The organism is Microbacterium sp. SWDP-B6, from assembly GCF_059803615.1.
In genome coordinates this window covers 169,782-278,756 of the sequence record NZ_JAPFGV010000002.1, presented here as the reverse complement: position 1 = coordinate 278,756, position 108,975 = coordinate 169,782, and the positions used below count along the sequence as shown (strand labels likewise).

114 protein-coding genes, 3 tRNA genes and 1 riboswitch (2 of these 118 running past the window's edge) are annotated in these 108,975 nt (G+C 68.6%); of the genes, 60 read left to right on the top strand and 57 right to left on the bottom strand.

The window, feature by feature from the left end:
- The 7 genes from pstB to OPU70_RS05905 form a co-directional block, all read right to left on the bottom strand.
- Positions 1-478 carry the 5' portion of a phosphate ABC transporter ATP-binding protein PstB gene (pstB, locus tag OPU70_RS05935; RefSeq protein ID WP_042539732.1) on the bottom strand. Its footprint begins 302 nt before the window's first position, so only the first 478 of its 780 coding nucleotides appear in the window; its start codon is at positions 476-478; its stop codon lies off the left edge, out of view.
- A 34-nt stretch (positions 479-512) separates the two neighbouring features.
- The gene (gene pstA, locus OPU70_RS05930) at positions 513-1,616 is read right to left on the bottom strand and encodes a phosphate ABC transporter permease PstA (RefSeq protein WP_042539734.1); all 1,104 of its coding nucleotides are present in this window, start codon (positions 1,614-1,616) and stop codon (positions 513-515) included.
- Position 1,617: 1 nt separating this feature from the next.
- A complete protein-coding gene (gene pstC / locus OPU70_RS05925) occupies positions 1,618-2,586 on the bottom strand; it encodes a phosphate ABC transporter permease subunit PstC (RefSeq protein WP_042539737.1) in 969 nt (322 codons plus the stop codon).
- A gap of 128 nt (positions 2,587-2,714) precedes the next feature.
- A complete protein-coding gene (gene pstS / locus OPU70_RS05920; protein ID WP_042539739.1) occupies positions 2,715-3,818 on the bottom strand; it encodes a phosphate ABC transporter substrate-binding protein PstS in 1,104 nt (367 codons plus the stop codon).
- A 183-nt stretch (positions 3,819-4,001) separates the two neighbouring features.
- Positions 4,002-4,979: an NUDIX hydrolase gene (locus OPU70_RS05915; RefSeq protein ID WP_079113290.1), complete on the bottom strand. Its 978-nt coding sequence runs from the start codon at positions 4,977-4,979 to the stop codon at positions 4,002-4,004.
- A complete protein-coding gene (locus OPU70_RS05910; RefSeq protein ID WP_042539743.1) occupies positions 4,976-7,141 on the bottom strand; it encodes an RNA degradosome polyphosphate kinase in 2,166 nt (721 codons plus the stop codon). The genes OPU70_RS05915 and OPU70_RS05910 overlap by 4 nt, the downstream gene beginning before the upstream one ends.
- Positions 7,142-7,195: 54 nt before the next feature.
- Complete coding sequence (locus tag OPU70_RS05905) at positions 7,196-7,879, bottom strand: winged helix-turn-helix transcriptional regulator (protein ID WP_042539745.1); 684 nt, start codon at positions 7,877-7,879, stop codon at positions 7,196-7,198.
- A gap of 72 nt (positions 7,880-7,951) precedes the next feature.
- Here OPU70_RS05905 and OPU70_RS05900 point away from each other — a divergent pair, with 72 nt between their 5' ends.
- The 3 genes from OPU70_RS05900 to ygfZ all read left to right on the top strand — a co-directional run bounded on the left by OPU70_RS05900 (position 7,952) and on the right by ygfZ (position 10,129).
- Positions 7,952-8,239 (top strand): hypothetical protein, encoded by a 288-nt coding sequence (locus OPU70_RS05900; protein WP_042539747.1) that lies wholly within the window; start codon positions 7,952-7,954, stop codon positions 8,237-8,239.
- Between the two features lie 164 nt (positions 8,240-8,403).
- Positions 8,404-9,006: a heme-binding beta-barrel domain-containing protein gene (locus tag OPU70_RS05895; RefSeq protein WP_498557324.1), complete on the top strand. Its 603-nt coding sequence runs from the start codon at positions 8,404-8,406 to the stop codon at positions 9,004-9,006.
- A gap of 1 nt (position 9,007) precedes the next feature.
- Positions 9,008-10,129: a CAF17-like 4Fe-4S cluster assembly/insertion protein YgfZ gene (gene ygfZ, locus OPU70_RS05890; RefSeq protein WP_498557323.1), complete on the top strand. Its 1,122-nt coding sequence runs from the start codon at positions 9,008-9,010 to the stop codon at positions 10,127-10,129.
- A 38-nt stretch (positions 10,130-10,167) separates the two neighbouring features.
- Here ygfZ and OPU70_RS05885 read toward each other — a convergent pair whose 3' ends face one another.
- Entirely contained in the window at positions 10,168-10,992 is an 825-nt protein-coding gene (locus tag OPU70_RS05885) for a class I SAM-dependent methyltransferase (protein ID WP_498557322.1), read from the bottom strand.
- Between the two features lie 60 nt (positions 10,993-11,052).
- Here OPU70_RS05885 and OPU70_RS05880 point away from each other — a divergent pair, with 60 nt between their 5' ends.
- Positions 11,053-11,802, top strand: coding sequence for a phosphoglyceromutase (locus OPU70_RS05880; protein WP_042539756.1), 750 nt, complete (start codon positions 11,053-11,055; stop codon positions 11,800-11,802).
- Positions 11,803-11,865: 63 nt separating this feature from the next.
- On the opposite strand, the gene phoU is transcribed toward OPU70_RS05880, so the two are convergent.
- Positions 11,866-12,564: a phosphate signaling complex protein PhoU gene (gene phoU, locus OPU70_RS05875; protein ID WP_042539758.1), complete on the bottom strand. Its 699-nt coding sequence runs from the start codon at positions 12,562-12,564 to the stop codon at positions 11,866-11,868.
- A gap of 221 nt (positions 12,565-12,785) precedes the next feature.
- Between phoU and OPU70_RS05870 the strand changes: the two genes are divergently transcribed.
- On the top strand, positions 12,786-14,003 hold the full coding sequence (locus OPU70_RS05870) for a sensor histidine kinase (protein ID WP_056373621.1): 1,218 nt from the start codon (positions 12,786-12,788) through the stop codon (positions 14,001-14,003).
- Positions 14,000-14,683, top strand: a complete 684-nt coding sequence (locus tag OPU70_RS05865) for a response regulator (RefSeq protein WP_042539762.1) — start codon at positions 14,000-14,002, stop codon at positions 14,681-14,683. The genes OPU70_RS05870 and OPU70_RS05865 overlap by 4 nt, the downstream gene beginning before the upstream one ends.
- Positions 14,684-14,752: 69 nt before the next feature.
- Here the strand turns inward: OPU70_RS05865 and OPU70_RS05860 are convergent, their stop codons facing one another.
- Complete coding sequence (locus OPU70_RS05860) at positions 14,753-15,286, bottom strand: hypothetical protein (protein ID WP_042539764.1); 534 nt, start codon at positions 15,284-15,286, stop codon at positions 14,753-14,755.
- Between the two features lie 135 nt (positions 15,287-15,421).
- Here OPU70_RS05860 and OPU70_RS05855 point away from each other — a divergent pair, with 135 nt between their 5' ends.
- The 6 genes from OPU70_RS05855 to OPU70_RS05830 all read left to right on the top strand — a co-directional run bounded on the left by OPU70_RS05855 (position 15,422) and on the right by OPU70_RS05830 (position 21,002).
- The gene (locus tag OPU70_RS05855; protein ID WP_042539766.1) at positions 15,422-15,904 is read left to right on the top strand and encodes a CarD family transcriptional regulator; all 483 of its coding nucleotides are present in this window, start codon (positions 15,422-15,424) and stop codon (positions 15,902-15,904) included.
- 73 nt (positions 15,905-15,977) lie between these two features.
- The gene (gene ispD, locus OPU70_RS05850) at positions 15,978-17,189 is read left to right on the top strand and encodes a 2-C-methyl-D-erythritol 4-phosphate cytidylyltransferase (protein ID WP_498557336.1); all 1,212 of its coding nucleotides are present in this window, start codon (positions 15,978-15,980) and stop codon (positions 17,187-17,189) included.
- A gap of 89 nt (positions 17,190-17,278) precedes the next feature.
- A complete protein-coding gene (locus OPU70_RS05845; RefSeq protein WP_042539768.1) occupies positions 17,279-17,869 on the top strand; it encodes a short chain dehydrogenase in 591 nt (196 codons plus the stop codon).
- A gap of 73 nt (positions 17,870-17,942) precedes the next feature.
- Entirely contained in the window at positions 17,943-19,349 is a 1,407-nt protein-coding gene (cysS, locus tag OPU70_RS05840; RefSeq protein ID WP_498557321.1) for a cysteine--tRNA ligase, read from the top strand.
- Entirely contained in the window at positions 19,342-20,349 is a 1,008-nt protein-coding gene (gene rlmB / locus OPU70_RS05835; RefSeq protein WP_042539772.1) for a 23S rRNA (guanosine(2251)-2'-O)-methyltransferase RlmB, read from the top strand. The genes cysS and rlmB overlap by 8 nt, the downstream gene beginning before the upstream one ends.
- A gap of 11 nt (positions 20,350-20,360) precedes the next feature.
- On the top strand, positions 20,361-21,002 hold the full coding sequence (locus tag OPU70_RS05830; protein WP_042539774.1) for an NAD(P)-dependent oxidoreductase: 642 nt from the start codon (positions 20,361-20,363) through the stop codon (positions 21,000-21,002).
- A gap of 10 nt (positions 21,003-21,012) precedes the next feature.
- Here OPU70_RS05830 and OPU70_RS05825 read toward each other — a convergent pair whose 3' ends face one another.
- Positions 21,013-22,317, bottom strand: a complete 1,305-nt coding sequence (locus OPU70_RS05825) for a DUF4032 domain-containing protein (protein WP_042539777.1) — start codon at positions 22,315-22,317, stop codon at positions 21,013-21,015.
- Between the two features lie 77 nt (positions 22,318-22,394).
- Positions 22,395-23,498 (bottom strand): ABC transporter ATP-binding protein, encoded by a 1,104-nt coding sequence (locus OPU70_RS05820; RefSeq protein WP_498557320.1) that lies wholly within the window; start codon positions 23,496-23,498, stop codon positions 22,395-22,397.
- A 229-nt stretch (positions 23,499-23,727) separates the two neighbouring features.
- Here OPU70_RS05820 and OPU70_RS05815 point away from each other — a divergent pair, with 229 nt between their 5' ends.
- Positions 23,728-24,702 (top strand): DsbA family protein, encoded by a 975-nt coding sequence (locus OPU70_RS05815; protein ID WP_042539781.1) that lies wholly within the window; start codon positions 23,728-23,730, stop codon positions 24,700-24,702.
- A 42-nt stretch (positions 24,703-24,744) separates the two neighbouring features.
- Positions 24,745-24,820 (top strand) — tRNA-Thr (locus tag OPU70_RS05810).
- Between the two features lie 100 nt (positions 24,821-24,920).
- Here OPU70_RS05810 and OPU70_RS05805 read toward each other — a convergent pair.
- On the bottom strand, positions 24,921-25,385 hold the full coding sequence (locus OPU70_RS05805; protein WP_498557319.1) for a hypothetical protein: 465 nt from the start codon (positions 25,383-25,385) through the stop codon (positions 24,921-24,923).
- A gap of 282 nt (positions 25,386-25,667) precedes the next feature.
- Here OPU70_RS05805 and OPU70_RS05800 point away from each other — a divergent pair, with 282 nt between their 5' ends.
- Positions 25,668-26,621: an aldo/keto reductase gene (locus tag OPU70_RS05800; protein ID WP_079113280.1), complete on the top strand. Its 954-nt coding sequence runs from the start codon at positions 25,668-25,670 to the stop codon at positions 26,619-26,621.
- Between the two features lie 28 nt (positions 26,622-26,649).
- On the opposite strand, the gene OPU70_RS05795 is transcribed toward OPU70_RS05800, so the two are convergent.
- From OPU70_RS05795 to OPU70_RS05770, 6 genes are all read right to left on the bottom strand, one after another.
- On the bottom strand, positions 26,650-27,345 hold the full coding sequence (locus OPU70_RS05795; RefSeq protein WP_311878335.1) for a response regulator: 696 nt from the start codon (positions 27,343-27,345) through the stop codon (positions 26,650-26,652).
- Positions 27,342-28,607 (bottom strand): sensor histidine kinase, encoded by a 1,266-nt coding sequence (locus OPU70_RS05790; protein ID WP_498557318.1) that lies wholly within the window; start codon positions 28,605-28,607, stop codon positions 27,342-27,344. The genes OPU70_RS05795 and OPU70_RS05790 overlap by 4 nt, the downstream gene beginning before the upstream one ends.
- A 42-nt stretch (positions 28,608-28,649) precedes the next feature.
- Entirely contained in the window at positions 28,650-29,459 is an 810-nt protein-coding gene (locus OPU70_RS05785; RefSeq protein WP_042539790.1) for an ABC transporter permease, read from the bottom strand.
- On the bottom strand, positions 29,456-30,367 hold the full coding sequence (locus OPU70_RS05780; RefSeq protein WP_498557317.1) for an ABC transporter ATP-binding protein: 912 nt from the start codon (positions 30,365-30,367) through the stop codon (positions 29,456-29,458). Before OPU70_RS05780 ends, OPU70_RS05785 begins: the two co-directional genes overlap by 4 nt.
- Positions 30,368-30,471: 104 nt before the next feature.
- Positions 30,472-30,855: an MmcQ/YjbR family DNA-binding protein gene (locus tag OPU70_RS05775; protein WP_498557316.1), complete on the bottom strand. Its 384-nt coding sequence runs from the start codon at positions 30,853-30,855 to the stop codon at positions 30,472-30,474.
- Positions 30,856-30,857: 2 nt separating this feature from the next.
- A complete protein-coding gene (locus OPU70_RS05770; protein ID WP_042539796.1) occupies positions 30,858-31,511 on the bottom strand; it encodes an SOS response-associated peptidase family protein in 654 nt (217 codons plus the stop codon).
- Positions 31,512-31,586: 75 nt separating this feature from the next.
- On the opposite strand from OPU70_RS05770, the gene OPU70_RS05765 reads away from it, so the two are divergent.
- Positions 31,587-32,528: a DMT family transporter gene (locus OPU70_RS05765; RefSeq protein WP_498557315.1), complete on the top strand. Its 942-nt coding sequence runs from the start codon at positions 31,587-31,589 to the stop codon at positions 32,526-32,528.
- Between the two features lies 1 nt (position 32,529).
- On the opposite strand, the gene OPU70_RS05760 is transcribed toward OPU70_RS05765, so the two are convergent.
- Positions 32,530-33,129: a nitroreductase family protein gene (locus OPU70_RS05760; RefSeq protein WP_498557314.1), complete on the bottom strand. Its 600-nt coding sequence runs from the start codon at positions 33,127-33,129 to the stop codon at positions 32,530-32,532.
- Positions 33,126-33,530: a peptide-methionine (R)-S-oxide reductase MsrB gene (gene msrB, locus OPU70_RS05755; RefSeq protein WP_042539800.1), complete on the bottom strand. Its 405-nt coding sequence runs from the start codon at positions 33,528-33,530 to the stop codon at positions 33,126-33,128. Before msrB ends, OPU70_RS05760 begins: the two co-directional genes overlap by 4 nt.
- Before the next feature lie 68 nt (positions 33,531-33,598).
- On the opposite strand from msrB, the gene OPU70_RS05750 reads away from it, so the two are divergent.
- The 4 genes from OPU70_RS05750 (at position 33,599) to groL (ending at position 37,250) form a co-directional block, all read left to right on the top strand.
- Complete coding sequence (locus OPU70_RS05750) at positions 33,599-34,594, top strand: DUF2332 family protein (protein WP_498557313.1); 996 nt, start codon at positions 33,599-33,601, stop codon at positions 34,592-34,594.
- A gap of 9 nt (positions 34,595-34,603) precedes the next feature.
- Positions 34,604-34,861 (top strand): DUF3263 domain-containing protein, encoded by a 258-nt coding sequence (locus OPU70_RS05745; protein ID WP_079113273.1) that lies wholly within the window; start codon positions 34,604-34,606, stop codon positions 34,859-34,861.
- A 68-nt stretch (positions 34,862-34,929) separates the two neighbouring features.
- The gene (locus OPU70_RS05740; protein ID WP_367823476.1) at positions 34,930-35,508 is read left to right on the top strand and encodes a LytR C-terminal domain-containing protein; all 579 of its coding nucleotides are present in this window, start codon (positions 34,930-34,932) and stop codon (positions 35,506-35,508) included.
- A 122-nt stretch (positions 35,509-35,630) separates the two neighbouring features.
- Positions 35,631-37,250 (top strand): chaperonin GroEL, encoded by a 1,620-nt coding sequence (gene groL / locus OPU70_RS05735; protein ID WP_042539806.1) that lies wholly within the window; start codon positions 35,631-35,633, stop codon positions 37,248-37,250.
- A 73-nt stretch (positions 37,251-37,323) separates the two neighbouring features.
- Here the strand turns inward: groL and OPU70_RS05730 are convergent, their stop codons facing one another.
- The 6 genes from OPU70_RS05730 to OPU70_RS05705 form a co-directional block, all read right to left on the bottom strand.
- A complete protein-coding gene (locus tag OPU70_RS05730) occupies positions 37,324-37,611 on the bottom strand; it encodes a WXG100 family type VII secretion target (RefSeq protein WP_042539808.1) in 288 nt (95 codons plus the stop codon).
- 171 nt (positions 37,612-37,782) lie between these two features.
- Positions 37,783-39,480: a sensor histidine kinase gene (locus OPU70_RS05725; RefSeq protein ID WP_498557312.1), complete on the bottom strand. Its 1,698-nt coding sequence runs from the start codon at positions 39,478-39,480 to the stop codon at positions 37,783-37,785.
- Between the two features lie 56 nt (positions 39,481-39,536).
- On the bottom strand, positions 39,537-40,223 hold the full coding sequence (locus OPU70_RS05720) for a response regulator transcription factor (protein WP_042539813.1): 687 nt from the start codon (positions 40,221-40,223) through the stop codon (positions 39,537-39,539).
- A 101-nt stretch (positions 40,224-40,324) separates the two neighbouring features.
- Positions 40,325-41,965 carry a DNA repair helicase XPB gene (locus OPU70_RS05715; RefSeq protein WP_498557311.1) on the bottom strand — a complete coding sequence of 547 codons (1,641 nt, stop codon included), beginning with the start codon at positions 41,963-41,965 and terminating at the stop codon, positions 40,325-40,327.
- An 11-nt stretch (positions 41,966-41,976) separates the two neighbouring features.
- Positions 41,977-43,686, bottom strand: coding sequence for a helicase-associated domain-containing protein (locus tag OPU70_RS05710; RefSeq protein WP_498557310.1), 1,710 nt, complete (start codon positions 43,684-43,686; stop codon positions 41,977-41,979).
- Positions 43,687-43,696: 10 nt separating this feature from the next.
- Positions 43,697-43,972, bottom strand: coding sequence for a hypothetical protein (locus tag OPU70_RS05705; RefSeq protein WP_056373582.1), 276 nt, complete (start codon positions 43,970-43,972; stop codon positions 43,697-43,699).
- A 139-nt stretch (positions 43,973-44,111) separates the two neighbouring features.
- Between OPU70_RS05705 and OPU70_RS05700 the strand changes: the two genes are divergently transcribed.
- Positions 44,112-44,492, top strand: coding sequence for a cold-shock protein (locus tag OPU70_RS05700; protein WP_042539821.1), 381 nt, complete (start codon positions 44,112-44,114; stop codon positions 44,490-44,492).
- A complete protein-coding gene (locus OPU70_RS05695) occupies positions 44,476-45,162 on the top strand; it encodes a DUF3027 domain-containing protein (protein WP_498557309.1) in 687 nt (228 codons plus the stop codon). The genes OPU70_RS05700 and OPU70_RS05695 overlap by 17 nt, the downstream gene beginning before the upstream one ends.
- A gap of 71 nt (positions 45,163-45,233) precedes the next feature.
- On the opposite strand, the gene serC is transcribed toward OPU70_RS05695, so the two are convergent.
- Positions 45,234-46,346, bottom strand: a complete 1,113-nt coding sequence (gene serC, locus OPU70_RS05690; RefSeq protein WP_498557308.1) for a phosphoserine transaminase — start codon at positions 46,344-46,346, stop codon at positions 45,234-45,236.
- A 99-nt stretch (positions 46,347-46,445) separates the two neighbouring features.
- Between serC and OPU70_RS05685 the strand changes: the two genes are divergently transcribed.
- From OPU70_RS05685 to OPU70_RS05670, 4 genes are all read left to right on the top strand, one after another.
- The gene (locus OPU70_RS05685) at positions 46,446-47,147 is read left to right on the top strand and encodes an iron-dependent transcriptional repressor DtxR (protein ID WP_042539828.1); all 702 of its coding nucleotides are present in this window, start codon (positions 46,446-46,448) and stop codon (positions 47,145-47,147) included.
- Positions 47,148-47,437: 290 nt separating this feature from the next.
- On the top strand, positions 47,438-48,232 hold the full coding sequence (locus tag OPU70_RS05680) for a M23 family metallopeptidase (RefSeq protein WP_042539830.1): 795 nt from the start codon (positions 47,438-47,440) through the stop codon (positions 48,230-48,232).
- Positions 48,233-48,560: 328 nt separating this feature from the next.
- On the top strand, positions 48,561-49,058 hold the full coding sequence (locus tag OPU70_RS05675; protein ID WP_042539885.1) for an HNH endonuclease: 498 nt from the start codon (positions 48,561-48,563) through the stop codon (positions 49,056-49,058).
- A 41-nt stretch (positions 49,059-49,099) separates the two neighbouring features.
- Positions 49,100-49,173: transfer RNA gene (locus tag OPU70_RS05670), tRNA-Arg, on the top strand.
- Between the two features lie 4 nt (positions 49,174-49,177).
- Here OPU70_RS05670 and OPU70_RS05665 read toward each other — a convergent pair.
- The 8 genes from OPU70_RS05665 to idi are packed head-to-tail and all read right to left on the bottom strand — an operon-like array spanning position 49,178 to position 57,091.
- A complete protein-coding gene (locus tag OPU70_RS05665) occupies positions 49,178-51,364 on the bottom strand; it encodes an MMPL family transporter (protein ID WP_498557307.1) in 2,187 nt (728 codons plus the stop codon).
- 45 nt (positions 51,365-51,409) lie between these two features.
- Positions 51,410-52,297, bottom strand: coding sequence for a prenyltransferase (locus OPU70_RS05660; protein ID WP_311878369.1), 888 nt, complete (start codon positions 52,295-52,297; stop codon positions 51,410-51,412).
- Positions 52,294-52,638, bottom strand: coding sequence for a lycopene cyclase domain-containing protein (locus OPU70_RS05655; protein WP_079113267.1), 345 nt, complete (start codon positions 52,636-52,638; stop codon positions 52,294-52,296). The genes OPU70_RS05660 and OPU70_RS05655 overlap by 4 nt, the downstream gene beginning before the upstream one ends.
- A complete protein-coding gene (locus OPU70_RS05650; RefSeq protein ID WP_042539838.1) occupies positions 52,635-52,976 on the bottom strand; it encodes a lycopene cyclase domain-containing protein in 342 nt (113 codons plus the stop codon). Before OPU70_RS05650 ends, OPU70_RS05655 begins: the two co-directional genes overlap by 4 nt.
- Positions 52,976-54,577 carry a phytoene desaturase family protein gene (crtI, locus tag OPU70_RS05645; protein WP_042539841.1) on the bottom strand — a complete coding sequence of 534 codons (1,602 nt, stop codon included), beginning with the start codon at positions 54,575-54,577 and terminating at the stop codon, positions 52,976-52,978. Before crtI ends, OPU70_RS05650 begins: the two co-directional genes overlap by 1 nt.
- Complete coding sequence (locus tag OPU70_RS05640; RefSeq protein WP_042539842.1) at positions 54,574-55,479, bottom strand: phytoene/squalene synthase family protein; 906 nt, start codon at positions 55,477-55,479, stop codon at positions 54,574-54,576. The genes crtI and OPU70_RS05640 overlap by 4 nt, the downstream gene beginning before the upstream one ends.
- Positions 55,476-56,567, bottom strand: a complete 1,092-nt coding sequence (locus OPU70_RS05635) for a polyprenyl synthetase family protein (RefSeq protein WP_052492919.1) — start codon at positions 56,565-56,567, stop codon at positions 55,476-55,478. Before OPU70_RS05635 ends, OPU70_RS05640 begins: the two co-directional genes overlap by 4 nt.
- A gap of 2 nt (positions 56,568-56,569) precedes the next feature.
- Positions 56,570-57,091 carry an isopentenyl-diphosphate Delta-isomerase gene (idi, locus tag OPU70_RS05630; RefSeq protein WP_079113265.1) on the bottom strand — a complete coding sequence of 174 codons (522 nt, stop codon included), beginning with the start codon at positions 57,089-57,091 and terminating at the stop codon, positions 56,570-56,572.
- A 77-nt stretch (positions 57,092-57,168) separates the two neighbouring features.
- Between idi and OPU70_RS05625 the strand changes: the two genes are divergently transcribed.
- Complete coding sequence (locus OPU70_RS05625) at positions 57,169-57,813, top strand: MarR family winged helix-turn-helix transcriptional regulator (RefSeq protein WP_079113264.1); 645 nt, start codon at positions 57,169-57,171, stop codon at positions 57,811-57,813.
- Between the two features lies 1 nt (position 57,814).
- Here OPU70_RS05625 and OPU70_RS05620 read toward each other — a convergent pair whose 3' ends face one another.
- From OPU70_RS05620 to OPU70_RS05610, 3 genes are all read right to left on the bottom strand, one after another.
- Positions 57,815-58,159: a histone-like nucleoid-structuring protein Lsr2 gene (locus tag OPU70_RS05620; RefSeq protein ID WP_042539847.1), complete on the bottom strand. Its 345-nt coding sequence runs from the start codon at positions 58,157-58,159 to the stop codon at positions 57,815-57,817.
- Positions 58,160-58,197: 38 nt separating this feature from the next.
- Positions 58,198-58,524 carry a DMT family transporter gene (locus OPU70_RS05615; RefSeq protein WP_042539849.1) on the bottom strand — a complete coding sequence of 109 codons (327 nt, stop codon included), beginning with the start codon at positions 58,522-58,524 and terminating at the stop codon, positions 58,198-58,200.
- A 10-nt stretch (positions 58,525-58,534) separates the two neighbouring features.
- Positions 58,535-58,601, bottom strand: a riboswitch (guanidine-III (ykkC-III) riboswitch).
- Positions 58,602-58,665: 64 nt separating this feature from the next.
- Entirely contained in the window at positions 58,666-59,523 is an 858-nt protein-coding gene (locus OPU70_RS05610; protein ID WP_042539851.1) for a LuxR C-terminal-related transcriptional regulator, read from the bottom strand.
- Positions 59,524-59,632: 109 nt separating this feature from the next.
- Between OPU70_RS05610 and OPU70_RS05605 the strand changes: the two genes are divergently transcribed.
- Positions 59,633-59,980, top strand: a complete 348-nt coding sequence (locus tag OPU70_RS05605) for a DUF485 domain-containing protein (protein WP_042539853.1) — start codon at positions 59,633-59,635, stop codon at positions 59,978-59,980.
- Positions 59,977-61,614 carry a monocarboxylic acid transporter gene (locus tag OPU70_RS05600; protein WP_042539855.1) on the top strand — a complete coding sequence of 546 codons (1,638 nt, stop codon included), beginning with the start codon at positions 59,977-59,979 and terminating at the stop codon, positions 61,612-61,614. Before OPU70_RS05605 ends, OPU70_RS05600 begins: the two co-directional genes overlap by 4 nt.
- Before the next feature lie 62 nt (positions 61,615-61,676).
- On the opposite strand, the gene OPU70_RS05595 is transcribed toward OPU70_RS05600, so the two are convergent.
- Entirely contained in the window at positions 61,677-62,192 is a 516-nt protein-coding gene (locus OPU70_RS05595) for a methylated-DNA--[protein]-cysteine S-methyltransferase (RefSeq protein WP_498557306.1), read from the bottom strand.
- Between the two features lie 190 nt (positions 62,193-62,382).
- Between OPU70_RS05595 and OPU70_RS05590 the strand changes: the two genes are divergently transcribed.
- The gene (locus OPU70_RS05590; protein ID WP_042539857.1) at positions 62,383-66,102 is read left to right on the top strand and encodes an ATP-binding protein; all 3,720 of its coding nucleotides are present in this window, start codon (positions 62,383-62,385) and stop codon (positions 66,100-66,102) included.
- Positions 66,095-66,289 carry a hypothetical protein gene (locus OPU70_RS05585; RefSeq protein WP_042539859.1) on the top strand — a complete coding sequence of 65 codons (195 nt, stop codon included), beginning with the start codon at positions 66,095-66,097 and terminating at the stop codon, positions 66,287-66,289. The genes OPU70_RS05590 and OPU70_RS05585 overlap by 8 nt, the downstream gene beginning before the upstream one ends.
- Positions 66,290-66,376: 87 nt before the next feature.
- On the opposite strand, the gene mscL is transcribed toward OPU70_RS05585, so the two are convergent.
- From mscL to OPU70_RS05570, 3 genes are read right to left on the bottom strand one after another with little or no spacing between them, the layout of a single operon-like run.
- Positions 66,377-66,802: a large conductance mechanosensitive channel protein MscL gene (mscL, locus tag OPU70_RS05580; RefSeq protein ID WP_042539861.1), complete on the bottom strand. Its 426-nt coding sequence runs from the start codon at positions 66,800-66,802 to the stop codon at positions 66,377-66,379.
- A gap of 28 nt (positions 66,803-66,830) precedes the next feature.
- A complete protein-coding gene (locus OPU70_RS05575) occupies positions 66,831-67,103 on the bottom strand; it encodes an FmdB family zinc ribbon protein (RefSeq protein WP_042539862.1) in 273 nt (90 codons plus the stop codon).
- Between the two features lie 15 nt (positions 67,104-67,118).
- Positions 67,119-67,715 (bottom strand): 5-formyltetrahydrofolate cyclo-ligase, encoded by a 597-nt coding sequence (locus tag OPU70_RS05570; protein WP_042539864.1) that lies wholly within the window; start codon positions 67,713-67,715, stop codon positions 67,119-67,121.
- Positions 67,716-67,755: 40 nt separating this feature from the next.
- Here OPU70_RS05570 and galU point away from each other — a divergent pair, with 40 nt between their 5' ends.
- The 4 genes from galU to OPU70_RS05550 all read left to right on the top strand — a co-directional run bounded on the left by galU (position 67,756) and on the right by OPU70_RS05550 (position 70,356).
- On the top strand, positions 67,756-68,643 hold the full coding sequence (gene galU / locus OPU70_RS05565) for a UTP--glucose-1-phosphate uridylyltransferase GalU (RefSeq protein WP_042539866.1): 888 nt from the start codon (positions 67,756-67,758) through the stop codon (positions 68,641-68,643).
- Between the two features lie 39 nt (positions 68,644-68,682).
- Positions 68,683-69,294, top strand: coding sequence for a GNAT family N-acetyltransferase (locus tag OPU70_RS05560; RefSeq protein WP_042539893.1), 612 nt, complete (start codon positions 68,683-68,685; stop codon positions 69,292-69,294).
- Between the two features lie 82 nt (positions 69,295-69,376).
- Positions 69,377-70,234, top strand: coding sequence for a hypothetical protein (locus tag OPU70_RS05555; protein ID WP_042539868.1), 858 nt, complete (start codon positions 69,377-69,379; stop codon positions 70,232-70,234).
- A gap of 49 nt (positions 70,235-70,283) precedes the next feature.
- A tRNA-Ala gene (locus tag OPU70_RS05550) sits at positions 70,284-70,356 on the top strand.
- 164 nt (positions 70,357-70,520) lie between these two features.
- On the opposite strand, the gene OPU70_RS05545 is transcribed toward OPU70_RS05550, so the two are convergent.
- Positions 70,521-70,934 carry a ribosomal maturation YjgA family protein gene (locus tag OPU70_RS05545; protein WP_082041076.1) on the bottom strand — a complete coding sequence of 138 codons (414 nt, stop codon included), beginning with the start codon at positions 70,932-70,934 and terminating at the stop codon, positions 70,521-70,523.
- Positions 70,935-70,955: 21 nt separating this feature from the next.
- Positions 70,956-72,635: a glucose-6-phosphate isomerase gene (pgi, locus tag OPU70_RS05540; protein ID WP_498557305.1), complete on the bottom strand. Its 1,680-nt coding sequence runs from the start codon at positions 72,633-72,635 to the stop codon at positions 70,956-70,958.
- 72 nt (positions 72,636-72,707) lie between these two features.
- Between pgi and OPU70_RS05535 the strand changes: the two genes are divergently transcribed.
- Both OPU70_RS05535 and OPU70_RS05530 read left to right on the top strand, forming a co-directional pair.
- Complete coding sequence (locus OPU70_RS05535) at positions 72,708-73,727, top strand: hypothetical protein (protein WP_498557304.1); 1,020 nt, start codon at positions 72,708-72,710, stop codon at positions 73,725-73,727.
- A gap of 50 nt (positions 73,728-73,777) precedes the next feature.
- Complete coding sequence (locus tag OPU70_RS05530; protein ID WP_042537301.1) at positions 73,778-74,110, top strand: DUF7882 family protein; 333 nt, start codon at positions 73,778-73,780, stop codon at positions 74,108-74,110.
- A gap of 1 nt (position 74,111) precedes the next feature.
- On the opposite strand, the gene OPU70_RS05525 is transcribed toward OPU70_RS05530, so the two are convergent.
- Complete coding sequence (locus tag OPU70_RS05525) at positions 74,112-74,723, bottom strand: flavodoxin family protein (protein ID WP_042537302.1); 612 nt, start codon at positions 74,721-74,723, stop codon at positions 74,112-74,114.
- Between the two features lie 105 nt (positions 74,724-74,828).
- Here OPU70_RS05525 and OPU70_RS05520 point away from each other — a divergent pair, with 105 nt between their 5' ends.
- Positions 74,829-75,032, top strand: a complete 204-nt coding sequence (locus OPU70_RS05520) for a hypothetical protein (RefSeq protein WP_042537303.1) — start codon at positions 74,829-74,831, stop codon at positions 75,030-75,032.
- On the opposite strand, the gene OPU70_RS05515 is transcribed toward OPU70_RS05520, so the two are convergent.
- The 3 genes from OPU70_RS05515 to OPU70_RS05505 are packed head-to-tail and all read right to left on the bottom strand — an operon-like array spanning position 75,033 to position 76,510.
- Positions 75,033-75,635 (bottom strand): GNAT family N-acetyltransferase, encoded by a 603-nt coding sequence (locus OPU70_RS05515; RefSeq protein WP_042537304.1) that lies wholly within the window; start codon positions 75,633-75,635, stop codon positions 75,033-75,035.
- An 8-nt stretch (positions 75,636-75,643) separates the two neighbouring features.
- Positions 75,644-76,111 carry an ImmA/IrrE family metallo-endopeptidase gene (locus OPU70_RS05510; protein WP_498557303.1) on the bottom strand — a complete coding sequence of 156 codons (468 nt, stop codon included), beginning with the start codon at positions 76,109-76,111 and terminating at the stop codon, positions 75,644-75,646.
- A gap of 21 nt (positions 76,112-76,132) precedes the next feature.
- Positions 76,133-76,510, bottom strand: a complete 378-nt coding sequence (locus tag OPU70_RS05505) for a helix-turn-helix domain-containing protein (protein ID WP_228385547.1) — start codon at positions 76,508-76,510, stop codon at positions 76,133-76,135.
- Between the two features lie 94 nt (positions 76,511-76,604).
- On the opposite strand from OPU70_RS05505, the gene OPU70_RS05500 reads away from it, so the two are divergent.
- Genes OPU70_RS05500 through OPU70_RS05490 form a run of 3 tightly spaced genes read left to right on the top strand, consistent with a single transcriptional unit; the run spans position 76,605 to position 78,208 of the window.
- Complete coding sequence (locus OPU70_RS05500; protein ID WP_042537305.1) at positions 76,605-76,823, top strand: helix-turn-helix domain-containing protein; 219 nt, start codon at positions 76,605-76,607, stop codon at positions 76,821-76,823.
- A 9-nt stretch (positions 76,824-76,832) separates the two neighbouring features.
- Complete coding sequence (locus OPU70_RS05495) at positions 76,833-77,762, top strand: aldo/keto reductase (protein ID WP_498557302.1); 930 nt, start codon at positions 76,833-76,835, stop codon at positions 77,760-77,762.
- A 38-nt stretch (positions 77,763-77,800) separates the two neighbouring features.
- The gene (locus tag OPU70_RS05490) at positions 77,801-78,208 is read left to right on the top strand and encodes a PLD nuclease N-terminal domain-containing protein (protein WP_042537307.1); all 408 of its coding nucleotides are present in this window, start codon (positions 77,801-77,803) and stop codon (positions 78,206-78,208) included.
- On the opposite strand, the gene OPU70_RS05485 is transcribed toward OPU70_RS05490, so the two are convergent.
- From OPU70_RS05485 to OPU70_RS05475, 3 genes are read right to left on the bottom strand one after another with little or no spacing between them, the layout of a single operon-like run.
- Positions 78,205-79,191: an epimerase gene (locus tag OPU70_RS05485; protein ID WP_498557301.1), complete on the bottom strand. Its 987-nt coding sequence runs from the start codon at positions 79,189-79,191 to the stop codon at positions 78,205-78,207. The genes OPU70_RS05490 and OPU70_RS05485 overlap by 4 nt on opposite strands.
- The gene (locus OPU70_RS05480) at positions 79,188-79,817 is read right to left on the bottom strand and encodes a DUF4166 domain-containing protein (protein ID WP_498557300.1); all 630 of its coding nucleotides are present in this window, start codon (positions 79,815-79,817) and stop codon (positions 79,188-79,190) included. The genes OPU70_RS05485 and OPU70_RS05480 overlap by 4 nt, the downstream gene beginning before the upstream one ends.
- Before the next feature lie 9 nt (positions 79,818-79,826).
- Positions 79,827-80,438: a TetR/AcrR family transcriptional regulator gene (locus tag OPU70_RS05475; RefSeq protein WP_498557299.1), complete on the bottom strand. Its 612-nt coding sequence runs from the start codon at positions 80,436-80,438 to the stop codon at positions 79,827-79,829.
- Between the two features lie 110 nt (positions 80,439-80,548).
- Between OPU70_RS05475 and OPU70_RS05470 the strand changes: the two genes are divergently transcribed.
- Together OPU70_RS05470 and OPU70_RS05465 are read left to right on the top strand one after the other, a co-directional pair.
- Complete coding sequence (locus OPU70_RS05470) at positions 80,549-81,355, top strand: sugar phosphate isomerase/epimerase family protein (protein WP_042537313.1); 807 nt, start codon at positions 80,549-80,551, stop codon at positions 81,353-81,355.
- A complete protein-coding gene (locus OPU70_RS05465; RefSeq protein ID WP_498557298.1) occupies positions 81,355-82,494 on the top strand; it encodes a Gfo/Idh/MocA family protein in 1,140 nt (379 codons plus the stop codon). The genes OPU70_RS05470 and OPU70_RS05465 overlap by 1 nt, the downstream gene beginning before the upstream one ends.
- Before the next feature lie 29 nt (positions 82,495-82,523).
- Here the strand turns inward: OPU70_RS05465 and OPU70_RS05460 are convergent, their stop codons facing one another.
- Complete coding sequence (locus OPU70_RS05460; RefSeq protein ID WP_498557297.1) at positions 82,524-83,720, bottom strand: ROK family protein; 1,197 nt, start codon at positions 83,718-83,720, stop codon at positions 82,524-82,526.
- A 113-nt stretch (positions 83,721-83,833) separates the two neighbouring features.
- Here OPU70_RS05460 and OPU70_RS05455 point away from each other — a divergent pair, with 113 nt between their 5' ends.
- The 8 genes from OPU70_RS05455 to OPU70_RS05420 all read left to right on the top strand — a co-directional run bounded on the left by OPU70_RS05455 (position 83,834) and on the right by OPU70_RS05420 (position 92,070).
- Positions 83,834-84,943: a Gfo/Idh/MocA family protein gene (locus tag OPU70_RS05455; protein ID WP_498557296.1), complete on the top strand. Its 1,110-nt coding sequence runs from the start codon at positions 83,834-83,836 to the stop codon at positions 84,941-84,943.
- On the top strand, positions 84,940-86,448 hold the full coding sequence (locus OPU70_RS05450) for a sugar ABC transporter ATP-binding protein (RefSeq protein ID WP_498557295.1): 1,509 nt from the start codon (positions 84,940-84,942) through the stop codon (positions 86,446-86,448). Before OPU70_RS05455 ends, OPU70_RS05450 begins: the two co-directional genes overlap by 4 nt.
- Positions 86,445-87,527 (top strand): ABC transporter permease, encoded by a 1,083-nt coding sequence (locus tag OPU70_RS05445; RefSeq protein WP_475434735.1) that lies wholly within the window; start codon positions 86,445-86,447, stop codon positions 87,525-87,527. Before OPU70_RS05450 ends, OPU70_RS05445 begins: the two co-directional genes overlap by 4 nt.
- Complete coding sequence (locus tag OPU70_RS05440; protein WP_498557294.1) at positions 87,524-88,582, top strand: ABC transporter permease; 1,059 nt, start codon at positions 87,524-87,526, stop codon at positions 88,580-88,582. Before OPU70_RS05445 ends, OPU70_RS05440 begins: the two co-directional genes overlap by 4 nt.
- 14 nt (positions 88,583-88,596) lie before the next feature.
- Entirely contained in the window at positions 88,597-89,793 is a 1,197-nt protein-coding gene (locus OPU70_RS05435) for a substrate-binding domain-containing protein (RefSeq protein ID WP_376708820.1), read from the top strand.
- A gap of 82 nt (positions 89,794-89,875) precedes the next feature.
- Entirely contained in the window at positions 89,876-90,727 is an 852-nt protein-coding gene (locus OPU70_RS05430; RefSeq protein ID WP_498557293.1) for a sugar phosphate isomerase/epimerase family protein, read from the top strand.
- Between the two features lie 27 nt (positions 90,728-90,754).
- A complete protein-coding gene (locus OPU70_RS05425) occupies positions 90,755-91,780 on the top strand; it encodes a sugar phosphate isomerase/epimerase family protein (protein WP_498557292.1) in 1,026 nt (341 codons plus the stop codon).
- The gene (locus tag OPU70_RS05420; protein ID WP_311878417.1) at positions 91,777-92,070 is read left to right on the top strand and encodes a Dabb family protein; all 294 of its coding nucleotides are present in this window, start codon (positions 91,777-91,779) and stop codon (positions 92,068-92,070) included. The genes OPU70_RS05425 and OPU70_RS05420 overlap by 4 nt, the downstream gene beginning before the upstream one ends.
- A 39-nt stretch (positions 92,071-92,109) precedes the next feature.
- Here OPU70_RS05420 and OPU70_RS05415 read toward each other — a convergent pair whose 3' ends face one another.
- Both OPU70_RS05415 and OPU70_RS05410 read right to left on the bottom strand, forming a co-directional pair.
- Entirely contained in the window at positions 92,110-93,117 is a 1,008-nt protein-coding gene (locus tag OPU70_RS05415) for an NYN domain-containing protein (protein WP_042537331.1), read from the bottom strand.
- Positions 93,110-94,105 carry a Gfo/Idh/MocA family protein gene (locus tag OPU70_RS05410; RefSeq protein WP_079113255.1) on the bottom strand — a complete coding sequence of 332 codons (996 nt, stop codon included), beginning with the start codon at positions 94,103-94,105 and terminating at the stop codon, positions 93,110-93,112. Before OPU70_RS05410 ends, OPU70_RS05415 begins: the two co-directional genes overlap by 8 nt.
- A gap of 126 nt (positions 94,106-94,231) precedes the next feature.
- Between OPU70_RS05410 and OPU70_RS05405 the strand changes: the two genes are divergently transcribed.
- From OPU70_RS05405 to OPU70_RS05370, 8 genes are all read left to right on the top strand, one after another.
- Complete coding sequence (locus OPU70_RS05405; protein ID WP_475123166.1) at positions 94,232-95,644, top strand: NtaA/DmoA family FMN-dependent monooxygenase; 1,413 nt, start codon at positions 94,232-94,234, stop codon at positions 95,642-95,644.
- Positions 95,645-95,809: 165 nt separating this feature from the next.
- On the top strand, positions 95,810-97,444 hold the full coding sequence (locus OPU70_RS05400) for a TIGR04028 family ABC transporter substrate-binding protein (RefSeq protein WP_079113253.1): 1,635 nt from the start codon (positions 95,810-95,812) through the stop codon (positions 97,442-97,444).
- A gap of 22 nt (positions 97,445-97,466) precedes the next feature.
- Complete coding sequence (locus tag OPU70_RS05395) at positions 97,467-98,414, top strand: ABC transporter permease (protein WP_079113252.1); 948 nt, start codon at positions 97,467-97,469, stop codon at positions 98,412-98,414.
- A complete protein-coding gene (locus tag OPU70_RS05390) occupies positions 98,411-99,304 on the top strand; it encodes an ABC transporter permease (RefSeq protein WP_079113251.1) in 894 nt (297 codons plus the stop codon). The genes OPU70_RS05395 and OPU70_RS05390 overlap by 4 nt, the downstream gene beginning before the upstream one ends.
- The gene (locus OPU70_RS05385; protein WP_498557291.1) at positions 99,301-100,929 is read left to right on the top strand and encodes a dipeptide ABC transporter ATP-binding protein; all 1,629 of its coding nucleotides are present in this window, start codon (positions 99,301-99,303) and stop codon (positions 100,927-100,929) included. Before OPU70_RS05390 ends, OPU70_RS05385 begins: the two co-directional genes overlap by 4 nt.
- On the top strand, positions 100,926-101,945 hold the full coding sequence (locus OPU70_RS05380) for a putative FMN-dependent luciferase-like monooxygenase (RefSeq protein WP_079113249.1): 1,020 nt from the start codon (positions 100,926-100,928) through the stop codon (positions 101,943-101,945). The genes OPU70_RS05385 and OPU70_RS05380 overlap by 4 nt, the downstream gene beginning before the upstream one ends.
- The gene (locus OPU70_RS05375; protein WP_498557290.1) at positions 101,942-102,532 is read left to right on the top strand and encodes a CMD domain protein; all 591 of its coding nucleotides are present in this window, start codon (positions 101,942-101,944) and stop codon (positions 102,530-102,532) included. The genes OPU70_RS05380 and OPU70_RS05375 overlap by 4 nt, the downstream gene beginning before the upstream one ends.
- Positions 102,529-103,125 carry an alkylhydroperoxidase domain protein gene (locus tag OPU70_RS05370; RefSeq protein ID WP_498557289.1) on the top strand — a complete coding sequence of 199 codons (597 nt, stop codon included), beginning with the start codon at positions 102,529-102,531 and terminating at the stop codon, positions 103,123-103,125. Before OPU70_RS05375 ends, OPU70_RS05370 begins: the two co-directional genes overlap by 4 nt.
- A gap of 111 nt (positions 103,126-103,236) precedes the next feature.
- Here the strand turns inward: OPU70_RS05370 and OPU70_RS05365 are convergent, their stop codons facing one another.
- Positions 103,237-104,181, bottom strand: coding sequence for a quinone oxidoreductase family protein (locus OPU70_RS05365; protein ID WP_498557288.1), 945 nt, complete (start codon positions 104,179-104,181; stop codon positions 103,237-103,239).
- Positions 104,182-104,190: 9 nt separating this feature from the next.
- On the bottom strand, positions 104,191-108,078 hold the full coding sequence (hrpA, locus tag OPU70_RS05360) for an ATP-dependent RNA helicase HrpA (RefSeq protein WP_498557287.1): 3,888 nt from the start codon (positions 108,076-108,078) through the stop codon (positions 104,191-104,193).
- A gap of 25 nt (positions 108,079-108,103) precedes the next feature.
- Between hrpA and OPU70_RS05355 the strand changes: the two genes are divergently transcribed.
- Positions 108,104-108,975: the 5' portion of a heparan-alpha-glucosaminide N-acetyltransferase domain-containing protein gene (locus tag OPU70_RS05355; protein WP_498557286.1), read on the top strand. It continues 316 nt past the right edge of the window; only the first 872 of its 1,188 coding nucleotides appear in the window; the start codon lies at positions 108,104-108,106; its stop codon lies off the right edge, out of view.

Below are 108,975 nucleotides of genomic sequence, written 5' to 3'. Positions count from 1 at the left end.
TGCACAGACGCTGCTGCTGGCCGCCCGAGAGACCCGAACCGGGGCGGTCGAGGCGGTCCTTGACCTCGTTCCAGAGGTTCGCGCCACGCAGGGACTTCTCGACGAGAGCATCCTGATCGCTCTTCGCCATGCGCGTGTTGTTGAGCTTGACGCCCGCGAGCACGTTCTCCTTGATCGACATGGTGGGGAACGGGTTGGGACGCTGGAAGACCATGCCGACCTGACGGCGCACCAGCACGGGGTCGACGCCGGCGCCGTAGAGGTTCTTGCCGTCGATCAGCACTTCTCCCTCGACACGCGCGCCGGGGATGACCTCGTGCATGCGGTTGAGGGTGCGCAGGAACGTGGACTTGCCGCAGCCGGACGGGCCGATGAACGCCGTGACGGTGTTGGGCTTGATCTCGATGCTGACGCCTTCGACGGCGAGGAAGTCGCTGTAGTAGACGTTGAGGTCGTTGACTTCGATGCTCTTGGACACGTGTGATCCTTCTTCTTCAGTCGGGAAAGACGGCTCAGCGGCCGTTGATCTTGGGGGCGAACACCTTGGCGATGATCCTGGCCAGCAGGTTCAGCACCATCACGATGACGATCAGGGTGAGGGCGGCGGCCCAGGCCCTGTCGAGGTAGGCATCGACGGGGATGCCGGGGTACTTGGCCTGCATGTACGAGAACACGGGCAGCGTCGCCATCTGCCCGCTGAACATGTTCAGGTTCATGCCCTGCACGATGCCGACCGTGAGCAGCAGCGGCGCGGTCTCGCCGATCACGCGTGAGATGGCGAGCATGATGCTGGTCAGGATTCCGGCGATGGCGGTCGGCAGGACGACCTTGATGATCGTCAGCCACTTCGGCACACCGAGCGCGTATGCGGCCTCTCGGAGCTCGTTCGGGACGATCCGCAGGAGTTCCTCGGAACCGCGCACGACCACGGGGATCATCAGCACCGAGAGGGCGAGCGAGCCCATGATGCCCATGCGGGTGCCGGGGCCGACGATCAGCGAGAAGACGGAGTAGATGAACAGACCGGCGACGATCGACGGGATGCCCGTCATGACGTCGACGAGGAACGTGATGCCGCGGGCGAGCTTGCGTCCCTCTCCGTACTCGACGAGGTAGATCGAGGTCATCAGACCGATCGGCACCGAGATGATCGTGGCGCCCAGCGTGATGAGGAGCGTGCCCCAGATGGCGTGCACCGCGCCGCCGCCTTCGCCGACGATGTTGCGCATCGAGAAGCTGAAGAACTCGCCGTCGAACCGCATGAGGCCGTTGACGACCACGGTGTACAGCAGCGAGATGAGCGGGAGGAGCGCGACGACGAAGGCGCCGGACACCAGCGCCGTCATGAGGCGGTCGATCGCGTGGCGACGGCTCTCGACCACGGTGGAGATCACGAAGATCAGAACCATGTAGAAGATGAGGCCGACGACGAGGGTGAGTGCGATGTTGAAGTCGGCGGGGTCGTTGCCCGCGTTGACGAAGGCGAAGATCGTGGCCGACACCACGAAGGCGGCCAGCAGCAGCGCCCAGGGCGCCCACCGGGGAAGATGACCTGCCGACGTGCTGTGCACCGGAGCGGCGACGGATGACGGCGAGGGCGTGAGGGTGGCGGTCATGTCAGTTGGCTCCCGAGAACTCAGCACGGCGCGAGACGATCCAGCGGGCCACGAAGTTGACCGCGAAGGTGACGATGAAGAGGATCAGACCCGCCGCGATGAGCGTGTTGACGCCCTCGTCGTGGGCCTCGGGGAACCGCAGCGCGATGATCGCGGGGATCGTCGTGGGGTTCTCCGGGTTGATCAGGTTGAACGTGACGATGCCGAGAGGCGAGAGCACGAGGGTCACGGCCATGGTCTCGCCGAGCGCGCGTCCGAGGCCGAGCATGGCGCCCGACACCATTCCGCTGCGTGCGAAGGGCAGGACGGCCATGCGGACCATCTCCCAGCGGGTGGCCCCGAGCGCGAGCGCCGCCTCCTCGTGGAGCTTCGGCGTCTGCAGGAACACCTCGCGGCAGATCGCGGTCATGATCGGCAGGATCATGACGGCGAGCACGAGGGATGCGGTGAGGATCGTCTTTCCCGTGCCCGAGGGCGTGCCGCTGAAGATCGGGATCCAGCCGAGGTTCTCGTTGAGCCACTTGTAGAAGGGCACGAGCATCGGGGCGAAGGTGAGGGCTCCCCAGAGGCCGAAGACGACCGACGGGACCGCCGCGAGCAGGTCGATGATGTAGCCGAGGAACCCGGCGAGGCGCCGCGGCGCGTAGTGCGAGATGAACAGAGCGATGCCGATCGCGATGGGAGCGGCGATCACGAGGGCGATGAAGCTCGACCACAGCGTTCCGAAGACGAACGGCCAGACCCAGGACAGGAACGACTGACCCTCGAGGATGTGGTTGCCGCTCGTGTCTCCCGAGAGCGCGGGGATCGACTGCACGATGAGGAACAGGGCCACGGCGGCGAGCGTGACGAGGATGATGATTCCCGCGGCCAGCGCGGTGCCCGAGAAGACGAGGTCTCCCCGTCGACGCAGCTTGGGGGGTGTCCCGGCTGAACGGGTGGTATCGGGACCCGTTGTGGTTGTGGACATCGGAGCGACTCCAGGCTCTGAGGGACTTTCGGGGGTTTTCATGCGGGTGCCCCCGGGTGTCGGTCGAGTCCTCTCGACCGACACCCGGGGGCGTCGGACCGGGGCTCAGCGGTGGGCTGAGCCTTCGGTCACTCCGTGACGATCGCGTCGATCGCGGTGCTGATCTGGTCGCGCAGGCTGTCCGAGATCGGCGCGCTGCCCGCGGCCTCGGCTGCGGCATCCTGACCCTCGGCCGATGCGACGTACTGGAAGTACGCCTTCACGAGGCCGGCGGTCTCGGCGTCGTCGTACTCGACGCAGCCGATGAGGTAGGACACGAGTGCGATCGGGTACGAGCCGGCGGGTGCTGCGGCCGGGTCGACGGCGAACGCGAGGTCGTGGTCCGAGCGGCCCTCCTCGAGCGGCGACGCCTCGACGAGCGCGGCCGCGGCGTCTGCCGAGTAGGGGACGTACTCGCCCTCGACCTCGACGGCGACCTGTCCGAGCTCGGAGGTGCGCGACGCGTCGGCGAAGCCGATGTAGCCGGAGCCGTTGGTGATCGCGTCGACGACGCCCGAGGTGCCGTCGCCGGCCTCGCCGGTCTGCAGGGGCCACTCGTCGCTGGGCTCGTAGGTCCACACGTCGGGGGCGACGGCGCTGAGGTACTTGGTGAACGTCTCCTGCGTGCCCGAGGGGTCGGAGCGGTGCACGGTCACGATGGCCTGGTCGGGCAGTTCGACGCCCTCGTTCTGCGAGGCGATCGCGTCGTCGTTCCACTTCGTGATGGTGCCCGCGAAGATCTTGGCGATGGTCTCGCCGTCGAGGTTCAGCTCGTCGACGCCCTCGAGGTTGAACGCGACGGCGACGGGGGAGATGTAGACGGGGATCTCGACGATCTCGTCGGAGGCGCACGAGCCGAAGCCGCCCGCGGCGAGCTCGTCGGCGTTGAACGCGCGGTCGGAGCCGATGAAGTTCGACGAACCGGCGATGAAGTTCTCGCGGCCGGTGCCCGAACCCGTCGCGGTGTAGTTCACCGTGGTGTCGGGGTTGGCGGTCTGGAATGCGGCGACCCAGGACTGCTGGGCTGCTTCCTGCGAGGAGGCTCCGGTGGCCTCGATGGTGCCGGAGAGAGTGGATTCGCTCGGCGCGTCGGTGGTTCCGCCGGTTCCGCCTTCGTTCGCGGCACAGCCGGCGAGGGCGAGAGCGGCCACGGCGCCGACGGCGCCGATACGTGCGATTCGGGAGATCTTCACTGTGGATCCTTCGATCTTTGATGTGGTGGGGCCCGGTGCAGGGCACACAGTGACGCTATGTGCGGCGGTTAACGAGACTCTCCCGCGCAGGTGAACGGCAGGTGAACGGCGCGCGTCTCTCTGGGGCATGCGAAAGGCCGCATCCGTTGACGGATGCGGCCTTTCGTCGTCTTTCGCAGCGCGCTAGACCTTGGGGATGTGCGTCTCGATCGCGATGATCCCCGACCCCGGGTTGGAGGCCGAGAGGTGCGCGACCGAGAAGGCGGCCGGTTCGAGGTCGGCCGCGCTGCTGACATAGGAGCCGCGGACGGTTCCGGTGGCCAGGGCGATCTCGGTCAGGATTCCCGGGAGCACAGGGCCATGGCTGCACAGCACTGCCGGCTTGCCCGACCGCACGCGGCGACCGACGATCGAACGCAGATCGTCTTCGCCGTCCTCCCACGCGTCCTGACTGATCTTCGGCGTGGTGACGGTCTTCCGATCGAGGGCCTTCGCGAGCGGGGTCACGGTCTGCATGCAGCGCACGGCATCACTCGTGATGATCTTGCGCACGCCGAAGGCCCGCAGCGGGCCGACGATCGACTTCGCCTGATGCAGGCCTCGATCGGTCAGAGGACGTTCGGCATCCGGGCCGTCCCAGTCGCCGCGCGAGAGCGCCTTCGCGTGGCGCAGGGCGATGATCGGGAACGTGCGCAGCACGCCGTCATCGACGAGCTGAGCGAAGAAGTCGAGGATCTCGATGTCGACCGGGTAGCTCAGCCGGTCGCGCGCCTTCTTGACGCTGACCCATTCGAGCGCGGCGATCTCGCGATTCGGCACGAACGTCGAGGCGCGGATCGCGTCGGACGTGGCCTCGGCCGCCCAGTAGTGCACGACCTTCTGCTTGCTGGAGGGCAGATGGTAGCGGCTCACGCCGACGGGGACTCCGAGCGAGACGCGGATGCCGGTCTCTTCGTGCACCTCCCGCACAGCCGTCTCGGCGAGCATCTCACCGGGGTCGACCTTGCCCTTGGGAAGCGTGACGTCGCGGTACTTGGTGCGATGGATCAGAAGGATCCGCAGCTTGCCGTCGATGAGTCGCCAGACGACCGCGCCGGCCGCGTACACGGCCTTGTCCGTCCACTTCGACCGTGCTGCCCTGGTGCTCGAATCGTCGTTCATCGAACCGCCCGTGCGCGACGGCGTCGCTGGACCAACCCCATGGTCTTGTCCTGCAGGTCGATGAGGGGCTTGCCTGCGGCATCCGTGGCGTGCCGGGTCCAGACGCCGTCGGCGCCGAGGTGCCACGAGGTGGTTCCCGGGTCCATGGCGAGGTCGAAGAAGTCGAGCAGGTCCTTCATGTGACCGGGGTCGGTGACGCGCACCAGCGCCTCGACGCGGCGGTCGAGGTTGCGGTGCATCATGTCGGCGCTGCCGATGTACACCTGCGCGTCGCCGTCGTTGTGGAACGCGAAGATGCGCGAGTGCTCGAGGTAACGACCGAGGATGCTGCGGACGGTGATGTTGTCGCTGATCCCCTCGAGGTCGGTGCGCAGACTGCAGATGCCTCGCACCCACACGTCGACCTTCACGCCGGCGGCGCTCGCGCGGTACAGGGCGTCGATGACCTCTTCGTCGACCATCGAGTTCACCTTGATGCGGATGCTCGCCGGCTTGCCGTTCTCGGCATTGCGGCGCTCGTGGTCGATCTGGCGCACGAGGCCCTTGCGCAGGTGGAGCGGCGCGACGAGCAAGCGCTTGAACTTCTTCTCGATCGCGTATCCGCTGAGCTCGTTGAACAGGCGAGTGAGATCCTTGCCGACCTGGGCGTCGGTGGTGAACAGCCCGAAGTCCTCGTAGATGCGGCTGGTCTTCGGGTTGTAGTTGCCCGTGCCGATGTGCGAGTAGTGACGCAGCACCCCGTCTTCCTCACGGATGACGAGCGCGAGCTTGCAGTGGGTCTTGAGTCCGACGAGGCCGTAGACGACGTGCACGCCCGCCTTCTCGAGCTTGCGCGCCCAGACGATGTTGTTCGCCTCGTCGAAGCGGGCCTTGACCTCGACCAGCGCCAGCACCTGCTTTCCCGCTTCGGCGGCGTCGATCAGCGCCTCGACGATCGGGCTGTCGCCCGAGGTGCGGTAGAGAGTCTGCTTGATCGCGAGCACGTGCGGGTCGCGCGCCGCCTGCTCGAGGAACGAGACGACGCTCGTGGTGAACGACTCGTACGGGTGGTGCACGAGCACGTCCGACTTGCGGATCGCCTTGAAGATGTCGGCTCGGGTGTTGCTCCCGGTCGGCTGGAAGGCGACTGCCGTGGTCGGAAGATGCGGCGGGTAGCGGAGATCCGGGCGATCGATGCGCGACAGGTCGAAGAGACCTCGGAGGTCGAGCGGTCCGGGGAGTCGATAGATCTCCTGGTCGGTGATCTCGAGCTCGCGCACGAGGAGGTCCATCGTGACCTCGTCCATGTCGTCGGTGATCTCGAGGCGGATCGGCGGACCGAAGCGGCGGCGGAGCAGCTCGGCCTCGAGCGCCTGGATGAGGTTCTCGCTCTCGTCCTCCTCGATCTCCACATCCTCGTTGCGGGTGAGGCGGAAGGCGTGGTGGTCGAGGACCTCCATGCCCGGGAAGAGATCGCCGAGGTGGTTCGCGATGAGCTCTTCGAGCGTGAGGAAGCGCTTGATCTCGCCGGAGCCCGGAACCTCGACGAATCGGGGAAGCATGGGCGGCACCTTGAGGCGCGCGAACTCCTGACGCCCGGTGCGGGCGTTGCGGATGCGGATGGCGAGGTTCAGCGACAGCCCGGAGATGTACGGGAACGGGTGCGCCGGGTCGACCGCGAGCGGCATCAGCACGGGGAACACCTGGGCGCCGAAGTACTCGGAGAGCTTGGCTCGCTCCTCGTCGGTGAGCTCGGCCCACTCGGTGATCTCGATGCCGGACTCGGCCAGCGCCGGACGCACGAGCGACTTCCAGGCGTCGGCGTGACGCAGCTGCAGCGCGTGCGCCTCACGGGCGATGTCGGCGAGGGCGTCGGCGGGGGAGCGGCCGATGTTGGTGGGCACCGCCAGACCGGTCAGGATGCGGCGCTTGAGTCCGGCGACGCGCACCATGAAGAACTCGTCGAGGTTGCTCGCGAAGATGGCGAGGAAGTTCGCGCGCTCGAGTTCGGGGAGCGACGGATCCTCCGCGAGTTCGAGCACGCGCTGGTTGAAAGCGAGCCAGCTCAGCTCGCGATCGTGGTAGCGGTGGTCGGGGAGGAGCGAGTCGGGGGACTCGACGGCATCGAAGTCGTCATCTTCAGCGTCACCGAGACCTGCGTCGGCGAGTGCGGGATCGATCATGGGGTACATCTAAGCACCGTGAGGTGACGCGCGTGTGAACTGACGGTGCGTGCGTCACCGCGATGCGGCGACCGTCTCCTCGTCGTACACGTTGAATCGGTAGCCGACATTGCGGACCGTGCCGATGATCTGCTCCTGGTCGCCCAGCTTCGCCCGCAGGCGTCGCACGTGCACATCGACGGTTCTGGTGCCGCCGAAGTAGTCGTAGCCCCACACCTCGCTGAGCAGCTGCTCGCGCGTGAACACCCGCGACGGGTGCGTGGCGAGGAAGTGCAGGAGCTGGAACTCCTTGTACGTGAGGTCCAGCGGGCGCCCTCTGAGCTTCGCCGAATACGACTGCTCGTCGATCGTGACGCCGGAGGCCTGCACGCGCGTCGGCTCTGCGACCTCGTCCCGGCGGGCGAGGGCGAGTCGCACGCGGGCATCGGTCTCGGCCGGGCCGGCGGTGGCGAGGAGCACGTCGTCGATGCCCCAGTCTCCGGACAGCGCGCTCATCCCGCCCTCCGTCACGACGAGCAGCAGCGGCGCATCCTGACCGGTGGCTCGCAGCAGGCGGCAGAGCGACTTCGCGCCGACGAGGTCGAGACGCCCGTCGACGATCACGATGTCGTATTCGGGGGCGCTCACGAGTTGGGCGGGCTCGGCCGGGATCTGGCGCACTCGATGGCTGAGGAGCTCGAGTGCGGGCAGGACCTGCTCCGAGACCGGAGCATTGGTCAACACCAGGACCTGGGCCACACGCACTCCTTCCGGACGGCGGGGTACGCCGTGCCGCAATGATACCGGGCGCCGATGGGTCACAATGGAGTCATGACGGATCCAGCGCTCGCACCGCGTAATGCTTTCGTCGGCGTGCTCATCGTCTGGGCGGTCGCCTTCGTCGCCTCGATCGGCGTGGGCATCTTCGTCGCCGAGGAGTGGCGAGTGCCGTGGCTGCTCGTGGTCTTCGGCGCGATCGTGCTCCTCTCCTTCGCCGTGCAGCTGCAGTACGGGCGCACGCAGGGCTTCATCTTCCGCGTGGGCGCCAGCACCATCGGCGCACTGCTGCTGATGGGCGTGATCTCGGTCGGCTTCGGCCTCGCCGCTCTCGTCACCTGATCAGCGGACGAGACACCCGGCCTGCTGGAGGGTAAAGTGGAGGCCATGGACCTCATGGCGCTCGAACTCTTCTTCATCGGCCTTCTGGGCCTGGCGAGCCTCGCGATCGCCTTCGTCTCGGTCGTCGTGCTGCGGAACCTCTTCCGCGGCCAGCGCTGAGCATCGTGCTCGAGCTGCCCACCGATCTCCCGGCCGACCTCGCCCCGCTCTCGTGGCTGATCGGCCTCTGGGAGGGCACCGGGGTCATCGACTATCCGGTCGGCGACGACCGTCTGCAGGGCGAGTTCACCCATCGGGTGAGCTTCAGCCATGACGGCGGCCCCTTCCTGAACTACTCCGCGACGGCGATCCTGGCGGGCGAAGACGGCGCCGTCTCGATCCCGCTCGTCGCCGAAAGCGGCTACTGGCGTCTGTCCCGGCCGGCCTCCGACTCCGACGCCGGCCCCGCACTGCTGCCGCCGCGCGCGGAGCAGGTCGTGCGCAGCGTCGACGACGTGGAGGAACTGCGCGCTCCCTCAGGCGGCTTCCCGATCGAGGTCTCGATCGCCCACGCCGACGGGACGCTCGAGCTCTACCTCGGCGAGATCAACGGTCCGCGTATCGACATCGCCTCCGACGCCATCGTGCGCGGAGCCGGGGCCAAGGAGTACGGCGCAGCCACGCGGATGTACGGCCTGGTCGACAACCACCTTCTCTGGGCCTGGGACATCGCGGCTCTCGGCACGCCGATGCGGTCTCACGCCTCCGCTCGACTCGCGAAGGTCTGACATGACCGGATTCACCGACTTCCCGGGCGCTGTGATCGCCGAGCACGGGATCGCGCACTTCGGCGACGCCTTCCGCGAGCAGCGTCGTCTCGCAGACGGCGCGGCCCTGGTTCCGCTCGACGACCGGACGGTCATCGAAGTCGCCGGTCCCGAACGTCTGGGGTGGCTGGACTCGATCACCTCTCAGTCCGTGGGGCGACTCGCTGCCGGCGAGAGCACGGAACTGCTGGTGCTCGACCCTCAGGGGCGCGTCGAGCACGCGGCAGGGGTCGTCGACGACGGCTCGTCGACCTGGCTGATCGCCGACGCCGACGACGCGGAGGCGCTCGCGACCTGGCTGACGCGCATGAAGTTCCGCACCCAGGCGACCGTGGCTGTGCGCCCCGATCTGGCGTTGCTCGGCTTCGTCGACGGTGGCGCGGCGGCTGAGCGTGCGACTGCTGCCGCATCCGCTCCGTCCGGCGCTCCGCTGATCTGGGCCGACCCCTGGCAGCGCGTGAGCGCGGGTGGTCATCAGTACGCCGAGGTCACCGATCACCCGGGCGCGGAGCTCGCGTGGAGGGTGGCGATCGCGACGACCGACGCCGCCGACGCGCTCGCCGCGACCCTGTCGTCCGAAGAGGTGGCAGGGCTCCTCGCCGCCGAGGCACTGCGCGTCGCCGCCTGGCGTCCGCGGTGGTCGGCCGAGGTCGACGAGCGCTCGCTGCCCCACGAATCCGACTGGATCCGCACCGCGGTACACCTGAACAAGGGGTGCTACCGCGGCCAGGAGACGGTGGCCAAGGTGCACAACCTCGGACACCCGCCTCGCAGGCTCGCGGCGCTGCACCTCGACGGCAGCGAGGCGGTGCTGCCGGCAGTCGGCGATGCGGTCTTCGCCGGCGACGACGAGGTGGGGCACATCACCTCCGTCGCCAGACACCATGAAGACGGCCCGATCGCGCTCGCGATCCTGTCTCGTCGCACGCCGGTGGGCGATCTCGTCGTCCGAGCCGAGGGCGCAGACATCGCCGCGACCCAGCAGGTCATCGTGCCGGCGGATGCGGGTGCCATGGCCGACATCCCGCGCCTCACCCGGCTGTCCCGTCGCCCCAGCGCTCCGGATCCCCGTCAGGCGGGCTGAGAGAGGCGTGCAGGGCCCACCCGTCAGGGGAGCACCAGTCAGGGGAGCGGAGCCACCGCATCCCAGGGGAGCGTGAGCTCGCCCAGTCGCCACCTGGTCTTGCCGCCCAGCACCGGCCACCCCTGATCCCGGAGCGCCGCGACCGCGGCCAGGAACCGCTGCGTCGCGCCGAAAGTCGACAGCGGTGCTGCACGGTCCCATTCGCGGTCGAGGTCGACGAGCAGGGAGTGGATCCGCTCGCCAGGCACGTTGCGGTGGATGAGAGCCTTCGGCAGGCGCTCTGCGACGACGCTCGGATGTTCGAGGTCGGCGAGTCGGAGCGAGATCGTGAATCGCAGCGGCACCCCCGTCGGGCCCACGTCGACCCAGCTCGACACGCGCCCGATCTCATCGCAGGTGCCCTCGACGAGAAGCCCGTCACGAGACAGCCGAGTCGACATGGTGCGCCAGGCGCTCGCGACGTCGCCCTCGTCGTACTGCCGCAGCACGTTCATGGCCCGGATGACCGCGGGTCGGCGTCCGGCCGGCAGCGGCACCTCGAACCCTCCACGGGCGAACGAGACTCGGAGGTCGGGGGAGAAGGGCGTGCGCGCAGCCTGCACCTCGGCGAGCTGGCGGTTCGCAGTGGCCACTCGCTCCGGATCGATCTCGAGGCCACGCACCTCGGCATCCGCGCGGACGCGCTGCAGACGGGTCGCGAGCTCGAACGCCGTCACGCCGCTGGCGCCGTAGCCGAGGTCGATCACCAGCGGATCTTCGGCTCGGCGGAACGCGGGGCTCGCCGCGATCCATCGATCGTTGCGGCGCAGCCGGTTCGTCCCGGTTGTGCCGCGGGTCGGCCGACCGAGAGGAGATGACGCCATGCGTCAATCCTCGCAGGGCACGGGCGTGGACGCGTCGAGCTGCGCCGATAAACTGACGTCATGACTTCGAAGCGCACCCTGATCCTGCTCCGTCACGGCCGGAGCGAGTGGAACGAACTGAACCTGTTCACCGGCTGGGTGGACGTCCGCCTCAACGAGCAGGGCAAGAAGGAGGCTCAGCGCGGCGGCGAGCTGCTGGCCGAGGCCGGTATCCTGCCCGACGTGCTGCACACCTCTCTGCTCAGCCGTGCGATCCAGACCGCGAACATCGCCCTCGACGCAGCCGACCGCCTGTGGATTCCCGTGACGCGCTCGTGGCGCCTCAACGAGCGTCACTACGGCGCCCTGCAGGGCAAGGACAAGGCGCAGACCCTCGAGGAGTTCGGCCCCGAGCAGTTCCAGCTGTGGCGTCGCTCGTTCGACGTGCCGCCGCCCCTGCTCGACGATGAGAGCGAGTTCAGCCAGGTCGGCGATGTGCGATACGCCGACATCGACGGCGAGGTGCCCCGCACCGAGTCGCTGAAGCTCGTGATCGACCGCCTGCTGCCGTACTGGAACGACGCGATCGTCCCCGACCTCGAGGCCGGCAAGACGGTTCTCGTCACCGCCCACGGCAACTCGCTGCGCGGCCTGGTGAAGCACCTCGAGGGCATCAGCGACGACGACATCGCCGAACTCAACATCCCCACCGGCATTCCGCTGGTCTACGAGCTCGACGAGAACAACGTCCCGACCGGCCCCGGTCGTTACCTCGACCCCGAGGCCGCTGCCGCAGGCGCCGCCGCCGTGGCTGCGCAGGGCAAGAAGTAGCACCGGACGACGAAGGGGGCGGATGCTGTCAGCATCCGCCCCCTTCTTCTCTGTCGTGACGCCTCAGGCGTGACCGAACTCGCGCTGCTGCTCGGCCGCGAGGGGGATGTCCTCCTCTTCGACGCGCCAGTCACCGGTCGCGAGGTACACGACCTTCTTGGCGACGGCGACGGCGTGGTCGGCGAAGCGCTCGTGGTAGCGGCTGGCGAGCGTGGCGTCGACCGTCGCGGTCGCCTCGCCCTTCCAGTTGTCGCTGAGCACCTTCTCGAACACGCTGGCGTGCAGCTCGTCGATGTCATCGTCGGTGTTGCGGATGGTGTCGGCCAGGCGCAGGTCCTGGGTGCGCAGCAGCTCCGAAAGAGTGCGCGAGATCTCGACGTCGAGCTCGCCCATCTTGGTGAAGGTGCCCTTGAGACCCTTCGGGATCGCGCGCTCCGGGAAGCGGAGGCGAGCGAGCTGGGCGATGTGCTCTGACATGTCGCCCATGCGCTCGAGCGAGGCGCTGACACGCAGCGCGATCACCACGATGCGCAGGTCGCGGGCGACGGGCTGCTGACGGGCCAGGATCTCGATGGCCTGCTCGTCGAGCTTGACCGCCAGCTCGTCGATCTTCGCGTCGTCGGCGATGACCTCTTCGGCGAGCTCGACGTCGCTGGTGGCGAACGCACGCGTCGCCTTGTCGATCGAGACCGTGACGAGGTCGGCGATCTCCACGAGACGGGACTGCAGGTCCTCGAGGGACTGGTGGAAGACTTCGCGCATGTGGGCGCAACCTTTCATTCGGGTCTCGACTGTGGTGACAGCGCGAGACGGCTGGGTCGTCCGCGCGGGAGGAGAGGTCCGCGCTCCCGCACAGGCCCGAAAGCGATTGTCTGCTTCGAAGGTTAACGAACGGTGCCCAGCACGTGAATAGTACTTCTCGCGTCGTTGCCAGCACAGGAGAACCCGCCGATCCGGCGGTGAACGCACTCTACGCTGTGGTTATGACCTTGCCGCAGATCGCGCTGCTCGCGTTGGCCGTCGGCCTCGTGATCGGCATCGGCCTATCGCTTCTCATCGCCTGGGCGTACCGCGCCAGGGCACGGGTCGCCGACGAGACGTCACTCGCCGTTCCGGCGGGCGTCACCGCGGTGCTGGGCAGCATGGACGACGCAGCCTGCGTGGTCGATTCCTCGGGGCTCGTGCTCGCCGTCTCCAAAGCAGCCACGCGATTCGGCATAGAGGTGGGAGCACCGCTGGAGAATCCCGAGCTGCGTCAGCTCGTGCGCGGTGGCCGCAACGACGGCGGCTCGGCGACCGAATCCCTGCGCATCACACGGGGCGGGCTCAGCCTCGATCCCCGACTCGTCTCGGCACGCGCGAGTGTGATCAGCCCCCGCATGACCCTGCTGATCATCCGCGATGTCACCGAGCAGGAGCGCCTGGATCAGATGCGCCGCGATTTCGTCGCCAACACCAGCCACGAGCTCAAGACCCCGGTCGGTGCGGTGACCCTGCTGGCCGAGGCCATCGAGTCCGCGGCGGACGATCCTGCGCAGGTGCGCCATTTCGCCACCCGGATCTCGGCCGAGGCCGCTCGTCTCGGTCAGCTGACCGGCCGCATCATGAGTCTGTCGAGGCTCCAGACCGACGACGCGCTGTCGGACGTGCGCCCCGTCTCGATCGACGAGGTGCTGGCGACCGCCCTCGAGGCGCATGTCGTGCAGGCCGACTCGGCCGGGGTCGAGCTCGCTCGCGGCGGCGACCGGGGAGTCTGGGTGCGCGGTGACTCGCAGATCCTGATCGAGGCGTTCGGCAACCTCATCGCCAACGCGATCGTCTACTCCCCGAGGGGGTCCCGCGTCGGCATCGGAGTGAAGGCCGACGACGGTGTCGTCGAGATCGCGGTGTCCGACCAGGGCATCGGCATCGCGGAGGCGGATCGAGAGCGGATCTTCGAGCGCTTCTACCGTGCAGACGAGGCGAGGTCGCGCCGCACCGGCGGAACCGGACTCGGACTCTCGATCGTCAAGCACGCCACACAGCGCCACGGTGGCGAGGTGCGCCTCTGGTCGCGCCCCGGACGAGGCTCGACCTTCACCATCAGGCTTCCCACGATCGATGCTCCCCCGAGCATCGACAGGGACAAGAAGAACAAGAAGAAGCGCGAGCGCAAGGCGGCGAAGGCCGCAGCTCGCGTCCGAAACGGAGAGAACGCATGACCCGCATCCTTCTCGTCGAAGACGAGCCCGACCTCGCCGACCCGCTCGCCTACCTGCTGCGCCGAGAGGGGTACGAGGTCGAGATCGCCGAGGACGGTCCGGGGGCGCTGACCGCGTTCCGCGAGCGCGGCGCCGATGTGGTGCTCCTCGACCTGATGCTGCCCGGCATGCCGGGCACCGAGGTGTGCCGGCAGATCCGCTCGACCTCTGCCGTGCCGATCATCATGGTCACGGCCAAGGACTCGGAGGTGGACATCGTCGTCGGGCTCGAGCTCGGCGCCGACGACTACGTCACCAAGCCGTACTCGTCGCGTGAGCTGCTGGCTCGGATGCGTGCTGTGCTGCGCCGCGTGGTCCAGGCCGACAGCGAGCTCGACGAGCGCGTGCTCGACGGCGGCCGCGTCTCACTCGACATCGACCGCCACACGGTGACGGTCGCCGGTCAGCAGATCAACATGCCGCTGAAGGAGTTCGAACTTCTCGAGGTGCTCATGCGCAACTCGGGTCGCGTGCTCACGCGCGGCCAGCTGATCGACCGGGTGTGGGGCAGCGACTACTTCGGTGACACCAAGACCCTCGACGTGCACATCAAGCGCATCCGCTCGCGGATCGAGGAGAACCCGGGCGAGCCGGTCATGCTCGTCACCGTCCGGGGCCTCGGCTACCGCTTCGAGGGCTGAGCCCCAGCGCCGTACAGAAGGGGCCGTCACCCCGGGGGTGACGGCCTCTTCTTCAGCGTGTGCGCCGGATCACTCCGAGGGAGCGGGGGCGGCCGTGTCGGACGGGACCGGCTCAGGCGTGGGGGTCGACTTCGTGGCGCTGGGCACCAGGTCGGCGTAGTACGGCAGCGCGCCGTCGAGAACCGGGACCTCGGTCTTGGTGCCGGCGCCGTCACCCGACTGGAAGTGGATCTCGATCGTCGCACCGGGCATCGTGTCGAGGTCTTCGATGCGCAGCGGCTCCTCGTCGGCGCCGAAACTGACGGTCTTGCCTGCGGGCACCGACACGGTGAACGGGTCGAGCCCCTCGATCGTCATCGTGAGCGTGGCCTTCTCGGTGGTCGGGTTCACGACGGCGGCGACGAAGTTGCCGACGGAGCCGTCTTCGTTCGCGACGATGAACGCGTTGCGCACGTCGATCGGGCCGTCCGAGTCCGAGACGTTGACGCCGTCCGAGGCCGAGTACTGGACCTCCGTCGACTGCGGCGTAATGAACGTGCAGCCGGTCGCGCCGAGAAGAACGAGGGCGCTGATGGCGGCAGACGCAACAAGGCGCGATTTCACGGGTCCTCCTGAGGTCCGACGGGATATCCGCATCCATTCTATGCGCATGCGGGGTGCCCCCTGAGGACGTGGAGGCGCGAACCTTAGCGCATTCCCCCTGTGGTATCCTTGAGGTTGCCGAAAGGACAAGTTTTTATGCTTTTTGAGGTTGGCGAAACTGTCGTCTATCCGCACCATGGCGCTGCGACCATCATCGAGGTCAAGGAGCGCATCATCAAGGGTGAGGCGAAGAAATACCTGAAGCTCAACGTCACCCAGGGGGACCTCATCATCGAGGTGCCCGCTGAGAACGTCGATCTCGTCGGGGTCCGCGATGTCATCGGCCGAGAGGGCCTCGACGCTGTGTTCGAGGTGCTTCGCGCGCCGTTCACCGAAGAGCCGACCAACTGGTCGCGTCGTTACAAGGCGAACCTCGAGAAGCTCGCCTCCGGCGATGTCATCAAGGTGAGCGAGGTCGTGCGCGACCTGTGGCGTCGTGACCAGGACCGCGGGCTGTCTGCGGGTGAGAAGCGGATGCTGGCCAAGGCGCGTCAGATCCTCATCTCCGAGCTCGCGCTCGCTGAGAAGACCGACGAGGACAAGGCGAGCGCACTGCTCGACGAGGTCCTCGCGTCCTGAGTGGACTGAGAGAAGGCGGGTGCTTCGGCATCCGCCTTTTTTCGTGCGCGCCGGTAACGTGAACCTGGTGAGCATGCTTCCCGTTCCTGACACTGCGATCATCGTCGTCGCCGCCGGTTCCGGCACCCGACTGGATGCCGGAGCGCCCAAGGCGTTCGTCGGCATCGACACGCATTCGATCCTCCGCCACGCGCTCGACGGCGTCTTCGCCGCCGGCCCCGCCCAGGTCATCGTCGTCGCGCCTGCCGGGTTCGAGGGCGATGCCGAGACCGAGGTCCGCGCAGCCGCCGGCGACCGCATCGATCTCGGCAGGGTCGTGACGGGCGGGGCTACGCGGCAGGAGTCCGTCTCCGCCGGACTCGGAGCGCTGTGGGGCGATGTCACGCGAGTGCTCGTCCATGACGCGGCGCGCGCTCTGACGCCCCCCGAGATCATCGATGCGGTGGTGGCGGCCGTCGACGGCGAGAGCGGGGTGATCCCGACGCTCCCGGTCGTCGACACGCTGAAGCGGGTCGAGGGGGATGCCGTCATCGCGCCGGTCGATCGCTCCGAGCTCGCCGCGGCACAGACTCCTCAGGGGTTCCCGCGGGCTCTGCTCGAGGCCGCATACGAAGCGGCGGCCGCGTCGGGCATCGAGTACACCGACGATGCGGCGCTGTTCGCGGCGGCCGGGCATCTCGTGCGACAGATCGCCGGGTCGCCTCGCGGATTCAAGATCACCACGCCGGCCGACCTCGAGCGCGCCCGTCATCTGCTGGCGGACGTGCAGACGCCGACGTCCGTGCCGGACTCCGCACCGGACTACACATGGACCGGACCCCGGGTCGGGCTCGGCACGGATGTGCACGCGTTCGGCGGAGACGGCAACCTGTGGCTGGCCGGCATCGAGTGGCCGGGCGAGCGAGCGCTCTCGGGTCACTCCGACGGCGACGCCGTGGCCCACGCGATGGTCGATGCCCTGCTGGGCGCCGCGGGGCTCGGCGACATCGGCGAGCACTTCGGCACCGCGCACCCCGAGTACGCCGGTGCTCACGCACAGGTCTTCCTCGCCCGCACCCGCGAGCTCCTCCTCGAAGCGGGCTATGCGATCGGCAACGTGTCGGTGCAGTTCCAGGGCAATCGACCGCGCTTCAGCGGCCGCCGTGCCGAGGCTGAGCGGGTGCTCTCGGCGGCACTCGGCGGCGCGCCGGTCTCGGTCACGGCCACCACCACCGACGGCTTGGGGTTCCCCGGGCGCGGTGAGGGCATCGCGGTGACCGCGGTCGCCATGGTCCACCCGACCTGACGCTGCGGACCGCATCGGGGAATGCGTCGGCATCCGCCGTCGTTGTCGGACATCGTCGTGCGGCAGTCGCATGCGGTGAAGGAGGCGTCATGAGGATTCTCGTCATCGGAGCCGGCGGTCAGGTCGGACGAACCGCCGTCCACGCCCTGGACGGTCATGAGATCATCGCCGCGTCGCGCAGCAGTGAGCCCTCGGTGGACGTCACGGATCCGGCTTCCGTCGAACGCCTGTTCGCGACAGTCGGCCAGGTCGATGCCGTGATCGTCGCGGTGGGGGAGGTGCCGTTCCGGCCCCTCGACGGGCTGACCCGTGGAGACTACGAATCCGCTTTCCGCGGCAAGGTGCTGTCGCAGCTCGACGTCGTGCGCATCGGCACGTCGTTCGTGCGCGACCGCGGGTCGTTCACCCTGACCTCCGGCATCCTCGCGCGTGAGCCCATCGCGGCGGGCGCCGCCGCGTCGTTCGCGAACGGGGCCGTCGAGTCCTTCGTGCTCGCGGCGGCCACCGAACTGCCCCGCGGCATCCGCATCAACGCCGTGAGCCCGTCGGTGCTCGAGGATGCGCCGTCGTATCACTCGTCGTTCCCCGGCTTCGTGCCCGTGTCGTCGCACCGCGTCGGACAGGCGTACGCGAAGAGCGTGCTCGGAGTGCAGACCGGGCAGGTGTTCCCGGTCGACTGAGGGTCGGCGAGGCGGTTCGAGGGCCCGGGGTCACACCCAGTCAACGGGATCGGCGGCCCGGTAAGCTTGTGCGGTGACTCTCCGCCTCTACGACACCCGCGCACAGCAGCTGCGCGACTTCGTGCCTCTCGATCCCGAGAACGTCACGATGTATGTCTGCGGACCCACTGTGCAGTCGGGCCCCCACATCGGGCACGTCCGCGCAGCTCTGAGCTTCGATCTGCTGCGACGCTGGCTGACGCACCGGTACGGCCGGGTCACGTTCGTGCGCAACGTCACGGACATCGACGACAAGGTGCTCGCGAACGCGACCGACACCGAGCCCTGGTGGGCGCTGGCGTACCGGATGGAGCAGGAGTTCACCGCGGCGTATGCCGGAGTCGGCATCCTTCCGCCGACCTACGAGCCCCGCGCGACGGCCTCCGTGCCCCAGATGCAGGAGATCATCGCGACCCTCATCGAGCGCGGTCACGCGTACCCTGCGCCGGACGGCTCGGGAGATGTCTATTTCGACGTGCGCTCGTGGTCGGACTACGGCTCACTGACGAATCAGTCGATCGACGCCATGGAGGCAGCGGAGGACGCCGACCCCCGAGGCAAGCGCACCCCTCAGGACTTCGCGCTCTGGAAGGGCGCGAAGGTCGATGAGCAGGCGGATGCCACGTGGCAGTCTCCCTGGGGCGCGGGCCGCCCTGGCTGGCACATCGAGTGCTCGGCGATGTCGAAGCGCTACCTCGGCCCCGAGTTCGACATCCACGGCGGCGGACTCGATCTGCGCTTCCCGCACCACGAGAACGAGCTCGCGCAGTCGACCGCTGCCGGAGACCGCTTCGCGAGGTACTGGGTGCACAACGGCCTCGTGACGGTGGGCGGGCAGAAGATGTCGAAGTCCCTCGGCAACTTCACGCTCGCTCGCGATGTGCTCGCCGAACGCGACCCGCAGGTCGTGCGCTACGCGCTCGCCGCCGCGCACTACCGGTCGAGCCTCGACCTCTCGGAGTCGTCGTGGACCGAGGCCGAGGCGGCGCTGGGGCGGATCCGCACGTTCGTCGAACGCGCGGAGCGCATGCTCCCCCAGACGATCGGCTGGGCGGAGCCCACCCCGATGCCCGACGCCTTCGCGATCGCGATGGATGACGACCTCGGCATTCCGCAGGCGCTCGGGGTCCTGCACGACACGGTGCGCGCAGGCAACGCGGCGCTCGACGCGGGCGACATCGACGGTGCGGCCTCGGCGAGGCACGAGGTCATCGCGATGCTCGACGTGCTCGGATTCGATCGTGTCGGTGAGGCGTCGGGAGGCGGCGACGCGCAGGCGTCCGCTCTCGACACGCTCGTGCAGACGATGATCACGCAGCGTGCGCAGGCGCGCGCTGACAAGGACTGGGCGGCGGCCGATCGCATTCGTGACGCGATCGCCGCCGCAGGAATCACGCTGGAGGACTCTCCGGCCGGAACTCATTGGAGTATCGATGGCTAAGCCAGGCAACCCCTCAGCGGGCAAGGGCAAGAAGAAGGGCCCGAGCAAGGGCACAGGCGGACTCGGGCGCAAGGCGCTCGAGGGCCGCGGACCGACCCCCAAGGCCGAGGACCGCGCATGGCACCCTGCCGGCAAGCGCAAGGCCGCGGCCGAGCGCTATGCGGCGTCCGGCGGAAAGGGAAAGCCGGGGCAGCGTCAGACCGCCGGCGGCAACCCCAACCGTTCGGCACGCGCGAAGGACAACACCACCGAGGTCGAGGTCGTCACCGGCCGCAACTCGGTGCTCGAGGCTCTGCGTGCGAAGATCCCCGCGTCGGCGTTCTACATCGCGCAGCGCGTCGAGATGGACGACCGCGTGAAGGAGATGCTGTCGCTCGCCACCAACCGCGGCATCCCGGTGCTCGAGGTCACGCGTCAGGAGCTCGACCGCATGGCCGGGTACGACGGAGTGCACCAGGGCGTCGCCGTCAAGGTTCCGCCCTACGAGTACGCCCACCCGCAGGATCTGCTCGAGGCAGTGATCGACAAGGGCGAGGTTCCGCTGTTCGTCGCCCTCGACGGCATCACCGACCCGCGCAACCTCGGCGCGATCATCCGCTCGACCGGTGCTTTCGGCGGCCACGGCATCATCCTGCCGCAGCGTCGCTCGGCCGGTGTGAACTCCGCGGCCTGGAAGACCAGCGCCGGCGCGGCAGCGCGTGTGCCGGTCGCTCTCGCGACGAACCTCACGACGCAGCTCAAGGAGTTCAAGAAGCAGGGTGTGTTCGTGCTCGGCCTCGACGGCGACGGCGACGTGCTGCTGCCCGAGCTGCAGCTCGCAGACCGTCCTGTCGTGATCGTCACCGGTTCCGAGGGCAAGGGCCTGTCGCGCCTCGTCGCCGAGACCTGCGACCAGATCGTGTCGATCCCGATCTCTGCTGTGACCGAGTCGCTCAACGCCGGTATCGCGACCTCGGTCGCGCTGTACCAGGTGTCGACCATCCGCAACGCGAAGAAGTAGGGGAGAAGCTCATGGCTCGCATCGTCGTGCTCGGGGGAACCGGCTATGCCGGACGCCACATCGTCTCGGAGGCGGTGAGCCGCGGGCACGAGGTCGTCTCGGTCTCTCGCTCCGCACCGTCGAACCCGGTCGAGGGTGCGCAGAACGTCCAGGGGTCCGTGCTCGACCTCGCGAGCCTGGGCGACGTCTTCGACGGTGCTGACGCCGTCGTGTCGGCATTGTCTCCTCGCGGCGACATGGAGAACTCGGTGCTCGATGCGCTCGGCGGCCTCGTCGAGAAGCTGAGCGGCACCGAGACGCGCCTCGGCGTGGTCGGCGGCGCGGGCGGAAGCCTGATCGCCCCCGGAGGGCCCCGACTCTTCGACCAGGGCTTCCCGGAGGAGTACAAGCACGAGGCGCAGGTCGGCATCGACTCGCTCGCGCTGCTGGAGCAGACCGACGACTCGCTCGACTGGTTCTTCATCCACCCCGCCGAGGTCTTCGGACCCTGGGCGGAGGGCGAGCGCACCGGTCACTACCGCGATGGCGGCGACGTCATCGTGCGCGACGCCGACGGCAAGTCGTTCATCTCGGGTGGCGACTTCGCCGTCGCCGTGGTCGACGAGATCGAGCAGGGCAACCACCACCGCGAGCGCTTCACGGTCGGTTACTGAGGCTGCACGGTCAGACCAGGTCGCGCCAGTCGACCTCGTCGTCGTCATCGGCGACCGGATTCGTGCCGGTGACGACGGGCAGGCTCATCGTCTCGGTGGGCGGGCCCATGATGGTCGCCTCGTCGCGGCGGTGCCGCAGCACCTCGTTGATGTAGCTCGTCAGCACCTCGGCGAGCGGAACGGAGCGTCCCTGGGCCTGTGACAGGTACCACCGGTGCTCGAGGACCTGGTGGAACACCTCGGCGGGTTCGAGCTTGGCCCGCAGCTCCCAGGGGATCGCACGGACGACCGGTTCGAAGACGCGGGTCAGCCACTCGTGCGCGTACATCTCCTCGTCGGCCCACTGCTTGGTGGAGCGCGCGCGGAACTCATCGAGGTCGTTGAGCAGGCGTCGAGCCTGGTTCTCTTCGACGTCGAGGCCGGTCAGACGGATCAGGCGACGCTGGTGGTGTCCCGCGTCGACGACCTTGGGTTGGATCTCGACGACGGTGCCGTCGGAGGTCGTCGACATCGACATCTCATCGATGTCGAACCCGAGGGCGTTGAGACGCTCGACACGTTCGGTGATGCGCCAGGTCTCGGCAGAGGCGAAAGACTCCTGCGCGGTCAACTCGGCCCACAGCGAGCGATATGACGAGACGATGCCGTCGGCGATCGCGACCGCATCGACGCCGTGCTCCAGGCGCCCGCCGGCGGCGAGGTCCATGATCTCGCCGGCGATGTTGGTGCGGGCGAGGTCGAGATCGTAGGCGCGCTGGCCGTCGGTCAGTCCCTCCTCGTGCAGCTCGCCGGTCTCGGCATCGACGAGGTAGGCCGCGTACGCACCGGCGTCGCGGCGAAAGAGCGTGTTCGACAGCGACACGTCGCCCCAGTAGAAGCCGACGTTGTGCAGGCGCACGAGCAGCACGGCCAGGGCGTCGACGAGACGCGTGGCGGTGTCGGGGCGCAGCACGCGGGTGAAGAGCGCACGGTAGGGCATGGAGAACCGCAGGTGCGATGTGACGAGGGCGGCAGCGAGCGGTTCGCCGTCGGCATCCGAGCGCCCGGCGATCACTGCGACGCGGTCGACGCAGGGCACGTCGAGCCTGGCGAGGTTGCCGAGCATCTCGTACTCGCGCCTCGCCATCTCATCGGTCGTCTCCTTGACGGCGACGACCTTGCCCGACAGATCGGCGAACCGCACGAGATGGCGCGAGAGCCCCTTCGGGAGCGACACGATCAACTCGGACGGCCACTTGGCGAGCGGTGTCGACCAGGGCAGCGCGAGCAGTCCCGGATCGATCGAGCTCGCGGTGATCCGCAGCGCATCCTGCATGTCTCTCCAGTCGGTGGGGGAAAAGAAGAAGCGGGGGGGGCGACCGAAGTCAGCCCGCGCCGCGTCCGTGGATCCGATCAGGCGGAGACGATCGGCTTGTCGTTCAGGCGCACGCCCGACTCGATGTCGAACGCGTGCACGTGGCCCGCGTTCGCCGCGAGGGTGACGGTCTCGCCGGCGTTGGGGTGGCTGCGGCCGTCGACACGAGCGACCAGGTCGGCGCGCTTGCCGTTGATCTCGGTGTGACCGTAGAGGTAGCCGTCGGCGCCGAGCTCCTCGACGAGGTCGACGACGACCGAGAGGCCCTTGCCGTCGGCCGGGCCGACGGTGATGTCCTCGGGGCGCACACCCACGGTGACCTGCGAGCCGTTGGCGCGGCCGACCGTGTCGCGGGCGAGCGGGACGACCTCGGTGCCGAAGCGCACACCGCCCTCAGCCAGGTCTGCGCTGAACAGGTTCATGGCAGGCGAGCCGATGAAGCCGGCGACGAACACGTTCTCGGGCTTCTCGTACAGGTCGCGCGGCGTTCCGACCTGCTGGAGCAGGCCGTCCTTGAGCACGGCGATGCGGTCGCCCATGGTGAGCGCCTCGGTCTGGTCGTGCGTGACGTAGACCGTGGTGACGCCGAGACGACGCTGCAGCGACGCGATCTGCGTACGGGTCTGGACGCGGAGCTTGGCGTCGAGGTTCGACAGCGGCTCGTCCATGAGGAAGACCTGGGGCTGACGGACGATCGCACGGCCCATGGCGACACGCTGACGCTGACCACCCGAGAGGGCCTTCGGCTTGCGGGTCAGGTACTCCTCGAGGTCGAGCAGCTTCGCGGCCTCCAGAACGCGGGTCGCACGCTCTTCCTTGCCGACGCCGGCGATCTTGAGCGCGAAGCCCATGTTCTCGGCGACGGTCATGTGCGGGTACAGCGCGTAGTTCTGGAACACCATCGCGATGTCGCGGTCCTTCGGCGGCACGTCGGTGACGTCGCGGTCACCGATCAGGATGCGCCCTGCGTTGACCTCTTCGAGGCCGGCGAGCATGCGAAGCGAGGTGGACTTTCCGCAGCCGGACGGGCCGACGAGGACGAGGAACTCGCCGTCGGCGACCTCGAGGTTGAGCTTGTCGACAGCCGGGCGGGTTCCGCCGGGGTAGAGGCGGGTGGCCTCGTCGAAAGTCACAGATGCCATTGTGTTTCTCCTTCACCGGCAGGTACGTGCCGGACGATCCGTAGTGATAGAGCGGCGGAGCGATCCACCGTGACCCCTCATCGGGTCGGAATCAGTATGGCAGAAGCTCGTCCATCTGGGTATTTCTCAGCCTGGCTGGTTAACATCGATCTCGGCCGCCTTTCGCGGCGTTCGCCGCCCGAGTGGCGTCCGGGGCCACCCTGCCCCCCTGAGACTGTCTAGAGGAACGATGTCGAGCGACGAGACGCCGAACGTCCCCAGCCCTCGCAACACGCGTGAGGCCGTGCGGGAGAAGGCCCAGAAGGTGCACGCCCAGCAGTCGAGGGCGCGCGTGATGCGACGGATCATCCTCGGCGCGATCGCCATCGTCGCCGTGGGCGCCATCGGCACCGCCATCACCCTCGCCGTCTCGGCGCAGGTGTCGAAGCCCCAGCTCACGCCGGGCGGCATGGACGACGACGGCATCCTCGTCTCGGACATCAGTGCGTCCGCGATGTCGGATTCGACCGTCGCACCCCCGAGCCCGGGAGAGACGGAAGCGGGTGGCGAGGCCACGCCGACCCCGGAGCCCACCACCTCGAGCACGGTCGACATCCACATCTACGTCGATTACCTGTCGCCGGATGCCGGCGAGTTCGAGCGCGCGAACGCGCGTCAGCTCGTCAACTGGATCTCCGAGGGAGCGGCCACCGTCACCTACCACCCGGTCGCCCTGCTCACCGCGAGCTCGAACGGCACCAAGTACTCGCTGCGTTCCGCGGCAGCCGCGGCCTGCGTCGCCACGCACTCGCCCGCGCAGTTCTACGCGTTCAACCACGACCTGCTCGACGATCAGCCAGAGGTGAACACCGACGGCTTCTCGGATGCGCAGCTGGCCGACATCGCCGGCGCAGTCGGCTCGGACAACGTGAAGAGCGTCCGATCGTGCATCGAGGACCAGGACTACGTCACGTGGGCGAAGGAAGCCACCTCGCGCGCTCTCGAGGGCCCGCTCGTCGGCTCGGACGATCTCGTGCTCACCGCCGCTCCCATGATCGTCGTGAACGGCGAGGCCTATGTGGGCGCGCTCGACGACCCGAGCGAGTTCTCGCAGTTCGTTCTCACCGTCGCCAGCGACGCCTACTACGCCACGGAGACCCCGACGCCGGCCCCGACGCCCACCGAGACCACGGAGCCCGCCCCCTCGGAGACTCCCGCGTCGTAGTTCGTCGGCCCCCGCCGCCCATCGCTAAGCTGGGAGGCGTCCGCCGACTTGGCGCAATTGGTAGCGCACCGTACTTGTAATACGGGGGTTGCAGGTTCGAGTCCTGTAGTCGGCACCAGACGCGAAGGCCCGCGTCCCCTTGACAGCACCGGGGACGCGGGCCTTCTTCGTGTCTGGGCGAGGAGCTTTGCCCATGCCTCCGCCTCGCGGCGAGAGGCTCACCGCAGGCCGTCTTCGCAATCGCTCCCCGGTCGTGCTCTCGACCACAGCGCGTACTCGCCACCGTCGTCCGTGTCGATCAACCATGGAGGGAAATCGACGTACCGGTCCATGGCCAGGCCCCACGACGCGTCCGCTCGCGTCGATTCGGGGTCGTCGGCGGGCAGTTCATCCTCTGTCGTCCAGTGCTCCGCCGGATGGTCCTTCGCCCATTCGTAGATGAGCTGACCTGTGTCGGACCAGTCACGTTCGTTCATGCTCTCGGCGATGTCGGCAGGCATCCGCACGCGTTCCGACGTGCTGTAGTCGTATGTGCAGGAGTAGGTTCGCCCGTCGTCGCCGACATAGCTCAAGGAGATCGTCACGTCGGTGGTGAGCCACGGCCTCTGGCCTATGGCGATCACGGCGACGAGGGCCCCGATGACGACCACGGCGGTCGCAGTGAGCGCGATCAGCCATCGCACACCCCGTCGCCTTCGAACGAGTCCGGAAGGCGGCGGAACAGAACGAGTCACCGGCGGTTCCTTTCCCGTCGCAGGCGTCCAGCTGTGCGGCATGCGCAGCATCCGCAGGTTGCAGCGAGCTGACCCCGCGTGAAGTCACCAAGTTACCGCGCCTCACCGGCGAGCGGCGGGTGCACGCCGAGGACGCGCTGCGAGGCGGAGCCGGTGAAGGAGTGCTCCGGGGCGAGTGACACGCGACGTCACACACGAAATAGTGCGCGGGGGTGACGGGTTGTCCCGAGTATGACTCGTATCGGAAACAGTGACCTTGACGTCTTCCCGCTCTCGCTCGGCGGCAACGTATTCGGCTGGACGGCCGATCGCGAGGCATCGTTCGCGGTGCTCGACGCGTTCGTCGACGGGGGTGGCGACTTCATCGACACGGCAGACGGCTACAGCGCCTGGGTGCCCGGCAACTCAGGCGGCGAGAGCGAGACGATCATCGGCGAGTGGCTCGCGTCTCGCCAGCCGAAGGGCGTCGTCGTCGCGACCAAGGTGAGCCAGCACCCGGACTACAAGGGCCTCTCGGCGTCGAACGTCCGCCGGGCCGCCGAAGCATCGCTCGCTCGCCTGGGTGTCGACACGATCGACCTCTACTACGCGCACTTCGACGATGAGACGGTTCCGCTGGAGGAGACGGTCGCGGCCTTCGGCGAGCTCGTCTCCGACGGTCTCGTGCGCCACGTCGCGGTGTCGAACTACACGGCAGAGCGCATCCGCGAGTGGGTCGAGATCGCCCGCCGCACAGGAGTCGCGCTGCCGGTCGCCGTGCAGCCGCACTACAACCTCGTGCACCGGAACGACGTCGAGGAGACGATCATCCCGGTGGCCCAGGAGTTCGGCCTCAGCCTCGTGCCCTACTACTCGCTGGCGAGCGGCTTCCTCACCGGCAAGTACCGCTCGGTCGACGTCGAAGGGCAGACGTCTCCGCGTGCCTCCGGCGCGGCGAAGTACGCGACCGAGGCGGGACTGCGGATCATCGACACCCTCGAGGAGATCGGTGACGCGCACGGAGCCTCGATCGCTGCGACCTCGCTGGCCTGGCTGCGTGCCCAGCCGACGGTCGCCGCCCCCATCGCGAGCGCCCGCACGGTCGAGCAGGTTCCCGATCTCCTCGCCGGCGCGCGTCTCGAGCTGACCCCTGACGAGGTCGACGCTCTGAACCGCGTCTCGGAGTGGACCCCGGCGAAGGCCTGAGACCGCTCGCTCTGCCCTCCACCCCGACCTAGGGGCCAGAGGGCAGAGCGTCGTCGTCGACGAGACCGAGTCGGTGCGCCAGAATCACCAGGTGGATGCGGTCGCGGGATCCGAGTTTCGAGAGGATCCTGCCCACATGGGTCTTGACGGTGGACTCGCTGACGAACAGCGCCTGGGCGATCTCCGCGTTCGTGAGCCCGCGCGCGATCTCGACGAAGACGTCGCGCTCACGGTCGGTGAGCTGCGCCGTGAGATCGTCGGTCGCATGGACCTGTGGTGCGGGCGTCGCACCGAGCGTCGGCGTCACGTGCTCCAACAGCATCCGCGTGATCCGAGGCGAGAGCGCGGCATCGCCCCTGTGAATGGCACGGATCGCCGCGATCATCTCGTGCCGCTGTGCGTCCTTCAGCAGGAATCCGCTCGCTCCGGCGCGGATCGCACCGAAGGCGTACTCGTCGAGATCGAACGTCGTCAGCACCAGGACGCGGGTCTGCGGGTGCTCGCGGACGATGGCCGCGGTCGCGGCGATCCCGTCGAGCCCCGGCATCCGGATGTCCATCAGCACCATGTCGGGGCGCAGCTCGGTCGCCTGGGCGATCGCGTCGTGGCCGTCCGCGGCCTCGCCGACCACGACCATGTCGTCCTCGGCGTCGAGCACCATCCGGAATCCGACGCGGATGAGGGCCTGGTCGTCGACGAGCAGCAGCCTGATCGGCTCGGTCATGGTCTGTCCTTCGGGTCGCGGTCTGGCAGATCAGGTGGCGTCGTGGGGAGCTCTGCGCGCAGCATCCACCGCCCGCCGTCGACGGGTTCGGAGACGATGGTTCCGCCCGAGTGCGCTGCGCGCTCGGCGAGACCGCGCAGGCCGAACCCCGATGAGCCGACAGGGCCGGTGACGCCGTCGTTCACGATCTCGATGGTCACGGCATCCGGGGCGTGCACGAGTCGGACCTCGATCGACGTCGCCGCGGGTGCGTGCCTCATGGCGTTCGTCACGCCCTCCTGCGCGATGCGCCCGACGGCGTGTGCCAGAGCGGGGGAGAGCGAGGCGGCCCCGGTGACCGAGAGCGACACCGGAAAGCCGGCTCGCTGTGCCGCAGCGACCGTCTCCTGCGGGGGCGTCGGCTCGAGCGGAGCGAGGGGCAGCGGCGAATCGTCGTCCCGGAGGACGCCGAGCATCGCACGCATCTCGGTGAGTGCGCTGCGAGCCGTCTCTGCGGCCGAGGACGCCGCCGCTCGTGCCTGGCCCGGATCCGGGGTGGCAGCCGCTCCCTCGGACAGTGCGACGATCACGGTGAGCGAGTGAGAGACGATGTCGTGCATCTCGCGGGCGATGCGGGCGCGCTCGCCGGCCGCGGCCAGCTGCGCCTGCTGATCGCGTTCGACGAGCAGCTGACGGGAGCGGTCGATCACGGCAGCGAGGTAGCGCTTGCGTCCACCCACGTTCACGCCGACGAGAGTGCCGATCAGCCCGAGGACGAGCGACATCACGACGGCGTTCGCGGCGACCTGCAGAGTGATGACGCCGGTGAGCGTGAGCAGTCCGCCGAGCGCGGCGAGCGACCCGAGGGCGATGCCGAATCCCGTCCATGCGGCCCGCGAGGATCGGTAGACCGCGAGCGAGTAACAGGTGACCAGCAGCAGCGGCGAGCCGATCGGCTGCAGTGCGAAGAGGAACCCGGCTTCGAGTGCGAAGGACGCGACGAACGGCACAAGCGGCCGTCGACGCCTCCACAGGAGCGTGGCGCAGGCTGCGACGACGGACGCGGGCACCAGGATCGCGACGCCGATGGCGAGGGGCATCGGAAGGTCGCGGGTGATGACACCGGCCGGCACGAGCGAGAGCAACAGGCACACGAGGGTGATCAGGACATCGGCGAACACCGGATGCCGCGCCCAGAAACGGCGCAGAACGCCCGGGGGACGCGGCAGCCGCAGCCCCTCGTCCTCGCGGACTGAGGTGCTGCGGCTGCGCGTGCGGGTCACCGGGCGACTCTACGCGGGTTCATCGATCTCGCGATCTCGCGGTCACGCATCGCGCGTGCGGAGCACGGCCCAGGCGCCGAGCATGCCCGCGGCGACCCAGGCTGCCAGCGTGAGGTAGGCGACCGGAGCCTCGAGCGCAGCGCCCTCGGGGAGGATCGCGCTCTGGGCTGCGGCCACCGGGAGGTAGCCCGCGGCGTCCATGACCCAGGCCCAGGCCTCGCCGGCGACGGCGAAGAAGCTCGCGACGATCGGCAGCACGAACAGCAGGCCGACCGTCGCGGCGATCGCTCCGGCGCCCGAGCGCAGGATGAACCCGAACGCCACCCCGATCAGGGCGAACACCGCCATGGCGAGCGACGAGACCACGATGGGCAGGAACGATGCTGCGGGGTCGCCCCAGTCGATGCCCTGATCCCGCGAGGCGACGACCGCGGAGACCGCCACGGCCGCCGCCAGGAAGATGACCAGCGACGACACGAACATGAACAGGCCGACCACGACCGCCTTGGCGCCCAGCACCGATCCGCGCTTCGGGTTGGCCGCGAGCGTCGAACGGATCATCCCGGTCGAGTACTCGCCCGTCACGGAGATCGCGCCGAGGATGCCGGCGAGCAGCATCGTGAACTGGATTGGCATGACGACGGCCTGGATGGGCTCGAAGCCCGGCATGTCGATCGCCTGCGCGATGAGCACGGCGATGCCGATCGTGAGGATCGCCGCGATGCCGATCGACCACCAGGTCGAACGGAGCGTGGCCAGCTTGATCCACTCGCCGCGCACGGCGCGGATGAACGTGAGCCGGCGATCGGTGTCGACATGCTGACGGCGGAGGGGAGGAGCCTGGACGGTCATGAGATCTCCTTCGTGCGGTACTCGACCGAGTCGCCGGTGAGGGCGAGGTAGGCGTCTTCGAGCGATCCGGTGGTCGGGGTGAGTTCGTGCAGGGGGATGCCGCGCTCTGCGGCGAGGTCGCCGATGCGCGACGCGGGGAGGCCGACGATGTCGATCAGATCGGGGGCGGAGCTCACGATCTCGACGGACGGGCCGCCCACTGCGGCAGCGAGGTCGGCGGCTCGAGGCGTGCGAACACGCACGGTGTTGGTCGTCCAGGCCCGCACGAGCTCCTCGAGCGGGGCGTCGGCGAGCACCTTTCCCCGGCCCATCACGATCACGTGATCGGCGGTCTGCGCCATCTCGCTCATCAGGTGGCTCGAGAGCAGCACGGTGCGTCCCTCGGACGCCGCGTGACGCACGAACTGGCGCACCCACCGCACGCCCTCGGGGTCGAGGCCGTTGACCGGCTCGTCGAGGATCAGAGTGTGCGGGTCGCCGAGCAGGGCGGAGGCGATTCCGAGCCGCTGCCCCATGCCGAGCGAGAACTTGCCCGCGCGCTTGCGGGCCACGGGGTCGATGCCCGCGAGGTCGATGACCTCGTCGACGCGGGATGCCGGGATGCCGTGGGTCGCCGCCATCGCACGCAGGTGATTGCGCGCGGTGCGGCCGGTGTGCACGGCCTTGGCATCGAGCAGCACTCCCACCTCGGTGAGCGGGGCGCGGAGCTTGCGGTATTCCCGTCCGCCGACGGTGGCGATGCCCGAGGTCGGCCGGTCGAGGCCGACGATCATGCGCATCGTCGTGGACTTGCCCGCGCCGTTGGGCCCGAGAAACCCCGTGACCGTGCCCGGCTGCACCGTGAACGACACGTCCTGGACGGCTGTCTTGTCTCCGAATCTCTTCGTGAGGCCTTCTGCTGTGATCATGTCTACGACGCTATCGACCACGCCATCGCCCCCGCGTCCTCCCTGGGTACCGTTCCACGGATGTCCGGAGTCATCCTCTCGGCGGATGCCGTGGCCCGGCCGCCTCAGCCGGCAGAGCGCCCGAACAGGTCAGGGTCGATCGGCCGCTGCGCTCGGGGGAGCTTCTCGACCACCAGTCGGTACGACTCGGTGACGAGTTCGGTCACCAGCTCCTCGTCGAGCGATGCCCCTGGCATCAGGGTGATCCAGTGCTTCTTGTTCATGTGGTAGCCGGGCACGATGTCGGCGAACGTCTCTCGCAACGCGACGGAGTCCTCGGGGTGGGACTTGAGCGTCACGCGCCCGGTGCCGTCGAGAGGGATCAGCAGGAAGACACGCCCTCGCACCTTGTAGACGTCCCACTCGGGGCCGAACGGGTTGTCGCGCTCCGCACCGGGAAGCTCTTCGGCGCGCGCAGTGGCGGCGGCGCCCAACTGGGTCGAGTCCATGCTCAGAACAGCCGATCGGCGCCCTTGTCGTCGGCGCGGGGCGCGGCCTGAACGCGCTCGTCGATCGCGGCCGCGGCGAGCAGGGCCTCGTCGATGATCTCCTTCGTGGGCTCGGCGGTCAGCCAGTCGTCGCTCAGCGCCGCGGGGATCAGCAGCGGCATCCGATCGTGGATGCCGGCGAGGTGAGGGGGAGCCGGGCGCATCACGATCGAGTAGCAGGTGAAGGACTCGCCATCGGCGGTGCGCCCCCGCTGGGTGACGGCGGCCATTCCGAAGAGCGCACCGTCGTCGACGACGAACTCGTGCCAGACGCGCTCGGGCTTCTTCATCTCGTACCAGCTCGTCGCCGGCACGAGAGCACGGGTCTTCAATCCGCCGGGGCGCTCCTGCAGGCGCTCGGATCGGGTGTTGATCGACGGGAACTTCGAGGGCTCCCCGCCGATCAGGAACCCCCACCAGGCGGGTTCGAGCACGGGCTCGGCCTCGGGCTGCACCACGATCGGGTTGAGGTTGCGCAGATTCTTGCCTGTGGGGCGCACGGTCTCGCGCGCGTTCTGCTCGGCCCAGCCACGCAGACCCTCGAGCACCGCCTCGTCGGCGGCGGCCAGGAGCTCGGTGTCGGTGAACCGGGGGTCAAGTCCGTAACTCGCGCACATGCCGTCAGGGTACGCCCGGCCGCCGACATCGTGCGCACGGCGACATGGCGATCAGCTCTCGGTTAGGGTCGACAGGTGACCCAGGCCCGTCGACTGTCTCCGCCCCTCGCGCTCGGCGGAGCAGTGGCGATCGGTGTCATGACGGCCATCCAGGCGCGCATCAACGGCGTGCTGGGCGTCGAGGTCGACAACGGCATCGTGGCCGGCCTCATCTCCTTCTCCGTAGGACTCGCGGCCCTTGCGGTGGTGATCGTCTGCATTCCCTCCGCGCGTCGAGGCGTCGGACGTCTGCTCGGCGGCATCCGCGATCGGACGATCCCGTTCTGGATGCTGCTCGGCGGTGCCTGCGGTGCACTCACCGTCTCCACTCAGGGCATCACGGCCGGGGTGCTCGGCGTCTCGCTGTTCACGGTCGGAGTCGTCGCGGGACAGACCCTGCACGGGCTCGTGCTCGACCGCATCGGGTTCGGTCCCGCCGGGGTCGTCGCGATCACGCCAGGGCGCGTGCTGGGCGGAGCGCTCGCGCTCGCCGCGGTCGGCATCTCGCTGAGCGGCGACGTCCTGGCCACGGCCCCGCTCTGGATGCTCCTCCTGCCGTTCGCGGCAGGCGTCGGCATCGCCTGGCAGGCTGCGACCAACGGCCGTCTGTCGCAGCGCGTGCGCTCGCCCCTCGCGGCGACGTTCATGAGCTTCATCGCCGGCACCATCGCGCTGCTGGTCGCCGCCGGCATCAGCATCGCGGTGCGGGGCGCACCAGACGCGCCGCCGACCGAGCCGTGGCTGTACCTCGGTGGATTCCTCGGCGCCGCGTACATCCTGCTCGGAGCTTTCATCGTCGCGCACACAGGGGTGCTGCTGATGGGACTCGGGTCGGTGCTGGGCCAGCTCGCGACCTCGGTGATCATCGACCTGATCTGGCCGGCTGCGGCGGGCCCCGCGCCCTGGCAGATCATCGGGATGGTGGTCGTCGCCGTGGCATCCGTCGCCGTCGCGCTGCCTCGCAGCAGACGGAACTGACCTACTGCTTCTTCTGCTTCTTCGCCTTCTTCTTGGCTTTCGGCTCGGGCGTCGGCTGGGGCTTGGGCTTGGGCATCCGCGTCACGAGGCCCCGCGCATCGACGGGCTTGCGGCGACCGGGCCTGCGGCCCGAGGGCTTGCCGCCGACGTACAGCCATCCGAGCAGCTCCTCGTCCTTGCCGAGGCCATGGGCCTTCGCGACGGCCTTCGATCGCGTGTAGTGACCCGTGCGCCACAGCACGCCGAAGCCGGCCTCGTCGAGCAGCAGACTGAGCATGTGGGCCACGCCCGAGGCGACGGCCTCCTGCTCCCAGCGGGGGACCTTCTCGCTCTTGCGGTAGCTGGCGACGACCGCGATCAGCAGCGGAGCGCGCAGCGGCTTCGTGGAGGGGGACTTGTCGCCCTCGGCCTTGGCGATCGCGGCCCCCAGCAGCTCTCGGTCGGATCCGCGCAGCTCGATCAGGCGCCACGGGCGCAGCGAAGAGTGGTCGGCGACGCGTCCGGCGGCTGAGACGAGCTTCAGCAGTTCGTCCCGCGACGGCGCCTCGTCGGTGACCTTCGAGGAGGACTGCCGTGCGCGAACGGCCTCGAGGGCGCTCACGACTCTTCAGGTGTGAAGTTCAGGGCGATGGAGTTCATGCAGTAGCGGTCGCCGGTGGGCGTGCCGAAGCCGTCGGGGAAGACATGCCCGAGGTGCGATCCGCAGTTCGCGCAGCGCACCTCAGTGCGCACCATGCCCAGGGTCGTGTCCTCGATGAGCTGCACCGCGTCGGGGCGGATCGACTCGTAGAAGCTCGGCCATCCGCATCCGGAGTCGAACTTGGTGCCGCTCTTGAACAGCTCGGCGTTGCACGCGCCGCAGGTGTAGAGGCCGGCGCGGCCCTCGTCGAGCAGCTCGCCCGTCCAGGCGCGCTCGGTGGCGGCTTCGCGAAGCACCGCATACTGCTCCTCGCCGAGCTCTTCGCGCCACTCTTCTTCGGTCTTGTCCACGCTGTACGACATAGGTCCTCCTGGGGTCTGCTCCATTCTCTCGCGTTCAGAGGGGCTCGGCGTCACGAGACAATGGATGGATGACGGATGCCGTGCGGCTGCGCTATCGCCGCTTCGCCGATGAGGAGGCGCCGGGGCGCAGCGATCTCTATGTCGACTGGGCTTCCGGCGTGGCCGGTGACCCCGAGGTGCAGCGGGTGCTCGCTCGGATCCCTGAGAACCGCAGGCAGCCCCCGCTCGTGTTCGCCGTGACGCGGATGCTGGGCGTCGGCCTCGTCCGCTACGACGCGTGGCGCGCGTTCGTGCTCTCCCATGCCGACGAGATCGTGAGCGAATGCAGCGGCCGGCGTCTGCAGACCAACGAGCCGCTCCGACTCGCACCGCTGCTTCCCGTGCTGTCCGAGATCGATGGACCGATCGCCCTGCTCGAGGTCGGCGCCTCCGCGGGCCTGTGCCTGTACCCCGATCGCTACTCGTACCGCTTCGTCGGCTCCGACGGTCAGGTGCGCGCGGCACTCGACCCGCACGACGGGCCGAGCCCGGTCGTGCTGCAGAGCAGAGTCGACGGGCGCCTCCCCGCCATGAGGATGCCGGACATCGTCTGGCGCGCCGGCATCGACCTCGCGCCTCTCGACGCCCGAGACGACCGAGACCGTCGCTGGCTGCAGGGGCTCGTCTGGCCGGGGGAGGAAGGGCGGGAACAGCGGGTGAGAGCGGCGCTCGACATCGCCGCATCCGATCCGCCCCGCCTCATCGCCGGCGACGCGCTCGAGAGGATCGACGCGCTCGCAGCCGAGGCGCCCCGGGGTGCCACTCTCGTGATCACGACGCCGGGCGTGCTCGTGCACATTCCGCGAGAGGCGCGCACAGCACTCGTCGAGCGCATCAGGGGTCTCGATGCCCGCTGGGTGACGATCGATCCTCCGGCAGTGCTGGGCGACGTCTGGCAGCCGGCCGTGGTCGCCGAGGAGTGGACCGGGTTCGTCGTGGCGCTCGACGGCGACGTGCGCGCGGCGGCCGATCCGCTCGGCAGATGGTGGGAGTGGCGCACCGGAATCGCCGCTTCCGCGACCTAATCTGGTCACATGCTGGGAGATCTGAGCGAGCGGGATCGCGCGATCCTCGCGCTCGAGACCGCCTGGCCGCGGCACGGCGGCGCGAAGGAAGAGGTCATCCGTGCCCAACTGGGCATGAGCGCAGCCCGCTACTACCAGCTCCTCGGCCGTCTGATCGAGTCGGAGGAAGCCCTGGAGTACGACCCGATGCTGGTGCGACGGCTGCGCCGCATCCGTGACGCCAGATCGTTCCAGCGCGCCGCACGCACTCCGGGCTTCGTGGGCTGACGAGGCTCGCGCCACGCAGCGGCGTCGTCGGAAGCGGATTCACGGGCCGGTGCCATTAGCATCGAGGAGTGTCAAAGCTCAGCCGAGATCGATTCGACGACGTCCCCCGATCGTCCGGACGCGTCGGAGCGCACCGCGCCGAAGCCCCGGGGATGAACGGCTGGGTGGTGCTCCTGTGGTCGTTCGTGGCCGCTCTGGTGCTCATCATCGGCGGCATCTTCGGCTCGCTCGTGGTGATGGGGCGCATCACCCTCTTCCCGGAGGCCGTCCCCACGTCGAGCCCGACGCCCGTCGAGACCGGTGTCGTCGACGTCACCTATTCGGTGATGATCCTCAACGCCTCACCCGACGAGGGGCTGGACGAGCAGATGCGCGACCTGCTCATCAACAACGGCTGGGCCGCCGACGTCGTTTTCGCGAGCGACAGCGCGAGCCAGGACTTCTCGACGACGACCGTCTACTACGTCGCCGAAGAGGACGAGCTCGCCGCCCTCGGCCTCGCGAACCTGATCGGCGGTGCCGCGGTCGAGCAGAGCGACTTCTACTCCGACCTGAACGACACGGGGGCGAAGCAGCTCACGGTCGTCATCGGACTCGATCGTGCGACGACCGCGCCGGAGACGCCCGCAGACACTCCTGCCCCGTAGACCGCCGCACGGTCCGTCCGCGCAGCTTGCACTCGATGGGGTCGAGTGCCAGAATGGCGTTAGCACTCTCTCACTCTGAGTGCTAAACCCAACGTCTACGTCCAGGAGGGACGAAAAAACTCATGGCAAAGATCATTGCTTTCGATGAGGAGGCCCGACGCGGCCTCGAGCGCGGCCTCAACATCCTCGCCGACGCTGTCAAGGTGACCCTCGGCCCGCGCGGTCGTAACGTCGTGCTGGAGAAGAAGTGGGGCGCCCCCACGATCACGAACGACGGTGTCTCCATCGCCAAGGAGATCGAGCTCGACGACCCGTACGAGAAGATCGGCGCTGAGCTCGTCAAGGAGGTCGCCAAGAAGACCGACGACGTCGCCGGCGACGGAACCACCACCGCCACGGTGCTCGCTCAGGCTCTGGTCCGCGAGGGCCTGCGCAACGTCGCAGCCGGCGCAGACCCGATCTCGCTGAAGCGCGGCATCGAGAAGGCCGTCGCGGCCATCACCGAGGAGCTCCTCGCCAGCGCGAAGGAGATCGACTCCAAGGAGCAGATCGCCGCCACCGCGTCGATCTCCGCTGCTGACCCCGCCATCGGCGAGCTCATCGCCGAGGCGATCGACAAGGTCGGCAAGGAGGGCGTCGTCACCGTCGAGGAGTCGCAGACCTTCGGCACCGAGCTCGAGCTCACCGAGGGCATGCGCTTCGACAAGGGCTACCTGAACCCGTACTTCGTGACGGACCCGGAGCGTCAGGAGGCTGTCTTCGAAGACGCCTACATCCTCATCGCGAACCAGAAGATCTCGAACATCAAGGACCTTCTGCCCATCGTCGACAAGGTGATCCAGGACGGCAAGGAGCTCGTCATCATCGCCGAGGACGTCGAGGGCGAGGCTCTCGCGACTCTCGTGCTCAACAAGCTCAAGGGCATCTTCAAGTCGGTCGCCGTCAAGGCTCCCGGCTTCGGCGACCGTCGCAAGGCGCAGCTGCAGGACATCGCGATCCTCACCGGTGGTCAGGTCATCACCGAAGAGGTCGGCCTGAAGCTCGAGAACGCCACGCTCGACCTGCTGGGTCGTGCTCGCAAGGTCATCGTCACCAAGGACGAGACCACGATCGTCGAGGGTGCCGGTGAGGCAGACCAGATCGAGGGTCGCGTCACGCAGATCCGTCGCGAGATCGAGAACACGGACAGCGACTACGACCGCGAGAAGCTGCAGGAGCGCCTCGCCAAGCTCGCAGGTGGCGTCGCCGTCATCAAGGCGGGCGCGGCAACCGAGGTCGAGCTCAAGGAGCGCAAGCACCGCATCGAGGACGCCGTTCGCAACGCGAAGGCAGCCGTCGAAGAGGGCATCGTCCCCGGTGGTGGCGTCGCGCTGATCCAGTCGGGCACCAAGGCTCTCGACGCTCTCTCGCTCACGGGCGACGAGGCGACCGGTGCGAACATCGTTCGCGTCGCGATCGAGGCTCCGCTGAAGCAGATCGCCCTCAACGCAGGCCTCGAGCCCGGCGTCGTCGCGAACAAGGTCTCCGAGCTCCCCTCGGGCCAGGGCCTCAACGCGGCAACGGGCGAGTACGTCGACATGTTCGCCGCGGGCATCATCGACCCGGCGAAGGTGACCCGCTCGGCTCTGCAGAACGCAGCGTCGATCGCGGCTCTCTTCCTCACCACCGAGGTCGTCGTCGCTGACAAGCCTGAGAAGGCTGCTGCTCCGATGGGTGACCCGTCGGGTGGCATGGACTTCTGATCCATCAGCACTGACAGAAACGCCCCGACCTCGGTCGGGGCGTTTCTGCGTTCGCGGGGGCTCGAACCGTGAATCAGCGGAACAGGCTCGCCGAGTACTGATCGGCGTCTGCATACTGCGTCGCCGCGCTGCCCAGCGAATGCCCGATCGATTCGAGCACCTGCTCGACGTGCAACTGCGCTCCACGCCACTCCTCGGCACATGACTGGAACGCGGCCGACGCGGTGCCGACCCACGTCGCCTGCAGCTGCGTGAGCTGCGACATGAGCGTCGCGGACTCCGTCTGCAGGCGCTCCATCGTGGCCAGCGCCGCGCCTTGGGCGGCACCTACGGCTTCGGTGTCGACGGTGATGACGGACATGGGAACTCCTCTCGATTGGTGCTCCGACGATAGGGGAGAGGAGATCTCCGGATGCGGGTGCGCGCGCACGTCCCGACGCCCGCTGTGGAGAACCCGCATGGGCGCCGCGCCGTGCAGGAGCGCCGATCAGGAGCGCCGAGCAGGAGCACCCGCGCGAGAAGCGAGGTGCGGTCAGAGATCCAGTCGCTCGAGGGGCTGAGTGTCTTCGAGAAGGTGGGCGGGCGTTGCGCGTGAGGGAGCGAGGGGCAGCGTGACGGTGAAGGTCGCTCCGCCACCCGGCGTCTCGGACACCGCGACGCTTCCGTGCAGCGCTTTCACGATGGATGACACGATCGCGAGCCCGAGCCCGGACCCACCGGTCTCGCGTGCTCGTGAGGTGTCGGCGCGCCAGAAGCGCTCGAAGATCTGCTCGCGGATCTGGGGAGGGATACCCTCGCCGTGGTCGACGATCGCGATGCTCGCCGTGCCACGCACGCGGTCCGCGTCGACGACGATCTCGATCGGACTCTCCTCAGGCGAGAAGCGACGCGCGTTGCCGAGCAGGTTCGTGACCACCTGGCGCACCTTGTTCTCCTCGCCGAGCACGATCGGCGGGGTGCGCACGGGGATGTCCGCGGCTTCGGTGAAGTCGATCGCCGGCACGTTCGCCGCGGAGCTTCGCGAGCGACGCCGCAGACGGGCGAGCGTGCCGCGGGAGAGCCCACGCGGAGCGGGAGTCTCGGGTGCGGCGGGGACGACAGGCGTCGACCGAGTCGTGAGGTCGATCAGCGGGGCCTCGACCGTGCGGTCGACGACGGTCACGGTGCGTGCCGGAGCCGCAGCACGCAGATCGAGGGCGGCGTCGCGGGCGATGGGACGGAGGTCGAGTGCCTCGATCTCGGGTTCGCGCTCTTCGTCGAGACGCGCGAGCGCAAGCAGATCCTCGACGAGCACGCCCATGCGGATCGCCTCCTTCTCGATGCGCTCCATGGCACGGGCGGTGTCCTCCTCGCCCTTGATCGCACCCATCCGGTAGAGCTCCGCATACCCGCGCACGCTCACCAGAGGCGTGCGCAGCTCGTGGCTGGCGTCGCCGATGAAGCGACGCATGTGCTGCACGGTGCGGTCCCGCTGCGCGAGCGAACCGTCGACTCGATCGAGCATCGTGTTGATCGCGCTGTTCAGGCGGCCGACCTCGGTCGTCGGCTCGAGATCGGTGAGGCGCTGTGTGAAGTCGCCCGCGGCGATCGACATGGCCGTGGACTCGACCTGACCGAGTCGTCGGAACGTCAGTGTCACGAGCCCTCGGGTCAGCAGCGCGGCAAGGAAGATGGTGACGAACGCGACGGTGATGTAGATGCCGAAGTACTGGCTGATGATGCGATCCGCATACTCGAGCGGCATCGCGACGATCTGGATCCGCAGCGATCCGTCGCCCTCTCCTGGCACCCGTGCCACAGCCGCCCGGAAGCTCGATCCCTTGGTGCCCTCGATCGTGAACCGGGTGTCCTCCTTGGCCTGCACGTCGAGGGGCGAGTACGACGAGGGGAAGAGCGGTGCCCCGTTGTCGGAGTTGCCTGTGGTCGTCTGCAGCACGCCCTCAGCGTCGTAGATCGCGACGAAGAAGTCACGGGGCGAGTCCGTGGGGGTGTAGACGGTCTTGCCGTCTTCGACCGTCACCTCGAAGTACCGGTTCGCGAGATCGGCAGACACCAGAGCAGGGAGCTGAGCGTCGATGTTGCTGACCAGCGAGTTGCGCAGGATCGGCACGGTGCCGAGGCCCGCCGCGAGCAGGCCCAACGCGAGCACGGCGACCGTGACGCCCGTCACCTTGGCGCGCAGGCTGATCGACCGCCACCACTTGGTGATCGCGTCAGGCTTGTGCGCCATGCGGACCTCCCTGGAGACGGATGCTGTGCGGCGTCAGCGTGCGGCGGTGAGCCGGACTACTTGCCGACCTTGAGCATGTATCCGAAGCCGCGCTTCGTCTGGATCACCGACTCCTCGGTGTGCGGATCGATCTTGCGACGGAGGTAGGAGATGTAGCTCTCCACGATGCCGGCATCCCCGTTGAAGTCGTACTCCCAGACGTGGTCGAGGATCTGCGCCTTCGACAGGACGCGGTTGGGGTTCAGCATCAGGTAGCGCAGCAGCTTGAACTCGGTCGGGCTCAGCTCGATCGATTCCTTGCCGACATGCACGTCGTGGGTGTCCTGGTCCATCGACAGCTCGCCGGCACGGATGATCGACTCCTCGTCGGCCTGCATGGTGCGTCGCAGGATCGCCTGGGCGCGGGCGACGATCTCGTCGAGGCTGAAGGGCTTGGTGACGTAATCGTCGCCGCCGGCGTTGAGCCCCTCGATCTTGTCGTCGGTGCCGTCCTTCGCGGTGAGGAACAGGATCGGAGCGGTGAAACCGGCGCCGCGAAGGCGCTTGGTCACGCTGAACCCGTTCATGTCCGGAAGCATCACGTCGAGGATGATGAGGTCCGGCTCTTCCTCGAGCACCGCCGAGATGGTGGCGGCGCCGTTGGCCACCGTCTTCACCTGGAACCCGGCGAAGCTGAGACCTGTCGAGAGCAGGTCGCGGATGTTGGGTTCGTCGTCGACGACCAGGATGCGCGCATCAGTCATGTCCCCATTATGGTGACTTCGGCCATGCGGATGCTGATTATCCGTCGGAGCGGCGCTTTCGCCCTCCGCGTAGCGATGCTGCAGGGAGGGCCCGCAGGCGGTCAGGCGGCGAAGGCGTCGGCGTCCATGATGGTGTAGCTGTAGCCCTGTTCGGCGAGGAACCGCTGGCGGTTCTGGGCGTAGTCCTGGTCGATCGTGTCACGGGCGACCAGCGTGTAGAAGCTCGCCGTGCGGCCGGACTGCTTGGGACGCAGGAGCCTGCCCAGGCGCTGGGCCTCCTCCTGTCGCGAGCCGAACGAACCCGACACCTGGATGGCGACGGATGCCTCGGGGAGGTCGATCGAGAAGTTCGCGACCTTCGACACCACGAGCAGTGAGATCTCACCTTCGCGGAAGGCGCGATAGAGCTCCTCGCGCTCGTCGACGGGCGTGGCGCCGGTGATCTGCGGCGCGTTCAGCGACTGCGAGAGCGAGTCGAGCTGGTCGAGGTACTGACCGATCACGAGGATCCGCTCGTCTTTGTGCTTCTCGATGAGCTCTCGCACGGCCGCGATCTTCGCCGGTGCGGAAGCGGCGAGACGGTAGCGTTCGTCGTCTGTCGCGGCGGCGTACTCGAGCCGGTCGTCCGGCGGCAGGTCGACGCGCACCTCGTAGCAGACGGCGGGGGAGATGAACCCCTGGGCCTCGATCTGCTTCCACGGAGCATCGAAGCGCTTGGGGCCGATCAGGCTGAACACGTCGCCCTCGCGACCGTCCTCGCGGACGAGCGTGGCGGTGAGGCCGATCCGGCGCCGAGCCTGGAGATCGGCGGTCAGCTTGAACACGGGCGCGGGGAGCAGGTGCACCTCGTCGTAGACGATGAGACCCCAGTCGAGGGCATCCAGCAGGGCGAGGTGGGCGTACTCGCCTTTCCGCTTCGCCGTGAGGATCTGGTAGGTCGCGATGGTGACCGGCTTGACCTCCTTGGCCTGGCCGGAGTACTCGCCGATCTCCTCGGGTGTGAGGCTCGTGCGCTTGAGCAGCTCGTCGCGCCACTGCCGTGCCGAGACGGTGTTCGTCACGAGGATCAGGGTCGTCGTGTTGGTCGCCGCCATGGCCGCGGCACCGACGATGGTCTTGCCCGCGCCACACGGCAGCACCACGACGCCCGAGCCGTCCTTCGCGAACGCGTCGACGGCATCCTGCTGGTAGGGGCGGATCTGCCAGCCGTCCTCGGCGAGCTCGATCTCGTGCGGTGTGCCGGGGGTGTACCCGGCGAGGTCCTCGGCCGGCCAGCCGATCTTCAGCAGCTCCTGTTTGATCTGCCCGCGCGCCCACGCGTCGACCACGAAGGTGTCCGGAGCCGGGTGCCCGATCAGCAGCGGCTGGATGCGCTTGTTGTTCGCGACCTGGGCGAGCACGGCCGGGTCGGTCGAGCGCAGGATCAGGGTGCCTTCGTCGTCACGCTCGATCACGAGGCGGCCATACCGGTTCACGGTCTCGCGGAGGTCGACGGCGACCGACGGCGGCACGGGGAAGCGGGACCAGCGGTCGAGCGTCTCGAGCATGTCTTCGGCGGTGTGCCCGGCGGCACGCGCGTTCCACAGTCCGAGCCGCGTGATGCGGTAGGTGTGGATGTGCTCTGGCGCGCGCTCGAGCTCGGCGAAGATCGCCAGCTCGTGGCGGGCGCTCTCAGCGTCGGAGTGGGCGACTTCGAGCAGCACTGTGCGATCGCTCTGGACGATCAGGGGTCCATCAGACATAGCTGTCCAGTTTACTGCGCGATCACGACGGCGGCGCGGATGCTCGACACCGGCAGCGTGCGTTCGACATCTGCCGCGCGATCTCGGCCGCGGAGGCGTCCTCCGCCGAGCCCGGTGGCTTCGAGGATCAGCTCTCTCGTCGAGCCGTCGGGCATTCCGACGCTCACTCGCAGCACGGCCTTCGCTCGGACTGCGGCCTCGAGCTCGCGGTCGAGCCAGGCGGCGTCCGCGTCCGGCCCCTGATGCGAGCGCATCGCGGCGATGAGCGCGGAATAGTCGGGCGCAGGGTCGGGCGTCGCCTCGGTGATCGGATTCCGCTCGCGGGCGATCGCGCGTCCGTCGTCGTCGACGAGCGTCGCCGGGTACCGAGCGTCAGTCAGTGCCCAATAGACGGTGTCGCGCCCGACGCGCGTCGTCAGAGAGGCGACGTGCTTCGTCAGGGCGAGCGGTCGCAGCCCCTGGTCGACGGCCATCGCCTCGATCAGGTGCTGGTCGCTGCTCTCGATGCGCGTCCGACCGGTCTCGGGGTCGATCGACACGCGAACCAGGCCGTGTCGTTGCGCGGTCTGGGTGACGAGGTAGCGGAGCGGCTGAGGGATGCCGGTGAGCGAGAGCGATTCGAGGAACTCGAGGATCGACTGCTCGGTCTCGCCGGCGACGAGCGCGTGCGCGATCGACTCGGGGGTGAAGCGGTAGGTGGAGGCCTGGGCTGCGGACTCTCGCTCGGCGATCGTGCGCAGCCGCACGTCGAGCCCGGGAGCGAGAGGGCCGGGCGAGATCGCGCTCAGGTCGTTCTGGAGGAAGATGCGATCGACCTCGTTCGGAAGCAGCGCGACGAGCGCAGCGGCGTCGACGTTCTCGCCTCGGCGGATCGAAGCCGCCCACGCGGGTTCACTGCCGCCGTCGGTGATGAGCCCGAGCAGACGAGCGCGCTCGAGCAGCGCGTCACTGCGGTCGGCCCACGCGGGGTCCCACGGGTGCGCCTGCGCCCAGGCCGTCGTGGACGACCAGCCGCCGTCCGACGCCCGCACCCCTCGGGGGAGAGCATCGCGGAAGCCCTCCACGAGTGCGCTCCACCGATCGGCCACGGGCGATCGCAGCCATTCCTCGGTCCGCGGCGTGGTGCGCAGCCGGCGAGCATCGGGTGCGACGAGCCCCGAGTCGATCGCGATCTCGATCAGCCCGTCGATCGATTCAGCGGCGACGCCCGCTTCGCTGAGCTGCCGCTTCTCTCCGGCGCTGACGTTGCCGCCGGCGAGAAGTGCGAAGGGCTTCTCTCGCGCGAGCAGCAGCAGATCGGCGAGGGCGGAGACCGTCGTGAACGCCCGCTCGGCCGCATGGGCGCTCTCGGCATCGGTCGCGGGCGTCGGCGCCGAGAGGCTGAGCGGAGCCGGCTCCGGTCGATCGGCGATGGCGGCGACGACCGGCGGGAAGGGCGCGCCGTCGGGGCGCAGCAGTGCGAGACTCTCGAGCGTCGCCCGCTGAGGGGAGTGCTCTGTGACAGGGGCGGCCGCGGCCGCGAGAAGAGAAACGGCCTCGCTGTGCGTGAGCAGGGGCAGGATCCGCGCGATCGACGTGGGATCGAGGAGCGCCTCGGCGGCATCGAAGAAGTCCTGCCAGCCGGCATCCGCGCGCACGCGTCGGATCGAGAACAGAGTGGTGAGCTGCTCATCGCTCGCCTCGGAGAGCCATTCGGCCAGCGGTCGGGCGTGCGTGCTCATGACGGATTCCTCAGGGCCGCGATGCCGCGCGCCCCTTGCGGATGAAGCTCATGATGAGGAGCACGATGATCATGACGAACGCGGCCGGAAGCCCCCAGTAGGGGATCGCGGCGATGAACGGCCAGGCACCGGTGCCGAAGTCCTGCTGCTCCATGCCGACGGCGGTGCCGATGATGATCGCGAAGAAGCAGATGATGGATGCCGCGGCGAGTCCGAGTGCCGTGAACGCCAGGATGCGATCGATGCGGCGAACGGGAACCTCAGGTTCGGGACTCTTGGTGCTCATCCGTCTCAGCCTAGTCGTTGCAGGGGCTCACGGTTCCGCATCGTGACCTACGGATTCCCCGCCCCGCGACCGGTAGGCTGGAGGTGGTCGCACGCGTGCGTCCGATCCAGCTCCACACCGACTCAGCGAGGTTTCTCCCATGCCCACCGGCAAGGTCAGGTTCTACGACGAAGACAAGGGTTTCGGCTTCATCGCCAGCGATGACGGCCAAGACGTCTTCCTGCACGCTTCAGCCATGCCCACGGGCGCGGCGGTCAAGGCGGGCTCACGGGTGGAGTTCGGTGTCGCCGATGGCAAGCGCGGCCTCCAGGCGCTGTCCGTGCGTGTGCTCGAAGCCCCGCCGAGCCTCGCGAAGGCGAAGCGCAAGCCGGCAGACGACATGGCGATCATCGTCGAGGACCTCGTCAAGCTCCTCGACGGGATGGGCGGCGATCTGCGACGCGGCCGGTACCCCTCGTCGGCCCAAGGCCGCAAGATCGCGGCAGTTCTGCGCAAGGTAGCCGATGACCTCGAAGCCTGAGGTGGACCAGCGTCTGATCGACGCTCATGATCTCGCGCTCGCCGCACTGCACGAGATCACTCCGCCGTCGACCGTCGGACCCGCAGCCGATTACATCCCCGAAGAGGGCGGCTCTGTGTCGCTGCGCTTCGAGAACCGACTTCCCGGGTATCCGGGCTGGTTCTGGACCGTGACGGTCGCGCGCGTCGATGATGAGGAGCCGACGGTGCTCGAGCTCGAGCTGCTGCCGGGCGACGGAGCGCTTCTCGCACCCGAATGGGTGCCGTGGGCCGAGCGTCTGGCCGATTACCGCGCCCATCAGGTGGAGCTCGCGGCGCAGGCGGCCGCGGCCGCTGCGGAAGGCGAGGACGAGAGCTCGGTCGACGACGACGAATCCGACGACGATCTCGATGACATCGACGAGGACGACGACATCGACGAGGATGACGACGACGACATCGACGAAGACGAGCTCGCCGCCGAGCCGCGTGTGCTGCATGCGGGAGACCTCGACGGAGTCGACGTCGACGAACTCGACGACTCGGCTGCTGCGGACGAAGACGATGACTCGGACGACGACGACTCGGACGACGACGATGACGACGAGGACTCCGACGACGACGACTCCGACGACGAGGACGATGACGACGACGAGGACTCCGACGACGAAGACTCCGACGACGAGGAATGACCGTCCACTGAGTCGAACGAGAAAAGGGGCCGCGTGTGAACGCGGCCCCTTTTCTCGTCGACTCCCTGGCGTCAGGCGCCCTGCTGCTCGAGCACGTAGTCGAGAGAGCGAGTGAGCTGTCGGACGTCGTCGGGTTCGATCGACACGAAGGTCGCGACCCGCAGCTGGTTGCGGCCGAGCTTGCGGTAGGGCTCGGTGTCGACGATGCCGTTGGCCCTCAGGGTCTTGGCTACGGCTGCGGCGTCGACGGTGTCGGCGAAGTCGATGGTCACGACGACGGGTGAGCGGTGTGCCGCATCCGTGACGAACGGGGTCGCCACGGATGATGCCGAGGCCCAGTCGTAGAGGACCGCCGAGGACTCCGCCGTGCGGGCGCCGGCCCACGACAGGCCGCCGTTCGAGAGGATCCAGCCGAGCTGGCTGTCGAGCAGGTGCAGGGTCGTCAGCGCCGGCGTGTTCAGCGTCTGGTTGAGTCGCGAGTTGTCGACGGCGTTCTTCAGGCTGAGGAACTCCGGGATGTACCGGTCGGAGGCGGCGATGCGCTCGATCCGGTCGACCGCGGCAGGCGACACCGCGGCGAACCAGAGGCCCCCGTCGGAGCCGAGGTTCTTCTGCGGCGCGAAGTAGTAGACATCCGCCTGGGCGGCGTCGAAGTCGATGCCGCCGGCAGCGCTGGTCGCGTCGATGACGGTCAGAGCGCCGTCGGCGATCACGCGCTCGATGGGGGCCGCGACACCGGTGGACGTCTCGTTGTGCGGCCAGGCGTAGACATCGATGCCCTCGACGACCTCTGCGGCCGTGCGCGAACCCGGCTCGGACTTGCGGACATCGGGCGCCTCGAGCCACGGAGCGGCGGCGGCCGCGGCGAACTTGCCGCCGAACTCGCCGAACACGAGGTTCTGGCTGCGTCGTTCGATCAGGCCGAAGGCGGCAGCATCCCAGAACGCCGTCGAACCGCCGTTGCCGACGATGATCTCGTATCCCTCAGGGAGCCGGAACAGAGCCGCCAGCTGCTCACGGACGCTGCCGACCAGGTTCTTGACCGGCGCCTGGCGATGCGAGGTGCCCAGCAGGGTGGGGGCCGCGGCGAGCAGCGCGTCGAGCTGCGCAGGGCGCACCTTCGAGGGACCGCAGCCGAAGCGGCCGTCAGCGGGCAGGAGGTCACGGGGAATCTCGATCGCCATGCGTCGATTCTACGGCGTGAGGTCCGAGTGCCCTCACCGCATGACGCCCTGATGTCCGCGTGGGAATGTAGGCTTGCCTAAGAAGACCCGGAGGGCCACATGACGGACTTGATCGACACCACGGAGATGTATCTCCGCACCATCCTCGAACTCGAGGAGGAGAACATCGTGCCGCTGCGTGCGCGAATCTCCGAGCGTCTCGGACACTCGGGTCCGACGGTCTCCCAGACGGTGGGGCGCATGGAGCGCGACGGTCTCGTCGTCGTCTCCGAGGACCGCACCCTCGAACTGACCGACGCTGGCCGTCGCAAGGCCGTCAATGTCATGCGCAAGCACCGCCTGGCCGAGCGTCTGCTCTCGGACGTCATCGGTCTCGACTGGGCGTACGTGCATGAAGAGGCCTGCCGCTGGGAGCACGTCATGAGCGAGCAGGTCGAGCGTCGACTCGTCGAGCTGCTGGGTCACCCGACCGAATCGCCGTACGGCAACCCGATCCCCGGGCTCGACCAGCTGGGCGACACCCCGGCACGCACCTTCGACGAGGGTGTCATCGGACTGGTGCAGAAGCTCAACGCCGCGGGCGCTCCGATCGACGGAACCGTGCGTCGTCTCGCCGAGCCCGCCCAGGTCGATCCTGAGCTGCTCGAGCAGCTCCGCGACGCGGGCGTCGTCCCCGGCGCGAAGGGGGACTATCGCTTCAACGAGGGATACGTCCTCATCCAGATGGAGGGCCAGGAAGACGGTCTTGAGCTCCCCGTCGAGCTCGCCTCCCACATCTTCCTGGTCGGCGAACCTGCCTGATCCACGAGGCCGATCGGCCCTCAGATCCGCGTGATTCCGCCTCTCCGAGGATTGCCAGGTTCGTGGGGTGACAGAATCGTTATCTTCCGGTAACCTCGGACAGGTCGTCGAAGAAGCCCGCTGATGACACCCGAGAGGACTCGCCTTCCAGGCTCGTCGACCTCCCGGTCAGACCGCACAACGTACCCGAGCTACATTCGTGCCACGAGAGCAGAGTGCCGACGAGCCAGCGCTACCCGAGCGCGCAGGCGCTGGAGGATCAAGTTTTGGCCAAAGACATCGAATCGCCCATGAAGACAACTGAAGATCGAGCAGTCGCTCGCAGCTCCCGCAGCCGCGTCGACGCCCGCAAGGTCGTCAAGCCCTTGCGTTCGATCGCCATCTTCGGGGCCGTCGGTGCTCTCGTCGCTGCTGTCGCTCTTCCCGCTTACGCTGCCACGAAGCCCGCCGAGGCGGCGACGACGGTGCAGCAGATGGCTGCCGTCGACGCCCAGTCCCTGGTCGTCGCCTCCGACGCCACGGCGGCACCACTCAGTCGCGGCACCTTCACCGCCACGACTCCGGGTGAGATCGAGAAGAAGAAGGCGGAGGAAGCCGCCGCGGCCCGTGCTGCTGCCGCCGCCAAGGCCGTCACCGCCTCGTCCTCGTCGAGCTTCGACATCGGCAACTACGCGCTGGTCTCGCCGGGTTCCGGCGAGGTCCGCTATCCGCTGCCGCAGGGTTCGTACAACGTCAGCCGCACAGTCGGCGGTGCGCACCAGGGTGCCGACATGCTGGCTCCGGCCGGAACGCCGATCTACGCCGCCGCTGCCGGCGTCGTGCGCGCCTCGGCGGAGAGCATCGGCGGATACGGCGTCGCCGTCATGCTCGACAGCGTCGTGGGCGGCCAGCGCGTGCAGACCACGTACGGCCACATGATCTACGGCTCGCGCCAGGTCCAGGCCGGACAGACCGTCGCCGCCGGTCAGCTGATCGGCTTCGTCGGCAGCACCGGGCGTTCGACGGCCAACCACCTGCACTTCGAGGTCTGGGTCAACGGCGGGCTCATGGAGCCCATCGCCTGGCTCGGCGCCAACGCGGGCTGATCGAGCCACTCACCTCTCCTGCTCGCGGACACGCCTCCGGGAGTTCACCCGCAGTTTCGCCCTCGTGCTCTCCTGATGGGTTAGCCTGAACCCGTTGTCGCACAGGCGGGAGAAGCTGATGGAGCGAATATCGAGCATCCGAACCATGGATGACCTCGGTCGTCACGTCCTTCTGCATCGTCCGCAGGGACACCACGGCGTTGCCGTGCGAATGAGGCGCTGTCTGTAGACAGCGCCTTTTTTCATCCCTGCGAACGCCTCCGCTCCGTGCGGCTTCGTGTGAGTCGAGAGTGCCGGGAAGCCGTCCCGGCGGATCGAGAGGATGACGATGCGCACACTTGTACTGAACGCAGGATACGAACCGCTCGCGATCGTGTCGTTCAAGAGAGCCCTGGTCCTGGTCATGAATGACAAGGCCACCGTGATCGAACGCGTCGAAGACGACCCCGTCTGGGGCAGCCATGGCGTCTACGACCGCCCCGCCGTCATCGTCCTCTCGCGTTACGTGCGCATTCCCGCCAGCAGACGGGTGCCGGTGACGAGGCGGGGCGTCCTACGCCGCGACAATCACCGCTGCGGCTACTGCGGCAAGGCTGCGTCGACCATCGACCACGTCATGCCGCGCTCGCGGGGCGGAGCCGACTCATGGGAGAACCTCGTCGCCTGCTGCCTGCGCTGCAACAACACCAAGAGCGACCGCACTCCGCAGGAGATGCGCTGGGAGCTGCGCTTCGCGCCGCGTCCTCCTCACGGCACCGCGTGGACGGTGCGTGGCACCGAGCGGAGCGACCCGAGGTGGGAGCCGTACCTCGCCCTTGCGGCGTGAGCGGGAGGCGGGGGCGAGGGTTCCTCTAGAATGGAATCCTCGCCCCCGTAGCTCAGCAGGATAGAGCAGCCCTCTCCTAAAGGGCAGGTCGCTGGTTCGAATCCAGTCGAGGGCACTCCTCAGTCGCGACCACTCCGCCACAGCTTCGACGGCCACCAGATCGCTCGACCCAGGTCGTAGGCGAGCGCAGGTACGAGCAGCGAGCGCACCACGAACGTGTCGAGCAGCACGCCGAACGCCACGATGAACGCGAGCTGTGCCAGGAACAGGATCGGGATCACCGAGAGTGCGGCGAAGGTCGCAGCGAGCACGAGACCGGCGGAGGTGATCACGCCTCCCGTGATCGAGAGCCCGCGGAGGACTCCCTCGCGAGTGCCGTGCTCGAGAGACTCCTCGCGCACTCTGGTCATCAGGAAGATGTTGTAGTCGATCCCCAGTGCGACCAGGAACACGAACCCGTACAGAGGCACGGCAGGGTCGGCGCCGGGGAAGCCGAAGACGCCGTTGAACATCAGCGCCGAGACGCCCATGGCCGTGCCGAACGACAGCACGGTGGTGATGATCAGCAGCACCGGGGCGAGGATCGAGCGCAGCAGCAGCATGAGGATGAGCATGATGACGACGAGGACCACGGGGATGATCAGGTTGCGGTCATGGATCGACGCGTCGTTCGTGTCGATCGCCGTCGCCGTCACACCGCCCACGAGCGCGTCGAGCTCGTGCAACTCGACGCGGAGCTCGCGCACCGTGGCAGCAGCAGCATCGGAGTCCGCCGCGTCGGTCAAGGTGCCCTGCAGCAGCACCTCGCCATCCACCACCGTCGGCTCGGGCACGGGGGCACCTGGAGGGCCGACCGCGACGAGTCCGTCTTCGGTGACCGTCGCCGCACCGCTCGGCGAATCGGCCGCCGTCACCGAGACGCCGTCGATGCCGTCGTCGGCGAGCAGCACGTCGGCGGCATCCTGCAGCCTGTCCTCTGCGACGACCACGTAGACCGGGCTGCCGGAGCCGCCGGGGAAGTGCTCGCCGAGGGCCACCTGTCCGTCGCGGGCCTCCGAGGCGCCGAGCACGAGGTCGGATGCCGGCACGCCGACGGCGTTGAGCTGCAGCACGCCGGAGGCGCCGGCGAGCAGCACGAGAGTCGTGACGATCCAGATCGCGCGGGGGCTCTTGGTGATCATGCCGGCCAGGCGCGCCCACAGCCCGGTCTTGCGCATGCCGTGCTCTTCGGCGACGACCTCGGGCTCGAACTTCGGACGCCGGGGCCAGAACACCGCGCGGCCGAACAGCAGCAGCAGTGCAGGAAGCAGAGTGAGTGCTGCGAGCATCGCGAACACGATGCCGATCGCGGCCACCGGTCCGAGAGTGCTGTTGGACTTGAGATCGCTGAGCAGCAGGCACAGAAGGCCGGCGATCACGGTGCCGCCGGAGGCGACGATCGGCTCGAACGAGCCCTTCCACGCAGCCAGCACGGCTGTTCCCTTGTCCTGAACGACGCGGAGTTCTTCGCGGAACCGCGCCACGAAGAGCAGGGCGTAGTCGGTCGCCGCTCCGATCACCAGGATGAACAGGATTCCCTGGGTCTGTCCGCTGAGCAGCAGCACCTCGAACTTGGCCAGCCACCAGACGACGAGCAATGCCACGCAGAGCGCGAACAGGCTGGTCGAGAGCACGACGATCGGCAGCAGGAACGAGCGGTAGACCAGCACCAGGATGACGAGCACAGCGAGAAGGGCGACGCCCAGCAGCAGTCCGTCGATGCCGGCGAACCCGGCGACGAGGTCTGCGCTGAAGCCCGCGGGACCCGTGATGTAGACGGTGACGCCGCCAGGAGCGGCTTCCCGCAGCTGAGCGCCGAGCGCGTCGATCGCATCGGCGAGCTCCGCGTCGCCCTCGATGGGGATGAACGCCTGCACCGCCTTGCCGTCTTCGGACGTCAGAGCGGGGGAGACATCCTCGCTCACACCCTCCACCGAGGGGGCGTCGGCGACGGCACCCGAGATGGTCTGCAGATCCGACTCCGAGAGCTCGTCATCGGACACGAAGACGGCGATCGCAGGAATGGCGTCGCTGTCGTTGAATTCGCCGAGGAGCTTCTGCACCTGGGTGGCATCAGCGGATTCGGGCAGATAGCTCGTCTGATCGTTCGACGAGACCTCATCGACCTTGCCGAACAGCGGGCCGCCGAGCCCCGCCCCGACCAGCCACACCAGGATCAGGGCGACGGGGATGAGGATGCGCGCCCAGGAGTGTCGCCGCGTGCGCACTCGGGTCGGCGGGTTGGGCGCGTTCTCAGGGCGGGACATCGGGTTCCTCTCGGAAGGTGCAGGGCGGGGAACAGGGATGGGGCGTCAGGAGACCCAGGCGAGGATGAGGATCATCGTCGCGAGGAACCCGGCGAAGTAGTTGAGGAAGATGAAACGCCGCCAGGCGCGGTTGGTGCCCGCGGAGGTCTCGTCGGTGACGTTCCACCAGGGCGCGGCGTTCACGATGTACGGCAGCGCGAGCGCAGCGCCCAGCGGACCCGGCCACGAGGTGAACAGCATCGCGACGCCGGCCAGCGCCCAGAGCGCGATCGACAGCCGCACGGTCGCACGGGCTCCGATCACGGTCGCGATCGATCCGATCCCGCCTTCGCGGTCGGGTGCGATGTCCTGCACCGCGCCGAAGGCGTGTGCCGCCATGCCCCACAGGAAGAAGGCGATGAGCACGATGACCGCCGTCGGCGTGGCGGATGCTCCGGCCAGGGCGAGACCCACGATCGCCGGGGTCACGAAGTGCAGGCTCGAGGTCGTCGAATCGAGGAATGCCCGCTCCTTGAACCGGAGCCCCGGCGCGGAGTAGGCGATCACGGCGAACACGCTGATCGCCAGCCAGAACCAGGACGCGGGGTTTCCGACCACCACGAGGTAGACGAGGAACGGGATGTTCGTCACGACCGCCGCCCACAGTGTGGCCCGGTGGATGCGGGGGGAGAGCAGTGCACCTTCGATCCCGCCCTTGCGCGGGTTGGCGAGGTCGGACGCGTAGTCGAACACGTCGTTGATGCCGTACATCGCCAGGTTGTAGGGCACCAGGAAGTACAGCGTGCCGATGATCAGCGTGAGGTCGATCTCGCGGGTGCTGAGAAGGTATGCGGCCGCGAAGGGGAACGCCGTGTTGATCCAGCTGATCGGACGGGATGACAGAACGATCTGCGCGATGTCGCGACCGACGGATCCGCGGGCCGACGAGGTCATGAGGGATCCTCGTCGGCGGTTCTGACGTCGTCACGAGCGCGTCGACGGGCGCGCAGCGCCGCCCACAGAGTCGGCAGCAGCACCGCCCCGGCGAGCGGATAGGCGAAGTCCTCGAGAGGCGCGAGACCGATGTGCACGCCGAGCAGATGATCGGCGGAGTAGTGGAACAGGCCCGTCGCGATCATCACCGTGTCGAACACGGCGGTGAGGATGAAGAGCACGACGACGGTCACGGCCACGGCGCCGAGGTGGGCGCGATGCCGGCCCGAGACGATCGACAGAACGATGGCCGCCACCACCGCGGCGCCGACGAACCACGCGGAGAGCTCGAGGTAGGTCACTGTGCGACCTCGCTCGGGCGTCGGGTCAGTCTCGTCAGGATGCGCACGGCGCCGGTGTAGACGATCATCGTGCACACGACCAGGAAGAGAAGGAAGACCGGCTCCTCGATCGGGAGCTCGGGGGCGAGGACGATCCCCGTCGCGATGGCCGACTCGCCACGGAAGAAGATCCCTCCGGCGATGCCCGCGACGTCCCAGACGAGGAAGAACGCGAGCCCGACGGCCGTGACGACGGACGCGGAGACGGCGTCGCGCCAGAAGAAGAGCCGGAATCTCCGATCGAGCAGCAGCATGCATCCGAGGGTGGCGAGCAGGACCACCGGATATACGAAGCCCATCACGCGGTTCCGCTCGCAGACTCAGCGGTGGCCGAGACGTCGAGAGGTCCACTAGAGTGGTCGCCGCGGATCCGCTTGAGAACGATCTCGGCGCTGATCAGGCACATCGGCACGCCGACCCCCGGTGCGGTCGTGGCGCCCGCGTAGTACAGCCCCGTCACCTGGCGCGACTCGTTCTGAGCGCGGAACATCGCGCTCTGGGAGAGGATGTGCGCCGGTCCCAGCATCCCGCCGCGCCACGAGTTGTAGTCCTCGAGGAAGTCTGCGGGACCTTTCGTCTCACGCACCACGATGCGCTCGCGCAGGTCGTCGATGCCTGCCCAGCGCGAGATCTGGTCGATCGCGGCATCCGCTGCCCGCTCTATCGCCGCAGATCCGCCGCCGTCGGAGCCGCCCGCGCCCAAAGCGGTGTCGGCAGGGATCGGCACCAGCACGAAGAGGTTCTCGTGCCCTTCGGGGGCGACGGTGCTGTCAGTGGCGCTCGGACGGCAGACGTACGTCGAGGCGGGGGAGGGGATCTCGGGCGCATCGCCGAAGATGGCGTCGAAGTTGGCATCCCAGTCTTCGGTGAAGAACAGCGAGTGGTGCGGCAGCTCGGGCAGAGAGCCTCGCACGCCGAGCATCACGAGCACGGCACCTGGTCCGCTGGTGCGCCGCTGCCACCACGAATCGGGGTACGTGCGAAGGTGCGGTGGGAGCAGCGCCGTCTCGGTGTGATGCAGATCGGCGCCGGACACGACGATGTCGGCGTCTGCCGTGTGCGCGACTCCGTCGGAGTCGCGCCACTCGACACCCGTCACAGTGGGTGCGCCCGACCGGATGCCTGTGCTGATCGCCGTGACGTCGGCATCCAGCACGATCCTGGCGCCCGCCGCCTCGGCCAGCTCCGCGATGCGCTCGACGACGCGCCAGAACCCGCCCTGCGGATAGCTGACGCCCTCGTCGAGATCGAGAGCGCTCATGAGGTGGTACATCGCCGGGGCGGTGCGGGGATCGGTGCCGAGGAACACCGCGGGGTATCCGAGCAGTTGACGGATCACCGGGTCTCGGAAGCGCCGAGCGGCGAACGACTGCAGGCGCGTGCCGAGCAGCGTGAAGAGACGAGGAAGGGCTCGCAGCACCTCCGGCGTCATCAGCGTGCGCAGTCGCGTGAACGGGTTGTAGAGGAAGTAGCGTTCGGCCATGACGCGCGCGTCGTGCGCCGAGTCGAGGTACGCGTCGAGCGCCTGCGCCGAGCCGGGCTCGCGGGACTCGAACAGACGAGATACCGCCGCGCGCCCGAAGGGCACGGTGACGGAGGGCGATGGGTGCCCGTCCGATTCCGGTGCCTGGAAGACGCGGTACCCGGGATCGAGGAGCGTCAGGTCGAGCTGATCCTGCGTCGAGGTGCCCATCATCTCGAAGAAGTGGTCGAACACCTCGGGCATGAGGTACCACGACGGCCCGGAGTCGAACCGGAAGCCGTCGCGCTCTATGGTGCCCGCGCGACCACCGACGCGGCTGTTCTTCTCATAGACGGTCACCTCGTGACCGTCGCGGGCGAGCAGTCCTGCGACAGCGAGACCGGCGACTCCCGCGCCGATCACCGCGACCCGGCTCATCGGTTCCGCTCCAGCGCCGTCACGAGCACTGACCGCGTGGCCAGCAGCGCCTTGATCGGATCCGGCACGCGCACCCGGCGCTCGTAGAGGCTCGAGGCCGGAGTCTTCGCGACGCGTCTCGTCAGGGCGGCGAACAGCGCGTGGGCGCTGCGCACGGCGGCGCGAGCGTCTTTGGGCAGCAAGGGGATCGAGCGTGCCGCATCGTCGAGCTGCGCCGTGATGGTGCGAACCCAGTCGTCGCGGTCGGCATCGGTGAGGCGGCCGCCGTCGCCGAGATAGCCGCGCTGGAGGCGCTCGGTGTCGTCGGCGAGGTCACGGAGGAAGTTGACGTTCTGGAACGCGGCGCCGAGCTGTCGTGCTCCGTGGGTCAGGGTCTCGAGTTCGCCGGTGGTGCGCGTGTCTTCTCGCAGGAACACCCGCAGGCACATCAGTCCGACCACCTCGGCCGAGCCGTAGACATAGCGCTCGTGCGCCGCCGCGTCGTAGGCGGTGAAGCCGGTGTCGCCCGCGATGTCTGCGGCCATCGAGTCGAAGAACGGCTGCGTGAGATCCTCGCCGATCCCGCACTCCCTCGCCGTGCGCGCGAAGGCGTGCAACACGAGGTCCGTGCTGTATCCGACATCCATCGCCCGGTGGGTCTCGGCCACATAAGACGCGAGCGCGCCGGTCTGCGCGGACTCGTCGAGTCCTGCCTGCGCGGCGACGCCGTCGACGATCTCGTCGGCGATGCGAACCATGGCGTAGATGTTGCGCACATGCTGGCGATGTCTCTCCCCGAGCAGTCGGGTCGCCAGCCCGAACGACGTCGAGTATGTGCGGATGACCTCGGTGGATGCTGTGTCGGCGGCGCGGTTGAACCGTCCCAGACTCGCACCCGACGCGTCGTGAGGGGTCGGGCTCATGCCTGTCGTCCTTCGAGGCGAGACGCGGAGACCAGAATCGACCGCGCGGCATCCGAGCTGATCTCGCCGGCGAGCTCCGCCTCTGACAACAGCGCGTAGACCGCGTCGAGCTGATCGCCGATGAGGCCGACGACGAATCGCTCGGCTCCGCATTCGCGCAGCAGGTCGCGCATCGCGGTGGCATCCTGGAGGCTCAGATCTGCGGAACCGAATCGGGGCGCGATGCGCTCCCAGGTGCCCGTCGATCGGGCGAAGGCGATGAGGGCCGTCTCCTTGCCCTCCCGCAGATCGGAGAACGCATCCTTGCCATGTGTGCGGTGGTCTCCGAAGACACAGAGCAGGTCGTCCTGCAGCTGATATGCGAGACCCAGGTGGCGGCCCACGGACTGCAGCGTCGCTTCGGCCGAATCGGAGGAGTCGGCGAGGAGCGCCGCTGCTCTCAGAGGCAGTGAGAACGAGTAGGTCGCCGTCTTGTAGACGCTCATGGTGAGGACGGTGTCGACGTCCGACGCGATGATCCCGTGGCTCAGCGCCACGTCGGTGTGCTCGCCGGCCACCGTCTCGAGGATGGTCTGCTCGACGAGATCGAGCAGGCGTCGTCGTGCGTGCGCCGAGACCTCTGCCCGGGCGAAACCCATGATCGCGGCCGAGAGCATCAGATCGCCCATCAGGATCGCGCTGGATCTTGCCCAGTGCAGCGAGTCCTCCTCGGAGGTGGCCGGCGTGCTCGCCGCGAGCTCTCCGATCAGGTTCGGTCGCTTGCGGCGGGTCAGATCTCCGTCGATGACGTCGTCGTGCAGCAGGAAGGCGTAGTGCAGCAGCTCGATGTGCGTCGCGATGTCGACGGCGGCCACCGTCGCGCTGTCGTCGGCGGACGGGACGAGTGCGCGATGGATGTCGAGCAGCAGCCTCGGGCGAACGAGCTTGCCGCCGAGCGCATGGTCTGCGGTCGCGCGCCAGAGCGCAGCGAACTCGGTTCCATACGCCTCTGCGTTCTCGCAGTGCAGGGCGAAGCGCTGGCGGAGCATCTCTTCGACTCGAGGGCTCAGGTCCTCTCGCGGCGCGGCCTGCGTCACGGTCACGGTCATGGTCACACCACCCCGAGGTCGCGGAGCTGGGGGAGCTGCTCGACGAGCCAGGGGCTGAAGGCGAAGGGAGCGCCGATCACGGAGTCGGCGAACTCCGCCGGGTCGACCCATGCCCACTCGGCGACCTCGTCGGGGTCAGGGGAGAGGGGGCCGTCTGCGATGGCCACATGGACGGGGCAGATCTCGTTCTCGACGATTCCGCTCGCGTCGACGGCCCGGTAGCGGTAGTCGGGCAGCACCAGGGAGACGTCGGTGAGGCGGAGCCCGAGTTCGTCCTGTGCGCGTCGATGCACGGCGTCGGTCATGTCTTCGCCGGGGCGTGGGTGACCGCAGAAGCTGTTGGTCCAGACGCCGGGCCATGTGCGCTTCGCGAGCGCTCGTCGCGTCACCAGAAGACGCCCCTCACGATCGAAGACGTGGCAGGAGAAGGCCAGGTGAAGAGGGGTATCGGTCGTGTGGACCGTGTCTTTCGCACTGGTGCCGATCGCGACTCCGTCTGCAGAAAGGAGGGTGACCTCATCCAACGGGGGAACCTCCTCGATTTTCGCTAGCTTAGCTAATAATCAACATAACATGAAACATTCGTGTGTAGCATGATGTCATGCACGACGGACCCGACGCCACCCCCCGCGGAAGCGGCGCGTCCGACGTCCTCTCTCGACAGGAGGCGGGCTCGCCGGACGGCGTCGCGCACGCGGCGATCTACGACGTCGAGTCCGCGGATCCGCGGAGCACCCTGATCGACCGGTCGGGAGTCGCACCGGAGGACCTGCGCCAGATCGCGCTGGTGATGGGAGCACTCGGCGAGCTCAGGGACGCCGAGCAGAAGCTGTCGCTCGCCTCGCGCCGCTACATGCGCCTCAACGACACGGACATGCGAGCGCTGCATTATCTGATCGTCTGCGCGAACCGCGGTGCGACGGCCACTCCTGGGGGCATCGCCACCCACCTCGGCATCTCGACGGCGTCGACGACCAAGCTGCTCGACCGCCTGGAGAAGGGCGGCCACATCCGGCGCGCACCGCATCCGACCGACCGGCGTGCTCTGGCGATCACCATCACTCCGGAGACGCGACAGGCGGCGATGGAGACGGTGGGTCGTCAGCAGGCCAAGCGCTTCTACTCAGCGGCGCGGTTGACGGCGGACGAGCGTGACGTCGTCATCCGATTCCTGTCGGACATGGCGAAGGAGATCACGCTCCGGGATGAGCCGTGGGCCCAACCCGGAGTCGCGACCTCCGAGTGAGTCAGTGCGCGGCGTTGTACGCCTCGACGACCGGAGCAGGAATTCGTCCCCGCTCTGAGAGCGTGTAGCCGTTGTCGTTGGCCCACGCCCTGATCGCGGCGACCTCCGGATTGCGGCCGGCACGCTTGCGAGGTGCCGCCGATCGCGCAGACACGGCGGAGCCGGCCCGACGCCCTGCCGAGATATACGGCTCGAGTGCCGCGCGCAATTCTTCTGCGTGAGCGGTATTCAGATCGATTTCGTACGAGGTTCCATTCAGCGAGAAATGCACGGTCTCGCCTTCACCGACATCCAGAACGCTTCCGTCGATGTCGTCTACCAGCTGGTGCACAATTCTTCTTGCCATGGAAATGACAATACTCCGAATTGACGAGCCTGAGGATATTACTCGTGACCGGGGTCGATCAATTTCAATCCGACGATGCATCCGACGAGTCCGAGAAGCAACAGGATGCGCACCCAGGAGACCTCGCTGTCACCCGTGACCATCGCCCAGACGACGGTGAGTGTCACACCGATTCCGACCCATACGGCATATGCGGTTCCGGTCGCGATATCACGCATCGCGAATGCGAGTCCGATCATCGAGAGGATCAGACCACCCGCGAAGATGATGCTCGGCCAGAGCTTGGTGAGTCCCTCGGATTTGCCCAGGGCAGTCGCCCACACGGCCTCGAGAACACCGGAGACGATCAGCACGATCCACGACATGACGGTCCTTTCGGACCAGTCTTTTCGCTCACCGGGTACTGGTCTGCCTCGTCCGGGGCCGGGGTTCACCGACCGGTGTCCACGATAGCCGTCAGCGCTGGGCAGCGCCTGTGCAGCCCTGATGCCGCGCGTGCCGGCGGCTCAGGGGAGCAGCCCGGCGCGGCGCGCCTTGGCCACAGCAGCGTGGCGGGTCGACGCGTCGAGCTTCGACATGGCCGTGCCGAGGTAGGCCTTGACCGTGCCCTCGCGGAGGCCCAACTGACCGGCGATCTCCGCATTCGTCGCCCCGAGGGCCGCGCACGCGAGCACATCGGTCTCCCGACGGGAGAGATGAACGGTCGAGATCGGTCCGGTCCCCGGCGGGACAGCATCCTCGGCTAGCATCACGAGACGCTGTTCCACCTGCGCGATTCGCGCGCGCAGTTCGGCGTCATCGACGGACGCCGCGATGCTGCGAAGCTCGGCGAAGCTCTCGCGCAGCTCTTCGCGATGACGCGGCGCGACGGAATCGGATGCCGGTGCCACCGAACGAAGTCGTCGCTCCACCTCGTCGCGGACGCGGAGCTCCTCAGCCACGGACTGCGCGACCTGCATCGCCGGAGCGGTCGTCACGCCTCCGACGGGTGTCCTGTCCCAGGCTCCCGCATAGAGGATGCCTCGAGGGCGACCGCTCACGACGATGGGCAGAGCGAGCAGGGTCCGCAGTCCTTCGCCGAGCACGAACACGTCGTAGTCATGGGTGATCTGCTGGGAGGATCCGTAGTCGCTGGTCATGCGGGGGCGCAGTTCCATCATCGCCCGCCCTCCGAGGCCGCGCTCGGGTCTCACTCGCAGCCCGTCGAGACTGCGGGTGCGGTTTCCGACGATGCTGGTCACGCTGACGACACCCTCGTCGATGAGCCCACCGAAGGCGACCGGGAACCGGGTGCGCTGAGCGAGCTCGCGCACTGCTCTGGCGACGAGCTCGGTCTCTGATTCCATCCGGGTCGATGTGGTCACGACTACCTACTTTCGGGGGTGACGGCGCTGTTCCCCGTTTCGTAGCGTCGACCCTATCATTCGCCTGGGAAACCGGGGCGAGCCGCAGCACATGAGGCAAGGAGGCCCCATGACCGACCATCAGACGGCTGATTCGCCGGGAGCGATCGACTACATCGCTGTCGAGCAATCACCACGATTCCGCGAGTTGAAGAAGACGCAGCGATCGTTCATCTTCCCGCTCGCGGCGTTCTTCCTCATCTGGTATTTCGTCTACGTCCTGCTCGCCGCATTCGCGATCGACTTCATGTCGCAGAGGGTGTGGGGCGATATCACCGTCGGACTGCTCATGGGGCTCGGGCAATTCGTCACCACTTTCGCGATCACGATGGGCTACGTCGCGTTCGCCAACCGGCGGCTCGATCCGATCGCCACGGAGATCCGTGAAGAGCTCGAGAAGGCGCAGGGAGAAGCATGAACATCATTCACGCAGCCACCCAGCCGGTCACGGCCGAGAGCAATCCCGTCCTCAACATCTCGATCTTCCTGGCTTTCGTCGCGGTGACGCTTTTCATCGTGATTCGGGCGAGCAAGAACAACAAGACGGCGGCTGACTACTATGCCGCCGGCCGCTCGTTCACGGGGCCGCAGAACGGTTTCGCGATCGCCGGCGATTATCTGTCGGCGGCGTCGTTCCTCGGAATCTGCGGAGCGATCGCGATCAACGGTTATGACGGATTCCTGTATTCGATCGGATTCCTGGTCGCCTGGCTCGTCGCACTGCTTCTCGTCGCGGAGCTCATGCGCAATACCGGCAAGTTCACGATGGCCGACGTGCTGTCCTTCCGTCTGAAGCAGCGCCCGGTGCGCATGGCGGCCGCGATCACGACGCTGGCCGTGTGCTTCTTCTACCTGTTGGCGCAGATGGCGGGTGCCGGCGGCCTGGTCTCGCTGCTGCTCGGAATCGACGGCCGGATCGGGCAGTCGATCGTGATCGCCGTGGTCGGTCTGCTGATGATCGTCTACGTCCTCATCGGCGGCATGAAGGGCACGACCTGGGTGCAGATCGTCAAGGCGTTCCTGCTCATCGGCGGTGCCATCGCGATGACGATCTGGGTGCTGGCGATCAACGGGTTCAGTCTCAACACGCTGCTCGAGGGAGCGGTGGCGAATTCCGACAAGGGCGATGCCATCCTCGGACCGGGGCTGCAGTACGGGGCCAACCCCTGGGACTTCGTGTCTCTCGGCATGGCCCTCGTGCTCGGAACCGCCGGGCTCCCGCATGTGCTGATGCGCTTCTACACGGTGCCCACCGCCAAGGAGGCTCGTCGTTCAGTGGTGTGGGCCATCTGGCTCATCGGCGGCTTCTATCTGCTCACGCTGGTGCTCGGATATGGAGCGGGCGCGCTCGTCGGCGCGGATGTGATCGCGGCAGCACCCGGCGGACCGAACTCGGCCGCCCCGCTGCTCGCGCTCTATCTGGGCGGACCGGTGCTGCTCGGCTTCATCTCGGCGGTCGCCTTCGCGACCATCCTCGCCGTGGTGGCCGGACTCACGATCACGGCAGCCGCCTCGTTCGCGCACGACATCTATGCGAACGTGATCCAGAAGGGCAAGAAGGACTCCGCGGGCAACCCGGTCGAGCCCGACCCCGACGGCGAGGTGCGCGTCGCGCGACGAACGGTGGTCGTGATCGGCATCCTCGCCATCATCGGCGGCATCGGCGCCCAGGGGCAGAACATCGCCTTCCTCGTGGCGCTCGCCTTCGCGGTCGCCGCCTCGGCGAATCTGCCGACGATCCTGTATTCGCTGTTCTGGAAGCGATTCAACACCCGTGGCGCGGTCTGGAGCATGTACGGCGGTCTTGCGGCGGCGATCATCCTCATCGTCCTGTCGCCGGTGTTCTCCGGTTCGCCGACGTCGATGATCCCCGGAATCGACATCGTCCTCTGGCCGATGAACAATCCGGGCATCGTATCGATCCCGCTCGGCTTCTTCCTCGGCTGGCTCGGAACCGTCACGAGCCGCACCAAGGAGTCGCCGCTCCTGGCCGCCGAGATGGAGGTGCGGTCGCTCACCGGGTTCGGAGCAGAGAAAGCCGTGGATCACTGATCCGGCGATGAAGCGATCGTGGACCCCGACGGCCTACTCGTCGGGGTCCACGTCGTGTGCGGTCAGCTGTGCGACTCGAGATCCAGAAGGAACCTCTTGCGCTCCGGATGCGCGCCGTACTGCCCCGCCGTTCCGTCGGACCGCACCACGCGGTGAACCGGGACGACGATCGAGAAGGGGGAGATGCGGCACGCGGTGCCGACGGCGCGCGCGGCGCCGGGCCGACCGGCCAGCACCGCGATCTCGCCGTAACTCATCGTCTCTCCCCACTCGATCGTGCTGATCGTCTGCAGAGCGGTGCGGGCGAACCCGGTGACGAGGCGCCAATCGAACTCCAGATGATCCTCGAATCGCACCGGCGCGCCGTCGAAGTAGGCGTCGAGGAGTTCGGTCACGTCGTCGGCTGCTCCGGGGTCGGGATCGGGGACGGCGCCGAGCTGGCCCGAGACGTTCTCGAGAACCCAGGGAACCGAGGGATCGTCCGATTCCGAGAGGTCGAATCGGACGAGCCCCTCGTCGGAGAACACGGCGAGTGCGTCTCCGAAGGGGGTCGGTGCGAAGTCGTAGCGGAAGGTCATGCCTCCATACTGACCGCAGCGATCGAGCGCGGGCACCATCACGAGCGCGACCGGGGGAGACGCCGCTGACTCACGGCTTGCGTGCAGAAGCAGTCCGCGTACACCTTATCCAGCCCCCTGATGGGCGGAAATCCGGTGAAACCCGCCAGGGATACCGGCTGCGGGGCGAGGCGCGCTTAGTGTGTGAGGTGTGTGGCGACGTGAAGGCAAGGCTGCGGATGACGCGGCGACCGATGCCGCAGTGACCCTCGGCGAATTGCACGAGCCGGTCTCCGGTATCGGCATCGCGCATGCCGCCGAAGCGGAGCGCACCCGGCTGCGTGCGGAAGCCGCGGACCTCGGCGGCTCATCGCCGCTCGTCAACTTCCGCGACACGGTCGAGTCCGGCATCGACATCTCGAAGGCCCACCCCGGCAGCCTCCCCCAGTTCATCACCGGCAAGTCCACCCTGCTGTCGAACCTCTACCGCGACGAGGTCGGTCTGCGGACCGCGAGGCTCGCCGCCGAGCGGATCACCGCGAAGAACACCGAGCTGCGCACCGTCCGCGGCATCGAAGCCGTGCACCTCGCGGTCGGGGTCGCCGGATGGCGCATCGGCGGGGCTGAGTTCTCGGCACCCGTGCTCCTTCGCCCGCTGGCGATCCGACGGCACCATTCCGATTTCGAGCTCAAGCTGCAGGGTGCCTTCGAGGTGAACCCGGAGCTCGTGCGGATCGCGCGCGAGCACTTCGGCATCACGATCGACGCCGCAGCGCTCGCCGCCCTCGCCTACGACGGCGGGATCTTCAAGCCGCAGCCCGTGATCGACAGCCTGCGTGCCACGACGCGATCGATCGACACGTTCACCGTGCTGCCGAGGCTCGTGGTCTCGACTTTCGCCGACGTCGGCGGCGCGATGTCCCGCGACGGGGGCAGCCTCGACCACGTCGTGCTCAACGCTCTCGCCGGACACGTCGGCGACCGCGAACAGGTCTCCGCCCGCAGACCCGACCCGCACCACACCGGACCGGATGACCGCGCACCGGCATCCGACAACCTGCTGCTCGACGCGGATGCCGAGCAGGAGGCCCTTCTCGCGAAGATCGCGGCCGGCCATTCGCTGACCGTCGCGACTCTCCCCGGCACCGGCGGCACGCAGACCGTGATCAATGCGCTCGGCGAGCTCGTGCGCGCCGGCAAGCGCGTGCTCGTCGTCTCGGCTCGGCGCTCGACCCTCGACGGGGTGAGGCACCGCCTCGCGGGCATCGGTCTCGACAGCCTGGCGGTCTCACCCGCCAGCGTGCGCCGCGACCTCGTGCGCGCGATCGGCCGGAACGAGAAGGCGACTGCTCCGAAGGTCAGCGACGTCGATGACGCGCTGGTCCGTCTGCGCGCCGTGCTGCGGGACTACCGGCACGCGCTCACCGCTCCGGTCGCGGGAACGAACTCGTCGGTGCTCGACGCCACGCGTCACCTCACGAGGCTCGCCTCCCTGCCCACTCCGCCGTCGACCACCGCGCGGCTCAGCGCCGAGACCCTCCGCCGTCTCGCCGACGATCGCTCATCGGCTGCCGCAGCGCTCGCGCACGCGGCGCGCCTGGGCGAGTTCCGCTTCGGCCCGAACGACTCACCCTGGTACGGCGTGACCTTCTCGAGCACGGAAGCTGCGAAGTCCGCGCATCAGCTGGCGGCGCGTCTGCACTCCGAGAGCGTGCCTGCCCTGCTCGAGCGGGGTTATGCGCTGATCGCCCAGACGCACATGCGTCCGTTCTCGACCATCGACGAGCTCGGCGAGTACCTGCGGCTCCTGCAGGGCATCCGTGATTCCCTCGACCGGTTCAGCCCCACCGTGTTCGAGCGCCCGCTGGGGGAGCTCATCCAGGCCCACGGTTCGCGACGCGATGCGCCGGCCATGTCCGGAGCCAACCGGCGCCGTCTGCGTCGACTCGCGAAGGAATACGTCCGCCCCGGAGTGCACGTCACCGAGATGCATGAGTCGCTGCTCCGCATCCAGGCGCAGCGCACCCAGTGGCAGCGATTCGTGGATGCCGGTGTCGCACCCGAGGTGCCGCTCGGCCTCGCCGACGTCTACGCCTCGTGGCAGCGCGTCACGGCCGAGCTCGCAGAGCTGGACGTCGCGCTCGGACGCAGGGAGCCGCTCTCGACGCTTCCCGTGGCCCGTCTCGTGCGCACTCTCGCGGGCCTCGCGGCCAAGTCCGATGTCTTCGACAACCTCGTCGAGCGTGCGCAGCTGCGCGATCGACTGGCCGAACTCGGTCTCGAGCCGCTGCTGGCGGAGTTGTCCGTTCGGCACGTGGCCGAGTCGCGCGTGGGGGACGAGCTGGAGTTCGCCTGGTGGCAGACGCTGCTCGAGCGTGCTCTGCAGGAGGACCGGGCGCTGCTCGGCGCGAACACGGCGGTGGTCGATCGGCTCGAGCGGGACTTCCGTCTCGTCGACGAGGCGCATGCCGCGATGGCAGGTCCGCTTCTCGCATGGCAGCTCGCGAACCAGTGGAAGATCGCGATCGTCGACGAGCCGCAGGAATCCCAGAATCTGAGGCGCGCACTGAAGCAGCCCGCGACGACGACGGCCGAGATCGTGAGCTCCGCGCCGACGCTCGTCGACGTGCTCGCGCCGGTCTGGATCTCGTCGCCCTACCTCGTGCCGCAGATACCCGACTCGGTCGAGTTCGACACGGTCCTCCTCGTCGACGCGGCCGCCATCAACCTGGCAGAAGCCGCCCCGGCGATCCGCCGTGCGCGTCAGGTCGTGGCGTTCGGAGACCCGGTCACGCAGCTGCCGACCGCGTTCCACGTCGCGGTCGACCCGGGTTCCGAGTGGGAGCACGAGGTTCCCTTCGACTCCGTGTCGGTGTTCGAGCGGCTGTCCGAGCTGCTGCCCGTGATGACCCTCACGCGCAGCTACCGCGCCGGCGGCGAAGATCTCGCCGAACTCATCAACGACGCGTTCTACGGCGGCGAGATCGTCTCCCTGCCCTGGGCGGGGTCGTATCTGGGTCGCGGCAGCCTCACCGTCGACTACGTCGAAGGCGGCACGGGAGCGCCCGACCCCGTATCGGGTGCGGTGGAGAGCCCCGAGGCCGAGGTCGCCCGCGTCGTCACTCTGGTCGTCGAGCACGCCGTGCATCGCCCGGACGAGTCGTTGATGGTCGTCACGGCGAGCAGGCGTCACGCCGAGCGCGTGCGCGCGGCGGTCACCTCCGCCTTCGCCGGACGATCGGATGTCGCCGACTTCGTCGGTCGCGACACCGCCGAGCCCTTCGCGGTGCTCACGCTCGAGGAGTCCGTCGCCGAGAGTCGCGACCGCGTGATCTTCTCGCTCGGCTACGGCCTCACCAAGCACGGCCGGGTCCTCAGCGACTTCGGTGACCTCTCGACGCCGGACGGCGAGCGGCTGCTCACCGTGGGAATGACCCGCGCCCGGCGGTCCATGGTCATCGTCTCGTCGATCCGACCCTCCTCGTTCGACGACGGTCGACTCGAGTTCGGCGCGGCCACGCTGATGTCGATCCTGGGCGGCCTCGCCACCCGTGCACGCGATGCGCGCCTCGAAGACCTCGCCGATCCGCTGACGCTCGCACTGGCACGCGAGCTGCGCCGCCTCGGCGCCTCCGTCGACGTGGACTATCGCGGCCTGCTGCCGCTCGTCGCCCAGCACAACGGCAAGGCGGTCGTGATCGAGTCCGACCCGGAGTCTCGTGGCGAGTCGCTGCGCGAGACGCTCCGACTGCGCCCGCATGTGCTGCGTCGCCTCGGTTGGCACTACGTGCGCGTGCATGCGTTCGACCTCTACAGCGACCCGGTCACCGCGGCCTCGCGCATCGCCGGTGTCCTGGGCATCTCGGCATCCGCGGCTCGCGCCGACAACGACACGCAGCCGATCGATCTCACCGATCCGCAGAATGACTGACGAGCGCGACCCTGACGCACCCCGGCAGAAGGTCGTGCGCATCGCCGGGTCGAGACGTGCCCGGCTGACACCCGTGCCGGGAACCGACACCGACCCGGAACGGGTCGTGAAGGACCCCCAGCGGCCGAAGGGCCCGAAGGGTCCGAACGACGATCAGCTGATGCAGGACGTGCCGCCGCACTACTGAACACCTGCCCCTGCGCCTTCTGCAGGGGATACGACGAAGCGCACGGTCCGATCAGGGCCGTGCGCTTCGTCGTAGGACGATGCCGCGTCAGCTGCGCGAGCTGTTCCTGGCGAGCAGGTCGCGGATCTCGACGAGCAGCTCGGCTTCGGTCGCGGCGGCCGGCTCCTCCTCCGGCTGCTCGGCGGGTGTACCCTTGCGAGCCTCGACGTGCGCCTTGAACGTGTTCATCGGCAGGACGAAGACGAAGTAGACCACCAGGGCGACCGACAGGAAGCTGATGACCGCCGAGATCAGGTCGCCGATGGGGAACGTGACCGTGTCGCCGTAGATGCTCGTCAGCTGCGGCCCGAAGTTTCCGGTCGCGTCTGCCTTGAAGAACAGGGAGACGAGCGGGGTGATGATGCTGTTGACCACGGCGGTGACGATCGCCGTGAACGCGGTGCCGATGACCACGGCGACGGCCAGGTCGATCACGTTGCCGCGGAGGATGAAGTCCTTGAAGCCCTTGAGCATGATGAGTGCCTCCGAAGAGTCGATGTGGTCAGGATGAGGTGCTGGTCGACGCGGGCGCCGGAGTGGTGCTCTTCGCCGGCTCCGACTTCGATGATGCCGGTGCGGACGTCGATGCGCCAGAACCCGCGCGCGAGTCGTTGCGGTAGAAGCCCGATCCGTTGAACGTCACACCGATCGATCCGTACTGCTTGCGCAGCTCGCCGCCGCACTCGGGGCAGACGGTGAGAGCGTCGTCCGAGAAGCTCTGCACGGCGTCGAAGGCGTGGCCGCACGAACGGCAGGCGTAGGCATAGGTGGGCATGGCGATCCTCGCGGGTCAGCGTCGCGTCGGCGACAGGTGGAGGGTCTGCGTGGGAGTGACGACGCCGGACACCGGCTGATCGTGCACCTCCCTCGGCAGGAAGTCGAGTACCTCGGAATCATAGATGACTGCGTAGACAGGCGGGCACTTCTCCATCGATCCGATGGTCTTGTCGAAGTATCCGCGCCCCCAGCCCATGCGCATCCCGGTGCGGTCGACCGCGGCGGCAGGGATGATCATCAGGTCGACGTCGTTCACGGCGATCGGGCCGAGGACCTCGCCTGTCGGCTCGGGCAGTCCGAACAGCCCCTCGGCGACGTCGTCGTCATCGGTCGCGACCGCCCAGTCGAGCAGACCGTCTGCGCGGGTCACCGGAAGCAGGACCCGGATGCCGCGGCGCACTGCCCCGGTGACGAACTCCCTCGTGCCCGGCTCGGTCGTGGTCGAGAGGAAGCACGAGATCGACCGGGCGCCCAGCGATGCGACGAGCTCGTCGAGTCGCTGCGTGATGGCGGATGCCGCGATCTCCCGCTGCGCGTCGCTCAGCAGCTGGCGGCGCTCGCGGAGCTCGGCGCGAAGCGCGCGCTTCTCGTGCTCGACGTCGTGAGGCATGCCTCCGAGTCTACGGCGGCATCCCCACTAGGCTGTGTGGATGGGTATTAGGAAGATGAAGGCTGTCATTCCCGCCGCAGGACTGGGAACACGGTTCCTGCCTGCGACGAAGGCGATGCCGAAGGAGATGCTGCCGGTCGTCGACAAGCCGGCCATCCAGTACGTCGTCGAAGAGGCCGCCTCAGCCGGGATCGACGACATCCTCGTCATCATCGGCCGCAACAAGAACGCGATCTCCAACCACTTCGACTCGGTTCCCGAGCTCGAGGTGAAGCTGATGGAGAAGGGCGACACGGGTCGTCTGGCTCGGGTCATCCACTCGAGTGATCTCGCTGACATCCACTTCGTCCGTCAGGGCGAGCCGAAGGGCCTCGGTCACGCGGTGCTGCGTGCCCGGACGCACGTCGGCGACAGCTCTTTCGCCGTGCTCCTGGGCGACGACCTCATCGACGAGCGCGACCAGCTGCTGACCGAGATGATCGCCGAGCACGAGCGCTCCGGCGCCGCCGTGATCGCCCTCATGGAGGTCGACCCCGCGAACATCCACATGTACGGCGCCGCAGCCGTGGAGGACATCGAAGGATCGGACGCCGTGCGCGTGACCGACCTCGTCGAGAAGCCGGCCGCCGAAGACGCTCCGTCGAACCTCGCGATCATCGGTCGCTACGTTCTTCCCGCGTCGATCTTCGAGGTGCTCGAGCACACCGAACCCGGCAAGGGCGGAGAGATCCAGCTGACCGACGCGCTGCAGGTGCTGGCGACCAGGCCCGAGGGCCCCGGCGTGGTCGGCGTGATCTTCCGCGGCCGCCGCTATGACACCGGCGACCGCGTCGACTACATCAAGGCGATCGTGCAGCTGGCCTCAGATCGCGACGACCTCGGCCCCGAGCTGCGCCCGTGGCTGAAGGAGTTCGCGGAACGCCTCTAGGCGTCATCGCGGGGCGCACGGATGGATCAGGCGACGGGGATGCGGCACGGTCTCATCGAGCTGCGCCTCGTGCGCTCACGCGACGCGAGGGCTCTGCAGCATGAGCTGTTGAGCAACCGCTCGTGGCTGCAGCCGTGGGAGGCCACCGTCCCCTACGGCTCGGTCTCGTTCGACATGCGGCTCAGCATCCGTCGATTGCTTCAGCAGTACCGAGACGGCGCTGGCTACCCGTTCGTCATGGAGTACGACGGCGAGATCGCCGGGCAGCTCAACGTCTGGGGAGTCGCCAGGGGGTCGCTGTGCTCGGCGACCATCGGCTACTGGGTGAGCGAGCGGTTCGCCGGCAAGGGCATCACGCCGACGGCCGTCGCGCTCGCGACCGACGCGTGCTTCACCGAGTACGCACTGCATCGCATGGAGATCTGCATCCGCCCCGAGAACGTCGCGAGCCTGAGGGTCGTGCAGAAGCTCGGTTTCCGCTATGAGGGGCTGCGTCGCCGGTACATCCACATCGATGGGGACTGGCGCGATCACTACGCATTCGCCCTGACACGTGAGGATGTGCCGCAGGGCGTGCTGGCCCGCTGGTTGAACGGCGAAGTGCCCCCGGACGCCGCGACGATCCCTCCTTCCGACCGTTTCGCGCTCTGACACGCCGCTGAGTTCAGAACTCGTCGCGACACACGCTGCCACTGAGCGTCGTGACCATCGATGTTCCCGTACCGTTGTCGACATGGACGGGCCAGTGCTGAGCGGGGGAGTGATAGTCCTCGTCGCTGTGCTCCTGTGGATGCTCTATCTGCTGCCGTCATGGCGCGGACGCTTCCAGTACGACGCCGCCGAGCGCAACGCCGTCAGGCTGAACCAGGCCCTGCGGGTGCTCGCCGAGACCAGCGAGACTCCCGGCGAGGTGCGCCTCGAGCTCAATGCGCGGACGGCCCTCGCGCAGCAGAAGCTCGCGAAGCGCCTGCAGTCCGAGAAGGAGGCCGCCGAGCTCATGCTCCTCCGTGAAGAGCTCGCGGCCACGAGGGCTGATCCTGTCATGCGCCAGGCACGCGCTCGTCGCCGCGTGCGCATCGTCGCCACCTCGACTCTGCTTCTCGGTCTCGTCATCGCCGGGCTGGGCGTGTGGCAGCTGATCGCCGGTCAGGCCCAGCTGCTGCTGTGGATCGGCGGAGCGATGATCGTCGTGGCCGGCTACGCCCTGCAGCGCATGTCGTCGGTCGCCGCTCGTGCAGCCCGACGCTCCGTTCGGGAGGCCGAGCAGCCCGTGCAGAGAGTGGCGCCCGAACTGCACGACCAGGGTCGAGCGACATGGACTCCGCGTCCACTGCCCGAGCCGCTGGTGACCGTCGCAGGCTCTCGTGCGCAGGTCGCGCGAGCAGAGCTCGATGCGCAGGAGGAGCGCCGGACAGCGGCTCGCCTCGCCGAGCTGCGCGAGCGCGCCGAGCGCCTGGCGCCCGCGACGCCGGTGCAGATCCCCGCCGCCGCGCCGGCGGCATCTTCTCCCTTCGCGAAGATGGGATACGTCGACGATGCCGAGATCGAGGCGCACGTCCGCGACCTCCTTGCGAAGCGCGCAGCCGGCTGATCTTCGCGGCGCGAGCGGGTCTTCGAGCGTGATAGCGTAGAAGACGTCAGGGCCTATGGCGCAGTTGGTAGCGCGCCTCGTTCGCATCGAGGAGGTCAGGGGTTCGAATCCCCTTAGGTCCACAGACAGACGAGAGCCCCCCGAGCGAAGCACGGGGGGCTCTCGTCTGTCTATACGGCTGAGTGATTCGGGGAGCCACCGCAGCGCAGCGAGGATGGCGGAGTCCCCTTAGGTCCACAGACAGCAAGACCCCCCGAGCACCGCTCGGGGGGTCTTTCGCTGTCCGTCAGGCGCGTGCCCTGCGACGACGGCTGACCGCGACGTCGACGAGGGTCGCGACGCCGGCGCCCACCGCGTATGCGGCGAGGTCGCGCGCGTCGAAGCCGATGCCCAGGACCAGCCGCACCGGCCAGAAGCTCTCCGCCCACAGCCCCGGCAGGCCGGTGAGTTGGAAGCACTCGACGAGCGTGCACAGGGTCAGCGCGGTCACGCCGACGACCCAGAAGGCGGCGCGAGGGAACGCGATGGCGATGAACAGGTAGATCATCACCGCATAGAGCGCATCGCCGGCCAGGTCCGCTATCGGGCCGCTGCCGACGAAGTGCGTGACGAGCCCCGCCGCGACCACCAGTGCGGCGCCGACGAGCAGACCTCGTCGACGTGCACGCACGGGCGAATCGCGATCCGCGGGCGGCGGCATCCGCGTCTCGTCCGCCTCCACCTACTTCCGATTCGCGCGGTAGTACGCGAGCAGCGCCTTCGTGGACGCATCCTGCGCCTCGATCGCCGACTCGTCGCCGCCGATCGCCGGCGCGATCTGCATGGCGAGCTGCTTGCCGAGCTCGACGCCCCACTGGTCGAACGAGTTGATGCCCCAGATCGTGCCCTGGGTGAACGTGATGTGCTCGTAGAGGGCGATGAGCTGGCCGAGGACCCGCGGCGTGAGAGCGGGCGCGAAGATCGAGGTGGTCGGGCGGTTGCCGGGGAAGGTGCGCGCGGCCACGAGTGCTCCCGTGGTTCCCTCGGCCTCGACTTCTTCGGCGGTCTTGCCGAAGGCCAGGGCCTTGGTCTGTGCGAGGAAGTTGGCCAGGAACAGCTCGTGCACGTCCTGACCGTCGTCGGTCAGCGGGTACGCCGGGTTGACGAAGGCGATGAAATCCGCCGGGATCAGCCGCGTGCCCTGATGGATGAGCTGATAGAACGCGTGCTGGCCGTTGGTGCCCGGTTCTCCCCAGAACACCTCGCCGGTGTCGGTGGTGACGGGGGTGCCGTCCCACCGGACGGACTTGCCGTTGGACTCCATCGTCAACTGCTGCAGGTAGGCCGGGAACCGACTCAGCTGCTGCGCGTAGGGCAGCACTGCGTGCGACTGAGCACCGTGGAAGTTGACGTACCAGACGTTGAGCAGGCCCATCAGCACGGGGACGTTGCGCTCGAGCGGGGTCGTGCGCACATGCTCGTCGACGGCGTGGAAACCGGCCAGCAGCTCACGGAACGCATCAGGACCGAGCGCGATGGCGAGCGACAGCCCGATCGCGGAGTCGACTGAGTAGCGACCGCCCACCCAGTCCCAGAACCCGAACGCGTTCGCCGGGTCGATGCCGAACGCGGCGACCTTGTCGAGCGCCGTGGACACCGCCACGAAGTGGTGTGCGACGGCGTCGGTGCGGGCGTCGTCGTCGTCGGAGATGGCGCCGGAGGCCTGGAGCCCGGCCCACAGCCAATCGCGGGCCAGACGGGCGTTGGTGAGCGTCTCGAGAGTGGTGAAGGTCTTCGACGCGACGATGAAGAGCGTCGTCTCGGGGTCGAGGTCCGATGTCTTCTGCGCGAGGTCTGTCGGATCGATGTTCGACACGAACCGGGCCTCGATGCCGGCATCCGCGTAGGGCTTCAGAGCCTCGTAGACCATGACCGGCCCGAGGTCGGAGCCGCCGATGCCGATGTTGACGACGTGGGTGACGCGCTTGCCGGTGATGCCGAGCCACTCGCCGGCGCGAACCCGGGTGGCGAACGCGCTGAGCGCGTCGAGCACGGCATGCACATCGGCATCCACGTCCTGTCCGTCGACGACGAGCGCGGGGGAGGCCCCGGCCGGTCGGCGCAGTGCGGTGTGCAGCACGGCCCGGTCGTCGGACGTGTTGAGATGGCTCCCCTCGAGCATCGCGGCGTAGCGCTCGGCGACACCCGTCTGCTCGGCGAGGCGCAGCAGCGCGGCCAGAACCTCATCGGTGACGAGGTTCTTCGACAGATCGACATGGAGGTCCGCGAGCGGGAACGAGAGACGTTCAGCGCGGTCCGGATCGGCGGCGAACCAGCCCCGCAGATCGGCGGTGATCGACTCGCGCAGCGCGGCGAGCTCGGACCAGGCGGGAGTGTGTGTCGGATCAACAGGAGCGGTCATGGATCCACGGTACTGCCGCACGCGACCCGAAGCGCCCGCGATGACGTCGGGTCTCGTCCTAGGATTGCTGCGATGACCGACACCGCGCCCGAGACGACCTCGGAGAGGCGGCTGAGGCGCGAGGTCGGTCGCCGGTTCGTGCGTGCTCCGTTCGCATGGGGACTGCTGTTCCTGATCGCCGCGATGGTCTGGACCATCGCGGGCGACGACCTGAGCTTCTTCCCGTTCCTGCTCATGCTGCTCGGTGGCTGGAGCGTCGCGTTCTCGTTCGTCAACGCGACGATGGAGATGCGCCCGGTGCGCACCGGCGTCGCGGTGCATCTCGGTGTCGCGGTCGGCCTGACTGCCGGGATGATCCTCGTGATCGAGTCCGACGACGGGCTGCTGGCAGGGCTGCCCGACCCGGTGAGCGCGGTCGTCGTCGTGCTGCAGATCGCCGCCGGCCCCGCAGCCGGGTGGATCTGGCTCGCGCTCCTCTCGCGCCTCACCGATCTCATCGGGCGACGCGATGCGAAGCGACGACCGCCTCCCGCTGCACCCGAGTGGGAGCGGGAGGAGGGCCGCGACGGCTCCGGCGTCGAGTTCACGGCCCTCGACCTGCGGATGGGGACGCTGACGCTCGCCATCGTGGGCGTGGTCCTGGTCGTCGGCCTCGCGGGAACGGCTCTGCTCATCGCCTTCGACGACGCGGTGATGCGCGTCGGGGCCCGTCTCGCGATCATCCTGATGGGCGTCGTCGTCGGCCTGCCGATCTATCTGCTGCTCATAGGAGTGCTGCGCCGTCGTACGCTGTCGTGCGGCGTCGCATTCGGCAATGATGAGCTGCGCATCCGTGCGGGGACAGCGACGCACCGCATCCCGTTCCGTCACCTGCAGCACCTCGTCTGGCGAACCCGCTCGGACTACGCCCGCATCGAGGTGCGGGGTGCGGGCGTCGACCTCTCGCTGATCGCCGGGCTCGCCGCACCGTCGCCGGGCCGCACCGGCGAGCTGCCCGCGCTGCCGCGCCGGGTCTTCCGCCGGCTCGAACTCGCGGGAATGCGCGTCGAACGGTCTCGCCGTGATGAGGTCGTGACGTTCCGTCGCGTCTGATCACGCCTGCGTGTACACGATGACGCGTACCCCGGGGTACGGTTTCCTTCATGGGAAGACTGCGATATGACGGCACATCGGAGCCGATCCTCATCGACGACGAGACACTGGCTCATCTGAAGGTCGTCGTCGGCACGAAACTCCGCCGCCAGGAGAGCTTCATGATGACCTGGCTTCCTTCCGAGGGCGGCGATCCTGGGCGCGTCACGGTATGGATCCACCCGGCGATCCCCCTGCAGTTCCTCTTCACGTCAGCGGAACCCCAGGCCATCCAGAAGCCCCGCGTCGAGGAGATCATGCACGCGCTCAACGCGACCGGGGAACTCGTGATCGACGACTACGTGCAGGCGAAGATCGCCGACGGGAGCAAGGCGAAGTCCTGACCTACTCGGCCGGGTAGCCGTCCGCCTTGAGCAGGCCTGCCAGGCGCGCCGCGTTGCGCGCGGCTGTCGCCGTCGCCTGGGCGACCTTCTCGGGGGTCTCGTCGAGATCCTTGTAGTCGACGGTCTGCATCGCCTCCCCGTTCCAGTAGACCGATGCCTGGGCAGGCACGGAGTATCCGACGTCGTTCAGAGACTGGAACAGGATCGCGGCGATGTGGTGTGCGCCGTCCTCGTTGCCGACGATGCCGGCGAGCGCGACCTTGTCGAAGAGGATCGGTCGTCCTGCGTCGTCCGTCTCGCTCAGCTCCGCGTCGAGGCGTTCGAGCACCCGCTGGGCGACACTCGACTGCTGTCCCATCCAGGTGGGCGTCAGGAGAACCAGGATGTCGGCGGCATGAACCTTCTCGCGCAACGTGGGCCACTGGTCGTCTCCGCCCATGTCGGCCTCGACGCCGGGGCTGATGACGTGGTCTACGGCGCGCACGAGCTCGCCGGTCACTCCGTGCTCGGCGAGCGCTGAGAGGATCTGCGAACCGAGAAGGTCGGTGCTCGATTCCGCGGGGGAGGGCTTGAGAGTGCAGGAGATGGCGAGGGCAGTCAGTTGTGCGGTCATCCCTGCACGAAATCATCGTCGACGCCGATAGCCCAGGGGGTTCCGTCGCTGGCAGGTGTGCGCTAGACGGTATCCTGGATGACGGCCGCTACGACAGGAGATCCCGTGATACTCAGCTTCATCTTCTTCATGATCCTCTTCCTCGGAGGCATCTGGCTCATGGGGCTCGCGCAGTCGCTCGAGGACTTCCAGGCGATCGTCTTCGTCGGTGGACTTCTCATCACCAGCCTGTCGCTCGCATTCATGATGCGTGCAGGTGGTTCGGCCACTCGTCGCAAGGACAACTGGTCGGGCAACGCCACCGAGTGATCAGCGTCGTCTGGCCAGCCTCGCCTCGAGGTTGGCCCGCACTGCGGGCCATTCCGGTTCGATGATCGAGAACTCGACGCTGTCGCGCAGTGCGCCGTTGCGGTACCGGCTCATCGCGCGCATGACGCCGTCCTGCTTCGCTCCCAGGCGTTCGATCGCGGCGCGCGACTGGAAGTTGACCCACTGAGTGGTCAGGCCCACCCGGAAGACGCCGAGCTCTTCGAATGCGTGCCGGAGCAGCAGCAGCTTCGACTCGGCGTTGGTGCCCGTTCCGTGCGCCGACGGGCGGTTCCAGGTGTACCCGATGTGCAGCCGTGGGACGTCACCCTCGAGGTCGTAGTACGAGGTGAGGCCGAGGATGCGCCCCGAGGCGTCGAACGCCGTGAAGGGGATCATGCCGCCGCTCTCGATCAGACCGATGCGACGGTCGATCTCGGCGGCGAGTCCGTCGGGAGAGGGCACGGAGGTGTACCAGGCCTGCTTCCACAGATCGCCTTCGCGCAGCGCGTCGAGGAGTCCGTCGTGATGCGAGGTCTCCAGCGGGCGGAGCTCGACGAGGCGTCCGGTGAGCGTGATCGGGGCCGGAGTGGTGCGGAAGGTCATGCAGCCATTCAATCAGCGCGGCGCCCGGTGGCGGATCCCGCGATCAGGGTGCGGTGCTCCCACTGGCCTCGGCCCATCTTCGCGCCGACGTACGTGGCGTCGCCGACGCGGCGGAGCAGCCGCTGGTAGGCGGTCACGATCTCGATCGTCACCCCCAGCTCGAACGCGAGGCTGGCCGGGTGGGTGCCTCGCGCCTTCTCGGCCTCGGCATAGGCGTCGGCGCTGATCAGCAGGCGCGCAGCCCACTCGTCGGCGCGTCGCTCCTGTCGCGCACGGATCGACGGGTCTGCCGTGGGAGTGTGGCCGAGCACGGCGTGCGCCAGCTCGTGGGCGATCACGCTGCTGGTCGCTCTCCGGGTGAGTCCGGGGGAGACGCGGATGGTCGCCGTCTGCGGTTCGTAGCCGCCGTGGCACCGACCTCGGCGTTCGACGAGGTGCAGCCCGTTCTGTTCGAGCAGGCGGAGGAGGGCCTCCATGGTCCTCCTCGTCGCAGGTCGTCAGTCGTAGAGATCGTCGGTGTCGTCGGCGTGGGCGAGGGGAGACTCGAACGCGACTTCGGATCGATCCTCGCGTCGACCACGGACATCGGTGCGGGGGTGGAGCGGGGTGATGGTGGCGCCGCCGCGCTCGACCTCGGAGCGAAGCCGCTCTTCTGCACGGGTGATCATGATGTGGGGCGCGATGTCGAGCGATGCGCTGACCGCGTACACGATGGGGACCGGGATGGAACGCTTGCCCGTGACGTAATTGTCGAGCGCGCTCCTGGCGATGCCGATCTCGCGTGCCATCGCGGCGATGCTGCTGCCTGCGGCGCCGATCTCGGCACGGAGCTGGCGGCCGACTGCCGCGTTGAACTGCTCACCCGGTGTCTTCACGTGAGTCACGATAGCACCGAGATGAAGCCAGGATGCCGTCATACTGGCGCCATCGATGCTTGATGTGCTACGCCTGCGGCGATACTGTCTATGAATGACGACAGATGTGCGACGTGTGGTGGCTGACGCGGTGGAAGAGGAACTGCTGCGGGCTGGGCGCAGCAGCCAGTGGCTCTCGGCGCGCGTGGGCATCACCGGCACCGAGCTGCGCCGGAAGCTCGCGGGCGAGGTCGACTTCACCGTCACCGATCTGGCCGAGATCGCGCAGGCGCTCGGCATCGCAGTCGCACAGCTCACCCCTCGTCCGCACTAGCGTGGGGGTATGAAGACCATCCCGTTCGGATCCGCCACTGCCCCCGCCGTCGTCGCCGGAATGATGCGCATCGATGACAAGGATGACGCGCAGATCCGCGAACTCTACGACACGGCCCGCGGCGCGGGCATCGACTTCTTCGACCACGCCGACATCTACGGCGGAAGCATGCACTTCTGTGAGGGCCGCTTCGCCGAGGCGCTGGGGCTGAGCGCCGCCGAGCGCGACGAGATCGTGCTGCAGACCAAGTGCGGCATCAACCCCGCTGAGGGCACGTTCGACTTCTCGTACGATCACATCGTCCGCCAGGTCGAGGGGTCGCTCGCGGCGCTGCGCACCGAGCACATCGACGTGCTGCTGCTGCATCGCCCGGATGCGCTGGTCGAACCCGAAGAGGTGGCCAGGGCGTTCGACGAGCTCGAGGCCGCGGGCAAGGTCCGCGCGTTCGGCGTCTCAAACCACACCCCTCGACAGATCGATCTGCTCCGCACCGCCGTCACCCAGCCCCTGGTCGCCAACCAGCTGCAGCTCTCGATCACGCACGCGCCGATCCTCGCGCAGCCGGTCGCCGCGAACATGGCCGGCGAAGACCAGAGCATCGTCCGCGACGGTGGCGGCATCGTCGAGTACTGCCGCATCAACGGCATCACGATCCAGGCCTGGTCGCCGTTCCAGGGCGGATTCTTCACGGGCGTCTTCCTCGGAAACCCCGAGTACGCGGAGCTCAACGGGGTGATCGATCGTCTGGCGGCGTCGTACGGAGTCGCACCGATCGCGATCGCGACGGCGTGGATCACGCGTCACCCCGCCAAGATGCAGGTCGTGCTCGGGACCACGACTCCGCAGCGCGTGCAGGATGCCGCAGCGGGTGCCGACATCGAGCTCAGCCGGGCCGAGTGGTACGAGCTGTTCCGCGCGGCCGGTCACCTGCTGCCCTAGCAGCGGCGAGACGCGGCCCGGTCGTCTACCCTGAACGCATGCCGTTCCTGTTCTCGCTCCTCGTCATCGCGCTGATGGTCGGCGCGATGGTCGACATCATCCGGAGAGACGACGCGCAGGTGAGGTACCTGCCGAAGATGGCGTGGGTCATCATCGTGATCCTGCTGCCCCTCATCGGCAGTCTGCTGTGGTTCGCGATCGGCAGGGAGTACTCCGAGGCCGGTCTTCGGATCCCGCGGATCCCCCGCATGCGGCCGGCTGCTCGACCTGCGGCTGCTCGACCTGAACCGCGCCCGACACCGCCCGTCGACGCCCGCAGCACCGAGCAGCAGATCGCCGATCTCGATCGCGAGATCGAGGAGTGGCGGCTGCGTCAGGAGATCGAGAAGCGCAGGCGCGAGGGCGGCGGTGACTCGTCGAGCGGGACGACTGACGCGCCTCGCTAGCGGACGCGCTCGAGATCGAACGACTCCCGCAGGGCGTCTTCGAGGTCCGGGTACGCGAACTCGAAGCCGGCGACCGTGAGCTTCTCGGGGATCACCCATCGGCTCTTGAGGATCAGCTCGGTCTCGGTGCGGATGGCGATGGCGCCGAGCTCGAGCATCCACCGGGGCATCGGCGGTCCGATGCGCACTCCGAGCACCCGCCGGACGGTCGCCATGAAGTCGGCGTTGTCCGTCGGATTCGGGGAGGCGGCGTTCACAGGTCCATCGAGCGTCGGCGTGACCTCGAGGAAGTCGATGATGCGGGCGATGTCCTCGACGTGCACCCAGCTGAACCGCTGCCGACCGCGGCGTGCTCCCGGGCGGTGCGCGGTGCCGGCGGCCCGGCGCGCGCGACTGATCGGCCACCGGCCGTCGTGCTGCGCCCCGCCGAGGCCGAGTCGTGCCAGGTTCTTCAGCGGGCCGAGCACGCCTCCGTGGCCCAGTACGATCGCGCTGCGCAGGGCCACCCGACGCGTGTGCGGCAGATCGTCGGTGAACAGGGCGCGCTCCCATGCCTTCGCGACCTCGACGGAGAACCCTGATCCGATCTCGCCCGACGACTCGGTCATCGGTCGCTCCTCCGCATGGCGGTAGATCGTCGCCGTCGACGAGTTGATCCACAGCGGGGGAGGACTCGCGGCTCTTGCGATCGCGGAGCTCAGCGACGAGGTGGTGTCGAGACGCGAACGGAAGATCGCCGCGCGGTTCTCGGGCGTGTAGCGGCAGTTCACGCTCTTGCCCGCCAGGCCGATCACGAGCGATGCGCCGTCGACGGCTCGATCGATCGCCGCCTGGTCGCCCCAGGAGATGTCGGCGCCCGAGCGCGAGATCGTGATGACCTCCCGCCCGGCTGACTGCAGGTGCGGGATCAGGTACTGCCCCATGAAACCGGTCGAGCCGCCGATCACGACGGGGCCTGACGCGAGGGGTGTCGGATCTGTCACGGAGTCTCGCTCTCGATCGCGTACTCGAAGAATCCGGTGTACTCGTAGACGCGACCGAGCAGAGGGGCATCGATGGTCATGTTCACGTGGTGCCGTTCACGCTGCTCGTCCCAGCGCTCGACGAGGCCGATGCGCGGACGAAGGAAAGACGGGGCCGCGATGCGCAGCCGCCCGAAACGCATCCCGACGCGGCGGATGGTCAGCACGACCGCGCCGTCGCGCACGTCGATGTCGAAGGTCGTGACGACCGTGCGATGAGGGCCGATCTCGTTGCGCAGGATGCGGTTCGCGCCGAGCGAGACGATGTCGGGCATGACCCACGTGCGCCCCGGAAGGTCGAAGTGCCTCACCGCCAGGGCCTCGCCCGCGACCGTGCGGTTCTCGATGCGGAACGGCACGTCGTGCTCCCACCCGGCGAACGCGACTCCGAGAGACTCCGCGATGCGGAACACGGGCCAGAGCCAGCGGTGACGGGATCCCGCGGTCGTGAAGACCCCGGTGCCGACACCGACGTGGCCTTCGGGGATCGTGCGGAAGTACCAGGCGGTCTTCGGGTGGAGTTCCGAGATGCGGTCGCCGAGCGCGCGCTCGTAGGGCGAACGTCGATCCGTGCCTGGTGCTGTCACGCCTTCACCCTATCGAGCGGTCGGCCGCAGCAGCCGGTCGAGCAGCGCGAGCGCCTCGTGCTGCGGGGCGGTGTCATCGAGCAGCCACTGCGTCTGCAGGCCGTCGGAGGCGGCGACCACCAGGGCGGCGACGGCCTCGGCATCCACCTCCTCCCGCATGCGTCCGGTGCTCTGCTGCTCCCGCACGACCGCGGCCATGTCCGCTCGCAACCGCGCGAATCGGGTCGTCGCGAACTCGCGGGCGGCCGGGTGCCCTTCTTCGAGAGCGGCGGCGACCAGCATCGAATACAGCTGCACGAGACCGGGGACCTCGCGGTTGGTGCGCGCGGACTCGATCATCCGCTCGACGGGGGTCGCATCCGGCTGAAAAGCGTCGGGATGCTGGCGCTCTGGTGCCGTGCTCTCCTGGTAGACCGCGACGAGCAGCTCTTCGAGCGACCCGAAGTAGTGCGTGAGGGCTGAGTGGGTGACGCCGACGGCGCTCGCGATGGAGCGCAGGCTCGTGCGGTCGGCCCCGCGCTCGGCGAAGACCTCGATGGCGCGATCGAGGATCTCCTGGCGACGGGCGATGCCCTTCGCATACGCACCGCGTTGCCGTGGGCGATCCTGATCGTCGGTCATGGTGAGAGTGTAACGACATGAAAACTTCCGCGCGGAGGTATTTGGTGATAGCGTGCTCGGACAGACGGGCGAAGACGGCCCGCACGTCACCGACGACCGAAGGAGACCCCGTGGCGATTCAGACTTCCATCCAGCTGTTCACGATCAAGGATCAGCTCGAGACCGACCTCGAGGGCTCACTGAAAGAGGTCGCCGCGCGAGGCTTCACGGCCGTCGAGCCCTATGACTTCGTGCGCCGTGCGCAGCCGCTCGCCGATGCGCTGGCCGACGCGGGTCTCACCGCGCCCTCGGGTCACGCGTTCCTCGCCTCCGAGTCGTTCGTGAACCCGGACGGCAGCGGCACCACGCTTCCCGTGCCCTCGCCCGCTGAGGTGTTCGCCGCCGCGAAGGTGCTCGGCATGGACACGGTCATCGACCCGTACACCGAGCCCGCGCGCTGGGAGACGGTCGAGCAGATCGAGGAGACCGCACGTCTGCTCAACGAGGCGGCCGCCGTGGGTGCCACCGTCGACGTGCGCGTCGGCTATCACAACCACGCCCACGAACTCGAGGCCGTCTTCGACGGAGTCACCGGACTCGAGGTGCTCGCGGGCCTGCTCGACGAGCGCGTCGTGCTCGAGGTCGACCTGTACTGGGTCGCCCGCGGCGGCGTCGACCCGGTCGCACTTCTGCAGCGTCTGGGCGACCGGGTCATCGCCGTGCACGCCAAGGACGGCACGCTCGATCCCTCGCTGCTGAGCGCCTACCCGCCCGCCGACCAGGTCGCGGCAGGAGAAGGCGTGGTCCCGCTGGTCGAGGCCATCGCCGCGGCCCCGGCACTCGAGCTCGCGATCGTGGAGTTCGACCACTTCGACGGTGACCTCTGGGACGCCATCGAGCGCAGCCGCGTCTACCTCGACGAGAAGGTGGCCGGCTGATGGCGATCGGCAACGGGCCCGTCGGCGTCGGAATCATCGGCGCGGGCAACATCAGCGACCAGTACCTGTCGAACCTGACCACGTTCCCCGACGTGAGGGTGCTCGCCATCGGCGACCTGCTCGAGGAGCGCGCGAAGGCGCAGGCCGAGAAGTACGGCGTCCCGCGGGCGGGCGGCGTCGAGCTCGTGCTGAACGACCCCGCGATCGACATCGTGGTGAACCTGACGATCCCCGCGGTGCATGTCGAGGTGTCCGAGGCGATCCTCGCCGCAGGCAAGCACGTGTGGACCGAGAAGCCGATCGGCGTCAGCCGCGACGAGTCGCTGCGCCTGCTGCAGAAGGCGGATGCCGCGGGGCTGCGCGTCGGCGTCGCGCCCGACACAGTGCTCGGGCCGGGTGTGCAGACGGCGAAGCGCGCCATCGCCCGGGGCGACATCGGTCGTCCGCTGTTCGCCCAGACCACGTTCCAATGGCAGGGGCCGGAGATCTTCCACCCGAACCCCGCGTTCCTGTACGCCAAGGGCGCGGGGCCGCTGCTCGACATGGGGCCGTACTACGTCTCGGCTCTCGTGCACGTGTTCGGACCGGTCGCCGCTGTCGCCGCGCTCGGTCTCCAGGGCAGCCCGACCCGCACCGTGCAGGTCGGCGAGCTCGCCGGTCAGGAGTTCCCCGTCGAGATCCCGTCGACGCTGAGCGTGCTGATGGACTTCGAGCAGGGTGGACAGGCGCAGAGCCTGTACAGCACCGACTCGCCGCTGCTGCGCACGGGCATCGTCGAGATCACGGGCACCGAGGGGACGATCGTAATCCCCGACCCGAACACCTTCGGAGGCGAGATCACCATCACCCGGCCGCTGACGCAGGCCTTCGTGCCGCCGGCGCCCATGACGCAGGAGGTCGTCGACGTGGTCCAGGAGGGCGTGCTCTCGGGTCGCGGCGTCGGTCTGCTCGACATGGCGCGTTCGATCGCCGCCGACCGCCCGCATGTCGCTACCGGTGAGTTCGGCTACCACGTGCTCGACACCCTGCTGTCGATCGAAGAGGCTGCCGAGTCGCGCAGCTTCGTGCAGGTCGCGAGCACGATCGACGAGGTCGGCTCACTCGACGCCGACTTCGACCCGTTCGAGGCGACGCTCTGAGATCGGCCGATGTGGTGACGAGGGCGCGGTCAGCGCGCCTTCGTCACCACATAGCGGTCGACGCTCGCGGGTGAGAGCACCTCGCGGGCGACCATGATCGCGGCCCCGAGCACGGCGGCCCTGTCGCCCGCCTGCGACTGCACGATGGCCAGATGCTGGGTCGCCAGCGGGATGGACCGTCTGTAGACGACCTCGCGCACCCCGGCGAGCAGGTGCTCGCCGGCCCTGGCGATGCTGCCGCCGAGCACGATGATCGACGGATTGAGCAGATTGACCACCGTCGCCAGGACCTCGCCCACATCGCGTCCCGCCTGCCGTGTCGCCTCGATGGCTGCGGCATTGCCGGAGCGCACCAGCTCGATCACATCGGCCGGGCTGTGCGCCTCGTGCCCCGCGCCGCGCAGCGCCGTCGCGAGGGCCGACCCGCTCGCGAGCGCCTCGAGGTCGCGCTCGTCGCCGGGCTCCCTGGTGGACCCGGCCACTCTCGGCACCTGGACATGCCCCATGTCGCCGGCTGAGCCCTGCGCCCCCCGTTGCAGCTGCCCGCCGGCGATGATGCCGGCTCCGATGCCGGTCGAGACCTTCACGAAGATCAGGTCGTCGACGTGCGGCCACATCGTCGCGTGCTCGCCGAGGGCGAGGATGTTCACGTCGTTGTCGACCAGCACAGGCACGTCGAACGTGCGCTGCACGTAGCCGGGGACGTCGAAGCGGTCCCAGCCGGGCATGATCGGAGGGTTGGTCGGCCGACCCGTCGAGTGCTCGACGGGTCCGGGCACTCCGATCCCGATGCCGAGCAGCGGGATCCCCACGGCCGCCGGAGTCTCGAGCAGGGTCGCCCCGTCGGCGAGGATCACGTCGAGCAGATCGTCCGGTCCGTCGGCGATGTCGATCGTGCGTGTGCGCGAATCGAGGATCACGCCGGCGAGATCCGCGACGGCGATCGTGGCATGGGTGGCGCCGAGGTCGACGGCGAGCACGACTCCGGCGCGGGAATTGAAGGCCAGCCGCGCCGGCGGACGCCCGCCGGTCGAGACGGCCTCGCCCGCCGGACGAAGGAGGTCCGCGGCGAGCAGGGCGTCGACGCGCAGCGCGACGGTCGACCGGGCGAGGCCGGTGATGGCTGCGAGCTCGGCCTTGGTGCGAGCGGTGCCGTCGCGAAGGATCTGGAAGATCTCGCCGGCGCCGGGGTTCGCTGCCGCGGCGGTGCGGAGTGCGTCGACCATTGCGTCAGTAAACCACAGACTTGGAACAGGGCTCGATCGACTTCCGATTCGTTACAAAGAACTTTTGACAGAGGTCTAGCAAAAGTCGGAGCGCCTGTGTCAGACTCACCCGCATGACAACGGATGTCACTGACACCGGTCTCGGGACGATCCGAGCCGGCATCCTCGGCGGGGGATTCATGGCACGCGTGCATCGCACCGCGGCCAGGGACGCGGGCGGCGAGCTCCGCGCCGTCGCCACCCGCTCCGCCTCGGGCGGACGACTGGCCGCAGACGAACTGGGTGCCGCGCGCGCCGAGATCGATGCCGCCGCGCTCCTCGACGCCGACGACATCGACGTCGTGCACATCTGCACCCCCAACGCCACACACGCCGCACTGGCACTCCGAGCGCTCGAGTCCGGCAAGCACGTCATCTGCGAGAAGCCCCTGGCCACGAACGCCGCAGACGCCCGCAGGCTCGCCGAGACCGCGGCGTCGCGAGGGCGGGTCGGCGCGGTTCCCTTCGTCTACCGCTACCACCCGATGGTGCGCGAGGCGCGTGCCCGCGTCGCCAGGGGAGACATCGGCGAGCTCCTCACGCTCGACTGCTCGTATCTGCAGGACTGGATGCTGCATCCCACCGACGACGACTGGCGGGTGCGCTCGGCATCCGGCGGGTCGTCCCGGGCGTTCGCCGACATCGGTTCGCATCTGTGCGACCTCATCGAGTTCGTGATCGGCCAGCGCATCAGCGCGCTGAGCGCGCGCACCCGCAGGGTGTTCGACGAGCGAGCGGGCCAGGCGGTCGACACCGAGGACATCGTCGCGATCCTCGTCGAGACGGAGTCCGGTGCCCTCGGCACGCTGCTCATCTCGCAGATGGCGGCCGGACGCAAGAACGCTCTGACGCTCGAGCTGCACGGATCCAGGCAGACACTCCGCTTCGAGCAGGAGCGGCCGGAGGAGCTGTGGATCGGCATGCGCGACGAGTCCCGACTGCTGCTGCGCGATCCCGCCACGGCCGCGCCCGACTCGGCCCGCCTGCAGCGGGTGCCCTCGGGGCACGCGATGGGCTACCAGGATGCCTTCAACGGCTTCATCGCCGACGTGTACGCGGCGATCGGCGGTGCGAAGCCCGAGGGACTGCCGACGTTCGAAGACGGGTTCCGCTCGGCCGTGCTGACCGAGGCGGTCCTCGCCTCCGCGGCCGCTGACGGACGATGGACGGAGGTGGCGGCATGACCGCGACGATCACCCAGCCGGTGCTCGAGGTGTCGGGCATCCGCAAGTCGTTCTTCGGCGTCGAGGTGCTGAAGGGCATCGACTTCGACGTGCGTCCGGGCGAGGTGCACGGCCTCGTCGGCGAGAACGGTGCAGGCAAGTCGACTCTCATGAAGATCATCGCCGGGGTGCAACCCGCCGACGACGGCGTCGTGCGGTACCGCGGCGGAGAGGTGCGGTACGCGCACCCTCGACAGGCGATGGACGACGGCATCGTGACCGTCTTCCAGGAGTTCACCCTGCTGCCCGAGCGCACGGTCGCGCAGAACGTCTACCTCGGACGCGAGCCGCGCCGTGCCGGGTTCGTGGATCAGAAGGCGATGGTCCGCCGCACCGGCGAGCTGCTCGCCGATCTCGGTGTCTCGTTCATCGACCCCCAGGCGCGGGTCGGGTCGCTGACGGTCGCGGAGCAGCAGATCGTCGAGATCGTCAAGGCGCTCTCGTTCGAGGCGCAGGTCATCTCGATGGATGAGCCGACCGCCGCACTCAGCGATCGCGAGGTCGAGCTGCTCTACGCAATCATCCGTCGGCTCACCTCGCGCGGGGTGGCGGTGATCTACGTCTCGCACCGGCTGAAGGAGATCTTCGACCTGTGCGACCGCATCACGATCCTCAAGGACGGCGCTCTCGTGTCGACCGACGAGACGGGCGCGCTGACGACCGACGAGCTCGTGCGCCGCATGGTCGGCCGCTCGATCCAGTCGTACTACCCGGATGCCGTGGCGGGCACGGTCGTGGGGGAGCCGCGTCTCGAGCTCGACGGCTGCGGCAACGCCTTCGTCGACGGGGTGTCGCTGACCCTGCGCGCGGGGGAGATCGTCGGACTCGCGGGACTCCAGGGCTCCGGGCGCACCGAACTGGTCGAAGGCATCTTCGGGATCGACCCGTTCGTGCGGGGCTCGATGCGGGTCGACGGCTCACCGGCGCGCATCACGAGCGCCAGGGCGGCAGTGCGCGCCGGGTTCGCGCTCGTCTCGGAGGACCGCAAGGCCCAGGGGCTCGCGCTGGGGCAGTCGGTGCTCGACAACGCCCTGCTCGTGACCCGCAGCGTCTTCGCTGCTCGCACCGCCTCGTCCAGGCGGGAGGTGCCCGGAGTGCTCAGCTCCCTGGAGATCAGCTCGAGGGGCGTCGACCAGGAGGTGCGGTTCCTCTCCGGCGGCAACCAGCAGAAGGTCGTCCTCGCCAAGTGGCTGCTCACCCAGCCGCAGATCGTGCTCTTCGACGAGCCGACCCGCGGCATCGACGTCGGTGCGAAGTACGCCGTGTACCAGCTCATGCGCGAGCTGGCGGCTCAGGGCAAGGCGGTGCTGATGGTGTCGAGCGAGCTGCCCGAGGTGATCGGCATGAGCGATCGGATCCTCGTGATGCACGACGGCGAGCTCGTCGCCGAGCTGCCCGCAGGGTCGGCCGAGCATGAGATCCTCGGTGCGGCCACGGGCGCCACCATCGACGGAGGTGCACGATGAAGCGGCTTCGGATCGACTCGACGGTCATCGTCCTCGGCATCCTGATCCTGACCCTCATCGTCGGCGCCATCCTCGTCGGCACCGTGGGACGCAACTTCTTCAGCCCCGGGAACATCCGCGACATCCTCACCGGCATGAGCGTGCTCGGACTCGTCGCGATCGGCCAGACCCTGGTGGTGCTCGGAGCATCGCTCGATCTGTCGGTGACCTACGTCGTGAGTCTCTCGAGCCTGCTGGCTGCGACGATCATGAACGGGAACCCCTCGAACGTGCCGGCGGCCGTCGCCCTCACCCTGCTCGTCTGCGCAGGCATCGGCCTGGTCAACGGCCTGATCGTCACCGTGCTCAAGGTCAACGGCTTCATCGCCACCCTCGGCGTGGGGCTCATTCTGCAGGGCATCCTCAACACCAACTTCGAGGGCTCGGCAGGCAGCGTGCCCTGGGAGTTCCAGCTCATCGGCGCCACCGGCGTCGGGCCCGTTCCCGTCTCGACGATCATCATGATCGCGCTCGCCGTGCTCGTCTGGTTCCTGCTCAACCGCACCCGCACCGGCGCCCACCTCTACGCGGTCGGCGGCGACCCGGAGATCGCCCGCCTGTCCGGGGTGCGCACCAAGCCGCCGCTGATCGCCGCGCACGTGCTGTGCTCGGTGTTCGCAGGGCTCGCCGGTCTGCTGCTCGCCAGCCGTCTCGGCGTCGGCAGCCCCACCGTCGGCCAGCAGGGCGGCTACGCGCTGCTGTCGATAGCCGCGGTCGTGCTCGGCGGCACGCTGCTGCTGGGCGGACGCGGCTCGATCTGGGGTGCGATCGGCGGCGTCGCGATCCTCGCGGTCGTTGACAACGTCATGAGCGTCATGCAGGTCAACCCGTTCCTGAAGGACGTCGTCCGCGGCGTCGTGATCGTCGCCGCGGTGGCGGTCTACAGCCGGCGCTCGATCGTCAGCCGCCGCCCGCGCTTCGGAGCAGGCGGCACGAGAACCGGGGGAGACGACGCCGCGAAGGCGGCCGAGTCCGAGATGGCGGCCGCCGCATCGGAGCTCGCCGATACGAACCCCGTGGCGGAAGGAGGACGCGCATGAACGCGCTGCGCACACTCGTGAGCCCTCGGGGCGCGGTGTTCCTGCTGCTCGTGATCCTGCTCGTGGCGGTCATGATCCTCAACCCGAGCTTCGCCGAGCCGGGCCAGGTCATGAGGTTCATCCAGCGCGTCGCCCCGATCGCGATCGTCGCCATCGGTCAGTACTTCGTCATCATCGCGGGCGAGTTTGACCTGTCGCAGGGCTCGCTGATCACGGCCCAGGTGATCATCGCCGGCAACCTCGTCGGGCAGGACGACTCGCGCACGATTCCCGTGCTGCTGCTCATGATCGTCTTCGGAGTGGTCGTCGGACTCGTCAACGGGGTCATCACGACGCTGCTCAAGGTGCCCTCCTTCATCGTCACGCTCGGCATGATGCTCGCCCTTCTCGGCGGCGTCATGTGGTGGACGGGCGGAGCGGCCACGGGAAACCCGGCAGACAGCTTCCGCGAGATCGGCCGCGGCGGCATCCGCGATGTGCCGCTGCTCGAGTTCATCCCGTGGGCGGTGTTCATCCTCATCGGCTGGCTCGCCCTCGGCATCTGGATCACCAAGCGCCCGCTCGGCAAGCTGCTCATCGCGGTGGGCGACAACGCCACGGCGGTCGACTTCGCCGGTGCGCGCAGCGCCTGGGTCACCGCCCGCGCCTTCGTGATCTCGTCGCTGTCGGCGACGCTCTCGGCCGTGCTGCTCGTGGGATACGCCGGGGTGCACCCCTCGGTCGGCCGCGGCTACGAATTCGTCGCGATCACGGCCGTCGTCCTCGGTGGCGTCGTTCTGGGCGGCGGTCGAGGCTGGATCGTCGCGGCGGCTGCCGGTGCCTTCGCTCTCGAGGCCCTCTTCATGCTGCTGAACATCGCCGGTGCCCCGTCGACGCTGCGAGACGCCGTGCAGGGCATCATCATCATCGCCGCCGTCGCATACTCCGCCGTGGCCTTCCGCGCACGGCGCAAGCGAGGCCCGCAGACCTCTGTCGATCTCTCGACCGCAGAACCCGCACAGACCGCAGAACCCGCAACAACCAGCACCATCCACACAGAAACCAGAGGAGATTAGCAATGCGACGATCAATGAAGATCGCCACCGCGGGGGTGGCTCTCTTCGGCCTCATCGCGCTCGCCGGGTGTACGACAGACCCGTCCGTGGCGCCGGCGGAGTCGGAGAACCCGGAGGAGTCGGCGGAGACCACCGAGTGGTTCGACCAGGAGCTCTTCGACAAGCAGATGGAGGAGCGGGGTGTCGAGCCCCAGGGCCCGGCGGACGAGCCGTACCTCCAGCACATCAACGCCGAGATGGTCGACACCTCGGAGTTCGCGAGCGAAGGGGCCAAGAAGGCCTGCTTCGCGAACGCCTCGATCTCGAACCCGTGGCGGCAGACGGGCTGGATCACGATGAACGAGCAGCTGAAGTCTCTGCAGGAGGCCGGCGCGATCAGCGAGATGGAGACCCGCGACGCGCAGGACTCCGATGACACGCAGATCGCCGACATCGACTACTTCATCTCGGAGGGCGACTGCGACGTCTTCCTCATCTCGCCCAACAGCACCGCGGCGATGACCCCGGCGGTCGAGCGGGCATGCGAGACCGGCAAGCCGGTGATCGTGTTCGACCGCGGCGTCGACACCGACTGCCCCGTCACGTTCATCCACCCGATCGGCGGATTCGCGTGGGGCATCGACACCGCCGAGTTCCTCATCGACAACCTCGAAGAGGGCGACAAGGTCGTGGCGCTCCGCATCCTCCCCGGCGTCGACGTGCTCGAGCACCGGTGGGCCGCGGCGGAGAAGCTCTTCGACGAGGCGGGTATCGAGGCGGTGGACTACTTCACAGGCGCGGACCCGGCAGAGATCAAGAGCATCATCAGCGACGAGCTCGCCAAGGGCGATGTCCAGGGCGTCTGGATGGATGCCGGTGACGGCGCTGTCGCCGCGATCGAGGCCTTCGAGGACGCCGGCGCCGATTACCCGGTGATGACCGGTGAAGACGAGATGAGCTTCCTCCGCAAGTGGAAGGACACGGGTCTCACCGGTCTCGCACCGGTCTACTCGAACTTCCAGTGGCGCACGCCCCTGCTCGCCGCGCAGATGATCTTCGCGGGTGAAGAGGTGCCGAAGGAGTGGGTGCTGCCGCAGAAGCCGATCACCGAGGGAGAGCTCGACGACTACCTCGCCGCCAACGAGGGCATGCCTGACGGGCACTACGCGAAGTTCGGCGGGGAGAACCTCCCCGGCTACCCGACGGTGTGGCAGGAACGTCAGATCCCGTAACCCTCTGTGATGCTCCCGCCCTTCCCTCCGCGTCCCGCGGATGGGAGGGTGGGAGCACTCGCGTCATCCCCGAAGGAGCAGGATGCCTCGCACGATCGCCGTCAACACGTGGGTGTGGACGTCTCCGCTCACCGACGCGACGCTCGGACCGCTCGCGCGCAGGGCCGCCGCCATGGGGTATCAGGCGCTCGAACTGCCGCTCGAGAGCATCGGGGACTGGGATCCGGCGCGATCCCGCGACGTGCTCGACGATCTCGGCCTCGGCGCCATCGTCATCGGAGCCATGGGGCCGGGGCGCTCGCTGCTCGCGCAGGCGGGCGACGTCGGCGCGACCCAGGACTACCTGCGATCGTGCATCGCCGCAGCGGCGACGCTCGGCTCCGCCGTGGTCGCCGGCCCCTTCTACGCACCCACGGGCGCGACCTGGCGGATGTCGGCGGATGAACGCGCCCAGATGGTGCGGGAGCTGCGCGAGAGCCTCGAACCGCTGGCGTCGGATGCCGCCGATGCCGGGGTCACCCTCGCCATCGAGCCGCTCAACCGCTATGAGACCAGCGTGCTCAACACCGTCGAGCAGAGCCTCGACGCGCTCGCGCCGCTGCTCGGTGCGGGCGTGGGGCTCGCTCTCGACACCTATCACCTGAACATCGAGGAGAAGAAGCCGACGCAGGCCATCCGTGCGGCGGGGTCGGCGATCGCCCACGTGCAGGTGTGCGGCAGCGATCGGGGAGCGGTCGGCGACGATCACACCGATTGGCCGGAGATCCTGCGAGCCCTCGACGACGCGGGGTATCGGGGTCCGCTCGGGCTCGAGAGCTTCACGGGTGAGAACGCGACGATCGCGGTCGCCGCGTCCGTGTGGCGACCACTCGCGGAGAGTCAGGACGAACTCGCCGCACGCAGCATCCAGGCGCTGAGAGTGCTCGGCGCCTGAACCGTCACGCGATACGAAGGAGTGTCCATGACCACGCACCCGGTCACCCTGTTCACCGGCCAATGGGCAGATCTGCCTTTCGAGGAGGTCGCGCGCCTCGCGGCGGAGTGGGGGTACGACGGCCTCGAGGTCGCCGCCTCGGGCGATCACCTCGACCTGCGGCGGGCCGACGAGGATGACGCGTACGTCGCCTCGCGCCTCGAGATCCTCGACCGACACGGACTGCAGATCTTCGCGATCTCGAATCATCTCGCGGGGCAGGCGGTGTGCGATGCGCCGATCGACTTCCGCCACCGGGCGATCCTGCGCGACTACGTGTGGGGAGACGGGGAGGGGGAGGGCGTGCGCGGCCGCGCGGCGGAGGACATGAGACGCGCGGCTCGAGTGGCGCGCAAGCTCGGCGTCGACACCGTCGTGGGGTTCACCGGCTCGTCGATCTGGCCGTATCTGGCGATGTTCCCGCCGGTGCCGGCCTCCGTCATCGAGGCCGGTTTCGACGACTTCGCCACCCGCTGGAACCCGATCCTCGATGTGTTCGACGGCGAGGGCGTGCGCTTCGCGCACGAGGTGCATCCGGGCGAGATCGCCTATGACTACTGGTCGTCGGTGCGGGCGTTGGATGCGATCGATCACCGCGAGGCGTTCGGGTTCAACTGGGACCCGTCGCACATGATGTGGCAGAACATCGACCCGGTCGGGTTCATCGTCGACTTCGCCGACCGGATCTATCACGTCGACTGCAAGGACACCCGGATGCGGCCGCACAACGGGCGTGCGGGAGTGCTCGGCTCGCACCTGCCATGGGGGGATCCCCGACGCGGGTGGGACTTCGTCTCGACCGGTCACGGCGACGTGCCATGGGAGGACTCGTTCCGCGCGCTGGACGCGATCGGCTATGCGGGTCCCATCTCGATCGAGTGGGAGGATGCCGGAATGGACCGCCTGCACGGGGCTCCGCAGGCGCTCGCCTACGTGCGGTCGCTGCTGTGGCCCGTGCCCACCGCGTCCTTCGACGCCGCCTTCAGCAACCAGACGACCGGAGACACCGCATGACCATCCAGCACACCGTCGTCTTCCGCCTCGTGCACGAGGCGGGCAGCCCCGAGGAGCGCGAGTTCCTCGCCACCGCCAGAGCCGTGCTCACGTCGATCCCCGGGGTCGAGGACTTCACGATCCGTCGCCAGGTGAGCCCGAAGAGCGACCTGGAGCACCAGTTCTCGATGGTGTTCCACGACCGAGCGGCGTACCGCGCCTACGACGCGCACCCTGCGCACACCGCGTTCGTGTCGGAGCGCTGGGTGCCCGAGGTCGCCGCCTTCCAGGAATACGACTTCGAGGAGTGACCGTCCGGTGGCGTGACAGGCCGGTCGAGTCGTGCGGGGTCAGGCCGAGTCGCGCAGCTTCACGAGACGCTCGTGCCCGGTCTCCTCGAGCTCTGCGATGCTCTCGCGCGACTTGAGGAAGTCCGAGAACGACCGGTAGCCGAGGGCCTTCTCGCTGAAGGAGGGGTCCATGCGGCGCATGTGCGTCTTCACGGCCGAGCTGTGCAGCCATTCGTCGGCGTCGGCCTTGTCATGCCCGAGACGCAGCGCGCGATGCAGCAGCTCTGTCGCCTCGCCCTGCTCCGTACCCTCGGCGTGTTCGTCGACCTTGGCCGGAGTCGCGCTCGCAGCCGTGGTGGCGGCTGCCTGGGCCTTGGCCTTGGCGGTCTTGGCAGGCTGCCTCGTCCTCGTCTTCGCGGCAGGCTCTGCGGCCGGTTCGACGGCGGGTTCGACTGTGGCTTCCGGCACCGCGACGACGGTGGCCGGAGCGGTCTTGCTCGGGCGCACCACTCCGGGCAGCGAGTCGTATGCCTCGAACTCATCGCACGCCGCGGCGAGCGACTTGGCCGTGGACCCCGCGACGCCGACGCCGATGACGTAGCGGCCGAGGCGCTTGCAGCGCTGCGCGAGGGGGACGTAGTCGCTGTCGCCGGCGACGATCACGACGTGCGTGAGGTCGGGCAGACGGAACATGTCCTCCACGGCGTCGACGGCGAGGCGGATATCAGCGCCGTTCTTCGCATAGGCGGCGGCCGGGAAGAGCTGCACGAGATCGACGGCGCGGGCCACGAGCTGCGAGCGGTACACGGCATTCACCGGCGACGACCAGTCGGCGTAGGCACGCGTGAGCACGAGTGTGCCGAAGGACGCCGCGTAGTCGATGATCGCCCCGACCTCGATCATGGCGCGGGAGAGCCGCTCGGTGACCTCGGGATCGGTCGGGTTCTCGGTGATGCGCTGACGGTCTTTGCCGTAGGCGTTGCGTCCGTGCACGCGGTCGTACCAGGAGATGACGATGTTGTCGAAGTCGAGATAGACGGCGACACGGGCGTCGTTGGCTTCAGCCATGGTTGACTCCTTCGCGCGGGTAGCGCACCCCGATCTGGGCGCGGATGTCGTCGAGCGTTCCCATGATCGCGACACTCTCGGCGATCGGCAGGATGTCGCCCTCGAGCACGCCGTCGGCGACGAGGCGCTCGGCCGCATGCGCCTGATACTGCATGCCGCGGCCGGCCACCTCGGACACGTACTCCTCGACGACCGTGCCGTCGGGGAGCACGACGCGGAAGGTCGTCGGGGTGTACCAGACGCGATCGATGTCGATGCGGGCCTTCGTGCCGACGATGCTCGCGGCGTTCGGGCCGGCGGCTCGCGACGAGGAGAGAGTGGTCGAGATCGCGCCGCCCTCGTGGGTCATGACGGTGGCGACCTCGGCATCCGCTCCGGTCTCGATGAGCCGGGCCACGGCATGGATGGCGGTCGGGGCGCCCAGGACGTCCCACACGAACGAGATCGGGTAGATCCCGAGGTCGAGCAGTGCACCGCCGCCGAGCTCGAGAGCGTTCAGGCGGTGGGTGGGGTCGTCCGGCAGAAGCTGGGTGTGGTCGGCGGTGACGGCGCGGATCTCTCCGAGCGTTCCGTCGGCGATGATCTCGCGGATGCGCACCATGTGCGGCAGATACCGCGTCCACATGGCCTCCATCGCCAGCAGCCCGCGTTCGGCGGCGAGGCGCTGCAGGTCTTCGGCCTCGCCCCGGTTGAGGGTGAAGGCCTTCTCGACCAGCACGTGCTTGCCGGCCTCGAGCGCGAGGCGGGCGTTCTCGTGGTGCAGCGGGTGCGGCGTGGAGACGTAGATGATGTCGACGTCCGGGTCGGCGACGAGGGCCTCGTACGTGGGGTGCGCGCGGGGGATGTCGAAGCGGGCCGCGAACGCGTCGGCCGACTCCTGCGAGCGCGAGCCGACAGCGACGAGGTCGAGCCCTGCCGTGCGCAGATCGGATGCGAACGCGCCGGCGATGCCGCCGGTCGCGAGGATTCCCCAACGAAGACCAGTCATGGTCTCAGCGTAGAGGGTCGCACCGACAGCTGGATCGCCGCGAGGATGTGTCGGCGTATTGCGCTGCGTGTCTCCGAGCTTCCCCGGCGATTGGCGGCCGCCCACGGCGCTCGTACTTTCGGGGGCATGACCGAACCCCTCATCATCGGCGCCATGGTGCGCACTCTCGGCGCCTATCCGTCGGGTTGGCGTCAGCCAGGAGCGCACCGGGATCCCTCGTCGGATGCCGACATCCTCCGTCACATCGCGCGCGAGGGTGAGGACGCCGGGCTCGACTACCTGTTCTTCGGCGACTGGCTGGCCACCGGGCCCGACCTCGAGTTCCGCGACCCGTATCTGCTGGCGCGCATAGACCCGGTGAGTGCGGTGCTGTTCCTCGCCGGCGTCACGTCGCGCATCGGCCTCATCGCCACCGTGAACACGACCTACGCCGACCCCTACGCGACCGCTCGCTCGCTCGCCTCCCTCGACGTGCTGACCCGTGGACGCGCCGGCATCAACCTCGTCACCGGCGCCGAGCCTCGCGCCGCGGGCAACCACGGCCGAGACGCGCACGCCGACAACGAGACCCGATACGACCGCGCCGAGGAGTTCGTCGCGGCGCTGCGACGCCTGTGGGACTCGTGGAGTGACGACGCCTGGATCGCGGATGCCGAGCGCGGCGTGCTGATCGACCCGGACGGCCTCCGTGGCGCCGACCTGGACGGGGAGCATCTGCGGGTCTCCGGTCCGTTGAACGTGGCCAGGCCGCCGCAGGGGCAGATCCCGATCGTGCACGCGGGGACGTCTGCTCGGTCGCGTGTGCTCGCGGCCACCGAGGCAGACCTGGCACTGATCGCGGCCCCGAACCTCGCGGATGCGATCGCCACCCGGCGTGACCTGCGCGACATCGCAGCCGCCGCCGGGCGCTCGCCCGAGGCGCTCGCGGTGATCGCTCCCGTGCTTCCCGTCGTCGCCGACTCGGATGCCGAGGCGCACCGCATCGTCGAACGGTTGCTCGCCCTCGTGCCGCTCGCCGAAGGGCATCAGCCGTCGCGCGCGGCCTTCCCGACGAACCGATCGGTCGCGGCACTGGCCGACGCGCTCGGGGTGGCACCGGACGACCGGCTGCGCGCGGCCGGTTTCGACGACGAGGTATCAGCGGACGATGCGCGGCGACTGGGCGACGCCGGCGCCGCGCTGATCGACCGGCTCGCCCGCATCGCGGGACTGCACGTCGAGGGGCAGGGCAGCTCGCACGCGCTCACCTGGCGCCATCTGGTGGCGGCGCACGCCGTGCCCGCAGCCTTCGTGGTCGGCGATGCCTCCACGATCGCCGATCACTTCGAGACCTGGCGCGACGAGGGTGCGGCGGACGGCTTCAACGTGCTGTCGGCCTTCCAGCCCGCGCAGTTCGAGGCGTTCACGCGCCTTGCGGGGCCAGAGCTGCGTCGCCGTGGCCTGCTCAGGCGCGCGGACGAGGGCAGCACCGGCACCTTGCGCGACCGTCTCGGTGTCGGCCGACGAGACGCAGCCTCGTCCGCGCTCGCCACCCGGTGACCCCCTGGATCATTACGCCGGATTGCGCCCGGTGACCTGTCATGACGCCTCATGACAGGTCACGTCCGCGCGTGACGACTCCATTCGCGGCGGGGCTCGGGGAGTCCCTAGCGTGACCATCACCCGCACATCACGAACCACAGCATCCCTTCCCAGGAGGACCGCATGACCCGCCGTCTCATCCGCGCAGCAGCAGTCGCGCTTCCGCTCGTCCTCGCCGCGAGCCTCGCGGCGTGCGCCTCGTCTCCGGCTCCCTCCGGCGAGTCGGACGCCGGCGGCGACCCGATCACCGGCGGCACGCTCACGTACCTCGAGCACCAGACGTTCACGAACCTGTATCCGCCGCAGGCGGGGTTCTATCCGAATGGCGGCGTGGTCAACAACATCACCGCCCGCCTCACCTGGCAGAACCCGGACTCGCTCGAGATCGAGCCGTGGATCGCGTCGGACTGGACCGTGAACGCCGACGCCACCGAGTACACGTTCAACCTGAAGCCGGATGTGACGTTCTCGGACGGCACCCCGGTGGATGCCGCAGCCGTGGCGAAGAACTTCGACACCTACGGCCTGGGCGATCCGGAGCGCGGACTCACCGTCTCGGAGGCGATCAACAACTACGCGTCGAGCGAGGTCGTCGACGACGACACCGTCACGTTCCGCTTCTCGGCCCCGGCCCCGGGGTTCCTGCAGGCGACCTCCACCATCAACTCCGGACTCCTCTCCTCCGACACGCTCGACGGCACGATCGAGGACTTCGGTGCGGGCAACGCCGAGGCCATCGTCGGCGCAGGGCCCTTCACGGTTACCGACGAGAAGCTGGGCACCGAGTTCACTCTGACCGCTCGCGAGGACTACGCGTGGGCACCCGAGAGTGCCGAGAACCAGGGGCGCCCCTACGTCGACGCCGTGCATGTCCTCGTGACGCCCGAGGACTCGGTGCGCATCGGCTCACTGCTCGCCGGTCAGGCGGACTACGTGCGCTACGTGCAGGCCTTCGACGAGGATCGTGTCGAGAGCGCGGGCTTCACGCTCTACGCGCCGCAGACCCGCGGAGTGAACAACTCCATCGCGCTGCGCCCCGAGAACCCGCTTCTGGCCGACATCAAGGTGCGTCAGGCGCTTGTCGCCGCCGTCGACGCTCAGGAGGTCGTCGACACCCTGTTCACCGAGAACTACCCGGTCGCGACTTCGGTGCTGTCGCAGGAGGCACTCGGCTACAAGGACGAGTCCGAGCACTACGCCTACGACCCGGAGAAGGCCGAGGAGCTGCTCGACGAGGCCGGATGGACGGAGGGATCCGACGGCATCCGCGAGAAGGACGGAGAGCGTCTGTCGATCACCGTCTACGAGGCCGCTCCGCAGCCGCTCTCGAAGCAGACGCTCGAACTCGTCGCCCAGCAGCTCGCGAAGGTCGGTGTGGAGCTCACGGTGAAGCCGGCGGATGCGGGTTCGTATGCCGAGGACACGCGTGACCCGCTGAAGACGGGGTTCTACCACTCGATGGTCGGACGCGCGGACTTCGACGTGATCAAGAGCCAGTACCACACGAAGAACCGCGACGTGCTGATCTCGAACGACGCCGAGCTCGACGCTCTGCTGGAGGCGGTCGCCTCGGAGCCGGACACCGCGAAGCGCGCCGAGGCCTCGCAGGCCGTGCAGGACTACATCGCCGAGCAGGCGTACGTCATCCCGCTGTTCGAGGAGCCGCAGGTCTACGGCACCGCGACCTATGTGCACGGCGTGGACTTCGAGTCGGTCGGTCGCCCCACCTTCTCGGGCGTCTGGCTCTCCGAGCACTGAGCCCGAGCGACACGGTGCATCGATGAACTTCGTCCTCCGACGGGCCGGGCAGGCCGCGATCGTCCTGATCGCGGCCTTCACGGCCACCTTCTTCCTGCTGCAGCTGCTGCCGGGCGACGCGATCCTGATCAAGTTCTCCGACCCCAGCCTCGGGCTGTCGCCGGAGCAGCTCGACGGGATCCGCGCCACGTACGGCACCGACCTGCCGTGGTGGCAGCAGTACCTGCATGCGGGGCTCGGGTTCCTCGGCGGCGACTTCGGCTTCTCGACGCAGTTCGGCACCCCGGTGCTGACGATGCTCGCCGAGGCGCTGCCGTCGACCCTGCTGCTCGCGTCGCTCGGACTCGTGGTGGCGCTGCTGATCGCGGTGCTCGTCGCAGGACTCTCCTCGCTCGCACCGTTCAGCTGGCTGCGCGACGGCATCCGCCAGGTGCCGGGTCTGTTCGTCGCCGTGCCGGTCTTCTGGCTCGGCATCCTGCTCATCCAGGTCTTCTCGTTCGGCCTCGGCTGGGTGCCGGTCGTCGGCGCCGACCCGGTCGCGGGGCTGATCCTGCCCGTGCTCACGCTCGCCGTGCCGATCTCCGCGCCACTCGCACAGGTGCTGGTGCGAGCGATCGACCAGGTGCAGGTGCAGCCCTTCATCACGGTGGTGCGCGCCAAGGGCGCACCGCCGTCGTGGGTCCTCACCCGCTCGGTGGCGCGCAACGCGGCGCTGCCGACGCTCACGATCGCCGGCGTGCTCTTCGGCGAACTGGTCGGGGGAGCGGTCGTCACCGAGACCGTGTTCGGCCGCACCGGCATCGGCAGGCTCACCGAGCAGGCGGTGTCCAACCAGGACATCCCCGTGCTGCAGGGCGTCGTGCTGCTGTCGGCGCTCGGCTTCGTTCTCATCAGCTTCGCCGTCGACCTCGTCACCCCGCTGATCGATCCCCGCCAGCGCGCCCTCTCGAAGACAGGAGTCTCGGCATGACCGTCGCAGCCATCGCCGCATCCGCCGACCCCGCCGTCGAGCCTCCGCAGCAGGATGCCACGGCATCCGTCCCGAGCAGCCGACCTCGGCGACTCGGGGCACGACAGTGGGATCTGTACCTCGCTGTCGCCGTGATCGCTCTCGCAGTGCTCTGGGCGGTGATCCCCGGGGCGTTCGCCCCGGGTGACCCGCTCACCGGCACCCCTGCAGACAAGCTGCTGCCGCCGAGCGCGGCGCACTGGTTCGGCACCGACACCCTGGGGCGCGACCTGTTCGGGCGCGTCGTGCACGGCGCCGTGCACTCGCTCTCCGGCGCCCTCATCGCCGTCACTCTCGGCCTCGCGCTGGGCACCATCCTCGGCGCGATCGCCGGAGCCATCGGCGGCGTCGTCGACGACATCCTGATGCGCGTGGTCGACGTGCTGCTGGCGATCCCCGGCCTCCTGCTGTCGCTCTCGGTGATCATCCTGCTCGGATTCGGCACGGTGAACGCGGCCATCGCCGTCGGTCTCGGCAGCGTCGCGGCGTTCGCCCGTCTGATGCGGTCGGAGGTCGCGCGGGTGCGTCGCAGCGAGTACGTCGAGGCGGCCTACGGCAGCGGTGGCACGTTCGTCACGGTGCTTCGCCGGCATGTGCTGCCGAACTCGCTCACCCCGATCGTGGCGCTCGCCGCATTGCAGTTCGGCACCGCGATCCTGGCGATCTCGACACTCGGCTTCCTCGGCTACGGGGCTCCGCCGCCCACCCCCGAATGGGGTCTGCTCATCGCCGAGGGTCGCAACTACACCGCCACCGCCTGGTGGCTGACCGCGCTGCCCGGTCTGGTCGTGGTCGCGGTCGTGCTCAGCGCCAACCGCATCTCGCACCGCATCGGAAGAAGATCACGATGACGGTTCTCGCCGTCGACGACCTCAGGGTCTCGTACGCCACCAGGGAGGGTCGGCGCGAGGTCGTGCACGGCGTCTCGTTCGAGATCGCCGAGGGGGAGGCGCTCGCGCTGGTGGGCGAGTCGGGGTCGGGCAAGTCCACCACCGCGCATGCCCTGCTCGGCCTGCTGCCGGCCGGCGGCAGGGTCGAGGGTGGTGCGGTGCGCCTCGGCGATCTCGACATCTCGGGCTGGTCGGATCGCGCGCTGCGCAGCATCCGCGGTCCTGAGATCGGTCTCGTCCCGCAGGACCCGGTGACCTCGCTCGATCCCGTGCGCACGATCGGCGCACAGGTCGAGGAGGTGCTGCGGCTGCACGGCCACCGCGACCGTCGGTCGCGCCGGGCGCGGGCGATCGAGCTGCTCGAGCGGGTCGGCATCGACGACCCTGATCTGCGCGTGCGCCAGTACCCGCACGAGCTCTCCGGGGGCATGCGCCAGCGCGTGCTCATCGCATCCGCGATCGCCCTGCGCCCCCGCCTGCTGATCGCCGACGAGCCGACCAGCGCACTGGATGCCACCGTGCAGCGCAAGGTGCTCGATCTGCTCGACGAGCTGCGCCGCGAGGAGGGCACGAGCATCCTGCTCGTCACCCACGATCTCGGAGTCGCCGCCGACCGCGCGCAGCGACTGGTGGTGCTCAAGGACGGGCGCATCGTCGAGCAGGGCGCGAGCGCGCAGGTGCTCGCAGCACCCTCCGACGGGTACACGAAGCAGCTGCTCGCCGACGCTCCGGCATTCACCACCGGTTTCCGTCGGCCGGAGGCACCGCCATTCCTGAGGGATGCTGCGGCGGTGGCCGCGGAGAACCCGTTCGCGATCACCGCGAGCGGACTCGTGAAGGAGTTCGCGGTCGCCGGGCGTGAGCGCTTCCGCGCGGTCGACGACGTGTCGTTCCGGGTGCGCAGGGGAACGACGCACGCCCTGGTCGGGGAGTCGGGTTCGGGCAAGACCACGACCGCGCGACTGGTCACGCGGTTCCATCAGCCGGATGCCGGTGCGATCGAGATCGACGGAGAGGATGTGACCGGGCTGTCGGGGCAGCGCCTGCGCGCCCTGCGTCGCCGCATCCAGCTCGTCTATCAGAACCCGTTCGCGTCGTTGGACCCGCGGCAGCAGATCGTCGACATCGTCGCCGAGCCGCTGCAGAACTTCGGCGTCGGCTCGCGCGCCGAACGCAGGGAGCGCTCGCTGGCGCTGCTCGACAGGGTGTCGCTGCCGAGCGACGTCGCCCGACGCACGCCGGGCGAGCTCTCGGGCGGTCAGCGGCAGCGGGTGGCGATCGCGAGGGCGCTCGCCATCGACCCCGAGATCGTCGTGCTCGACGAGGCGGTCTCGGCCCTCGACGTGACGGTGCAGGCGCGCATCCTCGAACTGCTCACCTCGCTGCAGTCGGAACTCGGCCTGACCTACCTGTTCATCTCGCACGATCTCGCCGTCGTGCGCCGGATCAGCCACACGGTCTCGGTCATGCGCCGCGGGCGCATCGTCGAGGAGGGCAACACCGAGGACCTCTTCCACGACCCTCAGCACGATTACACCAGGGAGCTGCTCGCAGCCGTCCCCGGACGAACGGAGCAGCCCGCATGACCGGACCCACGATCGCCTTCTTCACACGTCTGCTCGATGACGCGTCTCCTGCCGAGCGATACGCGCTCGCCACCGAGCAGATCCAGCACGCCGAGCGTCACGGCGTCGGACGTGCCTGGGTGGCGCAGCATCACTTCCGTGCGGCGGAGGGCGGGCTCCCTTCACCGCTCGTGTTCCTGGCGAACGTCGCCGCGCAGACGTCGCGCATCCGCCTGGGCACCGGCGTCGTCACGCTTCCGCTCGAAGATGCGGTGCGCGTCGCCGAGGATGCCGTCGTCGCCGATCTGCTCTCGGGCGGCCGCATCGATCTGGGGCTGGGAAGCGGAGGGACGCCGGCGTCGTTCATCCCGTTCGGCGAGGACGTGCGCGACAAGGCGCCGACCTACGACCGCAAGCTCCGACTTCTCCTCGACGCGCTCTCGGGGCGCGACATCGGCGCGGACAACACTCTCTATCCGGATGCCGGCAGCCTCGCCGACCGCATCTGGCAGGCCACGTTCTCGTCGCCAGGCGGTCACCGCGCGGGCATCCACGGACACGGCCTGCTGCTGTCGCGCACCCAGCCGCGGTCGACGGACGCGCTGCACGCCCCGCTCTCGGCGCTGCAGGATCCGATCATCGACGCGTATCTCGAGGCTCTGCCCGACGGCACCGCTCCGCGCATCACCGCCTCGCGCACTGTGTTCGTGGCAGACGACCGCGCCGAGGCCCTGCGCTTCGCGGAGGTCGGCCTGCGGCGTGCCGCCGAGGGCTTCCGTCGTCAGGGGCAGACGATCCCCGGCGACGACCTCGACGAGCTGATCGTCGCGCTCGACACCCACCTCGGCACCCCCGAGCAGGTCGCCGAGTCGCTCGCCTCCGACTCGACCCTCGCGAGAGCCACCGAGGTGGCATTCCAGGTCCACTCGGTCGATGCGCCGCACGAGCACGTGCTGCGCTCGATCGAGCTGTTCGCAGAGCAGGTGGCCCCTGCTCTCGGCTACACCCGCACCGACACCATCAAGGAGAAGGCATGACCACTGACATCGTCGATCAGATCGCGGGGGTGACGCGCGAGCTCGATGCGCTGCGGCGCCGTCGCCCCGTCACCAGGGAGCAGCTGCAGGCGAGCTTCGATGCGCTCTTCGCGCCGGTTTCGACGACGGAGGTGTCGCAGGCCGAGCGCGAGCTGATCGCCGCGTTCGCCACGCGCCTCGCCGGAGACGACGACGCCACAGGGAGGTTCTACGCAGACCGGGCGCTGACGGCGGACCCGCAGCGCGCGGCGGTCGTGATCGCCGAGGCGACGGATGCCGCGGTCGTCGGGCCGTTCGGCTCCTACACCGAGGCGGGGCTGCAGGCCGAGAACACCGACGGTGAGCGCTACGCCCCGTCGGCCGAGGTCGCAGAGGTGCTCGGCGACCGTCTCGCCGCGGCCCTCGCGCACACGCACCTGCTCGTGTTCCGTCCGCGGGAGTCGTCGGCGGACGACATCCAGCGGCTGGTGGATGCGGGGTGGTCGGCCGACGGCATCGTGACGCTGTCGCAGCTGGTGTCGTTCCTCGCGTTCCAGCAGCGCGTGGTCACAGGACTGACCGCGCTTCAGAAGGGAATCGCCGCATGACCGCTCTGCTGCATGACATCGCACCGCACCCCGAGGCGTTCACACGGGCCGAGGTCGGCTGGACTCCTCACCTCCCGCCACTCGCCGAGGAGGAGCTGACCGAGCGCCACTACGACGGACTCGTCGACGCCTCGCGCGCGAAGAACGACTACTTCCGTCTGCTCGCGCGCGACCCCGAGGTGCTCAAGGCGCGCACTCTCGTCGATAAGGACATCTTCTACAACGCCGCTGAAGGGCTGCCTCGCGCCGAGCGCGAGCTCTCGGCGGCGGCCGCATCCCGTCGCAACGGCTGCGTGTTCTGCGCCTCGGTGCACTCGCGCTTCGCGGCGCACCACAGCAAGCGCGTCGACGACGTCGATCGCCTGCTCGACGAGGGCGTGGATGCCGACCTCGGCGAGCGGTGGAACGCCGTGGTGGCGGCGTCCGTCGCGCTGACCGACACCCCGAATGCGTTCGGCGCCGACGAGATCGCCCGTCTGCGCGCGGCGGGCCTCGACGATCTCGAGATCGCCGACGTCATCCACGGGGCAGCGTTCTTCAACTGGGCGAACCGACTGATGCTCTCGCTCGGCCGCCCGGTCGCTGCCGTCTGAACCAGGCGAGGACTCAGCACCAGCCCGCCGAAGCCACACGCCGACTGATCACCGCGAACTCGATCTCGCTGGCCGCAGCATCCACTGCGGCCGGCGCCTGGTCCTGAGGCTCTAAGGAATCAGCACGATCTTGCCCGAGGCGGCGCCGGACTCCATGAGCTCATGGGCCTGCGCCGCCTCGGCGAGCGGCAGCTCGGGTCCGAGCTCGATGACGAAGTCGCCGGCCGCCAGCAGCTCGACGGTCGCGCCCAGCGCCTCGGCCCGCCACGCGAGCTCCTGCTCGGAGAGCGGGGTGGGGGAGCCGCCGGAGAAGGCGCGGATGCCGAACGACGCGGCATCCGGGCCGCGCACGATCGTCGCGATGCGGTCGCGGTCTGCGACGAGCTCGAGCGAGACGTCGATCGCCTCGTCGGTGCCTGCGCAGTCGAGGACGACGGTCACGCCGTCCGGAGCGGCCTCGCGCACTCGTTCGAGCAGCCCGCGCCCGTACGCGACGGGTGTGGCGCCGAGTTCGCGCAGCTGACCGTGTCGAGCGGGGCTGGCGGTGGCGATCACGGTGGCACCCCAGGCGACGGCGAACTGCACGGCCGCCTGGCCGACCGAGCCGGAGCCGCCGTGCACGAGCAGCACGTCGCCTTCCGCGAGCCCGAGCGAGCGGAGGGCCTGGTAGGCGGTGCCGGCGGGGATGCCGATGCCGGCGCCCTCGGCCGCGGTGACCGCATCGGGCAGCGCCACGAGCTTCTCGACCGGCACGGCGAGCAGGCTCGCGTAGGTGCCGAGGGTGTCGCGGATGGCCACGCGGTCGCCCACGGCGAAGCCGTCGACGTCGTCGCCGAGCGACTCGATCACCCCGGCGCCGTCGAAGCCGACGGCGCGGGGCTCGGTGATCGGCGGCGATGGCCGCTTCGCGCTGCGCAGCTTGGCATCGATCGGGTTGGCCCCTGCCGCTTCGATGCGCACCACGGCCTCGCCGTCGAGCGCGATCGGATCGGGGACCTCGATCAGGTGCAGCACATCAGGGGAACCGAACTCTGTGTAGACGATCGCGCGAGCCATGTCCTCAGGCTACCCCCGGGATGCCAGCACCTTCATGATGCGCTGCGGCGAGACGGGCTGCGCGGTGCCGAGGCGCTGTGCGAACACGCTCACACGATACTCCTCGAGCAGCCAGCGGGTCTCGACGAGCGCAGCGGGGGCTCCGGGCTCTAGCGGGATCGTCCCACCGGCATCCTCGAACACCTTCGCCATGCGCTCGAACTCGCTCATGCGGGTGCGGTCCTTGCCCGGTTCGTTCGCCAGGGTCTTCAGCCGGTCGAGCATCCCGTCGAGGTACCGGGGGAAGTGCGCGAGGCGATCGACGCCTGCGGCAGAGACGAAGCCCGGGTGCAGGAGGCCGGAGAGCTGCGTGCGGATGTCGTTGAGCGGCCCGAGCAGAGCGAGCGAGTTCTGCGACCTGATGCCGCGCTCGACGTCACGCGCCTTCGTGAGGATGCGGGCGACGAGCGAGACGCAGGCGAACAGCTCGTCGACGAGGGATGCCGAGACGGCGTCGCGCACGCGCTCGAACTCGACCGGGGTGCGTACGATCCCGCCGGGAGCCTCGCGGTCGATCAGCTTCTGCACCACGGCGGCACGGCAGTCCTCGATGAGGGCCGCCGCGGACTGATACGGCGACGCGGCGAGTGCGAGCTTCTCCTGGCTGGTGAGGTGCTGCTGCACATACGACGAGGGCGAGGGCACGCCGAGCAGCACCAGTCGCCGCACACCGGCGCGAGTGGCCGTGATCGCAGCGTCGGCTGTCGATTCCACGCGCACCGAGACGGTCTTGCCCTGATCGACGATCGCCGGATAGCCGCGGACGACACCGCCGGCGACGCGCGTGTCGAGCACTTCGGGGAGCTCGCCGAAGGTCCAGGCGGTGAGGCCTTCCTGTTCGATCGATGCGGCCGCGGCCACGGGCCGCGGGCCGTTCGACGGCCCCGGTCGGCGGGGCGGGGCTGCGATCGACCGGGCCACGCTGCTGCGGGCCCGATCGGCGAGCTCGGCCTGCAGGATGCTGAGGTCGCGGTTCGATCCTGCGACGCGTCCGCGCTCGTCGACGGCGCGGAAGTTCATGCGCAGGTGCCCGGGCACACGGTCGTCCTCGAAGTCGGCAGCCGACACGAGCTGATTCGCGAGGGGCTGGATGAGGCGTGCGAGCGCCTCTTTCAGCGTGCGGTTCGGGAGCCCGCCGTGCGACTCGGGCCCGTCTCCGGCGAGCTCGACCCCGAACTTGTCGGCCCAGTCGGCCGCGGGCACCACATGGCGGCGGATCGCCTTCGGCAGCGCGCGGAGCAGTCCGGTGACGAGTTCCGCTCGCAGGCCGGGTACCTGCCAGTCGAACCCGCGATCCTCGATCTGCGCGAGAAGGGGGAGCGGGATCACGACGCTGACGCCGTCGTCCGCGGCTCCCGGTTCGAAGCGGTAGGCGAGTCCGAGCACCTGATCGCCCTGGGTCCATCGGGTGGGGAACTCGCTCTGATCCGCTCTGCTCTCATCGTCGAGCAGGTCCGCCTCGCGCATCACGAGCAGCTTCGGTGTGGCGGCCAGGGTCTCGCGCCACCACTTCTCGAACGAGCGCACGTCGAAGACGTCGGCCGGGATGCGCTCGTCGTAGAAGCGGAAGACCGCCTCGTCGCCGGCGAGGATGTCGCGGCGGCGTTCGCGCTCCTCGAGCTTCTCGAGGCGCTTGCGCAGCTCGGCGTTGCTGCGCCAGAACGCGCTGACCCGCTTGTCGATGCGGGTCGGGTCCCATTCGCCCTCGACGAGCGCATGCCGCACGAACATCTCGCGCGAGGCTGCGCGGTCGATGCGGGCGAACTGCACGCGACGGCGGGGGATGATCTCGACCCCGAACAGCGTCACCTTCTCGTAGGCGACAGCGGCCCCCGCATCCTTCGACCAGTGCGGCTCGGTGATCTGGCGCTTCGCAAGGTCGCCCGCGAGCGCCTCGGCCCAGGCGGGATCGATCGCGGCGACCGTGCGGGCGTAGGTGCGTGAGGTCTCGACGATCTCGGCGGCCATGACCGCCTGCGGGGCCTTCTTGCGCAGCGCAGAGCCGGGGAAGATCGAGAAGCGGATGCCGCGGGCGCCGCGGTACTCCGCCATCCTCTTCTTCTTGGGATCGATGCCCTTGCCGGTGTTGCGCTCGTCGAGGATGCCGATCTGAGACAGCAGACCCGCGAGCAGGGCGCGGTGGATCGCTTCCGGATCCGCGCTGCCCGAGCGCCCTGAGTCCTTGTCCTTCACCAGCGACCGCAACTGGCGGTGCACGTCGAACCACTCGCGCACGCGGACGTAGTTGAGGTGCTCCGACCGGCAGAGTCGACGGAAGGCGCTCGAGCCGAGTTCGCGCTGCTGCTCTCTGAGGTGGTTCCAGAGGTTCAGGATCGAGAGGAAGTCGCTCGTCGGGTCGGCGAATCGCGCGTGCATCCGGTCGGCCTCGTCGCGCACGCTCTGGGGAGCCTCCTGCGACGGACGCTCGCGCACGTCCTGGATCGACATGCCGGCGACGATCGCGAGCACGTCGCGCGTGACATCCGCCCCGCCGGGGCGGCCGGCCTCGATGAGCATGCGGGCGAAGCGGGGGTCGATCGGGATGCGCGAGATGTCCCGGCCGATGCGGGTGAGGCGAGGGGTGTCGCCGCTTCCTGTCACGGCGCCGAGTTCGGTGAGCAGATCGACGGCGGCCTTCACGCCGCGGGAGTCCGGCGGAGTGAGGAACGGGAATGCCGTGATGTCGCCGAACCCGAGCGACAGCATCTGCAGGATGACCGAGGCGAGCGACGTGCGCAGGATCTCGGGCTCCGTGAACTCCGCCCGACTCTCGAAGTCCTCTTCGCTGAAGAGGCGGATCGCGATGCCGTCACTCGTGCGCCCGGCACGGCCGGAGCGCTGGTTCGCGGATGCCTGCGAGATCGCCTCGATCGGCAGCCGCTGCACCTTCGACCGGTTGCTGTAGCGCGAGATGCGCGCGGTGCCGGTGTCGATCACATACCGGATGCCGGGAACCGTGAGGCTGGTCTCGGCGACGTTCGTGGCGAGCACGACGCGGCGCCGCACCCCGGCGACGCGGCTCTTCTCGAACACGCGGTGCTGCTCGGCGGCCGACAACCGGCCGTACAGCGGCAGCACCTCGGTGGGGGAGCGATCCTTCGAATAGGCGCCGCGCACGGCATCCGCCGCGTCCCTGATCTCGGCCTCGCCCGGCAGGAACACGAGCACGTCGCCCGGTTCCTCGCGGTCGAGCTCGCGCAGCGCGGCGACGATCGCGGTGACCTCGTCGGCCTCCTCGGCGTTCTCCGTCTCGTCCGTCTGGGCCCGATAGCGGATCTCGACGGGGAAGGTGCGTCCCGACACCTCGATGACCGGCGCAGGCACGCCGTCGGGCGAGGCGAAGTGCCGGGCGAAGCTCTCGGGGTCGATCGTCGCCGAGGTGATGATCACCTTGAGATCGGGGCGCTCGGGGAGGATTCGCATGAGGTAGCCGAGCAGGAAGTCGACGTTGAGCGAGCGCTCGTGCGCCTCGTCGATGATGATCGTGTCGTAGCGACGCAGCAGCCTGTCGCGGTGGATCTCGTTGAGCAGGATGCCGTCGGTCATCAGCGCGATGCGCGTCTCGTCCGACACCTTGTCGGTGAAGCGCACCTTGTAACCGACGAGGGTGCCGAGCTCGACCTGCAGCTCCTCTGCGACGCGTTCGGCGATCGTGCGGGCGGCCAGTCGACGGGGCTGCGTGTGCGCGATGCGCTCGCGCCCGAGGTCGAGGCAGATCTTCGGAAGCTGAGTCGTCTTGCCCGACCCGGTGGCTCCGGCGACGATGACCACCTGGTTGTCGCGGATGGCGTCGGCGATCTCGTCCCGCGCAGCGCTGACGGGCAGCTCGGGAGGATAGAAGATCACGGGGGAAGGCATAGAACTCCCATCGTACGATTCATCCGTGAGCACTGTGTCGAAGCCCCTTCCTGCAACGCAGTGGTTTCGTGAGTTCGGGCGGGCCCCGCGCATCCTCGGCCTCGACGTCGCCCGGGGCCTCGCGATCCTCGGCATGGCCGGCGCGCACATCGGCGAGACCGAGGCGTTCGATCCGTTCGACCTGTCGACGTGGACCGACCTGGTGCACGGGCGCTCGTCGATCCTGTTCGCGGTGCTCGCCGGAATCTCGATCGCCTTGATGACCGGGCGCAGCGCGCTGCCGGACCCCGAGCGGATGCCGAGCATCCGCCTGCAGCTCGTCGGTCGCGGAGCGGTGATCTTCCTGATCGGTCTGGCGCTCGAGATGCTGAACACGCCGATCGCGGTGATCCTCACCCTCTACGGCCTTCTCTACGTGGCCGTCATCCCGTTCCTCCGGTGGCAGCCCTGGAAGCTGCTGATCGCCGCCGGCATCCTGGCGCTCGCGGCGCCGGCCGTGCTCGCGCTGCTGGCCGCCCTCACGCTGTACCCCACCGGAGCGGGCATCAGCCTCGTGCTCTACGGCTCCTATCCGATCACGGCGTGGCTCGCGTTCGTCTTCGCCGGCATGGCTCTCGGGCGCCTGCACGTCGAGAAGCTCGAGACCGCGGCGATCACGTTCGGCGTCGGCGTGGGGCTCATGCTCGTCGGCTATGGGCTCGGCCTCATCGGGGGTGTCACCGGCATCAGATCCTCCTCGTGGATGACAGGCGGAGAGGGCGCCGCAGGATGGAGCACCTACCCCGATGCGCTGGCCGCGGCGGACCCGGCTGGGGCCGTCGTCCGGGCGATCTTCGCCGTGGATCCGCACTCCGGCGGAACGGCCGAGATCCTGGGGTCCGGCGGGTTCGCCCTGTC

Excerpts from the sequence above, each read along its gene's own strand:
- OPU70_RS05600 (WP_042539855.1), top strand. The coding sequence starts at position 59,977 with ATGAACATCATTCACGCAGCCACCCAGCCGGTCACGGCCGAGAGCAAT.
- OPU70_RS05720 (WP_042539813.1), bottom strand. The coding sequence starts at position 40,223 with ATGACTGATGCGCGCATCCTGGTCGTCGACGACGAACCCAACATCCGC.
- OPU70_RS05695 (WP_498557309.1), top strand. The coding sequence starts at position 44,476 with ATGACCTCGAAGCCTGAGGTGGACCAGCGTCTGATCGACGCTCATGAT.
- OPU70_RS05475 (WP_498557299.1), bottom strand. The coding sequence starts at position 80,438 with ATGACCGACGATCAGGATCGCCCACGGCAACGCGGTGCGTATGCGAAG.
- OPU70_RS05675 (WP_042539885.1), top strand. The coding sequence starts at position 48,561 with ATGCGCACACTTGTACTGAACGCAGGATACGAACCGCTCGCGATCGTG.
- OPU70_RS05495 (WP_498557302.1), top strand. The coding sequence starts at position 76,833 with ATGAAGACCATCCCGTTCGGATCCGCCACTGCCCCCGCCGTCGTCGCC.
- OPU70_RS05415 (WP_042537331.1), bottom strand. The coding sequence starts at position 93,117 with ATGGCTGAAGCCAACGACGCCCGTGTCGCCGTCTATCTCGACTTCGAC.
- OPU70_RS05515 (WP_042537304.1), bottom strand. The coding sequence starts at position 75,635 with ATGACCTTCCGCACCACTCCGGCCCCGATCACGCTCACCGGACGCCTC.
- OPU70_RS05625 (WP_079113264.1), top strand. The coding sequence starts at position 57,169 with ATGCACGACGGACCCGACGCCACCCCCCGCGGAAGCGGCGCGTCCGAC.
- crtI (WP_042539841.1), bottom strand. The coding sequence starts at position 54,577 with ATGAGCCGGGTCGCGGTGATCGGCGCGGGAGTCGCCGGTCTCGCTGTC.
- OPU70_RS05585 (WP_042539859.1), top strand. The coding sequence starts at position 66,095 with ATGACTGACGAGCGCGACCCTGACGCACCCCGGCAGAAGGTCGTGCGC.
- OPU70_RS05870 (WP_056373621.1), top strand. The coding sequence starts at position 12,786 with ATGACCTTGCCGCAGATCGCGCTGCTCGCGTTGGCCGTCGGCCTCGTG.
- OPU70_RS05455 (WP_498557296.1), top strand. The coding sequence starts at position 83,834 with ATGACAACGGATGTCACTGACACCGGTCTCGGGACGATCCGAGCCGGC.
- OPU70_RS05365 (WP_498557288.1), bottom strand. The coding sequence starts at position 104,181 with ATGGCTCGCGCGATCGTCTACACAGAGTTCGGTTCCCCTGATGTGCTG.
- OPU70_RS05395 (WP_079113252.1), top strand. The coding sequence starts at position 97,467 with ATGAACTTCGTCCTCCGACGGGCCGGGCAGGCCGCGATCGTCCTGATC.
- pgi (WP_498557305.1), bottom strand. The coding sequence starts at position 72,635 with ATGACCGCTCCTGTTGATCCGACACACACTCCCGCCTGGTCCGAGCTC.
- OPU70_RS05780 (WP_498557317.1), bottom strand. The coding sequence starts at position 30,367 with ATGATCACAGCAGAAGGCCTCACGAAGAGATTCGGAGACAAGACAGCC.
- OPU70_RS05555 (WP_042539868.1), top strand. The coding sequence starts at position 69,377 with ATGGACGGGCCAGTGCTGAGCGGGGGAGTGATAGTCCTCGTCGCTGTG.
- OPU70_RS05650 (WP_042539838.1), bottom strand. The coding sequence starts at position 52,976 with ATGGGCTTCGTATATCCGGTGGTCCTGCTCGCCACCCTCGGATGCATG.
- OPU70_RS05405 (WP_475123166.1), top strand. The coding sequence starts at position 94,232 with ATGACCGAACCCCTCATCATCGGCGCCATGGTGCGCACTCTCGGCGCC.
- OPU70_RS05545 (WP_082041076.1), bottom strand. The coding sequence starts at position 70,934 with ATGCCGCCGCCCGCGGATCGCGATTCGCCCGTGCGTGCACGTCGACGA.
- OPU70_RS05910 (WP_042539743.1), bottom strand. The coding sequence starts at position 7,141 with ATGATCGATCCCGCACTCGCCGACGCAGGTCTCGGTGACGCTGAAGAT.
- OPU70_RS05660 (WP_311878369.1), bottom strand. The coding sequence starts at position 52,297 with ATGACCTCGTCGGCCCGCGGATCCGTCGGTCGCGACATCGCGCAGATC.
- OPU70_RS05825 (WP_042539777.1), bottom strand. The coding sequence starts at position 22,317 with ATGCAGGATGCGCTGCGGATCACCGCGAGCTCGATCGATCCGGGACTG.
- OPU70_RS05750 (WP_498557313.1), top strand. The coding sequence starts at position 33,599 with ATGACGGATGCCGTGCGGCTGCGCTATCGCCGCTTCGCCGATGAGGAG.
- OPU70_RS05465 (WP_498557298.1), top strand. The coding sequence starts at position 81,355 with ATGGCGATCGGCAACGGGCCCGTCGGCGTCGGAATCATCGGCGCGGGC.
- OPU70_RS05715 (WP_498557311.1), bottom strand. The coding sequence starts at position 41,965 with ATGTCTGATGGACCCCTGATCGTCCAGAGCGATCGCACAGTGCTGCTC.
- OPU70_RS05385 (WP_498557291.1), top strand. The coding sequence starts at position 99,301 with ATGACGGTTCTCGCCGTCGACGACCTCAGGGTCTCGTACGCCACCAGG.
- OPU70_RS05420 (WP_311878417.1), top strand. The coding sequence starts at position 91,777 with ATGACCATCCAGCACACCGTCGTCTTCCGCCTCGTGCACGAGGCGGGC.
- OPU70_RS05830 (WP_042539774.1), top strand. The coding sequence starts at position 20,361 with ATGGCTCGCATCGTCGTGCTCGGGGGAACCGGCTATGCCGGACGCCAC.
- OPU70_RS05795 (WP_311878335.1), bottom strand. The coding sequence starts at position 27,345 with ATGACCGAGCCGATCAGGCTGCTGCTCGTCGACGACCAGGCCCTCATC.
- OPU70_RS05745 (WP_079113273.1), top strand. The coding sequence starts at position 34,604 with ATGCTGGGAGATCTGAGCGAGCGGGATCGCGCGATCCTCGCGCTCGAG.
- OPU70_RS05665 (WP_498557307.1), bottom strand. The coding sequence starts at position 51,364 with ATGTCCCGCCCTGAGAACGCGCCCAACCCGCCGACCCGAGTGCGCACG.
- OPU70_RS05900 (WP_042539747.1), top strand. The coding sequence starts at position 7,952 with ATGACGGATCCAGCGCTCGCACCGCGTAATGCTTTCGTCGGCGTGCTC.
- OPU70_RS05775 (WP_498557316.1), bottom strand. The coding sequence starts at position 30,855 with ATGGACTCGACCCAGTTGGGCGCCGCCGCCACTGCGCGCGCCGAAGAG.
- OPU70_RS05535 (WP_498557304.1), top strand. The coding sequence starts at position 72,708 with ATGACCGACACCGCGCCCGAGACGACCTCGGAGAGGCGGCTGAGGCGC.
- OPU70_RS05700 (WP_042539821.1), top strand. The coding sequence starts at position 44,112 with ATGCCCACCGGCAAGGTCAGGTTCTACGACGAAGACAAGGGTTTCGGC.
- OPU70_RS05595 (WP_498557306.1), bottom strand. The coding sequence starts at position 62,192 with ATGACCTTCCGCTACGACTTCGCACCGACCCCCTTCGGAGACGCACTC.
- OPU70_RS05865 (WP_042539762.1), top strand. The coding sequence starts at position 14,000 with ATGACCCGCATCCTTCTCGTCGAAGACGAGCCCGACCTCGCCGACCCG.
- ispD (WP_498557336.1), top strand. The coding sequence starts at position 15,978 with ATGCTTCCCGTTCCTGACACTGCGATCATCGTCGTCGCCGCCGGTTCC.
- OPU70_RS05410 (WP_079113255.1), bottom strand. The coding sequence starts at position 94,105 with ATGACTGGTCTTCGTTGGGGAATCCTCGCGACCGGCGGCATCGCCGGC.
- OPU70_RS05575 (WP_042539862.1), bottom strand. The coding sequence starts at position 67,103 with ATGCCCACCTATGCCTACGCCTGCCGTTCGTGCGGCCACGCCTTCGAC.
- OPU70_RS05770 (WP_042539796.1), bottom strand. The coding sequence starts at position 31,511 with ATGTGCGCGAGTTACGGACTTGACCCCCGGTTCACCGACACCGAGCTC.
- OPU70_RS05915 (WP_079113290.1), bottom strand. The coding sequence starts at position 4,979 with ATGAACGACGATTCGAGCACCAGGGCAGCACGGTCGAAGTGGACGGAC.
- OPU70_RS05570 (WP_042539864.1), bottom strand. The coding sequence starts at position 67,715 with ATGCCTCACGACGTCGAGCACGAGAAGCGCGCGCTTCGCGCCGAGCTC.
- OPU70_RS05725 (WP_498557312.1), bottom strand. The coding sequence starts at position 39,480 with ATGGCGCACAAGCCTGACGCGATCACCAAGTGGTGGCGGTCGATCAGC.
- OPU70_RS05370 (WP_498557289.1), top strand. The coding sequence starts at position 102,529 with ATGACCGCTCTGCTGCATGACATCGCACCGCACCCCGAGGCGTTCACA.
- OPU70_RS05685 (WP_042539828.1), top strand. The coding sequence starts at position 46,446 with ATGACGGACTTGATCGACACCACGGAGATGTATCTCCGCACCATCCTC.
- OPU70_RS05710 (WP_498557310.1), bottom strand. The coding sequence starts at position 43,686 with ATGAGCACGCACGCCCGACCGCTGGCCGAATGGCTCTCCGAGGCGAGC.
- OPU70_RS05845 (WP_042539768.1), top strand. The coding sequence starts at position 17,279 with ATGAGGATTCTCGTCATCGGAGCCGGCGGTCAGGTCGGACGAACCGCC.
- hrpA (WP_498557287.1), bottom strand. The coding sequence starts at position 108,078 with ATGCCTTCCCCCGTGATCTTCTATCCTCCCGAGCTGCCCGTCAGCGCT.
- galU (WP_042539866.1), top strand. The coding sequence starts at position 67,756 with ATGGGTATTAGGAAGATGAAGGCTGTCATTCCCGCCGCAGGACTGGGA.
- OPU70_RS05460 (WP_498557297.1), bottom strand. The coding sequence starts at position 83,720 with ATGGTCGACGCACTCCGCACCGCCGCGGCAGCGAACCCCGGCGCCGGC.
- OPU70_RS05500 (WP_042537305.1), top strand. The coding sequence starts at position 76,605 with ATGACGACAGATGTGCGACGTGTGGTGGCTGACGCGGTGGAAGAGGAA.
- OPU70_RS05820 (WP_498557320.1), bottom strand. The coding sequence starts at position 23,498 with ATGGCATCTGTGACTTTCGACGAGGCCACCCGCCTCTACCCCGGCGGA.
- pstC (WP_042539737.1), bottom strand. The coding sequence starts at position 2,586 with ATGTCCACAACCACAACGGGTCCCGATACCACCCGTTCAGCCGGGACA.
- serC (WP_498557308.1), bottom strand. The coding sequence starts at position 46,346 with ATGGCGATCGAGATTCCCCGTGACCTCCTGCCCGCTGACGGCCGCTTC.
- OPU70_RS05400 (WP_079113253.1), top strand. The coding sequence starts at position 95,810 with ATGACCCGCCGTCTCATCCGCGCAGCAGCAGTCGCGCTTCCGCTCGTC.
- OPU70_RS05885 (WP_498557322.1), bottom strand. The coding sequence starts at position 10,992 with ATGGCGTCATCTCCTCTCGGTCGGCCGACCCGCGGCACAACCGGGACG.
- mscL (WP_042539861.1), bottom strand. The coding sequence starts at position 66,802 with ATGCTCAAGGGCTTCAAGGACTTCATCCTCCGCGGCAACGTGATCGAC.
- OPU70_RS05390 (WP_079113251.1), top strand. The coding sequence starts at position 98,411 with ATGACCGTCGCAGCCATCGCCGCATCCGCCGACCCCGCCGTCGAGCCT.
- OPU70_RS05880 (WP_042539756.1), top strand. The coding sequence starts at position 11,053 with ATGACTTCGAAGCGCACCCTGATCCTGCTCCGTCACGGCCGGAGCGAG.
- OPU70_RS05425 (WP_498557292.1), top strand. The coding sequence starts at position 90,755 with ATGACCACGCACCCGGTCACCCTGTTCACCGGCCAATGGGCAGATCTG.
- OPU70_RS05380 (WP_079113249.1), top strand. The coding sequence starts at position 100,926 with ATGACCGGACCCACGATCGCCTTCTTCACACGTCTGCTCGATGACGCG.
- phoU (WP_042539758.1), bottom strand. The coding sequence starts at position 12,564 with ATGCGCGAAGTCTTCCACCAGTCCCTCGAGGACCTGCAGTCCCGTCTC.
- OPU70_RS05605 (WP_042539853.1), top strand. The coding sequence starts at position 59,633 with ATGACCGACCATCAGACGGCTGATTCGCCGGGAGCGATCGACTACATC.
- OPU70_RS05800 (WP_079113280.1), top strand. The coding sequence starts at position 25,668 with ATGACTCGTATCGGAAACAGTGACCTTGACGTCTTCCCGCTCTCGCTC.
- ygfZ (WP_498557323.1), top strand. The coding sequence starts at position 9,008 with ATGACCGGATTCACCGACTTCCCGGGCGCTGTGATCGCCGAGCACGGG.
- OPU70_RS05450 (WP_498557295.1), top strand. The coding sequence starts at position 84,940 with ATGACCGCGACGATCACCCAGCCGGTGCTCGAGGTGTCGGGCATCCGC.
- OPU70_RS05640 (WP_042539842.1), bottom strand. The coding sequence starts at position 55,479 with ATGAGCCCGACCCCTCACGACGCGTCGGGTGCGAGTCTGGGACGGTTC.
- OPU70_RS05510 (WP_498557303.1), bottom strand. The coding sequence starts at position 76,111 with ATGGAGGCCCTCCTCCGCCTGCTCGAACAGAACGGGCTGCACCTCGTC.
- OPU70_RS05815 (WP_042539781.1), top strand. The coding sequence starts at position 23,728 with ATGTCGAGCGACGAGACGCCGAACGTCCCCAGCCCTCGCAACACGCGT.
- OPU70_RS05615 (WP_042539849.1), bottom strand. The coding sequence starts at position 58,524 with ATGTCGTGGATCGTGCTGATCGTCTCCGGTGTTCTCGAGGCCGTGTGG.
- OPU70_RS05530 (WP_042537301.1), top strand. The coding sequence starts at position 73,778 with ATGGGAAGACTGCGATATGACGGCACATCGGAGCCGATCCTCATCGAC.
- OPU70_RS05525 (WP_042537302.1), bottom strand. The coding sequence starts at position 74,723 with ATGACCGCACAACTGACTGCCCTCGCCATCTCCTGCACTCTCAAGCCC.
- OPU70_RS05620 (WP_042539847.1), bottom strand. The coding sequence starts at position 58,159 with ATGGCAAGAAGAATTGTGCACCAGCTGGTAGACGACATCGACGGAAGC.
- OPU70_RS05635 (WP_052492919.1), bottom strand. The coding sequence starts at position 56,567 with ATGACCGTGACCGTGACGCAGGCCGCGCCGCGAGAGGACCTGAGCCCT.
- OPU70_RS05705 (WP_056373582.1), bottom strand. The coding sequence starts at position 43,972 with ATGAGCACCAAGAGTCCCGAACCTGAGGTTCCCGTTCGCCGCATCGAT.
- OPU70_RS05375 (WP_498557290.1), top strand. The coding sequence starts at position 101,942 with ATGACCACTGACATCGTCGATCAGATCGCGGGGGTGACGCGCGAGCTC.
- OPU70_RS05430 (WP_498557293.1), top strand. The coding sequence starts at position 89,876 with ATGCCTCGCACGATCGCCGTCAACACGTGGGTGTGGACGTCTCCGCTC.
- OPU70_RS05785 (WP_042539790.1), bottom strand. The coding sequence starts at position 29,459 with ATGACCGTCCAGGCTCCTCCCCTCCGCCGTCAGCATGTCGACACCGAT.
- groL (WP_042539806.1), top strand. The coding sequence starts at position 35,631 with ATGGCAAAGATCATTGCTTTCGATGAGGAGGCCCGACGCGGCCTCGAG.
- rlmB (WP_042539772.1), top strand. The coding sequence starts at position 19,342 with ATGGCTAAGCCAGGCAACCCCTCAGCGGGCAAGGGCAAGAAGAAGGGC.
- OPU70_RS05490 (WP_042537307.1), top strand. The coding sequence starts at position 77,801 with ATGCCGTTCCTGTTCTCGCTCCTCGTCATCGCGCTGATGGTCGGCGCG.
- OPU70_RS05440 (WP_498557294.1), top strand. The coding sequence starts at position 87,524 with ATGAACGCGCTGCGCACACTCGTGAGCCCTCGGGGCGCGGTGTTCCTG.
- OPU70_RS05445 (WP_475434735.1), top strand. The coding sequence starts at position 86,445 with ATGAAGCGGCTTCGGATCGACTCGACGGTCATCGTCCTCGGCATCCTG.
- OPU70_RS05730 (WP_042539808.1), bottom strand. The coding sequence starts at position 37,611 with ATGTCCGTCATCACCGTCGACACCGAAGCCGTAGGTGCCGCCCAAGGC.
- pstA (WP_042539734.1), bottom strand. The coding sequence starts at position 1,616 with ATGACCGCCACCCTCACGCCCTCGCCGTCATCCGTCGCCGCTCCGGTG.
- msrB (WP_042539800.1), bottom strand. The coding sequence starts at position 33,530 with ATGTCGTACAGCGTGGACAAGACCGAAGAAGAGTGGCGCGAAGAGCTC.
- OPU70_RS05560 (WP_042539893.1), top strand. The coding sequence starts at position 68,683 with ATGCGGCACGGTCTCATCGAGCTGCGCCTCGTGCGCTCACGCGACGCG.
- OPU70_RS05855 (WP_042539766.1), top strand. The coding sequence starts at position 15,422 with ATGCTTTTTGAGGTTGGCGAAACTGTCGTCTATCCGCACCATGGCGCT.
- OPU70_RS05435 (WP_376708820.1), top strand. The coding sequence starts at position 88,597 with ATGAAGATCGCCACCGCGGGGGTGGCTCTCTTCGGCCTCATCGCGCTC.
- OPU70_RS05680 (WP_042539830.1), top strand. The coding sequence starts at position 47,438 with ATGAAGACAACTGAAGATCGAGCAGTCGCTCGCAGCTCCCGCAGCCGC.